Source organism: Mycobacterium mantenii (genome assembly GCF_001667865.1).
Lineage (GTDB): Bacteria > Actinomycetota > Actinomycetes > Mycobacteriales > Mycobacteriaceae > Mycobacterium > Mycobacterium mantenii_A.
Map to the genome: position 1 here is coordinate 57672 of NZ_LZJP01000060.1, position 95616 is coordinate 153287.

At 68.8% G+C, this 95616-nt stretch carries 63 protein-coding genes, 1 tRNA gene and 3 pseudogenes (1 of these 67 cut by a window edge); 29 read left to right on the plus strand and 38 right to left on the minus strand.

Annotated features, from left to right (window positions below):
* The 7 genes from A5688_RS09525 to A5688_RS09555 all read left to right on the plus strand — a co-directional run.
* Positions 1–645, plus strand: partial view of a gluconate 2-dehydrogenase subunit 3 family protein gene (locus A5688_RS09525; RefSeq protein ID WP_067908201.1) — the 3' portion only. Its footprint begins 102 nt before the window's first position; 645 of the gene's 747 nt are visible here — the last part of the coding sequence; the start codon falls outside the window, past its left edge; it ends in the stop codon at positions 643–645.
* Complete coding sequence (locus A5688_RS09530; RefSeq protein ID WP_067828497.1) at positions 645–2342, plus strand: GMC family oxidoreductase; 1698 nt, start codon at positions 645–647, stop codon at positions 2340–2342. Before A5688_RS09525 ends, A5688_RS09530 begins: the two co-directional genes overlap by 1 nt.
* A 4-nt stretch (positions 2343–2346) precedes the next feature.
* Positions 2347–4125 (plus strand): glycoside hydrolase family 15 protein, encoded by a 1779-nt coding sequence (locus tag A5688_RS09535; protein ID WP_431602641.1) that lies wholly within the window; start codon positions 2347–2349, stop codon positions 4123–4125.
* 31 nt (positions 4126–4156) lie between these two features.
* Complete coding sequence (locus A5688_RS09540) at positions 4157–5173, plus strand: SDR family oxidoreductase (RefSeq protein ID WP_067828504.1); 1017 nt, start codon at positions 4157–4159, stop codon at positions 5171–5173.
* Positions 5161–6276 carry an enolase C-terminal domain-like protein gene (locus A5688_RS09545; protein WP_067908333.1) on the plus strand — a complete coding sequence of 372 codons (1116 nt, stop codon included), beginning with the start codon at positions 5161–5163 and terminating at the stop codon, positions 6274–6276. Before A5688_RS09540 ends, A5688_RS09545 begins: the two co-directional genes overlap by 13 nt.
* A 61-nt stretch (positions 6277–6337) precedes the next feature.
* A complete protein-coding gene (locus A5688_RS09550; RefSeq protein WP_067828508.1) occupies positions 6338–7021 on the plus strand; it encodes a PAS and ANTAR domain-containing protein in 684 nt (227 codons plus the stop codon).
* 17 nt (positions 7022–7038) lie between these two features.
* Positions 7039–8820 (plus strand): ABC-F family ATP-binding cassette domain-containing protein, encoded by a 1782-nt coding sequence (locus A5688_RS09555; RefSeq protein ID WP_067908204.1) that lies wholly within the window; start codon positions 7039–7041, stop codon positions 8818–8820.
* A 38-nt stretch (positions 8821–8858) separates the two neighbouring features.
* On the opposite strand, the gene A5688_RS09560 is transcribed toward A5688_RS09555, so the two are convergent.
* From A5688_RS09560 to A5688_RS09640, 17 genes and pseudogenes are all read right to left on the minus strand, one after another.
* Positions 8859–9920, minus strand: a complete 1062-nt coding sequence (locus tag A5688_RS09560; RefSeq protein ID WP_067828514.1) for a type III polyketide synthase — start codon at positions 9918–9920, stop codon at positions 8859–8861.
* Positions 9921–10077: 157 nt separating this feature from the next.
* Positions 10078–13176, minus strand: a complete 3099-nt coding sequence (locus tag A5688_RS09565; protein WP_067908207.1) for a type I polyketide synthase — start codon at positions 13174–13176, stop codon at positions 10078–10080.
* Between the two features lie 2 nt (positions 13177–13178).
* Entirely contained in the window at positions 13179–19541 is a 6363-nt protein-coding gene (locus A5688_RS09570; RefSeq protein ID WP_431602640.1) for an SDR family NAD(P)-dependent oxidoreductase, read from the minus strand.
* A gap of 19 nt (positions 19542–19560) precedes the next feature.
* Positions 19561–25959, minus strand: coding sequence for a type I polyketide synthase (locus tag A5688_RS09575; protein WP_067908212.1), 6399 nt, complete (start codon positions 25957–25959; stop codon positions 19561–19563).
* A 98-nt stretch (positions 25960–26057) separates the two neighbouring features.
* A complete protein-coding gene (locus A5688_RS09580; protein ID WP_067828526.1) occupies positions 26058–27119 on the minus strand; it encodes a type III polyketide synthase in 1062 nt (353 codons plus the stop codon).
* Between the two features lie 111 nt (positions 27120–27230).
* Positions 27231–28649, minus strand: a complete 1419-nt coding sequence (gene argH / locus A5688_RS09585; protein WP_067828529.1) for an argininosuccinate lyase — start codon at positions 28647–28649, stop codon at positions 27231–27233.
* Positions 28646–29863, minus strand: a complete 1218-nt coding sequence (locus tag A5688_RS09590) for an argininosuccinate synthase (protein WP_067908215.1) — start codon at positions 29861–29863, stop codon at positions 28646–28648. Before A5688_RS09590 ends, argH begins: the two co-directional genes overlap by 4 nt.
* A gap of 37 nt (positions 29864–29900) precedes the next feature.
* Positions 29901–30395 (minus strand): arginine repressor, encoded by a 495-nt coding sequence (locus A5688_RS09595; protein WP_067828536.1) that lies wholly within the window; start codon positions 30393–30395, stop codon positions 29901–29903.
* A complete protein-coding gene (argF, locus tag A5688_RS09600) occupies positions 30392–31318 on the minus strand; it encodes an ornithine carbamoyltransferase (protein WP_067908218.1) in 927 nt (308 codons plus the stop codon). The genes A5688_RS09595 and argF overlap by 4 nt, the downstream gene beginning before the upstream one ends.
* The gene (locus A5688_RS09605; protein WP_067908221.1) at positions 31315–32505 is read right to left on the minus strand and encodes an acetylornithine transaminase; all 1191 of its coding nucleotides are present in this window, start codon (positions 32503–32505) and stop codon (positions 31315–31317) included. The genes argF and A5688_RS09605 overlap by 4 nt, the downstream gene beginning before the upstream one ends.
* A complete protein-coding gene (gene argB, locus A5688_RS09610; RefSeq protein WP_067828542.1) occupies positions 32502–33389 on the minus strand; it encodes an acetylglutamate kinase in 888 nt (295 codons plus the stop codon). The genes A5688_RS09605 and argB overlap by 4 nt, the downstream gene beginning before the upstream one ends.
* Complete coding sequence (gene argJ / locus A5688_RS09615) at positions 33386–34597, minus strand: bifunctional glutamate N-acetyltransferase/amino-acid acetyltransferase ArgJ (RefSeq protein ID WP_067828545.1); 1212 nt, start codon at positions 34595–34597, stop codon at positions 33386–33388. The genes argB and argJ overlap by 4 nt, the downstream gene beginning before the upstream one ends.
* Positions 34594–35653 (minus strand): annotated as a pseudogene (gene argC / locus A5688_RS09620) (N-acetyl-gamma-glutamyl-phosphate reductase). Before argC ends, argJ begins: the two are co-directional and overlap by 4 nt.
* A gap of 30 nt (positions 35654–35683) precedes the next feature.
* The gene (gene pheT / locus A5688_RS09625; RefSeq protein ID WP_067908227.1) at positions 35684–38170 is read right to left on the minus strand and encodes a phenylalanine--tRNA ligase subunit beta; all 2487 of its coding nucleotides are present in this window, start codon (positions 38168–38170) and stop codon (positions 35684–35686) included.
* Positions 38170–39213, minus strand: a complete 1044-nt coding sequence (gene pheS, locus A5688_RS09630; protein ID WP_067908230.1) for a phenylalanine--tRNA ligase subunit alpha — start codon at positions 39211–39213, stop codon at positions 38170–38172. Before pheS ends, pheT begins: the two co-directional genes overlap by 1 nt.
* Positions 39214–39362: 149 nt before the next feature.
* Complete coding sequence (locus A5688_RS09635) at positions 39363–40181, minus strand: rhomboid-like protein (protein ID WP_067828557.1); 819 nt, start codon at positions 40179–40181, stop codon at positions 39363–39365.
* Positions 40182–40190: 9 nt separating this feature from the next.
* On the minus strand, positions 40191–41108 hold the full coding sequence (locus A5688_RS09640; RefSeq protein WP_067908233.1) for an adenylate/guanylate cyclase domain-containing protein: 918 nt from the start codon (positions 41106–41108) through the stop codon (positions 40191–40193).
* A gap of 222 nt (positions 41109–41330) precedes the next feature.
* Between A5688_RS09640 and A5688_RS09645 the strand changes: the two genes are divergently transcribed.
* Positions 41331–42398: an oxygenase MpaB family protein gene (locus A5688_RS09645; RefSeq protein ID WP_431602642.1), complete on the plus strand. Its 1068-nt coding sequence runs from the start codon at positions 41331–41333 to the stop codon at positions 42396–42398.
* Here the strand turns inward: A5688_RS09645 and A5688_RS09650 are convergent.
* The 4 genes from A5688_RS09650 to infC form a co-directional block, all read right to left on the minus strand.
* Entirely contained in the window at positions 42385–43185 is an 801-nt protein-coding gene (locus A5688_RS09650) for a TrmH family RNA methyltransferase (RefSeq protein WP_067828566.1), read from the minus strand. The two genes, A5688_RS09645 and A5688_RS09650, sit on opposite strands and share 14 nt — an antisense overlap.
* 24 nt (positions 43186–43209) lie before the next feature.
* On the minus strand, positions 43210–43605 hold the full coding sequence (rplT, locus tag A5688_RS09655) for a 50S ribosomal protein L20 (RefSeq protein WP_007776071.1): 396 nt from the start codon (positions 43603–43605) through the stop codon (positions 43210–43212).
* Positions 43606–43685: 80 nt separating this feature from the next.
* Positions 43686–43880: a 50S ribosomal protein L35 gene (rpmI, locus tag A5688_RS09660; protein ID WP_064883419.1), complete on the minus strand. Its 195-nt coding sequence runs from the start codon at positions 43878–43880 to the stop codon at positions 43686–43688.
* 67 nt (positions 43881–43947) lie between these two features.
* The gene (gene infC, locus A5688_RS09665) at positions 43948–44553 is read right to left on the minus strand and encodes a translation initiation factor IF-3 (RefSeq protein ID WP_082951060.1); all 606 of its coding nucleotides are present in this window, start codon (positions 44551–44553) and stop codon (positions 43948–43950) included.
* A gap of 547 nt (positions 44554–45100) precedes the next feature.
* Between infC and lysX the strand changes: the two genes are divergently transcribed.
* From lysX to A5688_RS09680, 3 genes are all read left to right on the plus strand, one after another.
* On the plus strand, positions 45101–48370 hold the full coding sequence (lysX, locus tag A5688_RS09670; protein WP_067908240.1) for a bifunctional lysylphosphatidylglycerol synthetase/lysine--tRNA ligase LysX: 3270 nt from the start codon (positions 45101–45103) through the stop codon (positions 48368–48370).
* 77 nt (positions 48371–48447) lie between these two features.
* Positions 48448–49932, plus strand: coding sequence for an alpha/beta hydrolase (locus A5688_RS09675; protein WP_120312514.1), 1485 nt, complete (start codon positions 48448–48450; stop codon positions 49930–49932).
* Positions 49933–49937: 5 nt separating this feature from the next.
* On the plus strand, positions 49938–50357 hold the full coding sequence (locus A5688_RS09680) for a DUF6653 family protein (RefSeq protein WP_207546634.1): 420 nt from the start codon (positions 49938–49940) through the stop codon (positions 50355–50357).
* 51 nt (positions 50358–50408) lie between these two features.
* Here the strand turns inward: A5688_RS09680 and A5688_RS09685 are convergent, their stop codons facing one another.
* From A5688_RS09685 to A5688_RS09695, 3 genes are read right to left on the minus strand one after another with little or no spacing between them, the layout of a single operon-like run.
* Entirely contained in the window at positions 50409–52268 is a 1860-nt protein-coding gene (locus tag A5688_RS09685) for a putative bifunctional diguanylate cyclase/phosphodiesterase (RefSeq protein ID WP_067908245.1), read from the minus strand.
* Positions 52269–52273: 5 nt separating this feature from the next.
* Positions 52274–54391, minus strand: coding sequence for an Rv1355c family protein (locus tag A5688_RS09690; protein WP_067908249.1), 2118 nt, complete (start codon positions 54389–54391; stop codon positions 52274–52276).
* 31 nt (positions 54392–54422) lie between these two features.
* Positions 54423–55139, minus strand: coding sequence for a hypothetical protein (locus tag A5688_RS09695; protein WP_067828583.1), 717 nt, complete (start codon positions 55137–55139; stop codon positions 54423–54425).
* A gap of 267 nt (positions 55140–55406) precedes the next feature.
* Between A5688_RS09695 and A5688_RS09700 the strand changes: the two genes are divergently transcribed.
* Positions 55407–55655, plus strand: coding sequence for a hypothetical protein (locus A5688_RS09700; protein ID WP_067908340.1), 249 nt, complete (start codon positions 55407–55409; stop codon positions 55653–55655).
* Positions 55656–55662: 7 nt separating this feature from the next.
* On the opposite strand, the gene uvrA is transcribed toward A5688_RS09700, so the two are convergent.
* Positions 55663–58575 carry an excinuclease ABC subunit UvrA gene (uvrA, locus tag A5688_RS09705; RefSeq protein ID WP_067828586.1) on the minus strand — a complete coding sequence of 971 codons (2913 nt, stop codon included), beginning with the start codon at positions 58573–58575 and terminating at the stop codon, positions 55663–55665.
* A gap of 14 nt (positions 58576–58589) precedes the next feature.
* Between uvrA and A5688_RS27715 the strand changes: the two genes are divergently transcribed.
* Together A5688_RS27715 and A5688_RS09710 are read left to right on the plus strand one after the other, a co-directional pair.
* A complete protein-coding gene (locus A5688_RS27715; RefSeq protein WP_165606877.1) occupies positions 58590–58745 on the plus strand; it encodes a hypothetical protein in 156 nt (51 codons plus the stop codon).
* Positions 58742–59419, plus strand: coding sequence for an MBL fold metallo-hydrolase (locus tag A5688_RS09710; protein WP_067828891.1), 678 nt, complete (start codon positions 58742–58744; stop codon positions 59417–59419). The genes A5688_RS27715 and A5688_RS09710 overlap by 4 nt, the downstream gene beginning before the upstream one ends.
* Positions 59420–59488: 69 nt before the next feature.
* On the opposite strand, the gene A5688_RS09715 is transcribed toward A5688_RS09710, so the two are convergent.
* Positions 59489–59932: a universal stress protein gene (locus A5688_RS09715; RefSeq protein ID WP_067828589.1), complete on the minus strand. Its 444-nt coding sequence runs from the start codon at positions 59930–59932 to the stop codon at positions 59489–59491.
* 282 nt (positions 59933–60214) lie between these two features.
* Between A5688_RS09715 and A5688_RS09720 the strand changes: the two genes are divergently transcribed.
* On the plus strand, positions 60215–61798 hold the full coding sequence (locus tag A5688_RS09720) for a glycosyltransferase family 39 protein (RefSeq protein WP_067908251.1): 1584 nt from the start codon (positions 60215–60217) through the stop codon (positions 61796–61798).
* Between the two features lie 12 nt (positions 61799–61810).
* On the opposite strand, the gene A5688_RS09725 is transcribed toward A5688_RS09720, so the two are convergent.
* The 3 genes from A5688_RS09725 to A5688_RS09735 form a co-directional block, all read right to left on the minus strand.
* Positions 61811–63229 (minus strand): MFS transporter, encoded by a 1419-nt coding sequence (locus A5688_RS09725; RefSeq protein WP_067908255.1) that lies wholly within the window; start codon positions 63227–63229, stop codon positions 61811–61813.
* A 57-nt stretch (positions 63230–63286) separates the two neighbouring features.
* Positions 63287–65446, minus strand: coding sequence for an excinuclease ABC subunit UvrB (gene uvrB, locus A5688_RS09730; protein ID WP_067828599.1), 2160 nt, complete (start codon positions 65444–65446; stop codon positions 63287–63289).
* Between the two features lie 295 nt (positions 65447–65741).
* Positions 65742–67817 (minus strand): serine/threonine-protein kinase, encoded by a 2076-nt coding sequence (locus A5688_RS09735; RefSeq protein ID WP_067908257.1) that lies wholly within the window; start codon positions 67815–67817, stop codon positions 65742–65744.
* Between the two features lie 308 nt (positions 67818–68125).
* Here A5688_RS09735 and A5688_RS09740 point away from each other — a divergent pair, with 308 nt between their 5' ends.
* The 5 genes from A5688_RS09740 (at position 68126) to A5688_RS09760 (ending at position 73494) form a co-directional block, all read left to right on the plus strand.
* On the plus strand, positions 68126–70798 hold the full coding sequence (locus A5688_RS09740) for an FHA domain-containing protein (RefSeq protein ID WP_207546635.1): 2673 nt from the start codon (positions 68126–68128) through the stop codon (positions 70796–70798).
* Between the two features lie 96 nt (positions 70799–70894).
* Positions 70895–71335: a DUF402 domain-containing protein gene (locus tag A5688_RS09745; RefSeq protein WP_067828609.1), complete on the plus strand. Its 441-nt coding sequence runs from the start codon at positions 70895–70897 to the stop codon at positions 71333–71335.
* A gap of 36 nt (positions 71336–71371) precedes the next feature.
* Entirely contained in the window at positions 71372–72262 is an 891-nt protein-coding gene (gene ligD, locus A5688_RS09750; protein ID WP_067908263.1) for a non-homologous end-joining DNA ligase, read from the plus strand.
* Positions 72255–73031, plus strand: a complete 777-nt coding sequence (locus A5688_RS09755; protein ID WP_067908266.1) for an Fpg/Nei family DNA glycosylase — start codon at positions 72255–72257, stop codon at positions 73029–73031. The genes ligD and A5688_RS09755 overlap by 8 nt, the downstream gene beginning before the upstream one ends.
* A gap of 46 nt (positions 73032–73077) precedes the next feature.
* Positions 73078–73494 carry a hypothetical protein gene (locus A5688_RS09760; protein WP_067908269.1) on the plus strand — a complete coding sequence of 139 codons (417 nt, stop codon included), beginning with the start codon at positions 73078–73080 and terminating at the stop codon, positions 73492–73494.
* Positions 73495–73545: 51 nt separating this feature from the next.
* Here the strand turns inward: A5688_RS09760 and coaE are convergent, their stop codons facing one another.
* The 3 genes from coaE to polA form a co-directional block, all read right to left on the minus strand.
* On the minus strand, positions 73546–74760 hold the full coding sequence (coaE, locus tag A5688_RS09765; protein WP_067828618.1) for a dephospho-CoA kinase: 1215 nt from the start codon (positions 74758–74760) through the stop codon (positions 73546–73548).
* 18 nt (positions 74761–74778) lie between these two features.
* Positions 74779–76218, minus strand: a complete 1440-nt coding sequence (gene rpsA / locus A5688_RS09770) for a 30S ribosomal protein S1 (RefSeq protein WP_067828620.1) — start codon at positions 76216–76218, stop codon at positions 74779–74781.
* Positions 76219–76455: 237 nt separating this feature from the next.
* Positions 76456–79116 (minus strand): DNA polymerase I, encoded by a 2661-nt coding sequence (polA, locus tag A5688_RS09775; protein ID WP_165606880.1) that lies wholly within the window; start codon positions 79114–79116, stop codon positions 76456–76458.
* Positions 79117–79280: 164 nt separating this feature from the next.
* Between polA and A5688_RS09780 the strand changes: the two genes are divergently transcribed.
* Complete coding sequence (locus A5688_RS09780; RefSeq protein WP_067908275.1) at positions 79281–79766, plus strand: Zn-ribbon domain-containing OB-fold protein; 486 nt, start codon at positions 79281–79283, stop codon at positions 79764–79766.
* Positions 79766–80974 carry a lipid-transfer protein gene (locus A5688_RS09785; protein WP_067908278.1) on the plus strand — a complete coding sequence of 403 codons (1209 nt, stop codon included), beginning with the start codon at positions 79766–79768 and terminating at the stop codon, positions 80972–80974. Before A5688_RS09780 ends, A5688_RS09785 begins: the two co-directional genes overlap by 1 nt.
* A 120-nt stretch (positions 80975–81094) precedes the next feature.
* On the opposite strand, the gene A5688_RS09790 is transcribed toward A5688_RS09785, so the two are convergent.
* A complete protein-coding gene (locus A5688_RS09790) occupies positions 81095–81712 on the minus strand; it encodes an ANTAR domain-containing response regulator (protein ID WP_067828628.1) in 618 nt (205 codons plus the stop codon).
* Positions 81713–81824: 112 nt separating this feature from the next.
* Here A5688_RS09790 and A5688_RS09795 point away from each other — a divergent pair.
* The 7 genes and pseudogenes from A5688_RS09795 (at position 81825) to cydC (ending at position 90779) form a co-directional block, all read left to right on the plus strand.
* Positions 81825–81901, plus strand: a tRNA-Leu gene (locus A5688_RS09795).
* Between the two features lie 853 nt (positions 81902–82754).
* Positions 82755–84086 (plus strand): adenylate/guanylate cyclase domain-containing protein, encoded by a 1332-nt coding sequence (locus tag A5688_RS09805; RefSeq protein WP_067908281.1) that lies wholly within the window; start codon positions 82755–82757, stop codon positions 84084–84086.
* Between the two features lie 45 nt (positions 84087–84131).
* Positions 84132–84713, plus strand: a complete 582-nt coding sequence (locus tag A5688_RS09810; RefSeq protein WP_120312392.1) for an HdeD family acid-resistance protein — start codon at positions 84132–84134, stop codon at positions 84711–84713.
* Between the two features lie 88 nt (positions 84714–84801).
* The gene (locus tag A5688_RS09815; RefSeq protein ID WP_067908284.1) at positions 84802–86274 is read left to right on the plus strand and encodes a cytochrome ubiquinol oxidase subunit I; all 1473 of its coding nucleotides are present in this window, start codon (positions 84802–84804) and stop codon (positions 86272–86274) included.
* A 31-nt stretch (positions 86275–86305) separates the two neighbouring features.
* Positions 86306–87346, plus strand: coding sequence for a cytochrome d ubiquinol oxidase subunit II (cydB, locus tag A5688_RS09820; protein WP_067908287.1), 1041 nt, complete (start codon positions 86306–86308; stop codon positions 87344–87346).
* Positions 87347–87432: 86 nt separating this feature from the next.
* Positions 87433–89022: a thiol reductant ABC exporter subunit CydD gene (gene cydD, locus A5688_RS09825; protein ID WP_242660193.1), complete on the plus strand. Its 1590-nt coding sequence runs from the start codon at positions 87433–87435 to the stop codon at positions 89020–89022.
* Positions 89009–90779: pseudogene (gene cydC, locus A5688_RS09830) on the plus strand (thiol reductant ABC exporter subunit CydC). Before cydD ends, cydC begins: the two are co-directional and overlap by 14 nt.
* On the opposite strand, the gene A5688_RS28095 reads toward cydC, so the two are convergent.
* The 5 genes and pseudogenes from A5688_RS28095 to A5688_RS09855 all read right to left on the minus strand — a co-directional run.
* Positions 90713–92113: a bifunctional lysylphosphatidylglycerol flippase/synthetase MprF gene (locus tag A5688_RS28095; RefSeq protein WP_067908343.1), complete on the minus strand. Its 1401-nt coding sequence runs from the start codon at positions 92111–92113 to the stop codon at positions 90713–90715. The pseudogene cydC and the gene A5688_RS28095 sit on opposite strands and share 67 nt — an antisense overlap.
* Positions 92114–92258: 145 nt before the next feature.
* Entirely contained in the window at positions 92259–93107 is an 849-nt protein-coding gene (locus A5688_RS09840; protein WP_120312395.1) for an acyl-CoA thioesterase II, read from the minus strand.
* A gap of 91 nt (positions 93108–93198) precedes the next feature.
* Entirely contained in the window at positions 93199–94617 is a 1419-nt protein-coding gene (gene pyk, locus A5688_RS09845) for a pyruvate kinase (RefSeq protein WP_067908297.1), read from the minus strand.
* A 66-nt stretch (positions 94618–94683) separates the two neighbouring features.
* Positions 94684–95133: a DUF2752 domain-containing protein gene (locus A5688_RS09850; RefSeq protein WP_082955006.1), complete on the minus strand. Its 450-nt coding sequence runs from the start codon at positions 95131–95133 to the stop codon at positions 94684–94686.
* Positions 95134–95221: 88 nt separating this feature from the next.
* Positions 95222–95616: pseudogene (locus A5688_RS09855) on the minus strand (prolipoprotein diacylglyceryl transferase); the annotation flags it as partial.

The window sequence follows — 95616 nt, forward strand, 5'->3', positions numbered from 1 at the left end:
CAGATGATCGGGCGCTACCCCGATTACGACGTGCTGGAAACCGCCGACACGTGGGACGAGGCCACCCGGAAGGTGGTGCTGGCCAGGCTCGAATCACCGGGCCCACTGCGGTTTTTCACCGCCGAAGAGGAGCCGTGCCTGCGCGCGTTCTGCGACACCGTGCTGGCGCAGGACGCCGAGCCGCGGGTGCCGGTGGCCGAGTCCGTCGACTCCAAGCTGGCCGACGGGCGCCTCGACGGCTACCAGTACGCCGACATGCCCGACGACCGCGACACCTGGCGGCTGGTGCTGCGCGCGCTGAACGAGACGACGTCGACCCACTACGGCGGATCCTGGTTCGCCGACGCCGACCTCGTCACCCGCGAAGCGATCATCGACAAGTTCTCGCAGGGCGACCTGCAAGGTGGGGCGTGGGAGAGCCTGAACGTCAAGCGCGCGTGGTCGGTGTGCATGCGAATGACGTTGTCGGGCTTCTACTCCCACCCGTGGGCATGGAACGAGATCGGGTTCGGCGGCCCGGCCTACCCGCGCGGTTTCATGCGCCTCGGCGGCGCCACCGGGCCGGCCGCCGCGCGCGAACCCTACGAGACCCGCGGCGCCACCGACGAGGATCCGGTGCAAATCGTGAACAACGGGGAGTTGTGATGGGCGACTTCCTGCGGGGCCTGTTCAAGGGAGCGGTCGAACCCAAGGACAACGATTCGCGATTCCTGCTCGACGTGCACACGCGCGACCTGCCCGGCGAGAAGACGATGCGCCGCTACGCCGACGACGACGAGGTCGATCTGGTCGTGGTCGGCGCCGGGGCCGGCGGATCGGTGCTGGCGCAGCGGCTGGCGCGCGAGGGCTGGCGGGTCGTGATCCTCGAGGCCGGCCCGTTCTGGCACCCCGACGAGGACTGGGTGTCCGACGAGGCCGGCTCCCACGCGCTGTACTGGACACAGAAACGTATCATCGGCGGCGACGACCCGATCGAGTTGGGCAAGAACAACTCCGGGCGCGGCGTGGGCGGCTCCATGGTGCACTACGCCGGGTACACCCCGCGGTTTCACCCCAGCGATTTTCAGACCTACACCCTGGACGGGGTCGGGGCGGACTGGCCCATCCGTTACGAGGACATCCGCCGCCACTACGAGCGCGTCGAGCTGGAGCTGCCGGTGGCCGGCCAGAACTGGCCCTGGGGTGACCCGCATCGCTACCCCTTTGCCCCACATCCCATTTCGGGTGCGGCCGCCAAGATATGGCGGGGCGCGATCAAGCTCGGCATCGAGATGCGCGTCGGGCCCGTCGGGATCGTCAACGGCACCTTCGGCAACCGCCCGCACTGCATCTACCGCGGCTACTGCCTGCAGGGCTGCAAGGTCAACGCCAAGGCCAGCCCGTACGTCACGCACCTGCCCGACGCGCTGGCCCACGCCGTGGAGATCCGCGCCAACTGCATGGCCTCCCGCGTCGAGCTCGACGAGAGCGGCGCGGCCCGCGGCGTGGTCTACTACGACGAGATCGGCGGCAAGGAGCGGCTGCAGCGCGCTAAAGCCGTTGCCATTGCCGGATATTCAATCGAGACGCCGCGTCTGCTGCTGAACTCGGTCAGCGACCGCTTCCCGAACGGGTTGGGCAACAACGACGACCAGGTCGGGCGCTACGTGATGGTGCAGGGCGCCACCCAGTCCGCCGGGCGGTGGTCCGAGGAGGTCCGGATGTACAAGGCGCCGCCCCCCGAGGTGACCTCCGAACAGTTCTACGAGACCGACCTCTCCCGTGGGTTCGCCCGCGGCTTCGCCATCCAGACGGTGTCACCGATGCCCATCGGCTGGGCCGAACACGTTCTAGCGGACGGGCATTGGGGCCGCGCCCTGCGCGAGTACATGCGCGACTACAACCACTGGGCGACCGTGGGCGTGCTCAACGAGCTGTTGCCGTTGCCGGACAATCGCGTGACCCTGGCCGACGAGAAGGACCCGTACGGCATTCCGGTGGCCCGGTTCGACTACACGCTCTGCGACAACGACAAGGCCAACATGGCCTACTCCACCAAGGTGATCGGCGACATCCTGCACGCCGCCGACGCCCAGGACGTGCTCACCATCGAGCGTTTCGCCCACCTGATCGGCGGCGCCCGCATGGGCACCAGGCGTGAGAATTCGGTCGTCGACTCCGATCAACGCGTGTGGGGCGTTCCGAACCTGTTCCTCGCCGACGGCTCGGTATGCCCGACGCAGGGCTCGGCGAACCCCGCGCTGACGATCATGGCGCTGGCCTCACGGCTGGCCGAACGGCTGGCCGCCGGAAAGATCGATACCACCGCGGGACGGAGGTCGGAGGCTAGAGCCCGTGGCTGACAAGATGATTGACGTCGAGACGACGTTCGCGCCCCGGGTGCTGCGCGAGTACTCGCTGCTCGCCGACGGAGAACGCGGCGCGCTGATCGGGCCGCAGGGCGACCTGGCGTGGATGTGCGCGCCGCACTGGGACTCCGACGCGGTCTTCGCCAATCTCATTGGCGGCGGCGGTGTTTACGCGATCACCCCGATCGATGTCCGGCACGTGTGGGGCGGCTATTACGAGCCGGGCAGCCTGATCTGGCGCAACCGCTGGATCACCCGGGACGGCACCGTGGAATGCCGTGAGGCGCTGGCCTTTCCGGGCGACCGGGACCGGGTGGTGCTGCTGCGGCGCCTCACGGTGTGCCGCGGGACGGCACGCGTACGGGTGCTGCTGGCGCCGAGTGCCGGGTTCGGCCGGCACGGCCTCGGCCAGCCCACCTCGGAGGGCGGGGTGTGGAGCGGCCGCTCGGGCCGGTTGCGCTGGCGTTGGCTGGCCGGTTGCGACGTGCGCACCACCAAAGCGGCGCACGACAAAAGCGAGCTGCTCACCTGTGAGATCACTCTCGAGGAGGGCCGGCAACACGACCTGGTGCTCGAGCTGTCCGAACGGACGCTGCCCGACCAGCCACCCGACCCCGACCTGGCCTGGGACGCCACCGCGGCCGCCTGGCAGCGCAGCGTGCCACGGCTGAACTGCAGCATCGCCCCCCGCGACGGAAGCCACTCCTACGCGGTGCTGCGCGGGCTGACCAGCAGCGGCGGCGGCATGGTGGCCGCGGCCACGATGAGCCTGCCCGAACGTGCGCACACCAATCAGAACTACGACTACCGCTACGCCTGGATTCGCGATCAGGTGTACGCCGGCATGGCCGCCGCCGCCGTCGGCACCACCGAATTGCTGGACCGGGCGGTCGAATTCGTCGGCGCCCGGCTGCTCGAGGACGGCCCGAACCTCAAGCCCGCCTACACCGTCACCGGCGGAGCCGTGCCCAGCGAGGAAACGCTCGACCTGCCCGGCTACCCCGGCGGCACCGACAAGGTCGGCAATTGGGTCAACCAGCAATTCCAGCTCGATGTCTTCGGCGAGGCGCTGCAGCTGCTGGCCAAGGCGGGGGCCGCCGACCGGCTCGACGCCGAGGGCTGGCGCGCCGCGCAGACGGCCATCAGGGCCATCGAAAAACGTTGGCGTGAACCGGATGCCGGCGTCTGGGAGGTCGACGACGAACACTGGACGCAGTCCCGCCTGGCCTGCGTGGCCGGGTTGCGCGCCATCGCCCGGCTGGCCGGCGCCGGTCCCGAGGTGGCCACCTGCGCTTCGCTGGCCGACGCGATCCTGGCCGACACCGCGTCGAGCAGCCTGCACCCGCACGGCTATTGGCAACGCAGCCCGCGGCTGACCGGGGTCGATGCGTCGCTGTTGCTGCCGCCGGTGCGCGGCGCCGTCCCCGCCGACGACCCCCGCACCCGCGCCACCCTGGACGCCGTTCGCGCCGAACTCACCGACGACGGGTTCGTCTATCGCTTCCGGCACGACGAACGCGACCTCGGCGACGCCGAGGGCGCCTTCCTGCTCTGTGGATTCATGATGGCGTTGGCCGAAGACCAACTGGGCCACGGCCATTGCGCGATGCGCTGGTTCGAACGCAACCGCGCCGCGTGCGGCCCGCCCGGGCTGTTCTGCGAGGAGTACGACGTGCGGCAGCGCCAGCTGCGCGGCAACCTGCCGCAGGCGTTCGCGCATGCGCTGATGCTCGAATGCACGGCCACCCTCACCGACGATGCCTCCCACCATGAGTGACTACCGGATCCGACCGAAAGGCAGTACTGCGATGACACAGAACGTGGTGATCACCGGAGCCAGCGCGGGCATCGGCCGCGCCACCGCCCAGCAGTTCGGCCGGCGCGGCGCCAACGTCGTCCTGCTCGCCCGCGGCGCCGCCGGGCTCGACGGCGCCGCCCGCGACGTCGAGGCCGGCGGCGGCAAGGCGCTGGCCATCGCGACCGACGTGGCCGACCACGCGGCGGTCGTCGCCGCCGCCGACGAGGCCGAAGCCGCCTTCGGTCCCATCGACGTCTGGGTCAACGTCGCGTTCACGTCCGTGTTCGCGCCGCTGCGCGAGATCGGCGCCGAGGAGTTCAAGCGCGTGACCGAGGTGTCCTACCTCGGCTACGTGCACGGCACCATGGCGGCGCTGGCCAAGATGCGGCCCCGCAACCGCGGCACCATCGTGCAGGTGGGTTCGGCGCTCAGTCAGCGATCGATCCCGCTGCAGTCGGCCTACTGCGGCGCCAAACACGCCGTCAACGGCTTCACCGAATCGGTGCGCTGCGAGCTGTTCCACGAGGGCTCCAAGGTGCGGATCACCGTCGTGCAGATGCCCGCGGTCAACACCCCGCAATTCTCCTGGGTGCTGTCCCGGCTGCCCCGCCATCCCCAGCCCGTGCCGCCGATCTATCAGCCCGAGGTAGCCGCCCGCGGCGTCCTGTATGCCGCCGATCATCCAGGGCGCAAGCAATTTTGGGTCGGCGATTCCACCATGGTGACGCTGCTGGCGCAGAAGTTCGTCGCGCCGCTGCTGGACCGCTACCTCGGGCGCACCGGATACGACTCCCAGCAGACCGCGGAGCGCGTCGGTCCCGACCGGCCCCACAACCTGTGGCAGCCGCTGGACTCCGAGCCGGGCAGCGACCACGGCCCGCACGGCCAGTTCGACGACAAGTCGCACGCCCACAGCCCGCAACTGTGGGCGTCCCAGCATCCCGCCGTCAGCGGCGCCGGCGCGCTCGGCGCCGCCGGACTGGGCGCGTGGCTCGCGGCGCGGGCGGGCCGCCGGTGGACGCGATGACTCCCTCCGCGCGGATCGAGGCGGTCACCGCGCAGGTCTACGAAATCCCTACCGACACACCGGAAGCCGACGGCACCCTGTCCTGGTCGTCGACCACCCTGGTGCTGGCCGAGGTCACGGCCGGCGGACGACGCGGAATCGGCTACACCTACGCCGACGGCGCCTGCGCCAAGCTGATCGGCGGCAAGCTCGCCGGGGCGCTCGCCGGACACAGCGCCCTGGACATCCCGGCCCGGTGGGAGTCGATGGTCAGGGCGATGCGCAACAACGGGCGGCCCGGCCTGGCCGCCTGCGCGATCTCGGCGCTCGACACCGCGCTGTGGGACCTCAAGGGCAAGCTGCTGGGGCTACCGGTATGCCGATTGATCGGCATGGCGCATGCCGAGGTACCGATCTACGGCAGCGGCGGCTTCACCACCTACGACGAGCGCACCACCCGCGCTCAACTCGAACGTTGGGTCGGCGAATGGCACATCCCCCGTGTGAAAATCAAGATCGGCGAGTCCTGGGGCTCCGACGTGGACCGCGACCTGGATCGGATTAGCTTGGCGCGCAAGGTGATCGGGCCGCACGTCGAACTGTACGTGGACGCCAACGGCGGCTACCGTCGCAAGCAGGCGATCCGGGTGGCGCACGCCATGGCCGACCACGACGTCACGTGGTTCGAAGAACCCGTCTCCTCCGACGACCTGGACGGGCTGCGGGAGGTCCGAGACCAGGTCAGCCCGGACGTCACCGCCGGTGAGTACGGCTACGACCTGGCGTATTTCAACCGGATGCTCACCGCCGAGGCGGTCGACTGCCTGCAGATCGACGTCACCCGCTGCGGGGGGATCACCGACTGGGTGCGCGCCGCGGCGGTGGCCGCCGCCTCCAACGTGGACGTCTCCGGGCACTGCGCTCCCAACCTGCACGCCCACGTCGCCAGCACCATCGGAAACCTGCGGCACCTGGAGTACTTCCACGATCACCATCGCATCGAACAGACGCTGTTCGACGGCGCCCTGTCGCCGGAGGGCGGTGCGTTGCGGCCCGATCAACAACGGCCGGGCCTCGGCCTGGAATTGAAACATCAGGACGCAGAGCGGTACCGGGTGTCGTGATGGGTATCCATGGGGACAAGCAACCCGGCGCTGTGACAGTTGACTAGGAAGGCATTTCACGATGACGGTGAATTCCCAGGATGAAGCTGACCGCGAGACGCCGGCGTCGAACGTCATCGACGAGGAGGAACTCAGCGCGGTCGACCTGGTCCTCGGCCTCGGCGACCCGCAGAAGGTCGGCAGGTTCAGCTATCTTCTCGACGGCGACCGCTGGCAGTGGTCGGATGCCGTCGCGCGCATGCACGGCTATGCCCCGGGCACGGTGGAACCCACCACCGGTCTGCTGCTGCAACACAAGCACCCCGAGGATCGCGAACACGTTGCGGCCGTCCTGGAACGGGTGTTGCAGGGAAAGCCGTTCAGCAGCCGGCACCGCATCGTCGACACCGGTGGGCGCACCCGCTGCGTTGTCGTCGTCGGCGACCGGATGCTCGACGACGACGGCGAGCCGATCGGCACGTCGGGGTTCTACGTCGACGTCACCGACTCGCTGCACTCCGACATCACCAAAGTGCTGGAGTCGGTGGCCAACGCCCGCGCGCAGATCGAACAGGCCAAGGGCGTGCTGATGGGCGCCTACGGCATCTCCGCGGAACACGCGTTCGACATTCTGGTCTGGCGCTCCCAGGAAGCCAACCTCAAGCTGCGCGACGTCGCCGGCCGCTTCCTGGATGCGCTGGTCCATCAGCCGGCATCGGCGGAGACGCGAAGCCAGATCGACCAGGCGCTGCTCACGCTCGATTAGGACGGTAGCTTTGCCCGGTGGCACACCTACTTGGAGCCGAGGCCGTACACCTCGAATATCCGACGCAGGTGGTCTTCGACTCGATCACGCTCGGGGTCAACGACGGCGCGCGCATCGGCATCGTCGGGCGAAACGGTGACGGCAAATCCAGCCTGCTGCGGCTGCTGACCGGCCAGCAGCGCCCCGATTCGGGCCGGGTCACTCAACGCAGCGGGTTGCGGGTCGGCGCGCTGAGCCAGGCCGACACCCTGGACCCGGACCGCAGTGTGGGCTACACGCTGGTCGGCGACGCGGCCGAACACCAGTGGGCCGGTGACGCCCGCGTTCGCGACGTGGTCGCCGGCCTGGTCTCCGACATCGCCTGGGAGGCAACGGTTTCCACGCTGTCCGGCGGCCAGCGCCGCCGGGTGCAGCTGGCCCGGCTGTTGGCCGGCGAATGGGACGTCATCGCGCTCGACGAGCCCACCAACCATCTGGACATCGAGGGCATCACCTGGCTGGCCGAGCACCTCAACGGGCGCTGGGCGCGCAACACCGGCGGCCTGCTGCTGGTGACCCACGACCGCTGGTTCCTCGACGAGGTCGCCACCACGACATGGGAGGTGCACGACGGGATCGTCGAACCGTTCGACGGCGGGTACGCGGCGTACGTCCTGCAGCGCGTCGAGCGGGACCGGATGGCCGCCGCCACCGAGGCCAAGCGACAGAACCTGATGCGCAAGGAGCTGGCCTGGCTGCGTCGCGGCGCGCCGGCCCGCACCTCGAAGCCCAAGTTCCGCATCGAGGCCGCCAACCAGCTGATCGCCGACGTGCCGCCGCTGCGCAACACCGTCGAGCTGGCCAAGCTGGCCACCGCCCGGCTGGGCAAGGACGTGATCGACCTGCTCGACGTGTCGGTGGCTTTCGACGGCCGCCCGGTGCTGCGCGATGTCGAGTGGCGGATCGCCCCCGGCGAGCGCACCGGCATCGTCGGCGCCAACGGCGCCGGGAAGTCGACCCTGCTGGGGCTGATCGCCGGCACCGTCACGCCTGACGCCGGGCGCGTCAAGCGCGGCAAGACCGTTCAGCTGGCCGTGCTCGACCAGCAGGGCGACGCGCTGGCCGGCCTCACCGACGACCGGATCGCCGACGTGCTGGGCAGGCTGCGCGGCGGGTACGAGGTCGAGGGTCGCGAGGTGACGCCCGCCCAACTGCTGGAGCGGCTCGGGTTCGGGAAGGGCCAGCTCTCGGCGCGGATCGGCGAACTCTCCGGCGGGCAGCGGCGGCGGCTGCAGCTCATGCTCACGCTGTTGTCCGAACCCAACGTGTTGCTGCTCGACGAGCCCACCAACGACGTCGACACCGACACGCTGACCGCGATGGAGGATCTGCTCGACTCGTGGGCGGGCACGCTGATCGTCGTCTCGCACGACCGCTACCTGCTGGAGCGGATCACCGATCAGCAATACGCGGTGCTGGACGGCCGGTTGCGGCATCTGCCTGGCGGGGTCGACGAATATCTGCGGCTGGCCGCGCACCAGACCGGCGAGGCGACCGCCGGATCGTCGCGGCCGTCCGAGCCCGCCCCCCAAGCGATGTCGGGCGCTGAACGCCGCGCCGCGGAAAAAGAGGTGGCCTCCGTCGATCGCCAGCTCGCGCGGCTGGCGGACCGGATCGAGGACAAGCACAACGAACTGGCCGCGTACGACCAGTCCGACCACGTCGGCATCACCCGGCTCACCCAGGAGTTGCGTGCGCTCGAAGACGAGGTGGCCGCGACCGAGAGTCGCTGGCTGGAGCTCTCCGAGCTACTCGAATAGGGCTGGCGCGCGGCACTTTTCGCGATGCGATCAGGCTCTCAGTGCCAGCGCAGTAACACCAGTTCGGAGCCGAAACCGGGGCCGATCGCGAGCATCAGCCCGGGGCTGCCGCCCGGCGGTGGTTTGGCGATGGTGTCCCGCAGGATGTGCAGCACCGACGCCGACGACAGGTTGGCGACTTCCCCGAGCGAGCGCCAAGTCAGTTCCTGCGCCTCCGGGGGCAGGTCCAGGCTCTTGGCGATCGCGTCGATGACCTTGGGGCCACCGGGGTGGGTCACCCAGGCGCCGACGTCGCCCTTGGTCAGACCGTGTCCGGCGAGGAAACTGTTCACGTCGTCGGCCACGTAGCGGTCGATGACCTTCGGCAGCTCCGGGGACATCACCAGCTGCATGCCGTCCGAGCCGATGTTCCAGCCCATGATGTGCAGCGATTCCGGGTACAGGCGGCTGCGGGAATCCAGGATGTCGGGTCCCGCGGAATTCAGCCGCTCGGCGCGACGGTCGCCGACGGCGACCACCGCGGCGGCGCCGTCACCGAACATCGCCGTCCCCACCAGTCCCGACACGGTCGGCCGGACCGTCGGGAAGGTGAGCGAACACAGCTCGACCGAGACCAGGGCGGCGACGCCGTCGGGCGCACCACGCAGGTAGTCGTGCAGCCGGCCCACGCCCGCGGCCCCGGCCGCGCAGCCCAGACCGAACAGCGGGACCCGGCGCACGTCCGGGCGCAGGCCGAGGCGCCCGACGATCCGGGCGTCGAGGGACGGCACCGCGATGCCGGTGACCGTCGTGGTGGCGATCATGTCGATGTCTTGCGGCTGCAGCCCGGCCTCGTCGAGAGCGCCCAGCAGTGCGTCGCAGCCCAACTCCACGGCCTTGTCGATGAAGATCTCGTTGGTCGCGCCGAAGTCGGTCAGCGCGTGGTATTGCTCGAGGGGCAAGACGAAGTGGCGGCTGTTGACCTTGGCGGCGGCGTGCAGGCGCCGGACGACCTCTTCGTGTTCCTTCAGCGTGGGGAACTCGACGATCTGGTCGGTGATTTCGCTTTGGCTGTACCGATGCGGCGGCAAGGCGCCGAAAACACCCGCGATGACGCTCATGCTCTACCCTCTTGATTGCCAACCAGCAGAAACGCTCCCCTTGAACACGAAAGTTTATGCGGTTTGGTTCGGTCTCGCAAAAATTCTTCGTATTCAACATATGTCGTATTAGCGCGGCTACCGGTTGGCGTAATCATTTCCGCCAGCGGGGAATTCATCATTCGGTGTCTTCCTCATCCGCCGAGCTGAGCGCCATCGCTATTAACTCATCGGGGCTCAACGAGTCGATGTCGTCGCCGCCCGCATTTACGTCGGCGACGGGTGTTTCCGGGGCGCCGGCGAGCAATAAAAGCTTTTCGAGCAATCCCGTTCTTCGAAGCTCGCGCACCGGAATCTTGCGCAGCGTCGACCAGATTTTTTCCTCGTCGGATTCGGCGGACTCGTCATGGAGCAACTGCCGGCGAAGGTGCTCGGCCAGCTCGGCCGGTGTCGGATAGTCGAAGATCAGCGTTCGCGACAACGCCAGTCCGGTATGGCTGGTGAGGCGGTTGCGCAGTTCGACCCCGATCATCGAGTCGAACCCGAGGTCGATGAAGGCGCGGTCGTGGTCGATGGCCTGGCCGCCGGAATGCCCCGACACCGCCGCCGCATGTTCGCAGACCAGCTCGAGCAGCGCCCGGCGCTGGTCGTCGGGCGTCAGTCCGTGCAACCGGTGCGCCAGATCGGGCGTCCGAGTGGCGGTGGCGGGCGGCGCCCCCGTCGTCCCGGCTCCCCCGCCTCCCAGCCAAAAGCTCTGCCGCGCAAAGCCATACGTCGGCAACTCCACCCGGCGGGCGCCCCGCCCGCCGAACACGCCCGCCCAGTCGAGGTCGACGCCGCGGGTGAACAATCGACCGGCGGCGCCCAGCACCGATTCGGTCTCGGGGCGGTCCTTGGCCAGGGTGGGCACCGATATGGCCCGCTCGGCGCTCAGCGATTGGTCCACCGCCGCCGTCAACGCGGCACCCGGACCCAGCTCCACGAAGACCCCGGCGCCGGCCGCCTCGGCGGCGCGCACGCCCTCGAAGAAGCGCACCGGCTGACCGACATGGGCCGCCCAGTACTGCGCCGACCCGTACCCGGCGCCGGCCAGCTGCCCGGTCACGTTCGACACCAGCCCGATCCGCGGTTGTCCCACCTCGACGTCGGCCACCGCGGCGGAAAACTTTTCCACCATGGGCTGCATCAGCGGCGAATGGAACGCGTGCGACACCGCCAGCCGATGCACACGCCGCCCGGCGCGAGCCAGGTGGTCCGCGAGCGCGTCCACCGGGGCCTGCGCGCCGGAAAGCACCACCGCGTTGGGGCCGTTGACCGCCGCGATGCTCACCCCGTCGTTCAGCAGCCGAGCCACTTCGGCTTCGGCGGCGCCGACCGCCACCATCACCCCGCCGGCCGGCAGCCCGGCCATCAACCGTCCCCGCGCCGCCACCACGCGCGACGCATCCGCCAGCGACAGCACACCGGCGACGCACGCCGCGGCGATCTCCCCCACCGAGTGCCCCATCACCAGATCTGGTATCACACCGAAGGACTGCCACAACGCCGCCAGCGCGATGCCCAGCACGAACAGCGCGGGCTGGGCAAATTCGGTGCTACGCAACAACTCCGGGTCCGCACCCCACATCACCTCGCGCAGCGGCAGCCGCAGATGAGCGTCCACCGCGGCCGCGGCGTCATCGAAGGCCCGGGCGAACACCTCGAACCGGTCATAGAGTTGCAGGCCCATCCCCAACCACTGCGACCCCTGCCCCGGAAACACGAAGACCGTCTTGCCCAGCGACGCCGCGCGGCCCACCGCAACGCCCGGCTGTGACTCGCCGGCCGCGATGGCCGCCAGACCCGCTGCCAGCGCCGCACGATCGCCGCCCACCACCACAGCGCGGTGCTCGAAGCACGTGCGCGTGCTGACCAACGACCAGGCCACATCGAGGGTGTTCACGCCGTCGCCATCGGCCACATAGTCCAACAAGCGTTGGGCCTGGTTGGCCAACGCCTGGGCGGAGCGGGCCGACAGCACCCAGGGAACCGCGGCGCTCGGGTCGGCGGGCGACTGCGTCGGCGCCGTTGCCAACCGGGTAGGCGGCTGTTCGATGACCAGGTGTGCGTTGGTGCCGCCCATTCCGAACGAGGACACCCCGGCCCGCCGCGGATGATCTGTCGTGGGCCACGGCACCAGGGCGGTGTTCACCTGCAGCCCAGGGTCTTTCGCGTGGACCCCGGGACCGGCGTAGTTGAGGCTGGGCGGGATCTCGGCATGTTCGATCGCCAGCACGGCCTTGAGCAGGCCCGCAATTCCCGCGGCGCCGCCGGCATGGCCGATATTGGTCTTCACCGATCCCACCCGTACCGGATCGTGGGCACGCCCGGCGAAAATCTCCCCCAGCGCCCGGGCTTCGATCTCGTCGCCGATCTTGGTGCCGGTGCCGTGCGCCTCGATGTAGTCGACATCGCCGCCCTGTAGGCCCGCCTCGGCGAGCGCGCGCCGGATCACGTCCGCCTCGCCGCGAGCCGATGGCACGGTCTGGGCGGTCGCGCTGTGCCCGGCGTTGCCCACGGCGCCGCCGCGAATGACCGCGCGGATGCGGTCGCCGTCTTCCAGCGCCGCCGGCAGGGGCTTCAACAGCACCAGGCCGCCGCCTTCACCGCGCACGTAGCCGTCGGCGCGCTGATCGAACGCGTAGGTGTGACCCGACACCGATACCGCGCCGAATTCGCGTTCCAGCATGGCGATTTCGTCGGCCAGGTTGAGATGTACCCCGCCGGCGACGGCCAGCGACGACTGCCCGGCGCGCAAACTCTCGCAGCCGAGGTGCACCGCCACCAGGGAGGACGACTGACCGGAGTCGACGGTCATGCTGGGTCCGTGCAGCCCGAAGGCGTACGAAATGCGGTTGGCGATCATCGCCCGGCTGATGCCGGTGAAGGTGTGGTGATCCAGGTTCTCGGCGAGGTCGCGCAGCGTCAGTGCCGCGTAGTCATCCGTCATCGCCCCGAGATGCACCGAGACGCGTTCTCCCCGTAGCGTTTCCGGCACCACGAAGGCGTCTTCGAGCAATTCCCAGGCCAGCTCGAGGGCGAGGCGCTGCCGGGGGTCCATCGCGCACGCCTCGCGTGGGGACAGGTTGAAGAAGTCGGCATCGAATTCGCCCCTCTCCGAAAAGGAGAACCGGGCCGCCTCACGCCCGTCGCGGATCAGGCGCCAGAACGCGCCGGGGCCGGTCGCGGCGGGGAACCTGCATGCCAGCCCGATGATCGCTACGTCTGTCGATGGCAAGGTCAGGGGCCGACTTCGTCGTCGAGGATGGCGAAAAGCTGACTGTCGGTGGCGGTGGCGATGTCGTCGTCGAACGCGTCGTCGGGGTGTTCCAGGAACCCGGCGGGCGCCGGGCCCCTCGCCGTGCTCAGCAGGCTTTCCAGCCGGCCGAGGATCGCAGCCTTGTCGCCGGCACCCAGATCGGGCGCCTTCAGCAGTGCCTGCAGTTCGGCGGCGATGTCGTCGAGGCGGGCCAGGCGATCGGATGGCGGGGCGGCCGCGGCGCCGGACGGCGCGGAGGCGCTGGTGGCCAGCTGGGTGCCGAGGTGTTCGGCAAGCGCGGCCGGTGTGGGGTGGTCGAAAATCAGCGTGGGCGAAAGGGTAAGTCCGGTGGCGATTTTGAGCCGGTTGCGCAGTTCGACCGCGGTCAGTGAATCGAACCCGAGGTCGCCGAACGCATCGTCAGCGTTGACGTCCGCGGTGCTGTGGCCCAATACCGTGGCCGCGTTGCTGCAGACGAGTTCCACCAGTTCACCGTGCCGCTGCTCGACGGTCATGCCCTCTAGCCGGGCCCGCAGGCCCGCCAGGGACACCATGTCGGTTTGCTCCAGGACCCGGCGGGCCGGGCGGGTGGCCAACTGGCTCAACAGCGGGGGCAGCGTGGCGCTGTGGTGCGCCAGCGCTCCCCTGTCCAGCCGGGTGCCCACCACCATGGGGTTCTCGGTCAGCAACGCGGCGTCCAGCAGTTCCAGCGCCTGGCGGGTGGACAGCGCGCTCAGCCCGGCCCGGCTCATCCTTGCCTTGTCCGCCTCGCCCAGGTGTTGGGTCATCGTCGAGTTCTGTGCCCACATCCCCCAGGCCACCGACAGTCCCGGCAATCCGTGAGCGTGGCGGTGGGCCGCCAGCGCGTCGAGGAAGCTGTTCGCCGCCGCATAGTTTCCCTGACCCGGCGCGCCGACGATGCCCGCCATCGACGAAAACATCACGAACGCCGACAGATCCAGCTCGCGGGTCAGCTCGTGCAGATTCCAGGCCCCGTCGACCTTGGCCCGCAACACCGCATCGATGCGCGCCGGCGTCAATGACGCGATCACCGCGTCATCGAGCACACCCGCGGCGTGGAAAACCGAGCGCACCGGGTAGCGCGCCAGCAGCGCCGCAACCGCGTCCCGGTCGCCGACGTCGCAGGCCGCCAGGTCCACCGATGCCCCCGCGTCACGCAATTGCGCGGCCAGCTCGGCCATTCCCTCGGCGTGTTCGCCGCTGCGGCTGACCAGCACTACGTGCGGCACCCGGTAGCGCGCGACGAGGTGCCGCGCCACCGCCGAACCCGCCATGCCGGTACCGCCGGTGATCAGCGCGGTGCCGCCGGCCAGCCCACCGGGCCCGTCCGGCATGGTCAGCACGACCTTGCCGATGTGGCGCGCCTGGCTCACGAAACGATAGGCGTCTGCCGCGCTGCGCGCGTCAAATGCCTTGACGGGCAACGGTGTCAGCACCCCGTCGGCGAACAACCCCATCAACTCCGCCAACATCTCGGCGATGCGGTCGGGGCCGGCCTCCATCAGATCGAACGCGCGATACGTCACCCCGGGGTGGGTCCGCGCGACGGCATCCGGGTCACGCAGATCGGTCTTGCCCATTTCGATGAAGCGACCGCCGGGCACCAGCAGCCGCAGCGACGCGTCGTTGAACTCCCCCGCCAGCGAGTTGAGAACCACGTCCACGCCGCCGTCGGCGAATTTGCGCTCGAAGTCCAGTGTGCGGGAATCCGCGATGTGCGCTTCGTCAAACCCCATGGCGCGCAACGTGTCCCACTTGCCGCGGCTCGCCGTGGCGAAAACCTCCGCGCCCCAATGCCGGGCCAGCTGCACCGCGGCCATGCCCACGCCGCCGGTGGCGGCGTGCACCAGCACCCGCTGCCCCGCACGCAATCCGGCCAGCACGGACAGCCCGTAATAGGCCGTCAAGAACACCACCGGCACGGCGGCGGCCTGCGTCATCGACCAGCCGTGCGGCACCCGGGTCACCAAGCGGCGGTCGACGGCCGCCTCGGAGCCCGCCAGGCCGAAGATCCCCAGGACCGCGTCCCCGACGGTCAAATCGGTTACCCCGGCGCCCAGTTCCGTCACGATCCCCGCGCCCTCGGCGCCCAGCTGCGCGGCGCCCGGGTACATGCCCAGCGCTACCAGCACGTCGCGGAAGTTCACCCCGGCCGCGGCCACCGCCACCCGCACCTGACCGGCCTCCAGGTTCGCCGGCGGGCACTCCTGCACCGTCAGATCCTCGAGCGTTCCGGCGTCACCGGCGGCCAGCCGCCACACGGACGGCGGGCCGGGCAGCCGCAGCACGGGTCGCTGGGCGGCCGGTTTCAGCCGGGGGCTGTAGGCCACCCCGTCGCGCACCACCAATTGGGGCTCGCCACAACCGATCACCGTCGCGGCGTCGAGCGTTCCGTCGGTATCGACGAGCACCACCCGGCCCGGGTGCTCGGCCTGCGCCGAACGCACCAATCCCCACACCGCGGCACCGGCCAGGTCCGCGACGTCTTCGCCGGCCAGGCCCACCGCCCCGCGGGTCAGCACCACCAGGACCCCGCCAGCGGCACCGGCCAGCCAGGATTGCAGCACACCCAGGGCCTCATGCGTCGCCGTCCGCACCGACGTCACCGCGTCCGGTCCCGCGGACGGTGACTCCCACACGTTGACGTTCTCGCCGATGTCGTTGCCCTCCAACGTTACCGGCGACCACACCACGTCGAGCAGCTCACCGCTGCCGGAGCGGGCCGCAACGGCCGCGGTCAACTGCTCGGCCGAGACCGCGCGCGTCACCAGCTCCCGCACCGACAGCACCGGCAACCCGGACGAGTCGGCCAGCTCGACCGAAACGGCGCCGGCACCGGCCGGCGCCAGTCTGACCCGGACCCGCGACGCGCCGGCCGCGTACAGGCTCACGCCCTGCCACGAGAACGGCAGGACGGTCTCGATCCGCACGTCGGCCACCCCCAGCGCGTGCAGCGCCGCATCCAGGACCACCGGATGGATGCCGAAACCACCGGTCGAGACTCCGGCCTGCTGCGGGAGTTCGACCTCGGCGAAAGTCTCGGTTCCACGCCGCCATACGGCCCGCAACCCCTGAAAGGCCGGTCCGTACCCGTAGCCCCGGCCCGCCAGGCCGTCATAGGCGCCGGTCACGTCCACCGCATCCGCGCCCAGCGGCGGCCACATCGACAGGTCGGCGGCCGGTGCGGGTGTGTCGTCGCTCAGCACGCCCTCGGCGTGTAACACCCAATCGGATTGCGCGGCACGCGAATACACGGCGACCGGCCGGCCACCCGTCTCGCCGGCCGCGTCCACCACGACCTGAAGCTGCACCACACCGGTCGGAGGCGCCGACGGAACCGCCAGTGGCGCCGACAGCGTGAGCTCTTGGATCGCCGAGCAGCCGACCTCGTCGCCGGCCCGCAACGCCAATTCCACGAAGCCGGCCCCGGGAAACAGCACCGTTCCGCCGACCGCGTGGTCGGCCAGCCAGGGCTGAGCGGCCAGCGACAGCCGGCCCGTCAACACCACACCGCCGGAATCCGGCCGGTCCACCACCGCGCCCAACAGCGCATGCTCGGCCTCGGCCAGACCCAGACTGGCGATGTTCGCCGAACCCACCGAATCGCCGGACAGCCAGAACCGGCGTCGCACAAAGGCATACGTGGGCAGCTCGACCCGTCGGGCGTCCGAGTCGGCGAAGGCCGCAGCCCACCGCACGTCGGCGCCCGTCGTGAACAGCTGCCCCGCCGCCCGCAGCAGCGAGTCGACTTCGGGCCGGCCCTTGGCCATCGTCACCACCGACGACGCCCGGTCGGTCGTCAGGGATTGCTCCACCGCGGACGTCAACGCCGCCCCCGGACCCACCTCCAAAAACATACCGGCGCCCAGGGATTCGGCCAACCGCACACCGTCGACGAACCGAACCGGCTTGCGCACATGGTCCACCCAGTAGGCGGCTGTTCCGTAGGCGGGTCCGGCGAGTTGCCCGGTCAGGTTGGACACCAAGGCGATCCGTGGTTCACCCGCCGACACGTCGGCGGCCACCGCTGCGAAGTCGTCCAGCATGGGCTCCATCAACGGTGAGTGAAATGCGTGCGAGACGGCCAGCGAGTGCACCCGCGCGCCGCCGGCGGCCAGCCGGTCCGCGACCGCGCCCACCGCGGCCCGCTCGCCGGAGAGCACCAGCGATTGCGGCCCGTTGACCGCCGCGATGCTCACGGCGCCGTTCAGCAAGGGGGCCACCTCGGCCTCGGTCGCGGTCACCGCCACCATCACGCCCCCCGCCGGCAGCCCCGCCATCAACCGCCCGCGCGCCACCACCAGCCGCGCCGCGTCGGGCAGCGACAGCGCCCCGGCCACGCACGCCGCGGCGATCTCGCCCACCGAATGGCCGATCACCACATCCGGTGTCACACCGAAGGACTGCCACAACGCGGCCAGCGCGATCTCCAGCAGGAACAACGCCGGTTGGGCAAACTCCGTGCTCTGCAACGACTCCGCGTCGGTCCCCCACATCACCTCGCGCAACGGCAGCCGCGAATGACCGTCCACCGCGGCGAGGGCCTCATCGAAAGCCCGGGCGAACACCGGAAAGCGTTCGTACAGCCCGGCGCCCATCCCGAGGGTCTGGGAGCCCTGGCCTGGGAAGACGAACACCCGCTTGCCCGCCGATCGGGTCCGGCCGACCACCACGGCCGGGTCCGGTCGTCCCGACACCAGCCCGGCCAGCCCCGCCGTCAGCGCCCCCCGGTCGGCGCCGATCAGCACCGCGCGATGCTCGAAGGCCGCCCGGGTGGTGGCCAGCGACCAGCCCACGTCCACCGCCCGCACTCCCGCGTCGGCGTTGAGCCGGTCCAGCAGCCGTTGCGCCTGACCGGCCAACGCCTCGGGCGACCGAGCCGAAACCACCCACGGGATAACCGAATTGGGCACGGGCGCGGCCGGTTCGGCTTCGCTCTCGATCTGCGCGGGAGCCTGCTCCACGATCACGTGCGCGTTGGTGCCGCTGATCCCGAACGACGAGACGCCCGCCCGCCGTATCCCGCCGTGATCCGGCCACGGCTGCGGCTCGGTCAGCAGCGCCACCGCGCCGGCCGACCAATCCACGTGCGGCGACGGGACATCCACGTGCAGCGTCTTGGGCATCACCCCGTGCCGAATCGCCTGCACCATCTTGATCACCCCGGCCACGCCCGCCGCGGCCGACGTATGACCGATGTTGGACTTGATCGACCCCAACCACAGCGGCCGGTCCGCGGGGCGATCCTGCCCGTACGTCGCCAACAGGGCCTGCGCCTCGATGGGGTCACCGAGCACCGTCCCGGTCCCATGGCCCTCGACCACGTCCACGTCCGCGGCCGTCAATCCGGCGTTGGCCAGCGCCGCCCGGATGACCCGCTGCTGGGAGGGCCCGTTGGGGGCGGTCAAACCGTTCGACGCGCCATCCTGATTCACCGCCGTACCACGCAGCACCGCCAGGACGGGGTGCCCCAGCCGGCGGGCATCGGCCAGCCGCTCCAGCACCAGGACACCGGCGCCCTCCGACCACGAAGTCCCGTCCGCCGCACCGGCGTAGACCTTGCACCGGCCATCGGGGGCCAGCGCACGCTGGCGGCTGAACTCGACGAAGGCCGCGGGGGTGGCCATGACCGTCACGCCACCGGCCAGCGCCAGATCGCATTCGCCGGACCGCAACGACTGCGCGGCCAGATGCATGGAGACCAACGAGGACGAGCACGCGGTGTCCACCGACACCGCCGGGCCTTCCAGCCCCAACACGTACGACACCCGGCCCGAGGTCACGCTCAGCGTCGAGCCGGTGAGCCCGTAGCCCTCCAGCTCGCCCTTCACCTCGCCGCCGTAACCGGCGTGGATGACCCCGGCGAACACGCCGGTCGACGAGCCGCGCAACGCGAATGGGTCAATGCCGGCCCGCTCCAATGCCTCCCAGCAGATCTCCAGCATCATCCGCTGCTGGGGATCCATGGCCAGCGCCTCGCTGGGCCCGATGCCGAAGAACCCGGCGTCGAAGTCACCGGCCTGCTGCAGGAAGCTGCCCTGTCGGGTGTACATCTTGCCCTTGGCGTCGGGGTCGGGGTCGTACAACCCATCGACGTCCCAGCCGCGGTCGGCCGGAAAGTCCGACACCGTGTCACGGCCCTCGATCACCAAGTCCCACAAGTCTTCCGGCGATTCGACTCCACCGGCGTAGCGGCACGCCATGCCCACCACCGCGACCGGCTCGGAAAGCCGGCCCTCCAGCTCCGCGACGCGCCGCCGGGTCCGCCTGAGATCCGCCGTGAGGCGTTTCAGGTAGTCGACATGCTGGGTGGTGCCCGGCATCGTGGCTCCTTGCGGGGTGTCAGCGGCCGAGTTCGTCATCGAGGATCGCAAAGAGTTGGCTTTCGGTGGCGGCCTCGAGGTCGTCGTCGAGGTGTTCGGAATCGGTGGGGTCGGCCGGCCCGACGGCGGCGAGCAGGTGGTGGATGCGGGCCCGCAGCACCGATTTGTCGTCGGAACTCCAGCTGGGCGCACCGAGCAGGGCCTGCAGTTCGCGGGTGATGTCGTTGACACGACCCATCAGGTCCGGCTGATCGTCGCCGGACGCGCCGGCCAGTTGGGTGTCCAGATGCGCGGCCAACACGGTGGGCGTCGGATAGTCGAAGATCAGCGTCGGCGAAAGGGTAAGTCCCGTAGCATTTTTGAGCCGGTTACGCAGTTCGACCGCGGTCAGCGAATCGAAGCCGAGATCCTGGAATGCGCGGCCGGCGTCGATGTCCGCCGGATTGGGCACACCCAGCACCATCGCCGCGTTGCCGCAGACCAGGTCGACCAGCTCGCGCTGTCGCGCCTCGGGACTCAGCCCGTGCAGGCGCGCCGACAGCCCGGTCGTCGACACCGTGACGTCGGTGTCGTCGATGACCCGCCGCGTCGGGCCGGCCACGAGTTCGCGCAGCAGCGGCGGCAGCGCGGCGATGTTGTCGGACAGGGCGGCCCGGTCCACCCGGGCGGCCACCAGCACCGGGCTGTCGACCAGCATTGCGGCGTCGAACGCCGCCAGCGCCTGCTCGGTGGACAACGGCGCCAGGCCGATCCTGCTCATCCTTGCCTTGTCGCGATCCCCGAGGTGCGCGGTCATCGCCGACGCCTGCTCCCACAGACCCCAGGCCAGCGACAGGCCGGGAAGTCCATGGGCGCACCGGTCCGCGGCCAGCCCGTCGAGGAAACTGTTGGCCGCCGCATAGTTGGCCTGACCCGGGGTTCCCACGATCCCGGCCATCGACGAAAACACCACGAACGCCGACAGATCCAGGTGCCGGGTCAGCTCGTGCAGATTCCAGGCCCCGTCGACCTTGGCGCGCAATACCGCGTCCACCCGGTCCGGCGTCAGCGAGGAGATCAACCCGTCGTCCAGAATGCCCGCGGCGTGGACGACTCCGCGCAACGGGTACTGCGCCGGTATCCCGGCGAGCATCGCCGATGCCGCCTCGGGATCGGCGACGTCACAGGCCACCACCGACACCTGCGCGCCGGCCTCCTGCAACCCGGCCACCAGGTCGGCGACCCCGGCAGCCCGGCCGCCGGACCGGCTGACCAGCACCACGTGCGCCACCCGGTAGCGGTCGACGAGGTGGCGGGCCAGCGCCGAACCGGCCATCCCGGTGCCGCCGGTGATCACCACCGTGGACCCCGCCAGCCCACCGCCGCAGCCGCTGAGCACCTCACCGGGACCCGACGGGACGGTCAGCGCGACCTTGCCGATGTGCCGTGCCTGGCTGACGTACCGATAGGCCGCCGAGGCGCAGCGGACGTCAAAGGTCTTCAACGGCAACGGTTTCAAGACCCCGTCCGCCAACAACGCCACGATGTCGGCAAGCTTGGCCGCGGTCCGGTCGGGTCCGGCCTCCATCAGGTCGAACGCTTGATATCGGGCGCCCCGATAGTGCTCGGCGACGGCATGCGGATCGCGCACGTCCGTCTTGCCCATCTCGATGAATCGACCGCGGGGAGCCAGCAGCCGTAACGACGCGTCGGTGAACTCGCCGGCCAGGGAATTGAGCACCACGTCGAACCCGGACCCACCGGTGGCCGCGATGAACTTTGCGAACCTCGGCTCGAACTCGGTCGTGCGCGAATCGCCGATGTGGTCGTCGTCGAATCCCATCGCACGCAGGGTGTCCCACTTACCGCGGCTGGCGGTGACGAACACCTCGGCGCCCCAATGCCGCGCCAGCTGCACCGCGGCCATGCCCACCCCGCCGGTGGCGGTGTGCACCAGGACCCGCTCCCCGGCGCGCAGCCCACCGAGCACCGACAGCCCGTACAGCGCCGTCAGGAAGACCACCGGCACGCCGGCGGCCGCAACCAGCGACACCCCCGGCGGCACCGGTGTCACCACCCGCTGATCCACCACCGCCTCGGAACCGACGACGCCCAGCAACCCCATCACCGCGTCGCCGACGGCCAGGCCGGTCACGTCGGGCCCCACCTCGACGACCACGCCGGAGCCTTCGGCGCCCAGCCGGCCCCCGCCGGGATACATTCCCAGGGCCACCAGGATATCGCGGAAGTTGACCCCGACCGCGGCGACCGCCACCCGCACCTGCCCGGCGGTCAATTCGGTTGGCGGGCAAGCGCTCACGACCAGGTCCTCCAGCGTGCCCTCGACGCCGGCGTCCAACCGCCAGCCCGCCGACGGCAGCTCGATCGCCGAGCCGGTGCGCACCGGTCGCAGCCGCGCCGCATGAGCCAGACCCTGGCGGATCACCACCTGCGGCTCGCCACAATCGATGACCGCGTTGGCGTCGACGGAGCCGTCGGAGTCGATCAGCACTATCCGGCCCGGATGCTCGGCCTGCACCGACCGCACCAGGCCCCACACCGCCGCGCCGGCCAGGTCCGAAACCTCTTCACCCGCAAGGGCGACCGCCCCCCGGGTCTGCACCGCCAGAACGCCGGCGCTCTCGTCGCGCAACCAGGACTGCAGCACCGCCAATGTCTCGGTGGTCGCGGCGTGCACGGACTTGACCACGTCGCCGCCGTGATCGCCCAGCTCCCACACCGTGACGTCGGCGCTGCCGTCGCCCAGCGCGATCGGCGACCATGTCATGTCGAGCAGTCCCTCGGCCAGCGAGCGTCGCGCGGGGGTCGCCGCCAACCGGTCGGGCGCGACCGGGCGCATGGCCAACGATCGCACCGAGAGGATTGGCAGCCCCGCCGCGTCGGCCAATTCCACCGAGGCCGCCCCGGGGCCGGCCGGCGCGATCCGGACCCGCGCCCGCGAAGCACCCGATGCGTGCAGCGACACGCCCTGCCAGGAGAACGGCAGGACCGTCCGGTCGTGCTCGGCGGCGACGCCGATCGCGTGCAGCGCGGCGTCCAGCAGCACCGGGTGCATGCCGAATCCGACGTCCTGGGCGGCGTCGTCGGGCACGGCGACTTCGGCGAAGATCTCGTCCCCGCGCTGCCACATCGCCCGCAGACCCCGGAAGGCGCCGCCGTATTCGTAGCCCCGCTCCGCCAGTCGCGCGTAGGCGCCGGTGACATCGATGGCGGTCGCCCCGACGGGCGGCCAGATCGAGAAGTCCGCGGCCGGTGTCACCGTGCCCGGCCGCAGCAGGCCCTCAGCATGCAACACCCACTCCGAATCCGGCTGCCCGCCAGCGGAATACACCGACAACCGGCGGAGCCCGGACTCATCGGGTGCGCCGACCACCAGCTGCACCCGCACCGCCTCGCCCGCCGGCAGCAGCAACGGAGCCGACACGGTCAGCTCCTCGAGCACCCCGCAACCGACCTCATCGCCCGCGCGGATGGCCAACTCGACGAATCCCGCTCCCGGGAACAACACCGCCTCGCCCACCGCATGATCGGCCAGCCAGGGGTGGGCGGCCGTCGACAACCGGCCCGTCAGCACCACACCACCGGAATCGGGCCGCGGCACCACCGCACCGAGTAAGCCGTGTTCGGCACCGGCCAGCCCCAGCGTGGCGACGTCGTGCGAGCCCGTCGATCCGACCGGAAGCCAAAAGTGTTGCCGGACAAACCCGTAGGTCGGCAGGTCGACGCGCCGGCCGCCGCGGCCGGCCAGGGCGGCGCGCCAGTCCACGGCCACGCCCGCGACATAGGCCTGGGCGGCCGAGAGCCAGAAGCGGTCCAGGCCGCCGTCGTCGCGGCCCAGCGACGGGATGACGCACGCGTGCTCGCTGTCGGGCATCGTCTCTTCGATGGCGGCCATCAATACGGGATGCGGGCTCGATTCGATGAACACCCGATAGCCCGCGTCGCACGCGCTGCGCACCGCCCGCTCGAATTGCACGGTGTGCCGGATGCTTTGGAACCAGTAGTCGGCGTTCAACCCCGCGGTGTCCATCGGCTCGCCGGTGACGGTGGAGAAGAAAGCGACCGCGGACGACCGCGGGGCCAGGCCGCGCAGCGCGTCGGCGAGCGATTCGCGAATCGCGTCCACCTGCGCGGAATGCGAGGCGTAGTCGACGTCGATCCTGCGGGCCCGGATGCCGTCGGCGTCGCACCGTTGCATCAGTTCCGCCAGCGCGTCCACCTCGCCGGACACCACCACCGCCGAAACACCGTTGACCGTGGCGATATTCAGTCGCTCGCCCCGGGCGGCGATCAGCTGTTCGGCGCGCGGCAGACTGCAGGCCAGCGAGACCATGCCGCCGCGGCCCGACAACCGCACCAGCAGCCGGCTGCGCAGCGCGACCACCCGGGCGGCGTCTTCAAGCGACAGGGCCCCCGCCACATAGGCCGCCGCGATTTCGCCCTGCGAATGACCGATCACCGCGTCGGGCAACACGCCCACCGAGCGCCACAATTCGGCCAGCGACACCATCACCGCCCACAGCGCCGGCTGCACCACGTCCACCCGGTCCAATCCGGGAGCCCCCGGCACACCGCGGATGACGTCGATCAGCGACCAGTCGACGAATTCGGCGAGCGCCTTGTCGCAGCGCTGCAGGTGATCGGCGAACACCGTTGAACTGTCCAGCAATTGGGCGCCCATGCCGGCCCATTGCGAGCCCTGGCCGGGAAACACGAACACCGTCTTGCCCACCGGCTGCGCCCGGCCCACCACCAGGCCCGCGCCCTGCTCACCGGCCGCCAACGCCGCCAGTCCCCGCAACAACTGCGCGCCGTCGGCGCCGACGACCACCGCCCGGTGCTCGAAACGCGATCGCGTCGAGACCAGCGACCAGCCCACGTCCAGCACCCGCAGGCCCGGGTCGGCCTTCACGCGGGCCAGCAGCCGCGCCGCCTGGTTCGCCAGCGCCGCGCCCGAGCGGGCCGAGAGCACCCACGGCACCACCACGTCATCACCTGGGCGCGAGGCATTTTCCGGCTCCGGGGAGTACTGCTCCACGATGACGTGCGCGTTGGTGCCGCTGATGCCGAAAGACGAGACACCCGCGCGACGCGGCCGGTCCACCGCCGGCCAGGGTCGCTGTTCGGTCAGCAGCGACACCGCGCCGGCCGACCAATCCACGTGCGGCGTCGGCTCGTCCACGTGCAGCGTCTTGGGCATCACGCCGTGGCGGACCGCCTGCACCATCTTGATAACCCCGCCCACACCCGCGGCGGCCGAGGTATGACCCATGTTCGATTTGATCGAGCCCAGCCACAGCGGCCGATCCGCCGGCCGGTCCTGTCCGTAGGTCGCCAAGACCGCTTGGGCCTCAATAGGATCGCCGAGCATGGTGCCCGTCCCGTGCCCCTCGACCAGATCGACGTCGGCCGCAGCCAGCCGCGCGTTGGCCAGCGCCGACCGGATCACCCGTTGCTGCGACGGCCCGTTGGGCGTCGCCAGACCGTTGGACGCGCCGTCCTGATTCACCGCGGACCCGCGCACCACCGCGAGCACGGGATGCCCGTGACGCCGGGCATCGGCCAGCCGTTCCAGCACCAAAACCCCGACGCCTTCGGAAAACCCGGTGCCGTCGGCGGCGCCCGCGTACGCCTTGCACCGACCGTCGGCGGCCAGCGCACGCTGCCGGCTGAACTCGATGAACATCGCCGGCGTGGCCATCACCGTCACGCCGCCGGCCAGCGCCAGATCGCACTCGCCGGACCGCAACGACTGCGCCGCCAGGTGCAGGGCCACCAACGACGAGGAACACGCCGTGTCCACCGAGACGGCCGGGCCCTCGAAACCCAGCGAATAGGCCACCCGGCCCGAGGCCACGCTGAGCGTCGAGCCGCGCAGGCCGTATCGCTCCAAGTGTCCCGGCACCCGGCCCTGCCCCCCGTAGGAGCCGTGGAATATCCCGGCGAACACACCGGTCGGCGAGCCGCGCAGGGTGGCGGGGTCAATCCCGGCCCGCTCCAACGCCTCCCAGGACACCTCGAGCAGCAAGCGCTGCTGCGGGTCCATCGCCAGCGCCTCGCTGGGGGCGATCCCGAAAAACGCGGCATCGAAATCGCCGACATCCGAGAGGAACCCGCCGCACCGCGCGTACGACTTGCCCACCGCGTCGGGATCCGCGTCGAACAGACCCGTCAGGTCCCAGCCGCGGTCCGCGGGAAACTCCGAGACCACATCGCGGCCGTCAACCACCATCTGCCACAACGCCTCTGGCGAATTCACGCCGCCCGGGTAGCGGCAGCCCATGCCGACCACCGCCACCGGTTCGGTCGCTTTTTCTGCTACCAAGGCAAGATACTGGCGGTTCTCGCGCTTGAGCCGCTCGTTTTCCTTCAGCGATTGCCGAAGAGCGTTGACCAGCTCTTCTGTGTTGCCGTTCATCGAACGCGGCCTCTCGTGTTACTCACAGCGCTACTTCCGCAGAATTCAAGCCCAAAAAGCGACGCCTTACGGTAGGGACGGAAGTGCACGGGCGAGGATCAATGCCAACGCAACAGCACCAGTTCGGAACAGAATCCCGGACCCATCGCGAGCATCAGACCGGGGCTTCCACTCGGCGGCGGCTTGGCCATGGTGTCGCGCAGCACATGCAACACCGACGCCGACGAGAGGTTGCCGATCTCGCCGAGCGAACGCCAGGTGAGTTCGAGGGCCTCGGGCGGCAGGCTGAGCGCCCCGTTGATCGCCTCGATGACCTTGGGGCCACCGGGGTGGCTCACGAAGGCGCCGATGTCTGCCGTGGTCAGGCCGTGCGCGCCCAGGAACTCGGTGACATCCGCTTCGAGGTATTGCTCGACGACCGCCGCGACGTCCTTGGACAGCACCAGCTCGAAGCCGGTGGCGCCCACGTCGAAGCCCATGGTGCGCAGCGAGTCGGGGTACAGGTGGCTGCGCGAGTCGAGGATGCTGGGCCCGCCGGCCACCAGCTGTTCGGCGCGCCGCTCGCCGACGGCCACCACCGCCGCGGCCCCGTCGGCGAACAGGGCACTGCCGACCAGCCCGGCCAGCGACGGCTTGTATCCGGGATAGGTCAGCGAGCACAGTTCGACGGAGATCAGGGCGGCCACGGCGTCCGGTGCGCCACGCAGGTAGTCGTTCACCCGGGCCACTCCCGCGGCACCCGCCACGCAGCCCAGCCCGAACAGCGGCACCCGCCGCACGTCGTCGCGCAGGCCGAGCTGCGCGGCGATCCGTGCGTCCACCGACGGCACGGCGAGGCCGGTGACGGTGGTGGTGATGAGCACGTCGACGTCGTGCGGCCGCAGTCCCGCCTCGTCGAGCGCGCCGGACAGGGCTTCGCAGCCCAGCTTCACGGCGTGCTCGGTGAAGACCCGGTTCGCCATGCCGAAGTCGGTCAGCGCGGGGTACTGCTCCAGCGGCAGCACCAGGTGACGGCTGCCGACCTTGGCGCTGGCGTGCAGCTGGCGGACGATGTCCTCGTAACCCTCGAACTCCGGGATGCTGACGAAGAAGTCGGTGAGCTCACGCTGGGAGTATCGGTGCGGCGGTAGCGCACCGAAGACGCCGGCGACGACGCTCATTGTTCTCCCACCCCTTGGTGACGAAGACCCGGCGCGAAACGTTCAACCGGATCTCTTTGAGGCCGAAGTCTAGTCCGCTTGTCACGGCCCGTCAGGGAAACCAAGCTCATCTCAACCGTTGCCACGCAGCTGGCTTTGGAGCCTATCGGCGCTGGCCAGGACGGTTTCGATCTGCTCCGCGACCCGAACCGGCGCGGTGCCGCCGCGCGCGTCACGCGAGGAAACCGAGCCCTCGATCGTCAAAACCTCACGGACTTCGGGCGTGAGGTCGGGGCTGATCGCGGCCAATTCGTCGTCGGTCAGCTCGTCGAGTCCGACGGACCGCTGCTCGGCGGCGCGCACCGCGGCCCCGGCGGCCTCGTGCGCGGACCGGAACGGCACCCCCTGGCGCACCAGCCATTCGGCGATGTCGGTGGCCAGCGTGTAGCCGGCCGGCGCCAGGGCGGCCATCCGGTCGACGTCGAACGTCAGGCTGCGCAGGAGCCCGGCCATCGCCGGCAGCACCAGCTCCAGCTGGGCGACCGAATCGAACACCGGTTCCTTGTCTTCCTGCAGGTCACGGTTGTAGGCCAGCGGCTGGGCCTTCAGCGTGGCCAGCAGGCCGGTCAGGTTCCCGATCAGCCGGCCGGACTTGCCGCGCGCCAGCTCGGCGATGTCGGGGTTCTTCTTCTGCGGCATGATCGAGCTGCCGGTCGACCACGAGTCGTGCAGGGTGATGTAGCCGAATTCCGTCGAGCTCCACAGGATGACGTCCTCGGCCAGCCGGGACAGGTCGACCCCGATCATGGCGAACACGAAGGCGGCCTCCGCGGCGAAATCCCGGGATGCGGTCGCGTCGATGGAGTTGTCGGCCGCGGCGGCGAAACCCAGCTCCGCGGCGATCGCGTCGGGGTCCAGGCCCAGCGACGACCCGGCCAGCGCGCCCGAGCCGTACGGGGAAACCGCGGCGCGCCTGTCGAAGTCGACGATCCGGTCGACGTCGCGCAGCAGCGGGTGGGCGTGCGCCAGCAGATGGTGGGCCAGCAGCACCGGCTGTGCGGACTGCATGTGGGTCTTGCCCGGCATGATGGCGCCGGGGTGGGCGGCGGCCTGGGCGGCCAGCGCGCCGACGACGTCGAGCGCCCCGGCGGCGACCCGCCGCACCGCGTCCCGCAGCCACATCCGGAACAGGGTGGCCACCTGGTCGTTACGCGACCGGCCGGCCCGCAGCCGCCCGCCCAGGTCGGCGCCGACCCGGTCGATCAGTCCGCGTTCCAGCGCCCCGTGCACGTCCTCGTCGGTGACCAGCGGCGAGAAGCTGCCGTCGGCGACGTCGGAGGCCAGCTGGTCCAGGCCGGCCAGCAGCCCGTCGCGCTGCTCCTCGTCGAGCAACCCGGCGCGGAACAGGATCACGGTGTGGGCCCGCGAGGCGACGATGTCGTAGGGGGCCAGCACCCAGTCGAAGTGGGTGGACTTGCTCAGCGCGGCCAGCGCATCCGACGGGCCGTCGGCGAACCGCCCGCCCCACAAGGACCCCTCGCGAGTGCTCACGCTTCGGCCGGGCCCTCTACGGTCTGGTCCCGGCGGGAGGCGATCTTGGACGACAACCCGTGCACGTAGACGAAACCCTTTGCGGCCGACTGGTCGAAGCTGTCGCCCTCGTCGTAGGTGGCCAGGTTGAAGTCGTACAGCGATTCCGCGCTGCGCCGCCCGTTGACCGCAATGTGGCCGCCGTGCAACACCATTCGCACCTCACCCGTCACGTGCTCCTGGGTCTTGGCGACGAAGCTCTCCAGGGCCTCCTTGAGCGGCGAATACCACAGCCCGTCGTACACCAGCTCGGCCCACCGCTGATCGGTGTGCCGCTTGAACCGGCCCAGTTCCCGCTCCAGCGTGACGTGTTCGAGCTCGGTGTGCGCGGTGATGAGCACCATCGCGCCGGGTGCCTCGTAGATCTCGCGGCTCTTGATGCCGACCAGCCGGTCCTCGACGACGTCGAGCCGGCCCACACCCTGGGCGCCCGCGCGGGTGTTGAGCTCCTCGATGGCAGCCAGCACCGACACCCGCTTGCCGTCGATCGTCACCGGCACGCCGCGCTCGAACCCGACGATCACCTCGTCGGGCGTGCTCCAGTTCAGCGTGGGGTCCTCGGTGTAGGCGTAGACGTCCTTGGTGGGGGCGTTCCAAAGGTGTTCCAGGAAGCCGGTTTCCACCGCGCGGCCCCATACGTTCTGGTCGATGGAGAACGGCGAACGCTTGGTCACGTTGATCGGGATGGCGTTTTCCTCGGCGAACGCGATCGCCTTCTCCCGCGTCCAGGCGTAGTCGCGGACCGGCGCCAGCACCTCGAGATCGGGTGCCAGCGAGCCGAATCCGACCTCGAACCGGACCTGGTCGTTGCCCTTGCCGGTGCAGCCGTGCGCGACGATGGTGCCACCGTGCTCGCGGGCCGCCGCCACCAGGTGCTTGACGATCAGCGGCCGGCTGATCGCCGACACCAGCGGGTAACGATCCATGTAGAGGGCGTTGGACAGGATGGTGGGCAGGCAGTAGCCCTCGGCGAACTCGTCGCGGGCATCGACGACGACGGCTTCCACCGCGCCGCAGTCCAGGGCCCGCTGGCGAATGACCTCCATGTCTTCGCCGCCCTGGCCGAGGTCGATCGCCACCGCTACGACCTCACGGCCGGTCTCCTTGCCGATCCAGCTGATGGCCACCGAGGTGTCCAGACCGCCGGAATACGCCAGGATGACGCGTTCTGACATGAACCAATCTCCTTTAGTTGAAACGCTTATGTGAGTTCTACGTGAGTTTTTCCAGGGTGGTGGCCAGCTCGGCGCCGGTCATCGGCTCTCGAGCGGCCACGAAGACGGTGTCATCGCCGGCGATGGTGCCGACGACGTACGGTAGCGCCGCGCGGTCGATCGCGCTGGCCAGATAGTTGGCGCCGCCGGGCGGGGTGCGCAGCACCGCGAGGTTGGCGCTGGCGTCGGCGGACACCAGCAGTTCGCCCAGCAGCCGGGACAGCCGGGCCGTCCCGCCCGACACCCCACGCACCGGGCTGCCGTCCTCGGGAACGATGTAGACCCCGACGCCGCCGTCGGCGCCGCGCAGCTTCACCGCACCCAGTTCCTCCAGGTCGCGCGAGAGCGTGGCCTGGGTGACGTCGATGCCCTCATCGGCCAGCCGCGCCGCCAGCTCGCTCTGGCTGCTGATCGACGCCGACGACAGGATCGCCACGATGCGGTCCTGGCGCCCGGCCCGGGTGGTTTCGGGCGTGGCCTTCGAGCGCGTCATCGCGACCGCTCCAGTAACCACACCAGCAGCGCTTTTTGGGCGTGCAACCGGTTTTCGGCCTCGTCGAAGACCACGCTGGCCGGCCCGTCCATCACCTCGTCGGTGATCTCGTCGCCGCGGTGAGCCGGAAGGCAGTGCAGCACAATGGCTTCCGGGTCGGCCAGGGCCAGCAGCGGGGCGTTGATCTGGTAGGGCTTGAACGGGGTGAGGCGGTCCAGCCCGTCGCCCTCCTGCCCCATCGACGTCCAGGTGTCGGTGACCAGGACGTCGGCGCCGCGGGCGGCGGCGTCGGCGTCGGCGGTGACGGCGACCGAGGCGCCGGTGTCCTCGGCGCGCCGCCGGGCCGCGGCCACGAACGCCTCGTCGGGCGCGAAGCCTTCCGGGGCGGCGATGGTGACGTGGATCCCGGCGGTGACCCCACCGAGCATCAGCGAGTGGGCCATGTTGTTGGCGCCGTCGCCGAAATAGGCCATCCGCAAACCGGTCAGCGCCCCCTTGCGCTCGGCGATGGTCTGCAGGTCGGCGAGCACCTGGCAGGGATGGAATTCGTCGGACAGCGCGTTGACCACCGGCACCGTCGCCGTCGCGGCCATCGCCTCGAGGCGTTCCTGCCCGAACGTCCGCCAGACGATGGCCTCGACGTAGCGCGACAGCACCCGCGCGGTGTCCTCCAGCGTTTCGTCGCGCCCGAGCTGGGTGCTGCGGGCGTCGACGACGACGGCGTGCCCGCCGAGCTGGGCGATGCCCACCTCGAACGAGAACCGGGTGCGGGTGGAGTTCTTGTCGAAGAGGACCGCGACCCCGCGCGGGCCGTCCAGCGGGCGGGCGCGCAGCGGGTCCTTCTTCAGCTCGGCGGCCAGCTGCAGCACCTCGGCCTGCTCGGCAGGCGACAGGTCGTCGTCGCGCAGGAAGTGGCGCGTCATTCCGCGGCTCCCGCCGTGTCGAGGATGCCCGGCAGCGCGGCGACGAAGCCGTCGATCTGGGCCTCGGTGATGATCAGCGGCGGCGCCAACCGGATGACGTCGGGGGCCGCCGCGTTGACCAGGAACCCGGCGTCCCGCGCGGCCGCCTCGGCGTCCTTGGCCACCGGCGCCGAAAGCACGATGCCGCAGAGCAACCCGCGGCCGCGCACATGGTCGATCAGCGGGTGGCCGAGCGCCTCGATGCCGTGCCGCAGCGACTTGCCCAGCACCTCGGCGTGACGAACCAGGCCCTCGGCCGCGATCACCCGCAGCACCGCGAGCGCCGCCGCGGCGCAGACCGGGTTGCCGCCGAAGGTGCTGCCGTGCAGGCCGGGTGTCATCAGGTCGGCGGCCGGGCCGATGGCCAGGCAGGCGCCGATCGGCAGGCCGCCGCCCAGCCCCTTGGCCATGGTCACCACGTCCGGGGTGATGCCGTCGTGCTGGTGAGCGAAAAACGTTCCGGTGCGGCCCATTCCGGTCTGCACCTCGTCGAGCACCAGCAGCGCGCCGTGCCGCGCGGTGATGTCGCGCGCGGCGGCCAGGTATCCCTCGGGCGGGACGACGACGCCGCTCTCCCCCATGATCGGTTCCAGAAACACGGCGGCGGTGGCGTCGTCGACCGCGGCGGCCAGGGCGCCGGTGTCGCCGTAGGGCACGTGCGTGACGTCGCCGGGCAGCGGCGCGAACGGCGCCTGCTTGCTCGGCTGACCGGTCAGCGCCAGCGAGCCCATGGTCCGCCCATGGAAGGCCTCTTGTGCGGCAACGAGTTTGGTGCGCCCGGTGAGCCGCGACAGCTTGAAGGCCACCTCGTTGGCCTCGGTCCCGGAGTTGCAGAAGAACACCCGCACCGGGGAATCGGTGCCCAGCAGGTTCACCAGTTCCTCGGCCAGCGCGAGGCCCGGTTCGGTCGCATACAGGTTGGAGGTGTGGCCCAGCGTCGACATCTGGTGGGTGACGGCCTCGATGATCGCGGGGTGACGGTGGCCCAGGACGTTGACCGCGATGCCGCCGAGCAGGTCGAGGTAGGCCTTCCCGTCCACGTCGGTGACCACGGCGCCCTCGCCGCCGGCCAGGGCCATTGCGGGGGTGCCGTAGTTGTTCATCATCACGGCTTCCCAGCGCTGCTTCATGGCGTCTCCTCGGGTCATGCGCGCACCACCTTGGTGCCGGTGCCCTCGTCGGTGAAAAGCTCGACCAGGACACAGTGTTCGACCCGCCCGTCGATGACGTGCGCGCTGGGCACGCCCGCGGTCACCGCCCGCAGGCAGGCTTCGACTTTGGGAATCATGCCCGCCTCCAGCGTGGGTAGCAGTTGCGACAAGGTGGCCGTGTCGATTTCGCTGACCAGCGAACCGGGGTCCGGCCAGCTGGTGTACAGGCCTTCGACATCGGTGAGCATCAACAGCTTCTCGGCGCGCAGCGCCTCGGCCAGCGCCGCGGCGGCGGTGTCGGCGTTGATGTTGTGCACCACGCCTTCGGCGTCCGGCGCCAACGTCGACACCACCGGAATGCGCCGCGCGGCAATCAGATCCAGCACCGCGGCGGTGTTCACCCGTTCGACGTCTCCCACCAGGCCGATGTCGGTGGCCACGCCGTCCACGGTGACGCTGCGCCGCACGGCGGTGAACAGCTGGGCGTCCTCGCCGGTGATGCCGACGGCGTAGGGTCCGTGCGCGTTGATCAGGTTGACCAGCTCGCGGCCGACCTGACCGAACAGCACCATCCGCGCCACGTCGAGCACTTCCGGTGTGGTGACCCGGAATCCGCCCTTGAAGTCGCCCGGGATGCCGAGCCGGCGCAGCATCGCGGTGATCTGCGGGCCGCCGCCGTGCACGACGACGGGATGGACGCCGCAGTTACGCAGAAACGCCATGTCGGCGGCGAAGGCGTGCCGCAGCGTGTCGTCGGTCATGGCGTTGCCGCCGTACTTGATCACGACGATCTTGCCGTGCAGCTGCTTGAGCCAGGGCAGGGCTTCGGCGAGCACCTGCGCCTTGACCGGGGTGGACAACCCCTCGGTGGCCGGCCTCATGAGCTGTAGGCCGAATTCTCTTCGACGTAGCCGTGCGACAGGTCGGTGGTCCGGACGGTGGCCCGGCCGTCGCCGACCCGCAGGTCGACCGCGATGTCGATGTCGGCCCCCGAGAGGTCCACCTCGCGCGCACCCGGGGCTCCGGCACCGTCGGCGAAGACCGCAAAACCGTTGAACGACACCGTGATCCGGTCGGGATCCAGCGCGATGGGCGCCATGCCGACGGCGGCGAGCACCCGGCCCCAATTCGGGTCGGAGCCGAACACCGCCGTCTTGACCAGGGAGTCACGGGCGATCGTGCGCGCGGCAACCAGCGCGTCGTCCTCGGACGCCGCCCCAAGCACGGTGACGTTGACGCGCTTGGTGACGCCCTCGGCGTCGGCTTGCAGTTGGGCGCACAGGTCGTCGCACACCCGCAGCACCGCCTCGTCGAGGTCATCCTGGCTGGGCGCGATCCCGCTGGCCCCCGAACCCAGCAGCAGCACCGTGTCGTTGGTCGAGCAGGCGCCGTCGATGTCGAGCCGGTCGAAGGTGCGGGCGGTGGCGCGGCGCAGCGCCGAGTCCAGGGCCGCCGCGTCGACGGCCGCGTCGGTGGTGAGCACGCAGAGCATCGTCGCCAGCGATGGCGCGAGCATGCCCGCGCCCTTGGCCATCCCGCCGACCGTCCAATTGCCCGGATGGTGCAGCGCAACCTGTTTGGGCACGGTGTCGGTGGTCATGATCGCCTGGGCCGCCTCGTCGCCGCCGGACAGGCCGCCGGCCATGTCCTGCACGATCGCGCGCACCCCGGCGAGCACCCTGTCCATCGGCAGCCGGTCACCGATCAACCCGGTGGAACACACCGCGACCTCGATGGCGCCGGTCTCGGTGCCCCAGTCCGACAGCGCGGCCGCCACGGCCTCGGCGGTGGCGTGGGTGTCCTGGAACCCGCCCGGTCCGGTGCAGGCGTTGGCGCCGCCTGAGTTGAGGATCACCGCGCGCAGCGCGCCGGTGGTCAGCACCTGCTGGCTCCACAGCACCGGTGCGGCTTTGACCTTGTTGCGGGTGAACACCCCGGCCGCCGCGTAGTCGGGTCCCTCGTTGAAGACCAGCGCCAGGTCGCGATTGCCCGAGGCCTTGATGCCGGCGGCGATACCGGCGGCCCGGAATCCGGCCGGCGCGGTGACGCCCTGTTCGCGCACCAGGCGCGCCTCGGTCGTGGAAGTCATGGCGCCACCCCGATCACCGAAAGGCCTTCTGTCTCCGGCCAGCCCAGCGCCAGGTTCATCGACTGAACGGCGGCGCCGGCGGTTCCCTTGACCAGGTTGTCGATCGCGGCGATCGCGACGAACGTGCTCGCCGCCTCGTCTACCGCGACGGCGATGTGCGCCGCGTTGCTGCCGATCACCGCCCCGGTGCGGGGCAGCTGACCCCCGGGCAGCAGATAGATGAAAGGCTCTGCATGGTAAGCCTTTTCGTAGGCTTCCCGCAGCTGCGACAGCGGCGCCCGGGTGCGCGCGGTGCAGGTGGCCAGGATGCCGCGGGACGTCGGGATGAGCACCGGGGTGAACGACACGGTGACGTCGCGGCCGGTGACGGCGCCCAGGCCCTGGGCGATCTCGGGGGTGTGCCGGTGCGCCCCGGCGATGTTGTAGGCCCGCGCCGAGCCGATGACCTCCGAGCCCAGCAGGTCGGTCTTGGCGGCGCGGCCGGCCCCGGAGGTGCCGCTGACGGCGACGACGGTGACGGCGGGCTCGATGAGGTCCTCGGCCACCGCCGGCAGCAACCCCAGTAGCGCCGCGGTCGGGTAGCAGCCCGGCACCGCGATCCGGCGGGCGCCGCGCAGCCGCTCGCGTGCGCCGGGCAGCTCGGGCAGCCCATAGGGCCAACTGCCGGCGTGCGGGGATCCGTAGAACCGCTCCCACGCGGCGGCGTCGGTGAGCCGGAAGTCGGCGCCGCAGTCGATGATCAGGGTGTCGGGGCCGAGCTGTTCGGCCAGCGCGGCCGAATGACCGTGCGGCAAGGCCAGGAACACCACGTCGTGGCCGGCTAGCACGTCGAGTTCGGTCGGCTCGACCACGCGCTGGGCCAGTGGTGTCAGGTGCGGGTGGTGCTCGCCGAGCGTGCTGCCGGCGCTGGCGGCGGCGGTCACCGCGCCGATCGTGAGGCGCCCGTGCGCGCAGGCCGGGTGCCCGAGCAGCAGCCGCAGGATTTCACCGCCGGCGTAGCCGCTGGCACCGGCAACCGCCACCTTCATTCCGTCGGCCATTCCGCCGATTCTGCATGGTTATGCAGTGCTTTGCAAATCCATTCCGCTAGGCGCGCAGCTCCGCGCCCACCGCCTCGGCGGCACGGCGGACCGCGGCGTCGCGGGCCGCAGTGGCGTCGTCCTCGGTCAGCGTTCGGTCCGGCGCCCGGAACCGCAGCGCGAAGGTCAGCGATTTGCGGTCCTCGCCGATCTGCGGGCCGGTGAACACGTCGAACAGTTGCAGGTCTTCGAGCAGCTCCCCCGCGCCGTCGCAGATGGCGTCGGCCACCGCTTGAGCCGGGATGTCGGCCGCTACCACCAGGCTGACGTCCTGGAAGACGGCCGGGAACGGCGATACCCGCGGCGCGGGCAGCGTCGCGGTGATGGGCAGCGCGTCGAGGTTGAGCTCGAGGGCGCAGGTGCCCTTGGGCAGCCCGGAGCGCTCGATCACCGCGGGATGCAGCTGGCCGGCGTAGCCCACCGGGGTGTCGCCGACGAGGACTTCGGCGCACCGCCCCGGATGCCACGGCAGGTATTGCGCCGCCCGCAACCGCACGTCGATTCCGCTGGCGCGGGCGATCACGCGCACCGCCTCGAACGCGTCGGCGGCTTCGGCCCGGCGGCCGGGGCCCCAGGGTCCGCGGCGTTCGCGCATGCCGCTCAGCACCGCCGCAACGTGCTGCGGTTGCCGTGGCAGTGACGCGTCGAGCACGGCGATCTCGTCGTCGGTGGGCCGGCGGTGCACGGGAATGAGCTCCACCGCGCGGGTGTGCTCCGTCGGCTGGACCACCTGCGCCAGGGCATACAGCGAGACGTCGACCAGACCGCGAGAAACGTTGCGCACCAACGCTTCCAGCAACGCGGGCAGCAGCGTGGTGGCCAGCTGCGGGCGGTCGGCCTCCAGGGGGTTGAGCACGTTGGTGGTCGCGCGCCGTGGGTCGTCGGCCGGCAGGCCCCACAGGTCGAACACGCCCGCGGGCAGAAACGGGGTCGGCAGGATCTCGACGTAGCCGGACTGGGCCAGCGACCTGCCGATGGCGCGGCGGCGCTTCTGCACGGCGGACAGACCCCGGCCGGCCGGCGCCGCCGGCAACACCGACGGGATGGCCTGAAGGCCCTCGAGCCGCAGCACCTCTTCGACGAGATCGGCGGGCTGCACCAGGTCGGGCCGCCAGCTGGGCGGGGTCACCGTCAGCGTGTCGCCGCGCTCCGCCACGTCGGCGCCGATCTGGGCGAGCCGCTTGGCGGTGGTGCCCGGGGCGTAGCCCACCCCGGCGAGGCGATCCGGCAGGTCGACGGCGATGTCGATCGGCGGGAGTGACCAGTCATCGCGCGGCGGGTCGCCGCGCCAGTCGGTCAGACCGTCGGAGACCACCCCGCCGGCGATGTCGGCGAGCAGGGCGGCGCAGCGGTCCAGCGCGGCCACCGAGATGGCCGGATCGACTCCCCGCTCGTAGCGCCGGGCGGCCTCGCTGGGCAGGTGCAGTCTGCGCTGGGTGCGCGAGACCGCGGCCGGGTCCCACACGGCGGCCTCGAGCAGCACGTCGGTCGAGTCGGCGCGCACCTCGGTGCTCGCGGCGCCCATCACGCCGCCGATTGCGGCGGTCGCCGCGTCGTCGACGATGAGGACGTCGGCGGGCTCGAGCTTGCGCTCGATGTCGTCGAGGGTGACCACGGTCTCGCCGGGCCGGGCGAATCGCACGCCGAAGCTTCCCCTGATGCGGTTGCGGTCGTGGGCGTGCATGGGGTGACCGAGCTCGAGCATCACGTAGTTGGTCACGTCGACCGCCGGGGAGGTCGCGCGGATGCCGGACAACAGCAGCCGGCGCTGCAGCCACCACGGCGACACCGCCGCGGGGTCGATGCCGGTGACCGGGCGCAGCGCGAATCGGCGCACGCCGGTGTCGGGCTGCACGGTCAGCGGCCAGGCCTCGCCGTCGACCGGCAACGGCTTCACGTCCGCCGGGTCGACGTAGTCCAGGTCGTAGGCGCACGCGATCTCGCGGGCCAGGCCCCGCAGCGACATGCAGTAACCGCGGTCCGGCGTGATCGCCAGATGGAAGACCACGTCGTCGAGTCCGAGCACCGCGGCGCCGTCGGCTCCAGGGGCGGCGGTGCCCGGCGGCAGCACCAGGATCCCGGCGTGGTCGGCGCCCAAGCCCAGTTCGGCCGCCGAGCAGATCATGCCGTCGGAGTTGCGGCCGTACGTCTTGCGGGCGGCGATGGCGAAGTCCCCGGGCAGGGTGGCGCCGGGCAGCGCAGCCACGATGAGGTCTCCGACGGCGAAGTTGGTTGCGCCGCAGACGATCTCGCGGTCTTCTCCTTCGCCGACGTCGACGTGGCAGAACCGGATCGGCTTTTTGAAGCCGCTGAGCTCTTCGATGGCGGTGACCCGGCCCACCTTCAGCGGACCCTCGACCGGGCCCAGGGTGGCGACGTCTTCGACCTCGTGGCCGATGCGCACCAGCGCCTGCTCGAGCTCGTCGGGCCTGACGTCCCAGTCCGGCGCGCCGGCCGCCACGATCTCACGTAGCCAGCTGTACGGAACGCGCATCAGGCACCCACCCCGAACGGCAGCGAGAACCGGATGTCGCCTTCGACCATGTCGCGCATGTCCGGAATCCCGTTGCGGAACTGCAGCGTTCGTTCCAGCCCCATGCCGAATGCGAAGCCGGAGTAGACGTCTGGGTCAATCCCCGCGGCGCGCAACACGTTTGGATGCACCATGCCGCAGCCGCCCCACTCCACCCAGCCGGCACCGCCCTTCTTGCCGACGAACCACACATCGACCTCGGCGGACGGCTCGGTGAACGGGAAGTAATGCGGACGGATCCGGGTGCGCGCCTCGGGGCCGAACTCGGCGCGCGCGAACGCGTCCAGCGTTCCCCGCAGATGCGCCATGGTCAGGCCGCGGTCCACCGCCAGGCCTTCGACCTGGTGGAAGACCGGTGTGTGGGTGGAGTCGAGTTCGTCGGTGCGAAACGTGCGGCCGATCGAGATGACGTAGACGGGCAATTCACGCGCGAGCAGGGTGCGCACCTGCACCGGCGAGGTGTGGGTGCGCAGGAGTTGCCGGGAATCGTCGGGCGCGATGTAGAAGGTGTCCTGTTCGCTGCGCGCCGGGTGATCGGCCGGGAAGTTGAGCGCGTCGAAGTTGAACTGCTCGGTCTCGACCTCGGGCCCCTCCGCCAGTTCCCAGCCCATCGCGATGAAGGTGTCGGCGATGTGTTCGGCCAGGATCGTGATCGGGTGCCGCGCGCCGGTCGGCTGCCGGGTCGACGGCAGCGTGACGTCGATGCCTTCGGCCACCAGCACCGCGGCGTCGCGTTCGGCGCGCAGCACCGCGAGCCGCTCGTCGTAACCCTGCTGGGCTTCGGTTCGCGCCCCGTTGACCCGCTTCCCGGCATCGGCGCGCTCGTCCTTTTGGACGCCGCCCAGCGCCTGGCGCGCCAGCGCCAGCGGCGAGCGATCGCCCAGGTGCTCGGTCTTGACCCGCGCCAGTGCGTCGAGATCGCCGGCCCGCGTGAAAGCCTCCCGGGCGGCGCTGACCGCGTGGGCCAGGGCTTCCGGCGACAGGTCGACGGGTTGATCACCCACGCGGCGACACTCTCCTTGCTTCAGCGTTGGCTGCACTTGCCCAGCGGCAAGTGCTGATCATAGTGATTCCGCGCGTGGGGCCCGGCGGGCGCTTGGCAGTTGGGCGGCGGCTGGGGGCCGCCGAAGCACGGCGGTGGCCGTGGAGTGGCTCAGCCGGCGACGGCCGGCTGCGGACCGGCCAGCGCGTCGTCGCCGCCGACCGGCATGGCCGGAAGGCTCCGACCGCGGGCGAACTTCGCCACCCGGTAGGCAACAAAGGCGCCCACGAGGCCGAATACGGGCGTCGCCGCCATGGTCCCCCAATGGTGGGCCAGCATCAGGAAGCCGAAGCCCGAGGACGCCGCCAGCATCAGGTACCGGGCCGGCGTCCAGTGGATCGGCTGCCGGAACCGGGCCGAGACCAGCACGCCCAGGATCACGGCGACGGTGTGGCCGGCGTCGGTGAAATCGCCGCCGATGATCGCCGAAGCGATGCCCGCCGCCACCCACCAGCCGACCCAGGCCGCCCGCCAGCGCGAGGGGATCACGGCCGTCATCGCGCCGAGCACCGCCAGCGCGCCGTAGCTCATGCCGACGTCGCTGGCCCGGGTGATCGACAGGGGCAGCCAGCCGAACTCGACCGACGCGGCCAGGGCCGCGGCCACCAGCAGCGTGGCGCCGATATGGCCGACGACGAAGGCCACCACCAGCCGGATGGTGCGCAGATGCAGCTCGGCCAGCGCGAGCAGACAGGTCAGGAAGGGCAGCCAGAAGTAGAGCGGACCAGCGTCGACGACCAGCGCGCTGCCCAGCAGCGTGCCCACGTGGCCGTGGGACAGGTTGTGCACGTTGGTGCTGGCACGCTGCACGATGACGTCATGCGCGTGTGGGCCCAGGGCCAGGATGGCGCAGCTGATGGCAAGCAGCAGCACCGCATACCCCACAGTGAATTGGACCCGGGCGAGCCGGGACGCGATGCCCCCTACCATTGGCATCCATTATGGCTGTGGTTTCGCTTCGGCTGTGTCATCAGGGCCTGACAACTCCTTAAGAGTCTTGATGCGATATATCGCCAGATCGTCGGGAATGCCGGCGGGCTTCGGCCCGAAGACCGGCTTCCTCGTACGCTTGGCCTCGACGCCCAACGCGTCCAACTCACTTTGCGGTATGAGATCTAACGTTGAACTCGACACCATAATTCCACCCTTGGTGGCTCTTTCCATAACTCGTGCGGCGATGTTCACATCGACGCCGAGCCAATCCGAGGCCAACCGCTGCGGGCGCCCGGTGTGGATCCCGACCCGCATCCGGGGCGTATAGCCGGCGACCTCGACCGATTTCAGTGCCTCCTTGGCGGCCAGCACGGCCCGCACGGCGACCGTCGGATCGCCGAACACCGCCATGAGGCCGTCGCCCATCCGCTTGACGATGTGTCCGCCGGCGTCGAGCAGGGGCGGCTCGAGGGCCCGGGCCACCTGCCGGAGCAGTGCCAGCGCCGCGTCGTCGCCGGCCTTCAGCGACCACGTCGAGAAGCCGACCAGGTCGGTGAAGACCAGCGTCACCTCCGGATTGGCCGGCCGCCGGGAAACGCCTTCGGTCAGCGCCTGCCACACCTGCAGCACCCCGAGGCCGAACTCGCGCGACACCGCGTCGCGATCCCCCAGCAACCGGTCGGCCGCGCGCGCCGCCGCACGCGGACCGCCGTCGCCCGCGGTGGACAGCGGATCGCCGAACTCTGGGTCGCCGGGCAGCATCCGGCGCGCACGCCGAATGAAGGCAACCGCCCCGGGGCTGCGGTTGCGGCTGTGCAGCCATTCAGTCGCGGTGTGCACCGACAGTGGAGAGCGTTGCGGAGCGGAGTGCGCCTGCGTCTCTTCGGGCTCGCCCGGGGCCAGATCGCGACGCGCGAGTTCCACCTGGCCAGGTTATTTGGTTTCGCCAGAGGCAGGCAACGACTGTTCAAGACAGGTAGGCCAGATGTGTCGCATCTCGCACCAAACCGCCTGATCACGGTGGTGCCACACCGATGTGGAAGCTCGATAACACCCCTGCCGACACATCGCCGAAAACGTAGACAACGTGCGTTGTCAAAGTTATCGTGAGCGCAATTGAAGCAGGAGGCCGCGATGACTGGCACCGTGAGCGTTTGCGGGACTGAATCCGCCGATCCACTCGGACCAGATTCCCTGACCTGGAAGTATTTTGGCGATCTGCGCACCGGAATGATGGGGGTGTGGATCGGGGCGATCCAGAACATGTATCCCGAACTCGGCGCGGCAGTCGAGGAGCACTCGATCCTGCTGCGGGAGCCGCTGCAGCGGGTGGCCCGGTCCGTCTACCCGATCATGGGCGTCGTCTACGACGGCGACCGAGCATCGCAGACCGGCCGGCAGATCACCAGCTACCACCACACCATCAAGGGAACCGACGCCGCCGGGCGGCGCTATCACGCGCTCAACCCCGAGACCTTCTACTGGGCGCACGCCACGTTTTTCATGCTGATCGTCAAGGTGGCCGAGTACTTCTGCGGCGGCCTGACCGAGGCCGAGAAAAGGCAGCTCTTCGCCGAGCACGTGCAGTGGTACCGGATGTACGGGATGAGCATGCGACCGGTGCCCGAATCGTGGGAAGACTTCCAGGAGTACTGGGAGCGCACCGGCCGCGACACCCTGGAAATCAACCGGGCGACGCTGGACATCTTCCAGATGCGAATCCCGAAGCCGAAATTCGTGCTGATGCCGACACCGATCTGGGACCAGATCTTCAAGCCGCTGGTCGCCGGCCAGCGCTGGATCGCCGCGGGACTCTTCGAGCCCGCGGTGCGCGAGAAGGCCGGAATGCACTGGACACCCGGCGACGAGGTGTTGCTGCGCCTGTTCGGCAAGGTCGTCGAACTGGCCTTCCTGGCGGTGCCCGACGAAATCCGGCTGCACCCGCGCGCGCTGGCCGCCTACCGGCGCGCCGAGGGACGGCTGCCCAGCGACGCGCCGCTGGTCGAGGCCCCGCCGTTCATGGCGCCGCCGCGGGACCGCCGCGGGCTGCCGATGCATTACTTCCCCCCGCCCCCCAGGTCGCCGCTGGACCCCGCGCTGCAACCGGCCCGGGCCCTGATGGAACGCGCCGGCTCCCTGGTGCACACGACGCTGTCGCTGGCAGGCCTGCGTGCCGGGCGGGGCCGCCCGAAACGGCCGGCTAGGGCCGCGTAGGCAGGTTCAGCGCCCGCGCGCTCTGATACAGACAGATGGCTGCGGCCGACGCCACATTCAGGCTCTCCGCACCGCCGGCCATAGGGATGCGCAGGCGGTGGTCGGCCGCCGCCGCGATTTCGCTCGGCAGGCCGTGTGATTCGGGTCCGAACAGCCACGCCGTCGGCGCGCCGAGCAGTTCGGTGGCCTCGTCGAGCCGGGTCTCGCCGTCCACGGTGGTGGCGAGCAACTGCAGGCCCGCGACACGCAACGCGTCGACGGCGGCGAGCGTGTCCGGCGCGACGACGACCGGGACCGAAAAGATGCTGCCCGCCGACGCGCGCAGGCACTTGCCGTTGTACGGGTCGACGCTGTGGCCGCCGAGAACGACGCCGGCCGCCCCCATCGCGTCGGCGAGGCGGATCAGGGTGCCCGCGTTGCCCGGTTCGCCGATTTCGACGGCGACCGCGACCAGCCGCGGCGAACCGGCCAGCACGTCTTGAAGCCGGGTCTCCGGCGTCTCGCACACGGCGACCAGCCCCGCGGGGGTGACGGTGTCGGACAACGCCTTCGCGGCGCGCTCGGTGACCGGGTGGACCGGGCAGCGCGCGGCATCCAGAGTCGCCAGCAGCGACGCGTGACGCTGCCGGGCGACCTCGGTGACGAAGACGTCGCGAACCAGGCCGCGGCGGGCGGCGGCCCCGACGAGGTTGGGGCCTTCGGCGAGGAATCGGCCCGCCCGCCGGCGGCCGACGTGGCGATGCAACTTGACCGCCGCGGCGACCCTGGCCGAGCGTTCGGTCAGCACCTGCGCGGTCCGCAGCGTCGTCGGTTAGGCCGCTTCTCCCGAATCGGAGGGGGCGTTGACGTCCTCGGGCAGTGCCGCCCGCGCGATGTCGACCAGCGCCGTGAAGGCGGCCGGGTCGGCGATCGCGATGTCGGACAGGTTCTTCCGGTCCACTTCCACACCGGCGGCCTTCAGGCCCTGGATCAGCCGGTTGTAGGTGATGTCGTTGGCGCGGGCCGCCGCGTTGATCCGGGAGATCCACAGCTTGCGGAACTCGCCCTTGCGCGCACGACGGTCGCGGTAGGCGTAGTTCAGTGAATGAAGTTGCTGCTCTTTGGCCTTGCGGTAGAGCCGGGATCGCTGGCCGCGATAGCCCTTCGAGGCCTTCAGGATGCTGCGCCTCTTCTTGTGGGCGTTGACCGCCCGCTTCACGCGTGCCATCAGATGTTCCTACTCTCGTTCACAATTAGTTGGTCGGGTCGCCGTGCCAGCTCGCGCTGCGGGTCTGGCCGGCGCGGTGGTCAGCCGTTCAGCAGGCTGTTAACTCGTTTGGTGTCGTTGGCCGACACCGTGATTCGGCCGTCGAGGCGCCGGGTCCGCTTGCTCGGCTTGTGCTCGAGCAGATGCCGGCGGTTGGCCTGCTGGCGGACGATCTTGCCGGTTCCGGTGCGCCGGAACCGCTTTGACGCCCCGCTGTGGGTCTTGGCTTTGGGCATGTTTCCTCTGTTCGTTGTGCTCGAGTGCTCGGTGAAGCCCCCGAGCGCTCGGGAGTCTCGCGTTAGGTCAGTTCGACGAAGGTTCGGCTTCGGCGGCCGTATCGGAATCCGGCGCGCCGCCCCCCGGTCCTTCCGGATGCCGCGCCTTGGCGCGAGTCTTCGCGCCGCGATGCGGTGCCAGCACCATCGTCATGTTGCGGCCGTCCTGCTTGGCGGACGTTTCGACGAAGCCGTATTCGGCCACGTCCGCACCCAGGCGCTGGAGCAACCGGTAGCCCAGCTCGGGCCGCGACTGCTCGCGTCCGCGGAACATGATGGTGACCTTTACCTTCGATCCCGCCTCCAGGAAGCGGATGACGTGACCCTTCTTGGTCTCGTAGTCGTGATCGTCGATCTTCGGTCGCAGCTTTTGTTCTTTGACGACGGTCTGCTGCTGGTTCCGGCGGGATTCGCGCGCCTTCTGCGCCGCTTCGTATTTGAACTTGCCGTAGTCCATGATCTTGCAGACCGGTGGTCTGGCGTTCGGGGCAACTTCGACAAGGTCGAGATCGGCGTCCGCAGCGACGCGCAGTGCGTCTTCGATGCGCACTATGCCTACCTGCTCTCCCCCTGGGCCGATCAATCGGACTTCAGGTACGCGAATGCGCTCGTTGACGCGGGTCTCAGTGCTGATGGGGCCTCCCTTGTTGGGCTTCTGGGTCCGGTGCGGCCGATGTCCGGCTCGGTCGGGAACCAGCGGCGGAGACACCACACCACTAGCAAAAAAGCCCTGCACAAGCAGGGCCCAATGCCGACCGATCGCGGCCGGGAATTACCCGAGCCGCCCGCGTCACTCGCGGAACAGGCATCCACGATGCCTGTGACCGGACCGCTGAACCTTGGCGGATCCGCACGGGGATCTCATCGGCTCGCGGTGGGAGTGGGACTCCACTTAACTGTTCCTGGCGTTCGCCGGAATGGTCGCAGGCGCTAGTTTAGCAGCCTTGAGGTGGCTTTTAGCACTTCGCCCGGAGGGCAGCGCCGCGACGAGTCAACCCGGCCCGAAAAACATGTGCAAACTGGTGCCCACCACACCTGGCGCTTCCACAAGCTTTTCACGGACTGAGGGCATATCCTCGCGGTCTGTGACACTCGCTACGCCTAATTCGGGGCCTAATTCGGGCCCTCGTTCGGGGCCGCATCTGGGGCCGCGCGGCCGGTCGAACTCGCGGTATCGCTGGGTGCCGGCGGCGGCCGGCTGGACCGTGGGCGTCATCGCCACCGTGTCACTGCTGGGCAGCGTGTCACCGTTGATCAGGTACCTGATCAAGGTCCCCCGCGAGTTCATCAACGACTATCTGTTCAACTTCCCGGATACCAGCATCGCGTGGTCGTTCATCCTGGCCCTGCTGGCGGCGGCCCTGACCGCGCGTAAGCGCATCGCCTGGCTGCTGTTGCTGGCCAACATGATCCTGGCCGCGGCGCTGAACGCCGCCGACATCGCCGCGGGCGACAACACCCCGGCCGAGATCTTCGGCGAGAACCTCGGCTTCGCCGTGCACATCGTGGCGATCGTCCTGCTGCTCCTGGCCTATCGGGAGTTCTGGGCCAAGGTCCGCAAGGGCGCACTGGTCAAGGCGGCCGCGGTGCTGGTCGCCGGCGACGTGGTGGGGATCGGAGTGTCCTGGGGCCTGGTCGAGTTGTTCCCGGGAACCCTCGCCCGCCAGGACCGCCTGCCGTATGTGGCCAACCGGGTGGTCGGCTTCGCGCTGGCGGATCCGGATCTGTTCACCGGCCGGCCGCACGTGTTCCTCAACGCGATCTTCGGGTTGTTCGGCGCGCTGGCGCTGATCCTGGCGACGATCGTGCTCTTCCAATCCCAGCGCGCGGAGAACGCGCTGACCGGCGAGGACGAGTCGGCCATCCGCGGGCTGCTCGAGCTCTACGGCAAGAACGATTCCCTGGGCTACTTCGCCACCCGACGGGACAAGTCGGTGGTCTTCGCCCAGAGCGGGCGCGCCGCCATCACCTACCGGGTCGAGATCGGCGTCTGCCTGGCCAGCGGCGACCCGATCGGCGATCCCCGGGCCTGGCCGCAGGCCGTCGACGCCTGGCTGGGCCTGTGCCAGGCCTACGGTTGGGCACCCGGCGTGATGGGCGCCAGCACCCAGGGGGCGCGGGCGTACCGCGAAGGCGGTCTGAACGCGCTCGAACTCGGCGACGAAGCCATCCTGCGCACCGCCGATTTCAAGCTGTCCGGCCCCGACATGCGCGGGGTCCGCCAGGCCGTGACCCGGGCCCGCCGGGCGGGACTGACCGTGCGGATCCGGCGCCACCGCGACATCGCCGCCGATGAGATGTCCGACACCATCGCCCGCGCCGACGCCTGGCGGGACACCCAGACCGAGCGCGGTTTTTCCATGGCGCTGGGCCGTCTCGGCGACCCCGCCGACGGGGATTGCCTGCTGGTCGAGGCGCTGGACCGCGACGGCAGCGTCGTGGCCATGCTGTCGCTGGTTCCGTGGGGCACCACCGGCGTTTCCCTGGATTTGATGCGCCGTTCGCCGCAGTCCCCCAACGGAACCATCGAGCTGATGGTCAGCGATTTGGCGCTCAACGCCGAAACCCTTGGCATCACCCGCATTTCGCTGAACTTTGCGATGTTCCGCTCGGCGTTCGAACAGGGCGCCCAGCTAGGCGCCGGTCCCGTCGCCCGGCTGTGGCGGGGGCTGCTGCTGTTCTTCTCACGGTGGTGGCAGCTGGAGACCCTGTACCGCTCCAACATGAAATACCAGCCCGAGTGGGTGCCGCGCTACGCCTGCTACGAGGACGCCCGGCTCATTCCGCGGGTCGGCGTCGCCTCGGCGCTGGCCGAGGGGTTCCTGGTGTTGCCCTTCAGCCGCCGCAAAACGCACACCGGCCACTACCCCGCCGTCCCGGCGCGACTTGCGGAGTCCGGACTCCTGCATCACGACGGCAGCGCCCCGGACGTCAGCGGGCTGCGGGAGCGCCGGGAGTCCGCCGACGAGGAAGAGTCCAGATCTCGCCTGCCCGAACAGGTTCGGGTGCGCCTGGCCAAGCTGAAGATATTGCAGCGCGACGGTGTCGACGCGTATCCGGTGGGGTCTCCGCCCAGCCACAGCGTCGCGACGGCGCTCGACGCGGACGACCGGGACACCATCACCGTCTCGGGACGGATATTGCGGATCCGCGACTACGGCGGGGTGCTGTTCGCCCACCTGCGCGACTGGTCGGGGGAAATGCAAGTGCTGCTGGACAATTCGCAGCTGGAGCGTGGACGAACCGCCGACTTCACCGCGGCCATCGACCTGGGCGACCTGGTCGAGGTGACCGGGCACATGGGCTTTTCCAAGAAGGGAAGCCGCTCGCTGATCGTGGCCGACTGGCGAATGATCGGTAAGTGCCTGCGGCCGTTGCCGAACAAGTGGAAGGGGCTGACCGACCCCGAGGCGCGGGTGCGGACCCGCTACGTCGACCTCGCGGTCAATCCCGAGTCGCGCGAGTTGATCAAGGCGCGCAGCGAGGTGTTGCGTTCGGTGCGGCAGACGCTGTTCGCCAAGGATTTCATCGAAGTCGAGACCCCGATCCTGCAGCAGATCCACGGCGGGGCCACGGCCCGGCCCTTCGTCACGCACATCAACACCTACGACCTGGACCTGTTCCTGCGCATCGCGCCGGAGCTCTACCTGAAGCGGTTGTGCGTCGGCGGCGTGGAGCGGGTCTTCGAACTCGGCCGGGCCTTCCGCAACGAAGGCGTCGACTTCAGCCACAACCCGGAATTCACCCTGCTGGAGGCCTACCAGGCCCACGCCGACTACAAGGTGTGGATCGACGGCTGCCGCGAGCTCATCCAGAACGCCGCCCAGGCCGCACACGGCGAGCAGATCGTGATGCGGCACGGCGCTCACGGGCCCGACGGCCGGCTGGAGCCGGTCGACATCTCCGGGGTCTGGGCCGTCAAGACCGTGCACGACGCCGTGTCCGAAGCGCTCGGCGAGCGCATCGACCCCGCCACGCCGCTGTCGGTCCTGCGCAAGCTGTCCGACGCCGCACACGTCCCCTATCGGGCGCACTGGGATGCCGGCGCGGTGGTGCTGGAGCTCTATGAGCACCTGGTCGAGGACCGGACCGAGGAGCCGACGTTCTACATCGACTTCCCGACATCGGTGTCGCCGCTGACCCGGCCGCACCGCAGCGAGCCCGGCGTCGCCGAGCGGTGGGACCTGGTGGCCTGGGGTGTCGAGCTGGCCACCGCCTACAGCGAGCTCACCGACCCGGTCGAGCAGCGTCGCCGCCTGCAGGAGCAGTCGCTGTTAGCTGCCGGCGGGGATCCCGAGGCGATGGAGCTCGACGAGGATTTCCTGCAGGCGATGGAGTACGCGATGCCGCCGACCGGCGGGCTGGGCATGGGCATCGATCGGCTCGTCATGCTCATAACGGGTCGCAGCATTCGCGAGACACTGCCATTTCCGCTGGCCAAGCCGCATTAGCGGAGGTCCCGAACGTCCAGCGAGCCCAGGGCGAACATTCGGTGAATATGTTCCAGGCCGGTTACCAATAGATCACAATGAGTCACGTGACAGACCCGACGGACGGCGCTCCCGCGCAGTTCCTGGCAAGTAGCCACACCTCGTTGATGCATGGCTGGGTGCCTACGACGATCCAGGTGCTCGCCGCGGTCGTGCTGACGTCGGCAATCGGCTGGCGGTCGCGCCGCTGGCGCACGGTGTGGATGCCGGCGGCCGTGCTGGCCGGCGGGGCCGCGGCCTACCTGACGCACTGGTACGTCGTCGACCACGGGCTCTCCGACGATCCCGCCCCCTCGGCGCTGTGGCTCTGGGTCGCGCTGACGGGTATGGCGGCTGCGGTCCTGGTCCTGGGTTGGCGCACCGCGCACCGCTGGCGCCGGGGCGCCGCGGTGCTGGCCGTACCCCTGTGCCTGCTCAGCGCGGCGCTGGTGCTCAACCTCTGGGTCGGCTACTTCCCCACCGTGCAGTCCGCGTGGAACCAGCTGACGTCGGGCCCGCTGCCCGACCAGACCGACCGGGCCACCGTGACCGCGATGGCCGCCAGCCGAATCCGGCCATCCCACGGCACCGTCGTGCCCGTGGCGATTCCCTCGGACGGATCGCACTTCAAACACCGTGGTGAGCTGGTCTACCTGCCGCCCGAATGGTTCGCCACCACCCCGCCCCCGCCGTTGCCGACCGTGATGATGATCGGTGGGCAGTTCAACACACCCGCGGACTGGACACGTGCGGGCAACGCGGTCAAGACGATCGACGACTTCGCGGCCGCGCACAACGGCAAGGCCCCGGTGCTGGTGTTCGTGGATTCCGGCGGCGCATTCAACAACGACACCGAGTGCGTGAACGGGGTTCGGGGCAACGCCGCCGATCACCTGACCAAAGATGTTGCGCCATTCATGGTTTCGGCCTTCGGGGTCAGCCCGCACCGGGCGAACTGGGGCATCGCCGGCTGGTCCATGGGCGGAACCTGCGCCGTGGATTTGACGGTCATGCACCCCGATCTGTTCAGCGCGTTCGTCGACGTCGCCGGTGATTTCTTCCCGAACGCCGGCAACAAGGCCCAGAGCATCGCCCGGCTGTTCGGTGGAAACGCCGACGCCTGGGCGGCATTCGATCCGACCACGGTGATCAACCGGCACGGGCCATACCGCGACGTGGCCGGCTGGTTCGCGATTTCGTCCGACGCACCGCCGGCGCCGCGCCGTGACATTCAGTTGACCGACAACGGCGCCATCCGCCTCGCCGGACGCGACGCGGCCGCCAATCCCGGCAACCAGACCGCCGCCGCCTATTCGCTGTGTGCGCTCGGCCGCGCCAACGGAATCGACTGCGCGGTGATTCCGCAGCCCGGCAAGCACGACTGGCCATTCGCGGACCGCGTGTTCGCGGCCTCGCTGCCCTGGCTGGCCGGGCAGCTGGGCACGCCGGGAATTCCGCGGACGCCGTTGCCCGCCGCGGCCGCGCCCGCCGCCGGCACCCCGATGGTCGTCCCGGCCGAGCACTCCAACTCCGCCAAGCGATAGCGCCGGTGCTGTCCGTCGCGCGCGTCCGGCGGGCGGTCTTCGCGCGGCACTGCCATCCGTGGAGCGCCTGGACGCGGTGGGCCAGCACGCCGCTGATCCTGGTCCCGGTGTGGACGCGGCGACGGGCCCATGCGGTGTGGATTGCGTTGTGGCTGGCGGTGAATCCCGTGGTTTTCGGCGAGCCGGCGCAACACCGGGCGTGGTCGACGCGGGCGATGCTGGGCGAGGAGCTGTGGATCAGCCGCCGGCCCCGCGATGCGGCGATGCTGGTCAGCGCGATGACGTCGGCGGCCGCGGTGGGGGCGGTTTTCGCCGCCCGACGGCATCGGCTGCGGCCGGCGCTGCTCGCTGTGGCGGTGCAGATGGCGCTGACGCTGGTCTACTGGCAACAGATGGTTCGGTATCTCGAGCGCCAATCGGCATAGCCTGGCTTGCCCTGCGCGGCAACGGCTTTCAGCGTCGTCGCGCTGCGGCGGTCAGGGCTGCGTGGGAGTGATGCGGACCTCAACCGAGCCCTCGGCCAGGAGCCGCCTGGTCTCGTCGGCCGGAATGGGTTGGCAGAACAGGAAACCCTGTGCGCGCGAACACCCCTCGTTGAGGAGCACGCGCGCCGCACTCTCGGATTCGACACCTTCGGCCACGACGTCGAGACCGAGCGCCTGGGCCAGGCCGATGATCGCCCGCACGATCGCGAGGCCGTCAGCGGAGGTGGCGAGATCCGAGACGAACCCGCGGTCGATTTTCAACGTTCCCACCGGCAGCGTCCGCAGCAGACCCATCCCGCTGAACCCGGTGCCGAAATCATCGATGGCGATGTTGATGCCAAGCTCCGTCAGCCCCAACAACGTGGCGCGGGTGTTCACCAGGTCTTGGATGAGCAGGCTTTCGGTGACTTCCAGTCCGATCGACGAGCCGTCGAGCCCGAACCTTTCCAGCGTGCCGGCAACGGTGTTGACCAAGTCGTGCGCGACGAGTTGGGCCGGCGAGACGTTGACGCGCAGCATGATGTCGCGCCCCACGCCCTCTGCCCGCCACTGGGCCAGGTGGGCACATGCCGCGTTGAGCATCCAGTTGCCGAGTTCCGCGGCGAGGTTGATGGATTCGGCCACCGGCACGAATTCGTCCGGATGCAGCAGCCCCCGAGTGGGGTGGTGCCAGCGCACCAGCGCCTCGACCGCCAAGATCTTTCCCGTCGGCATGTCGACCTCGGGCAGGTAGGCGACGGTCAGCGCGTCCGATTCGATACCGGCCTGCAAATGCAGCTCGATGTCGTTGCGCAGCTCGCGCCGGGTGAGCATCTCGGCGGAGAACACTCCGATGCTGTCCCCGCCGCTGCCCTTGGCGGCGATCAGCGCCTCATCGGCGCGCCGCAGCAGGTCCAGGCTCGAGTCCGTCCCGGGGACACCCGTTGCGACGCCGACGCTCACGGTGCGGTTGAGGACCACACCGTCGATGGTCACGTGGTCCTTCACCTGGCTTCTCAGCGTTTCGGCGAGCCGCCGGGCGGCGTCGAGGTCCATCGCCGACGCGGGAACGACCACGAACTTGTCGCCGCCGAGCCGGGCGATCATGCCTTTGCCCTGCATGGCTTCGGTAGTGCGGGTGGCGAAGTCACAGATGAATTGGTCACCGGCGGCGTGGCCGAGGTAATCGTTGATCGCCTTGAGCCGGTCGAGATTGAACACCAGCACCGCGACCGGGCCGGGTTGCCCGTGGATGAAGCGAGAATCCAGATGCGCCAACAGGGTTCGACGGTTGGGCAATGCGGTCAGATCGTCGTGCTCGGCCTGATAGTGCAGCCGGTCCTCGACGATCAGGCGAGCCTGCACCTGGGCGAACATCGTGGCGACCACCGTGAGCGTGTTGAGCTCGTCCTGGGTCCAGGCCCGGTCGCCGTACTTCACGAAACCAAGCGCTCCGGTGGTGACGTCGCCGGATATCAGCGGAACCGATGACATGGAGATCGCCGGGACTCCGCTTGCCTCCGAGATGGTGCGCTGGTAGTCCTCGTTCGCGGATTCGGGACGCAAGACAATCGGTTCTTTGGCATGTTCACACATGGCGAAGATGGGGTCCGCGTCGGCGAAGTAAATCGTATGCAGCGGGTCGGGGTCGGTTATGTCCGGGCGCGGTGGCCATTCGGCCACCAAGACCGTGGCGTGGATGCTGTGATCGTTGTAGCGCAGGAAGCTCACGTCCACGTCGAGGATCGCCACCAGTTCGGCCAGGATCTCCGTGCTGATGTCCGCGGCGGTGGCCGCGGTCGCCCCCATCAGCTTGGTCGCCACCGAGGTGACGATGGTGGCGAGAGTCTTTGGCGCAGCGCCGTTTTCCATGCCCGCTACCTTTCCGCGGCCAGACTGGCGCTCAGCGGACGGCGCCTCGCCGGTACCGACGGCGGCGGGCCGGAAACGAGGCGCAGCACGAGGATCTCGCGTTCGCCATCGCCGAGCCCGGCGCACGCCCGGAAGGCCTTCTGCAGCCCCTTCAGCTCGCCGGCATAAGCGGGTGACAAGGTCTGGAAGTCGTCGTCGTCGTGCGCATAGAGGAACACCGGCGACACCGGATGCACGCCAAAGCCGTTCCGTTCGGCGGCGATCCAGAAGGCCTCCAGCGCCGCGCCCCCGCGGGCGTAGTCGGTGAGCGCGGAGCCCGCCACGACGATGACCGCCAACGCGGCGCTGGCCGTGACCCGTTGGCGGGTGACGTCGCCCAGCACCCCACCGGCATCCCAGCGTGCCAACTCGGCCATCACGTCGGGACGCCGGACCAGCTCCAGGGCCGCAAACTCACCGGCATCAAGTTCCAGGCAACGGACGTCGATTCCCGTCTCCGGTGCGGGGTCGGCCGGGAAACGCAGCTCCGACACCATCTCCGTGTGCAGCGCAGGGGTGAGATAACGGATGCGGTCGGCTTCGGCCAATATGCCTGAGAAGGTGGTGATTTGATCACGATCGGTGATGAGTCTCAGCCGCGCGCCCGCATCGGCGGTGGTGGTCGCCAGGCTGTCGGCGACGGCCGGTGGCACCGCCACGGCGCGGCCCGGGTGACGATTGGTCTGCCGCGCCAGCATCGCCCGATATTGCTGCGCCAGTTCGGGGTCATCGCCGTCGCCCCACACCATCTCACCGTGCAGTGCGGTGTTCGGATGGTCTTCACGGAAGCGGACCGGGCCCAGCGCACCGTGTGCGGCCGCGGCGACGCGCGCGTTGAACATGGCCGCGCCCAGCGCGACCGCGCTGGCCCGAAATTCGACGTCCATGGTGGCCGAATCCTCGGCGGCCAGCAGCAGCTGAATCGAGTTGTCGTCCAGAGCGACCCGCCAGGGCTGGACATTGCCGCCGGACGGTGCGCGAATCGCCGCGCTCGCAACGGCTTCGGCGATCCCGGCCCTCGTCGCGTCCGCGACGGTGGCCCCGGCCGCATCATCAGCCGGGGGCGGCGGGGCATCCCGCGGGGCGGGCGGGACGAGGCCGTCGAGAGCGTCCGCGATGTCGATCTGAACTCGTCCGGACCTCAGCGGCTCGCCCAGTCCGATGCGGCGCACGGCCTCGGCCACGGCCGCCGCACCCACCCAGATGTCGGCGGCGAGCTGGGGCCACCCGCCCAACGTCTGTCCGACCTCGACCAGCGAGGCCGCCCCGCGCGCGGACAAATGCCGAGCGTCCAGGAGACGCAACAGGTATGGCAGCTTGTCCCGGGTCGACAACCCGCCCAGCGCCGTCGTGTCCATGTCCCCGAGCAGCCCGTGCATCACCGACGGTTGCGGCTGCAGGTCGAAGCGCTCGACATCGAGCAGCCCCCGATCGCTGGTGGCCATGAGCACCGGGATGCCACGGTCGCGGGCCGCCTCGCGCAGCAACACCTTGATGTCGAGCGAATCCGCTTGGTCGATCAGCACATCCAGGCCGTCCAGGAACCCGTCGACGAGTTCGGCGGTCACCTCGGAGGTGACGACCTCCAGGCGCAGATACGGATCGAGTTCCGCGATTCGGCGTGCGGCGACGGTGGCTTTGTTGAGGCCGAGATCGAGCACCGCGGCCGGGACGCGATTCAGATTGGACAGCTCGAGCGTGTCACCGTCGGCCAGCCGCAACGCGCCGCAAAGACCTTGCGCGGCCAGGCAGTATGCGATCGCGTGACCCGAACTCAGGCCGACGATGCCGATGCGCAGACGTTGCAGCCGTTCCTGCTCGGCGGAGGTGATGAGGTGCCGGTTGCGGTCGAGCCGGGCAGCGCTGAACGCGCGCGGGCCGACGATCCGCACGACGGCGTTGCGCCACGGGTAGTACACCCACCGCAAGCCTTCATCGGCGCCCGCGGCATCAGGGCCCAACCGGTCGATGAAGTCGATACCCGGGGTCGCTCTGAGCCGTTCCAGTACATCGCGGTCCGCGGCGATGTGGTCAGCGAGAATCACTGCACCGCTGGCCTCGTGGCGCTCATAGCTGTAACCCATCCAACTCCCAACGGCGTAGACCCGCGTTCACCTAAGCCGAGATGCGGCTGAGGATTTCGGTGTTTTCGGCGCACATCAGCTTAAATTGTCCCGGATCGGCATGTGTGGCAAGGGTGCGACGATCCCACCACATCACCTTGGTCCGATAGTCCTCGTTGGGATAGGCCGCCGCCGGCACCCGGTTGGCGACGACGCCTCCGGAGGACTGCCACTGCTCCAACACGTGCGCCGCGGCGGTGGCCATCACGAACTGGACTCCCAGCAACGTCATCATCGGCAGCGCGGTGCGGGCCAGCACCGTGGAGAGGGCGCGATTGCCATATTCACGGGAATTGGTCCACGCGCTTTTCACCTCCACCACGCCAAACGGCAGCCGGTTGGAAATCATATGGCGCAGCAACGGAAGACCGGGGTTGCCTTTCCATTCCTCGAGGGCGTGGGAGTCCTCCGGCGAGCGCAACGGCCCCACAACACGCGTACCTCCGACGACCCGCCCGCGCGGGTCGAGCGTGGCGAAAAACAGGGACGTGTCGGTGCCATCCCGAATCTGGTCGAGGTCGAGCACCCAATCCAGGCCATGCCGCCGATAGCTGTTCAGCGCGCCGTCCAGGTACTGATTCCACAGATCGGGCTCCGCGGCCGGCGTGGACGCGGTGACCCAACACCCCGTCGCATGATCGCGCCAACCGAACCCGCTGTCCGACCACAAACCGTCAATCCCGGTCTCCGTGAGTTGCGCGGCTTCCATATGTGACCTCCACTTATTCGCCGTTACTAACGAGTAATTTCGTGAAACGCGTCGTAAACCGTTTGCCAATTTGACTCGCGACAAATTAGCCAAAGGGATTGTGACATATAAGGACAATTTCGACCGCCGCGTGAGGGGAATGGCTCACAAAAGCACTGTGTGCCGCATTTGATTTGGCGGGCGGGGACCGCCGGAGTGCCGCGACGCGGATATCGACGGCGCGGCAACGGCGCGAATTTCGATCAGCCGCCGCAGTACCGTGACTGCATGCCCGACGAACCAGCCAGTCCCATCCCTACGGGGGCGGGCCCGGAATACGACGACGACGGTGTGCCGACGTTTGAGTCGGTGCGCGACCGGATCGAGGCCCGGTACGCGGCGGCGCAGGGCGCCGCCGAACTCGACGCGGAATCAGCCGAGGGCCGGTCGGTCGAGGAACACTACGACGAACGCCAGCGGGCCGCGGCCGAGCGACTGGCCCAGATCCGCGAGTCGATGCGGCCCGAGCAGGGTTGAACCGAATTCAGGCGGTGGCTTTGCGCCGCCGGGTGGATCGTCGCGGCGCGCTGGATGCCGCCGGGCTACGACCGATCACCTCGGCGAGGAACTTGCCCGTGTAGCTCTCCGGCACCGCGGCGACGTCCTCCGGAGTGCCTTCGGCGACAACGGTTCCGCCCTCGGCGCCGCCCTCGGGTCCCATGTCGACGATCCAGTCCGAGGTCTTGATCACGTCCAGGTTGTGTTCGATGACGATGACCGTATTGCCTTTGTCGACAAGGCCGTTGATCACCTTCAGCAGCTTGCGGATGTCGTCGAAATGCAAACCCGTGGTGGGCTCGTCGAGGATGTAGATCGTCCGCCCGGTCGAGCGCTTCTGCAGCTCCGCGGCCAGCTTGACGCGCTGCGCCTCGCCGCCGGACAGCGTCGGTGCGGGCTGGCCGAGCCGCACATAGCCCAGCCCCACGTCGACCAGGGTGCGCAGGTAGCGGTGGATGCCGGTGATCGGCTCGAAGAAGTCCGCCGCTTCCTCGATGGACATGTCCAGCACCTCGGAGATGGTCTTGCCCTTGTAGTGCACCTCGAGGGTTTCCCGGTTGTAGCGGGCGCCGTGGCAGACCTCGCACGGCACGTACACGTCGGGCAGGAAGTTCATCTCGATCTTGATGGTGCCGTCGCCGGTGCACGCCTCGCAGCGGCCGCCCTTGACGTTGAACGAGAACCGGCCCGGTTGATAGCCACGCACTTTGGCCTCGGTGGTGGCGGCGAACAGGGTGCGGATCTTGTCGAACACCCCGGTGTAGGTGGCCGGGTTGGACCGCGGCGTGCGGCCGATCGGTGACTGGTCCACCCGCACCAGCTTGTCCAGATGGTCCAGCCCGGTGACCCGGGTGTGGCGGCCCGGGACCTGGCGGGCACCGTTGAGCCGGTTGGCCAGCACGGCCGCCAGGATGTCGTTGACCAACGTCGATTTGCCGGATCCGGACACCCCGGTCACCGACGTGAGCACGCCGAGCGGGAACGAGACATCGATGCCGCGCAGGTTGTGCTCGCGGGCGCCGACGACGGTCAGCCGCCGCTTGTCGACCGAGCGGCGCTTCGCGGGCATCTCGATGCTTTCCTTGCCCGACAGGTAGGCGCCGGTGATCGAGTTCTTATTCGCCAGCAGCTCGGCGTAGGTGCCGCTGTGCACGATCTCGCCCCCGTGCTCACCGGCGCGCGGGCCGATGTCGACGATCCAGTCGGCGTGCGCGATGGTGTCCTCGTCGTGTTCGACGACGATCAGCGTGTTGCCCAAACCCCTTAGCCGCGTGAGGGTTTCGATGAGCCGGCGGTTGTCTCGCTGATGCAGGCCGATGGACGGCTCGTCGAGCACGTAGAGCACGCCGACCAGACCGGACCCGATCTGGGTGGCCAGCCGAATGCGTTGCGCCTCACCGCCGGACAGCGTGGCCGCCGCGCGCGACAGCGACAGATACTCCAGCCCGACGTCGAGCAGAAAGCCCAGCCGCGACTGGATTTCCTTGAGCACCTGCCCGGCGATCGCCTTCTCGCGGGGGCCGAGGGTGAGCCCGTTGAGAAAGTCCGCGCAGTCCGAGATCGACAGTTCGCAGACCTCGGCGATGGACATCGCGCCCCGGCCGCCCGCGGCGAGCGTCACGGCCAGAATCTCCGGCTTGAGCCGGGTGCCCTCACACTCCGGGCAGGGCACGTCACGCATGAAGCCTTCGTAGCGTTCCTTCATCTGCTCGGACTCGGTCTGCGCCATCTTGCGCTGCAGGAACGCCAGCACGCCCTCGAAATCGGCGTAGTAGGAGCGGGTTCGGCCGTACCGGTTGCGGTACCGCACATGCACCTGGTGATCGGAGCCCTCGAGAATCGCCTTGCGGGCCTTGGGCGGCAGCTTGCGCCAGGGCGTGTCGACGTCGAAGCCCAGCTCGTCGCCGAGCCCGGCCATCATCCGGATGAAGTACTCCGCGGTGTGGCCCGTCGACCACGGCGCCACCGCGCCCTCGGCCAGGGTGCGCTCGGGGTCGGGCACCACCAGGTCGGGGTCGACCTCCTTGCGGATGCCCAGGCCGCTGCACTCGGGACAGGCGCCGTAGGGCGAGTTGAACGAGAACGACCGCGGTTCCAGGTCGTCGACCGCCAGCGCGTGCCCGTTGGGGCAGGCCAACTTCTCGGAGAACCGCTGCTCGCGGTTGTGCGCGTCGTGCTCGTGGTCGACGAACTCGAGCACCACGATGCCGTCGGCCAGGTTCAGCGCGGTCTCCACCGAATCGGTGAGCCGCTGCTTGGCGGAGGCCTTGACCGTCAACCGGTCGACCACCACCTCGATGTCGTGCTTTTCCTGCTTCTTCAGCTTTGGCGGGTCGGTCAACGGGTGCACCACACCGTCGACCCGCACCCGGCTGTAGCCCTGGGCGTTGAGCTTCTCGAAGAGGTCGGCGAACTCGCCCTTGCGGGTGCGCACCACCGGGGCGAGCACCAGGAACCGGTTGCCCTCCGGCATCGCCAGCACCTGATCGACGATTTGCTGCGGGGTCTGCCGGGCGATCCGCTCGCCACAGATCGGGCAGTGCGGCGTGCCCGCCCGCGCGTAGAGCAGCCGGAGGTAGTCGTACACCTCGGTGATGGTGCCGACGGTCGATCGCGGGTTGCGGTTGGTGGACTTCTGGTCGATGGACACCGCCGGGGAAAGGCCCTCGATGAAGTCGACGTCCGGCTTGTCCATCTGCCCCAGGAACTGGCGGGCGTAGGCGGACAGGGACTCCACGTAGCGGCGCTGCCCCTCGGCGAAAATCGTGTCGAAGGCCAGCGACGATTTACCCGAACCCGACAGCCCGGTGAAGACGATCAGCGCGTCGCGGGGCAAGTCGAGATCGACGCCGCGCAGGTTGTGCTCGCGGGCGCCCTTGATGATCAGACGGTCAGCCACGCTGCCCTCTCTCAGTGAATCTCTACGTGCTGCAGCCATTGATGCGCACGGCGCATTCCATGCTATGTGCCCATACCGACAAGCAACGTTTGACCAGTAACGTGGCCGCTATGACTTGCGCCGACGACGATGATGCCGGCGCAGCCGGGATCGAGGAGTGGCGCAGATGACTTCCGTGGACGACAACTACACCGGACACGTCGACCCCGGTACCGCGGCCCGCCGGACCCTACCCGGCGCCACGATCCTAAAGGCTTCGGTCGGCCCCATGGACAACAACGCATATCTGATCACTTGTTCCGCTACCGGCGAAACCCTGCTGATCGACGCCGCCAACGACGCGGACGTCCTGCTCGACCTGATCCGGCGGCACGCGCCGAAGCTGTCGCTGATCGTGACCAGCCACCAGCACTTCGATCACTGGCAGGCGCTGGAGGCGGTGGCCGCCGCCACCGGCGCACCGACCGCCGCCAACGAGATCGACGCGGAGCCGCTGCCGGTCAAACCGGACCGTTTGCTGTCGGGCGGTGACACCGTGCAGATCGGCGAGCTGACCTTCGACGTCATCCATTTGCGCGGGCACACCCCGGGATCGATCGCCCTGGCCCTGGACGGACCCGCGACCGGCGGGGTCACACAGTTGTTCACCGGCGACTGCCTGTTCCCGGGCGGCGTCGGCAAGACGTGGCAATCCGGCGATTTCGCCCAGTTGATCGAGGACGTCAGCACCCGGGTGTTCGACGTGTATGACGATTCCACCGTCATCTATCCGGGGCACGGTGACGACACGGCGCTGGGCGCCGAACGCCCCCACCTGGGCGAATGGCGCGAGCGGGGCTGGTAGACCCCCAAGGCGAGCTAGTTCGATGGTGGCGACCCGCTGCGCCCGGCTACGCCGCGCTTGCGATCACCACTAGTTCGTGGTGTGCACGATCAGGACGTCGACCTTGGCCCGGCGCGAGACGTTGGCCGGCACCGATCCCAGCAGCCGGCCGGCGATCGTGCTCAGGCCGACGTTCCCGACCACGAGCAGATCGGCCTTCTCCTCCTCGGCGAGGTGCACCAGCGCGTCGACCGGAGCGCCGACGATGGGTCGCTCCTCGATGTTCTTCGCGCCGGCGGCGTGGGCGCGGTCCTTGGCGTCGCGCAGGATCGCGTAAATCGGCGCGGTGCCCGAAACCTTGTAGCTTTCGTCCCGCAGGGCGTCTGCGGCCCGGGCGTCCTCGTGTTGGGGCAAGTACGCCGATGCCACGAGCAGCTTGGCGTCCGGCCCGGCGATCTGCGCCGCCCTCTCCACCGCGCGCATCGACGAATCCGAGCCATCGGTTCCTACCACCACAGTCCGATAGGCGCCCATTTACCCTCCCAGTTTCGGTTGGTTAGCCAATCCAAGACACTAGCGCGTTTGCTCGACGCTGAGGAGGCACATCAGCGACACGGGTGCGGCGTGGCGTCTCCCCAATTTGCGGGTTCTGGCTGCGCCAACGGACAATATCGGCAATGGCAAATCAATCAATTGCGCGCCGCCCACGCGGAAGGCATTGCATTACGCCGCTTTTCGTGAATGTCGGCACGAGTGAATGCGCCGGCCGCGATTTGTGATCCGCTCCCCGAAACGCGCCCTAAAGTAACAAGCATCATGTCCATGCCCACCCTCGAGCCCGCCCTCGAGCCGCGTGCCGGCGATGTCGATGCCGGGACCGGGTCCGGCCGGGCGCGGGGCAGGTTGCTCGATCCTTGGGCCATCGCCGTGTTCGCCACCGTTGTCAGCGCCGCCTGGGCTTGTCGGCCCTCGCTCTGGTTCGACGAAGGGGCGACGATATCGGCTTCGGCGAGCCGGACTTTGCCGGAGCTGTGGCGGTTGCTGGGCCACATCGACGCCGTCCACGGGGCTTATTACCTGCTGATGCACGGGTGGTTCGCGCTGTTCCCGCCCACCGAGTTCTGGTCGCGTTTCCCCAGTTCCCTGGCCGTCGGGGCCGCGGCCGCGGGGGTCACGGTGTTCACCAGGCAGTTCTCGGCGCGGCCCACGGCGGTGTGCGCGGGCGCGATCTTCGCGATCCTGCCGCGCACGACGTGGGCGGGCATGGAGGCGCGGCCTTACGCCTTCGTGGCGGCCGCAGCCGTCTGGCTGACGGTGTTGTTCGTGGTCACCGTCCGGCGTAACAGGCGGCGCGGGTGGATTTGGTACGCGCTGGGATTGATGCTGTCGATACTGCTCAACCTCAACCTGGTGCTGTTGCTGCCGGTGTACGGCGCGATGCTGCCGCTGCTCGCCCCGAGGGGCGCCCGCAGATCGCCGGTGCTCTGGTGGGCGGGCAGCTCCGCCGTCGCGGTCGCGGCCATGACGCCGTTCGTCGTGTTTGCCCACAACCAGGTGTGGCAGGTCAACTGGATCTACCCCGTCAGCTGGCATTACGCGTTCGACATCATCCTGCGCCAGTACTTCGACCACGGCGTTGCCTTCGCGATTGCGAGCGGGGTCCTGATCGTCGCGGCGGTGGTGGCCCGGCTGGCCGGCGTTCCGGCCCCGGCCGGTGACGCGCGCCGGTTGTCGATCATCGCCGCGGCGTGGATGGTGATTCCGACCGCCCTGGTCGTCGTGTATTCGGCCGTCATCGAGCCGATCTACTACCCGCGCTACCTGATCTTCACCGCACCCGCGATGGCCGTCGTCCTGGCCCTCTGCATCGTGACGCTGGCCCGCCGACCCTGGCCGATCGCCGGCGCGGTGCTGCTGCTGGCCGTCGCCGCGGTGCCGAATTACCTGTTCGTCCAACGCTGGCCGTATGCCAAGGAGGGTTGGGACTACAGCCAGGTCGCCGATCTGATCAGCAGCCACGCCGCCCCCGACGACTGTCTGATGGTGGACAACACCGTGCCCTGGCGGCCCGGACCGATTCGTGCGCTACTGGCCACCCGGCCGGCGGCCTTCCGGTCGTTGATCGACGTCGAACGCGGCGTGTACGGCCCGAAGGTCGGATCGTTGTGGGACGGGCACGTCGCTGTATGGCTGACGACGGCCAAAATCAACAAATGCCCGGCCATCTGGACGATCACCAATAAAGACAACTCGCTGCCCGATCATCAATCGGGCTTAGCGCTGCCGCCGGGAAGCGCATTCGGACGCGCCCCCGCGTACCGCTTCCCGGGCTACCTCGGCTTCCACATCGTCGAGCGTTGGCAGTTTCACTACTCGCAGGTCGTCAAGTCCACGCGCTGACCCGGACCGAGCTCAGTCGCCAACGCCGACCGGCTGGGCCTGCCGGGTGGCGCGCGTCGCCGCGTAAGACACCGCCACACCGGCGGCGCTCAGCGCGGTGAACACGGTGAACAGCAGGTGTGCTGCCATCCCCTCCCCGCCGGTGGCGGTGTTGACCACCACGCCGGCCAATCCGGCCCCGATGGCCGCGGACGTCAGCTGGACGGTGTTGATCGCCGCGGAGGCGGCGCCGCCCTCGGCCGGGTCGGCGACGGACGCCATCGCGCGGGCCGACAGGTGCGGCCAGGCCATCCCGATCCCGATGCCGGCGACCAGCAGGGCCACCGCCCACAGCGCGGCGGTCCCGCCCGATCCGTCGCCGCGCCGGGCCACGGCGCCCAGCGCCAGCCCCGACGCGGCCACCAGCGGCGCCACCATGACCACCCGCCCGATCGTCCGCGGGTTCTCCAGTGATGCGCTGACGATCTCGCTGACGGTCCAGCCGAGGGCGAGCGCCGCCCCCAGGAAACCGGCCGCGATCGGCGTCAGGTGGGCCAGCCGCTGCCCGAACAGCGGCACGTAGGTGTTCACCATCGCGGCGCCCATCAGCACGCCCATGGTGAGGTAGATCCACTTCAGGGGTCCGGACGAGAACACGCTGGGCGGCAGGATGGCCGCGTGCATGCGCCAATCGACGATCACGAACACGCCGACCAGCACGATGCCCAGCGCGAGCAGCCCAAACGTCGCGACGGTGTTGCGCGGAATCTGTGCGACGCTGACCGCCAGCGCGGCCACCCCGATGATCAGCAGCGACCACACCGGCACCTTCATCCGCGGGATGCCGTAGGTCGGGTTGACGCGGGCCAGCGCGACCGGAACCAGCAGGGCCATCAGCACGGTCAGAACGGCCATCGCGACAAAAGCCCACCGCCAGATGCCGAACTGCGCGAACAGGCCGCCCGTCGTGGGCCCGACCACGGTCGCGACCCCCCACATCGCCGACACCAGCGCCGAGCCCCGCGTCCACAACCAGCGGGGCAGCGCGGAGTTGATGACCGCATAGCCCAGGCCGGCCAGCAAGCCCCCGGCCACCCCCTGCATGGCCCGTCCAGCAATCAAAACATGCATGGTGGGCGCGGCAGCGCAAACCAGGCTGGCGATGCCGAAGACGGCGAGTCCCATCAGATATGACGACCGCGCCCCGACGCGCAGCAGCATCGGATTGACCATCGTCGCCGCGACCACCGACCCCACCAGATACAGGGTCGTCGCCCACGCATAGAGCCGGCTGCCGCCGATCTCGGCAATGGTGTTGGGCAACAAGCTGGTGGTCAGGAACTCATTCGTGGCGTAGAGCGCCACCCCGCCGGCCAGCAGGATGGAAGTCCTCAGATACCTCGCGCCCAGCAGCTCACGCCAGCCGCCGGTGATAGTCGCCGCGTCGGTCACTCCTCCACCGTATGGGGTCGCGCGGCGATCAGAACCGGAGATCGGTTGCCAGCAAACTCATTTCAGGCCGGCGGCGTCCATTCCCCGCAGTTCCTTCTTCAGGTCGGCGATCTCGTCCCGGAACCGCGCGGCCAGCTCGAACTGCAGGTCGCGCGCCGCGGCCATCATCTGCGCGGTGAGGTCCTTGATCAGGTCGGCCAGCTCGGCGCGCGGCATGCTGGCCGTATCGCGGCCCTCGAACACACCGGCGCTGACGGCGCGACCCGGCTCACCCTGAGCGCGCCGGCCACGGGACGCGTTGCGCCCCGAGCCGCCGATTTCCACCGTCTCGCTGTCGTCGGCCTCGCGGTAGACCTGGTCGAGGATGTCGGCGATCTTTTTGCGCAGCGGCTGCGGGTCGATGCCGTGTTCCTCGTTGTATGCGACCTGCTTCGCACGACGCCGTTCGGTCTCGTCGATGGCCTCTTTCATCGAATCGGTGATGGTGTCGGCGTACATGTGCACCTCACCGGAGACGTTGCGGGCGGCGCGGCCGATGGTTTGAATCAGGCTGCGCGACGACCGCAGGAAACCCTCCTTGTCGGCGTCCAGGATCGCGACGAGCGCCACCTCGGGAAGGTCCAGCCCCTCGCGCAGCAGGTTGATGCCGACCAGCACGTCGTACTCGCCCAGCCGCAGCTGGCGCAGCAGCTCCACCCGGCGCAGGGTGTCGACCTCGGAGTGCAGATAGCGCACCCGGATGCCCATCTCGAGCAGGTAGTCGGTGAGGTCCTCGGCCATCTTCTTGGTCAGCGTCGTGACCAGCACCCGTTGGTCGGCCTCGGTGCGCTTCCGGATCTCGCCGATCAGGTCGTCGATCTGCCCCTTGGTCGGCTTGACCACGACCTTCGGGTCCACCAGGCCGGTGGGCCGGATCACCTGCTCGACGAACTCGCCACCGGACTGGCTGAGTTCGTAGGGGCCCGGGGTGGCCGACAGGTACACCGTCTGCCCGATCCGGTCGGCGAACTCCTCCCAGGTCAGCGGGCGGTTATCGCACGCCGACGGCAGCCGGAACCCGTATTCGACCAGGTTGCGTTTGCGCGACATGTCGCCCTCGTACATGCCGCCGATCTGCGGGACGGTGACGTGTGACTCGTCGATGACCATCAGAAAGTCTTCGGGGAAGTAGTCGAGCAGCGTCGCCGGCGGCGAGCCCGGACCCCGGCCGTCGATGTGGCGGGAGTAGTTCTCGATGCCCGAGCAGAACCCGACCTGACGCATCATCTCGATGTCGTAGTTGGTCCGCATCCTCAACCGCTGCGCCTCGAGCAACTTGCCCTGGCCCTCCAGCTCGGCGAGCCGATCCGCCAGCTCCGCCTCGATCGTCGAGATCGCGTGGGCCATGCGCTCGGGGCCGGCCACGTAGTGAGTGGCCGGGAAGATCCGCAACGAGTCCACCTGACGAATCACGTCGCCGGTCAGCGGGTGCAGGTAGTACAGCGCCTCGATCTCGTCGCCGAAGAACTCGATCCGCACCGCCAGCTCTTCGTAGGACGGGATGATCTCCACCGTGTCGCCGCGCACCCGGAACGAACCGCGGGTGAACGACAGGTCGTTGCGGGTGTACTGGACGTCGACCAGCAGCCGCAACAGCCCGTCCCGCGGCACCTCCATGCCCACCTGTAGCTCGACCGAGCGGTCCAGGTAGGACTGCGGCGTGCCCAGGCCGTAGATGCACGACACCGACGCCACCACGACGACGTCACGGCGCGACAGCAGGCTCGACGTCGCCGAGTGGCGCAGCCGCTCCACGTCGTCGTTGATCGAGCTGTCCTTCTCGATGTAGGTGTCGGTCTGCGCGATGTACGCCTCGGGCTGGTAGTAGTCGTAGTACGAGACGAAGTACTCGACCGCGTTGTGCGGCAACATCTCTCGCAGCTCATTGGCCAGCTGGGCGGCCAGCGTCTTGTTGGGCGCCATCACCAGGGTGGGCCGCTGCAGCCGCTCGATGAGCCAGGCGGTGGTGGCCGACTTCCCGGTTCCGGTGGCGCCGAGCAGCACCACGTCGCGCTCCCCCGCCCTGATCCGGCGCTCCAGCTCGTCGATGGCCGCCGGCTGGTCCCCGGCGGGATCGTGCGGGCTGACCACCTCGAAGTCGCCGCCGACGCGCACGACGTCGTCGACGGCGCGGTACTCCGAATGCGCTACTACGGGATGCTCCGTGGCGAATGCCATGCCACCAGGGTAGAACCCATCACCGACAAGTGTCGTGGAGCTCGTCTTACCAGGTCAGCGCCGCCGTGCCGCGGCGCCCCGGCCACATGCGTCACATCAGTACCTGTCCGGAAGGACAAAGCTTTTCTCACACGTGCTAGCGCATGCGCTAGCGAGTTCGAAACTCACCTCTTGGTACCCGGAGACCGATCGCCCCGCGAGCCCGGCGACTCGGTATCCGGAGACCGACCGCCCCGCGAGCCCGGCGACGGGCTATCCGGAGGCCGATCGCCCCGCGAGCCCGGCGCACCGCCGGCTACCCCGCCGGCCGCGTCCACGTCCGGGTGACCGGATCGCACTGCAGCAGATAGCCGTCACTCGAGGTGCTCATGGCGAACACCGACGTACCCGGCCGATCGCATGAGCCGCCCGCGGCGTGCACGCCCATCGTGATCGGCGCCTTGGCCCAGCTGCTGCCCTCGCAGACGATCTGCTCGCTGTTGGTCGGGTCGTAGGCGACCTTGCCGACGTCGCTGCATAACCCGCCGAGCACCGGCGGCGCCGGGGCTGACGCGGTGGCCGAGGTGTTGATGATCTGGGTGGGATCGCCCAACGTCACCTTCGCGGGCGCATCGCCGACCCGGGTGGCCACCACCGGCACCCGCACCACCGCCCCCTGCGCGCCGCACTCGTTGCTCAGCGCGGTCTCGGTCTCCGTGCCGCGCAGCGTGCCGTCCGCCTGCGGCGCCAACGACCAGGCGATGGTCTCCTGCTGGGTGGCCCCGACCTGTCCATTGGGCTGGGTGCAGCCCACTCGCTGCTGCGCGGGGGCGCCCTGCCAGTAGCCACCGACGAAGCGCAGCGTGTCGGTCTGGCCCCCATCGGTGGTGTTCGCCACCTGGTGGGTGGCGTCGTCGAGCTGGGTCCCGGTGGCCGCACATCCGTTGGTGGTGCACACCGACCGGAAGGCCCACCAGCCGGCGGCGGCCCCGGCGTGCCGGATCGAGATGCCGTTGGTGGTGCGCTTGGCCTGGTCGTAGTCGAGCTTGTACGTCCCGTTGAGCACCGGTCCGCCCGCGGTGGGTGCGGCGCTCGGGGCCGGGACGGACGGCTTCGACGCGAGCGCGGGGTTGGCCGGCGGCGTGTCGGGCTGGAAGGAGTAGAGCAGCGACCAGGTCGCCGCGACGGCGATGAGCACCGCACCCACCAGGGCGGTCGCCCACCGGGTTTTCGACGAAAATCGTTGACTCAGACCGACAATGACGCCCCCGGGTCCACGCCGGCGATGGGGCGGCGATACGTCGGCGGGCGCCGTGGCGTGGCGACCGGCTTCGGGGACCCCGTCGAACGGCTCGCTCACAGCAGCGGCGAACGCGCGGCAACGCTCGAATCGGTCCTCGGGTCGCTTGGCCAGGGCCCGGGAGAACACCTCGTCGAGCCCGGCCAGATCCGGACGAAAGTCGCTGAGCCGAGGCGGGTCCTCGTGCAGGTGCTGGCTGATCACCGCGATCGGATTGGAGTGCTGAAACGGCGGTGCCCCGGTGAGAAGGTGGAAAGCGGTCGCGGCCAAAGCGTATTGGTCCGCCCGGCCGTCGATGGGGGAACCCGTCAGCTGCTCGGGCGCGGCGTAGGCGACCGTTCCGACCGCGACGTTGGTTTCGGTGATCCCGCTGATGTCGCCCAGGTGGCGCGCCACACCGAAGTCCGCCAACAGGATTCGACGCTCGCCCTCCTCGGGGTGGGTGAGCAGGATGTTGGCGGGCTTGACGTCACGGTGCAGCAGACCACGGTCGTGGGCGTAGTCCAGCGCGCCCGCCACCGCTTGCACGATGGCGCAGACCTCGCGGATCGGCATCCCCTCGGCGTAGTTCTCCTTGATCAGCCGGGAGGCATCCGTGCCCTCGACATAGTCCATCGAGATCCACAGATGCCCGTTGAACTCGCCCCGGTCGTGCACACCGACGATGTGCGGGTGCCACAGCGTGGCCGCGAGATCGGCCTCCCGGTTGAACCTTTCGCGAAACTCGGGGTCGGCGGTCACCGCCTCGGCGAGGACCTTGATCACGTCGCGGCGCGGTAGCCGGGGATGCAGCGCCAGATACACCTCGGCCATGCCGCCGGCGCCCAGCTGCCGCAAAATCGTGTAGCCGGCGAACGACGCACCGTTACCCACCGCGAGGCGTGACCCACTGGGCTCGTTGTGCCGTTGCGCCACAGCGGGTTCCATGTTCGGCGCGGAATCGACGGGCGGTATCCGGCGGAACAGCTGCCCGATGGGCATGGCGGGCAACGAATGAAAACCCGCGCGCAACGCCGCACGGGCTTCTCGCGGATTGCTCAGCAACCGCCGCCCGGCGCCGATGCGCCGGGTAGTTCCCTTGTGCTCGTTCATCAATGCCTTGCCCCCTCGTTTCCCGGCACCGCCCCCGGTGTCACCGCACTGTGATGCGGATCGCACACCGCGGGCATGCGCATCGCGATTGGGCCCTCTGCTCGTCTCGCCGTCCGCCGGCACAACGCTGTGCTCGGCGCGCGGACACAATCGAAGATTGCACCCCTCCCGTTCGAATAATGCCCCACCGCAGTAGGCGATTCGTCGCAGCAGGCTATGAAAGCGCTATGAGTGGCCGAATCGAAACAAAGCGAAGTCACAGCTGGGTCTAATAGAGCGCACTGCCGACGCGGGCCGATACTTGAGTAGTGACTCGACCCGCCCCGCCCATCCTGACAATTCGGCATGACGGGTCCCAACGATCCTTCGCGGCCGGCCACGAGGTGGTCGTCGGACGCGACGCGCAGGCCGATGTGCGCATCGCCGATCCGCGAATCTCACGCGCGCATCTGATCCTGCGGTTCGATCAAGGCCGTTGGCTGGCGATCGACAACGGCTCGCTGAACGGGACCTACCTCAACGGTTACCGGATGCCCGTCGTCGACATTCACGACGGCCAGAGCATTCACGTCGGGAACCCCCAAGGTCCGCGCCTGACCTTCGCGATCGGGCCCCGGCAGGGCCATGCCGGCCATCCGCCCCGGACCCGGCCGAGCCACGATTCCGGGCCGCCGACCGTGGCGTGGTCCGCGCTTGCCGAGCAAACGAATCCGACACGTCCCCCGCACGGCCGCGCCGGGAACCAGAACAGGGGGCCGGCCCGCGGCGGTCCGCAGGCGGCGCCGTCGCGGCCCGTGCCACCCCGGCAGCCGGCGAGACCGCCGCGAGGCACGCCACCCGAGCAGCTGACCGTCATCGACCCCGGCTCGCCGGCAAGGCTGCAGGTCACACCGCCCGTCCCGGGCGAAACCGGCGCACCGGCCCAGGCATCGCCAACGCCCGCAGCGGAATTCACCGTGATCGACACCAAGACGGCCGACGTGTCGAACCTGGCGACGCGTTTTGTGAAATTGCTCTCGCCGCGGGCGTCGTCGGCAGCGGGCACGGCCGGCGCCATGACGATCGGCCGTGCCGCCGAGAACGACATCGTCGTCACCGACGTCCTGGCGTCACGCCAGCACGCCACCCTGGTGCCCACCCAGCTGGGCACCGAGATCCGGGACAACAGCGTCAACGGAACGTTCGTCAACGGCACCCGGGTCGGGTCGGCCATCCTGTCCGAGAACGACATCGTCACCATCGGCAATGTCGACCTGGTGTTCCGCGACGGCACCCTGATCGAGCACGGCGGCGCCGCCTCCCGCACCGGCGGTCTCGAAGTGCGCAACGTCTCCTACGTCGTCGACAACAACAAGCAACTGCTGGACGACATCTCGCTGATCGCGCGCCCCGGCACGCTGACCGCGGTGATCGGCGGCTCGGGCGCCGGGAAGAGCACGCTGGCCCGGCTCATCGCCGGCTACACCACCCCGACGTCGGGCTCGGTGACGTTCGAGGGCCACAACATTCACGCCGAATACGCGTCGCTGCGCAGCAGGATCGGCATCGTGCCGCAGGACGACGTGGTGCATCGCCAGCTGACTATCAACCAGGCGCTGGGCTACGCCGCCGAGCTGCGGTTGCCGCCCGACACCGGCAAGGCGGACCGCGCGAGGGTCGTCGCCCAGGTGCTAGAGGAACTCGACCTGACCAAGCATGCCGACACCCGGGTCGAGAAGCTGTCCGGCGGGCAGCGCAAACGCGCCTCGGTGGCGCTCGAGCTGCTGACCGGGCCGTCGCTTCTGATCCTCGACGAGCCGACCTCGGGTCTGGACCCGGCCCTGGATTTGCAGGTCATGACGATGCTTCGCCAGCTGGCCGACGCCGGTCGGGTCGTGCTGGTGGTGACGCACTCGCTGTCCTATCTGGACGTGTGCGACCAGGTGTTGCTGATGGCCCCCGGCGGCAAGACGGCCTACTGCGGCTCGCCCGACCAGATCGGTGGGGCGATGGGCACCACCAACTGGGCGAAGATCTTCACCCAGGTTGGTGCCGACCCGGAGGAAGCCAACCGCCGCTTCCTGGAACAAAACGAGGCCCAGAAGCGGCCCGAGAAGTACCTGCCGGACAAGACCGACGAGCCGAGCAGCCTCGGCGAACCGGTGCACACCAGCGTGCGGCGCCAGATCTCGACGATCGCCCGCCGCCAGGTCCGCCTGGTGATCGCCGACCGCGCCTACTTCATCTTTCTGGCGCTGCTGCCGTTCATCCTCGGCTCGCTGTCCCTGACCGTTCCGGGCAGCAACGGATTTCACGTTCCCGCGGCCAACGCGGGCACACCCGACGAGGCCGCGCAGATACTGGCCCTGCTGATGCCGGCCGCGGCATTCATGGGCACCGCCTTGACAATTCGCGACCTGGTCGGCGAGCGCGCCATCTTCCAGCGCGAGCAGGCGGTGGGCTTGTCCACCACCGCCTACCTGCTCGCCAAGAGCGCGGTGTTCTGCGGGTTCGCGATACTGCAGTCGGCGATCGTCACCGCGATCGTGGTGATCGGCAAGGGCGCCCCGGCGCGCGGCGGTGTGTTGTTCGGCCATTCGACCGTCGGGGCCACCGTCGAACTGTTCGCCACCGTGGCGGCGACGTGCGTCGCCTCGGCCATACTGGGCCTGGCGATTTCGTCGCTGGTTCGGTCCAGCGAGCAGATCATGCCGCTGTTCGTGGTGACGGTGATGGCACAGCTGGTGCTGTGCGGCGGGATGGTCCCGGTGACCGGCCGGCTCGGTTTGAACCAGCTGTCGTGGGCGATGCCGGCGCGTTGGGGTTACGCCGCGGCCTCGTCGACGGTGGACCTGCGGCACCTGGTGCCCGATTCGCTGCTCTCCCAGGATCGGTTCTGGCAACACACCTCGAAGATCTGGCTGCTCGACATGGGCATGCTGGCCGCGCTGTCGCTCTTCTACGCCGGCTTCGTGCGATGGAAGATCCGATTGCGCCGGTGAGGAATAGCCCGGCAGCGGTAGGGTGAGCTCATTCACCCGCCCAAGCACGAGACGTTCGACCTGCTGGCCCGCACGAACACCGATCCCAAGGGCATCGTGCGGGCCGTCGACGAGTACGCGGTGCATCCGTGGGGCCTCTACGTCGCCCGCCCCACGCCCGGTCGCGCCCAGTTCCATTACCTCGAGTCGTGGCTGCTGCCGTCGTTGGGCTTGCGCGCCACGGTCTTTCACTTCAATCCCGGGTACGAGCGCGACCATGACCAGTACCTGGATGTGGGCGAATACCTACCCGGCCCCAACGTGTGGCATTCCGAAGACCATTACCTGGATATCGAAGTCCGCACCGGCGCCGGAGCCGAACTCACCGATGTCGACGAGTTGCTGGATGCCGTCCGCCACGGCCTGCTGAGTCCGGAGGCCGCCGAGCGGGCGGTGCGACGCGCCGTCGCCGCGGTCGATGGGTTGGCCCGCAACGGCTATGACCTGTCGCGGTGGCTTGCGCACCACGGCATCGAGCTGACGTGGCGCGAACGCTAGCAGTTTCCTCGATCCGACGGTGGGTATGCCCTTCGCATGTCCCAGCGCGGCGTCGAGATCACCCACCCGGACCGGGTGCTGTTTCCGGCCGATGGGATCACGAAGGCCGATCTCGTCGCCTACTACACCGAAGTGGCCGACACCATGCTGCCGCACCTGCGCGGCCGACCGCTCAACGTGCAGAGGTTTCCCCGCGGCATCGGTGAAACCGGGTTCATCCAGCAGGATTACGCCGACGCGCTGCCGGAGTGGATGGGCCGCGTCCAAGTCACCAAAGAGGGCGGAACGGTGGTGCACGCGGTGGCTGAACGCCGAGAGGCGTCGCGGTGGCTGGCCAATCAGAACGCCATCACGCTGCACGCGTGGCAGTCGCGGCGAGAGCATCTCGACAAGCCCGACCGGCTGGTCTTCGACCTCGACCCGTCCGACAGCGACTTCGCGGTGGTGCGGGCGACGGCTCACGCCACCGCCGGGGTGCTGCACGACCTCGGCCTGGCACACTACCTTCAGACCACTGGATCGCGCGGGCTACACGTCGTCGTGCCGCTGCGGGCCGACACCGACTTCGACAGCGTGCGCGAATTCGCCCGGGGCGTAGCCGAAGTGGTGGTCGCCGACGACCCCGAACACCGAACCGTAGAGGCCCGCAAGGACAAGCGCGGCGAACGGGTGTATCTGGACATCATGCGAAACGCGTACGCGCAGACCGCGGTGGCACCGTATTCGGTACGGGCCCGCGCGGGCGCCCCGGTGGCGACGCCGCTGGAGTGGGAGGAGCTGGACACCCGGCAACTGCGCGCCGACCGGTTCACCATCCGCGACATTTCCAAACGACTTGCCGGACAACCCGATCCGTGGGCAAACATGTCTCGGCATGCCCGCTCGCTGACGGGTCCGATGAAGCGGCTGGCGGCATCGAGTGCCTGAACTCCCCGACGTGGAAGGATTCCGGCGTCAGCTGGCGAACACGCTGCCGCGACGCCGGATTCAGCGGGTGCGGGTCCACGACCCGGGAATTCTGCGCAACGCCTCCGCCGCCACGCTCACCCGTCGCCTCACCGGCCACCGCTTCACGGCGCCGCGCCGGCACGGCAAATGGCTGATCCTGCCCACCGACGGTCCGGTGCTGGTGATTCACAGCGGCATGACCGGACACCCGTACTTCGCCGCCGCGGGCGCCGAGCCGGAGAAGTATGAACGGCTGGTGGTGTCGCTCGACAAAGGCGAACTGCGCTACGCCGACCTGCGCAAGCTGCGCGGGGTGTGGTTGGCCGGCCACCAGGACGACCTCGCACAGATCACCGGCCCGCAGGGGCCCGACGCGCTGGGCCTTGGCCTGCGAGACTTCCGTGACGCCCTCACCGGGCGTAAGGGTCGGCTGAAGCCGACGCTCACGGACCAGTCGGTGATCGCCGGGCTCGGCAATCTGCTGGCCGACGAAATCTGCTGGCGGGCCAAGATACGGCCCACCCGCACGGTTGCGGGGTTGGACGACGACGACGTGAAGAGCTTGCATCGGGCGATGACGCAGGTGCTGCGCACCGCGGTGCGACACGGCCGGGTGCCGGGCCTGGCGCGCTGGCTCACCGGGGCGCGTGACGAACCGGACCCGCACTGCCCACGCTGCGGCACGCGCCTTCAACACGCCGCGGTCGGTGGCCGGACGACGCTGTGGTGTCCGCGCTGCCAGCCTTAGACCAAACCCTGGTTCGAAAATAACGCTGGCTGTAATGTCAGCGGCTATGAGCTGCACAGGCCGCAGGCTACTGCCGATCGTCGCGGTGGTGGTCGTCGCCGCCGGCTTCCTGCCGAATCCGGCACCGGCACGGGCGGATCTGCACAACATCACCTACCGTGCCCGGGTCGACGCGCTGACGACCGGCAGCCAGGCCACCTTCATCATCAACGGCGGCCAGACGAATACCACCAACCTGCCTTCCATGCCCGGCAACGTTTTCGAGGCCAACACGGTGCTACCCGACCCAGCGCAAGCCGGTCTGCGGATCGTGCTTCATTTCCCGTACGCGGCCAATGTGCACTGCGAGATCGACGCCGACGACAACGTTTTCGTCCAGTCCGACCAGATGGTCAGACCGGTGGCCGGTAACGGCGATCCCAACAACGGCGCGCTGGCCTGCGGCGCGCCCATGCCGGGCTAGGGGCGATCGCAAGCGCGGCGAAGCCGGGCGCAGCGGGTCGCCACCATCGGGCTAGGGCTTCCAGCCGGTCGAGTCGGCCCACTCCCAGGCCCGCCGGTAGGCGTCGAGCAACCACGGCTCTTTGGCCTCGACATAGGCCGCGTTGGCTCCGCCACCGCCCTTTTCGGCGGCGCGCTTGACGTTCAGATAGTCGGCGCGGGCGTCGGGATTGGCCGTCAACCAGGCCACGAACAGCAGGGCGAACTGCTGGTTGGGCCAACCATCGACCCGGATATGCACATTGGTGGGCCGACCGGGATCGGCTGAGGCGTGAATCCGCTTGGACCACAACGCCGGATCGCCCTTGTGGTCGTAGCCGTCGACGGTACTGCGGGCATCGTCCTTGGCGACGTCTTCGGCGATGTGCTCGATGCGAGGGTAACCGGCGGACAGCAACGGCTCGGCGAGTTCGTCGGCGACGGCCAAAGATTCGACGGTGATCTGCATGTCGATGACATCCTTGGCCGGAAGGTCCGGCACCGCGGTCGAGCCGATGTGGTCGACGCGCAACGCCCGGTGACCGCAGCTTGTCTTCAGGCGGTTGAGGATTCGCTGCGCCTGGTCCGCCCAACTCGGGTCGTGCGGCACCAACCGGGCCGGGGCCGGGGCGATCCGCCGCGCGCTCAGGTTGTGCGCGAACGGCAGTATCCGGCTATCCCACAGATCGTGGGCCCGTTGCACCAACTCCTCCGGGCTGCCGGAGTTGTCCACCCAGATGTCGGCGACCGCGCGGCGCTGCTCGTCGCTGGCCTGCGCGGCGATCCTGGCGCGGGCGTCGGATTCGGGCATGCCGCGTTGATCGACCAGCCGCCGCAGCCGCACCTCGACGTCGGCGTAGACGATGACCACGAGCGGGAACAGCGGCGCCATCCCGGACTCCACCAGAAGCGGAATGTCCTCGACCACAACGGAATCCCCGGGCACCGAGGCGATGATCTCCGAACGGCGATTGCCCACCAGCGGGTGGACAATCCCGTTCAGCTTCTTGCGTGCCTCGTCGTCACGAAAAGCCTTGGCGGCCAACGCCGGTCGATCCAGCGATCCGTCCGGCAACAGGATGTCGCCGCCGAACGCCTCCACCAGCGCCGCCAGCCCCTCGGTGCCCGGCTGGACCACCTCACGCGCGATGACATCCCCGTCGACAATGACGGCGCCGCATTGCGCGAACGTGGACGACAACGCCGACTTGCCGGCGCCGATGCCGCCGGTCAGCCCGATCCGCAGCATGACGTGGTCAGGAAAACGTCACGCGTTGCCGGCGAGTTTCTCCCGCAGAGCGGCCAATTGGGCATCGCTGGCCAGCGATCCGCCCGCCTTCTCCTCACGCGCACCGCCGTTGCCCGGCGTCTGCTCGGCGTGCCCGGCAGCCTCGGCCGCGGCGAACTTCTCCATCTGCGCGGTGTGCATCTTGTGCCGGCGCTCGGCCTCGGCGTAGCGGGCCTCCCACTCGGCGCGCTGCTTCTCGAAGCCCTCGAGCCATTCGTTGGTCTCGGAGTCGAAGCCCTCGGGGAAGATGTAGTTGCCCTGCTCGTCGTAGCTGTCGGCCATGCCGTACTTCGCCGGGTCGAACTCGTCGGTGTAGTCCTCGTTGGCCTGCTTGAGCGACAACGAGATCCGGCGACGCTCCAGGTCGATGTCGATCACCTTGACCATCGCGTCGTCGCCGACGGCGACCACCTGGTCGGGGACTTCCACGTGGCGCTCCGCCAGCTCGGAGATGTGCACCAGGCCCTCGATGCCCTCCTCGACGCGCACGAACGCACCGAACGGAACCAGCTTGGTGACCTTGCCCGGCACGATCTGACCGATGGCGTGGGTGCGGGCGAAGTGGCGCCATGGGTCTTCCTGAGTCGCCTTCAGCGACAACGAAACCCGCTCGCGGTCCATGTCGACGTCGAGCACCTCGACGGTGACCTCGTCGCCGACCTGCACGACCTCGGACGGGTGGTCGATGTGCTTCCAGGACAGCTCGGAGACGTGCACCAGACCATCCACACCGCCGAGGTCGACGAACGCGCCGAAGTTGACGATGGAGGACACGACACCCTTGCGGATGGCGCCCTTCTGCAGCTGGTTGAGGAATTCGCTGCGCACCTCGGACTGGGTCTGCTCCAGCCAGGCGCGACGGCTCAGCACCACGTTGTTGCGGTTCTTGTCCAGCTCGATGATCTTGGCCTCGATCTCCTTGCCGATGTACGGCTGCAGATCGCGGACGCGGCGCATCTCGACCAGCGAGGCGGGCAGGAAGCCGCGCAACCCGATGTCGAGGATCAGGCCACCCTTGACCACCTCGATGACGGTGCCCTTGACGGCCTCGTCCTTCTCCTTGAGCGCCTCGATGGTGCCCCAGGCGCGCTCGTACTGCGCGCGCTTCTTGGACAGGATCAGGCGGCCCTCTTTGTCCTCCTTGGTGAGAACCAGGGCCTCGACCTCATCACCGACGGAAACGACCTCGTTGGGGTCGACATCGTGCTTGATGGAGAGCTCGCGGGCGGGGATGACCCCTTCGGTCTTGTAGCCGATATCGAGGAGCACCTCGTCCCGGTCCACTTTGACGATCGTGCCCTCGACGATGTCGCCATCGTTGAAGTACTTGATCGTTTTGTCTATTGCGGCGAGAAAATCCTCGCTCGAGCCAATGTCGTTGACGGCTACTTGCGGCGAGGTGACGGCGGGACTCGGCATATTGTTGGGTTGCTCCGGACAGGTTGGGTCGTAGGGACAATTCTTGGATTTACCTGTCGAGGCTACTCGACTAGGCACACGCTGGCCAAACTCAGCGCCGTCGACTCTGGCCGACCGGTTGCCCCGTGGGTGACGCCACGGCGACTTTCCGGTGACTTTTTACCGCGACGTCTCCCCCGGCGACCGTGTGAGCAGCCGATACACCCCGCGGTGCGCGGCACCGGCCGGATCGCGACGCTAATGCGCGGCGGCGTCCCATGAGCGGCCGTAGCCCACCGAAACCTCCAGCGGCACGTCGAGCGGGTAGGCGCCGCCCATCTTGTCGCGTGCCAGCGCTTCGAGCTGTTCCCGCTCGCCGGGCGCGACCTCGAACAGCAGCTCGTCGTGCACCTGCAGCAGCATCCGGGACGAAAGCCCGGCGTCTTTGATCGCCTTGTCGACTTCGAGCATCGCCACCTTGATGATGTCGGCCGCGCTGCCCTGGATGGGCGCGTTGAGCGCGGCCCGCTCGGCGGCCTCCCGCACCTGACGGTTGCTGCTGTCGAGTTCGGGGAGATAGCGACGACGCCCGAAGACCGTCGACGTATAGCCGTCCTTGCGGGCCTGGTCCACGACGTTCATCAGATAGTCGCGCACGCCGCCGAACCGGGCGAAGTAGGCGTCCATCTGCTCCTTGGCTTCCTCGGTGGAGATCTTCAACTGCTGCGAAAGCCCGTAGGCGCTCAACCCGTACGCCAGCCCGTAGGACATGGCCTTGACCCGCCGGCGCAGCTCCGGGGTGACCTCCTCGATCGGCACGCCGAACGCCCGCGACGCGACGAACGAATGCAGGTCCTCCCCGGTGTTGAACGCCTCGATGAGGCCCTCGTCCTTGGACAGGTGGGCCATGATCCGCATCTCGATCTGGCTGTAGTCGGCCGTCATCAGCTCGCTGTAGCCGTCGCCGACGACGAACGCGTCGCGGATCCGCCGGCCCGCCTCGGTGCGGATCGGGATGTTCTGCAGGTTCGGCTCGGTCGACGACAGCCGGCCCGTCGCCGCGATGGTCTGGTTGAACGTGGTGTGGATGCGCCCGTCCGAGGCCACCGAATTCAGCAAGCCGTCGACGGTGACCTTGAGCCGGGTCGCGTCGCGGTGGGTCAGCAGATGCTGCAGGAACGGATGGCCGGTCTTGTCGAACAGCGATTGCAGGGCGTCCGCGTCGGTGGTGTAGCCGGTCTTGGTGCGCTTGGTCTTCGGCATCTCCAGCTCGTCGAAAAGCACCGCCTGCAACTGTTTTGGCGAGCCCAGGTTGATCTGCTTGCCGATCACCGCGTACGCCGCCTCGGCCGCGTCGCGGATCTGCTGGGCGAAATCGCTTTGCAGCTCGCCCAGCAGGTCCAAATCGACTGCGATGCCTGCGTTTTCCATGCCCGCCAGCACCGCCTGCACCGGCAGCTCCATGCCGCCCAACAGTGACGTGGAGTTGATGCGGGCCAGCTCCTCGTCCAGCGCGTCGGCCAGATCCAGCACGGCCACGGCGCGCAGGATCAGCGTCTGCACCGCCTGGTCGTCGGTGCCCTCGGTGTCGTCGAGCAACGAAAGCTGTTGCTGCTCAGGGTTGTCGGCGCGCAACTCGCGGCGCAGGTAGCGCAGCGAAAGGTCGTCGAGGGAGAAGCTGCGCTGACCGGGGCGCACCAGGTAGGCGGCCAGCGCGGTGTCGGAGGTGACGCCGGCCAGCGTCCAGCCGCGCCCGGCCAGGTCGTGCATCGCGAGCTTGGCTTCGTGCAGCGCCTTGGGCGGGCCCGGGTCGGCCAGCCACGACGCCAGCGCCGCTTCGTCTTCGGGATCCAGCATCGCGGTGTCGATGTAGCGGCCCTCGCCGTCGGCGGACACGATGGCCAGCGCGGTGGCGTCGGCGTCGTAGGCCAGGTGGGTACCGACGACGGCCAGACCGAACCGCTTTCCCGAGCTGTGCTCGGCCAGCCAGACGGCCAGTTCGCCGGCTTGCAGGGCGCCGCCGCGCACGTCGAAACCCTCGTCGACCTCGGGCTCCACCGCGGCCAGGGTTTCGAACAGGCGGTCGCGCAGCACCCGGAACTCCAGGTCGTCGAAGAGCCGGTGGATCTGGTCGCGATCCCACGGCTGCAGCCGCAGCGTGTCCGGGGTTTGCGCCAGCGGCACGTCTTTGACGAGATCGGTCAGCTCGCGGTTGCGGATGACGCTGGCCAGATGCTCGCGCAGCGCGTCGCCGACCTTGCCGCGCACCGAGTCGACGTTGTCGACCAGCCCCTGCAGCGACCCGTATTCGCCGATCCATTTGGAGGCTGTCTTCTCCCCCACACCCGGGATGCCGGGCAGGTTGTCGCTGGGGTCGCCGCGCAGCGCGGCGAAGTCGGGGTACTGCTGGGGCGTCAGCCCGTACTTCTCGACGACGGCATCCGGGGTGAAGCGGGTCAACTCGCTGACCCCCTTGCGGGGATACAGCACCGTCACACTGTCGCTGACCAACTGCAGCGAGTCGCGGTCTCCGGTGACCACCAGTACGCGGTAGCCCTCCTTTTCGGCCTGCGTTGCCAGCGTGGCGATGAGATCGTCGGCCTCGAAACCCTCCTCGGCGAGCACGGTGATTCCCAACGCCGCCAGGACTTCTTTGGTGATGTCGATCTGGCCACGAAACTCGTCCGGAGTCGCCGACCGATTGGCCTTGTACTCCGGATAGCGCTCGGAGCGGAAGGTCTGCCGAGACACGTCGAACGCCGCGGCGATATGGGTCGGGGCTTCGTCGCGCAGCAGGTTGATCAGCATGGCGGTGAAGCCGTAGACCGCGTTGGTGGTCAGCCCGCCGCGGGTCTTGAAGTTCTCGGCGGGCAGCGCATAGAACGCCCGGAACGCCAGCGAGTTGCCATCCAGCAGCATGAGCGTCGGCGCGGTTTGTTCCTCGCTGGCCTTGGTAGGGGTTTTCGTGGCGGGCACGGGTCTCACTCTAGGCACCCGGTGTGACGAACCGGGCAGGCCAACCGTGCCACCAGCAGAACTGCAACACGTTTCAGTTTTGGGTTTGGGCTGGGTAGTCTGGCCCAGTGCCAGAGGTCACCAGTCAAGAACCCGCGATCGATGGATGGTTCGCCACCGATGACGCCGGAAATCCCCGCCTGATCGGCAGCAAGTGCCCCGAATGCGGAACGTACGTCTTCCCGCCGCGGGAGAACAACTGCCCCAACCCGGCCTGCGCCAGCGACACCCTAGAGTCCGTCGCGTTGTCGAGCCGGGGAACGCTGTGGAGCTACACCGAAAACCGGTACCCGCCACCCGCGCCCTACCCGGCGGCGGACCCCTTCGAGCCGTTCGCCATCGCCGCCGTGGAATTGGCCCACGAGGGCATCATCGTGCTCGGCAAGGTGGTCGAGGGCACGCTGGCGGCCGACCTGAAGGTCGGCATGGAGATGGAACTGACCACGATGCCGCTGTTCACCGACGACGACGGCGTGGAACGCATCGTGCACGCCTGGAGGACCGCGAACGCCGGCGACGATGCAAAGCGCAGCGATGAGGAGGAGCGGCGATAATGACGACGAGCACACCCGAACCGCTCTACATCCTCGGCGCCGGGATGCACCCGTGGGGCAAATGGGGCCGCGACTTCACCGAATACGGCGTGGTCGCCGCGCGCGCCGCGCTAGCCGAGGCGGGACTGGACTGGCAGCAGATCCAGCTGGTCGCCGGCGCCGACACCATCCGCAACGGCTACCCGGGCTTCATCGCGGGGTCGACGTTCGCGCAGAAGCTGGGCTGGAACGGCGTGCCGGTCAGCTCCAGCTACGCCGCGTGTGCCAGCGGTTCGCAGGCGCTGCAGAGCGCTCGCGCTCACATCCTGGCCGGCTTCTGCGATGTCGCGCTGGTGATCGGCGCCGACACCACCCCGAAGGGGGCGTTCGCCCCCGTCGGCGGCGAGCGCAAGAACGACCCGGACTGGCAGCGGTTCCACTTGATCGGCGCGATGAACCCGGTGTACTTCGCGTTGCTCGCGCGGCGCCGGATGGACCTCTACGGCGCGACGTCCGAGGACTTCGCGGCGGTGAAGGTGAAGAACTCCCAGCATGGTCTGCAGAACCCGAATGCCCGCTACCGCAAGGAATCTTCGGTCGAGGACGTGCTGGCCAGCCCGGTGGTGTCCGACCCGCTGCGGCAGCTCGACATCTGCGCCACCTCCGACGGCGCCGCGGCGCTGATCGTGGCCAGCGCCGAGTTCGCCCGCAAGCACCTCGGCTCGCTCGAGGGCGTGCCGTCGGTGCGCGCGGTCAGCACGGTCACGCCGCAGTACCCGCAGCACCTGCCCGAATTGCCGGACATCGCAACGGATTCCACCGCGGTGGTGCCCGGGCCCGATCGGGTGTTCAAGGATCAGATCCTCGACGCGGCCTACGCCGAGGCGGGCATCGGGCCCGAGGACGTGAGCATGGCCGAGGTCTACGACCTGTCCACCGCGCTGGAGCTCGACTGGTACGAGCACCTGGGGTTGTGCCCCAAAGGTGAAGCCGAGCAGCTGTTGCGCAGCGGTGCGACCGCGATCGGCGGCCGGGTTCCGGTCAACCCGTCGGGCGGCCTGGCGTGCTTCGGCGAGGCGATTCCCGCGCAGGCCATCGCCCAGGTCTGCGAGTTGACCTGGCAGCTGCGCGGTCAGGCCACCGGCCGCCAGGTGGAGAACGCCACCGTGGGCGTCACTGCCAACCAGGGCCTGTTCGGCCACGGCTCGTCGGTGATCGTCGCCCGTTAGGGCCAACGGCCGTTGGCGATTACGGCCGCGCCTCACCTCGTTGCTGCCGTCGGCGTGTCGTCGCACTGAGCGCACACTCGACGCCGTGGCGTCACACTCGACGGGCTCAACGCTCGACGGTTAGGCGTCCTTCTGCGGGTCCAGGGTCTCCAGGACGACTTCGGCCACCCGCTTCATCGTGGTCCTGCGGTCCATGGCGGCCCGTTGAATCCACTTGAAGGCCTCGGGCTCGGTCATCCCCTGTTCGCTCTGCAGCAGGCCTTTCGCGCGCTCGACGAGCTTGCGGGTCTCCAACCGGTCGGACAACGAGGCCACCTCGCGTTCGAGCTCGGCGATCTCGCTGAAGCGGCTGACCGCCAATTCGATGGCCGGGATCAGGTCGCTGATGGTGAACGGCTTCACCAGGTACGCCATCGCCCCGGCGTCGCGCGCCCGTTCGACGAGATCGCGCTGGCTGAACGCGGTCAGCACCACGATCGGGGCGATGCGCTTGCTGGCTATCTCCGAAGCGGCGTCGATGCCGTCGCGGCGCGGCATCTTCACATCCATGATCACCAGGTCCGGCTGATGGCGCTCGGCCAGCTCGACGGCTTCCTGTCCGTCGCCGGCCTCACCGACGATCTCGTACCCCTCCTCTCGGAGCATCTCGGCGAGATCCATTCGGATGAGCGCTTCGTCTTCAGCGATCAGGACCCGGCGCGGCACAGCGGCGTCGGTGTCGGTCATGGGGCCTGTCATGACGGATATTGTGTCGTGAACGCCTCAGACCAGCGACCTCGGGGGCGGTGAGACGGGTGAGCACTCCTGATCCTCTATGGTGGGAGGCTGCCTCTAAGGTAAGAGGCCGCACGCCCTCGTATCCCAACTGGCAGAGGAAACGGATTCAAAACCCGTCCAGTGTGAGTTCGAATCTCACCGAGGGCACCAGTAACAACATCGGGGGTTGGCAAACACCTTCTCCTCGGAGCCTGCCCGCGATCCCGGTCCCGTGAGTGCCAGTTCGAAGCCGTGCGCGGTATCCGCGGCCCGCCATCCGGAGGGGCCATGTCGACGCCCCAGACGGACGTATACCGGTACCGAAGCTGCCACACCAGGGGCTCAGCCAAACCGACCGGTTTGCTGGTTGGATAAAACACGTTCCAACGGTATGGATTATCCCCTTTTTATAAACTGCGCGCAATTAAGCCGCCCCATTGCATTAGCAATAGCGCAATAGATGCGCGATGAATTCATCCCATTTTTCGGCACGCGTGCCGACGGCGACAGAAAAGCGGCCAGCAACGGCGTCCATCAAGTGGTCAAAGGCGCCGAAGCCCCGTTCATGCTCCGACCCCGGGCGCGCTCTCGAATCAAGCGAGGACACCGCCCGACAGGTGTAGCCGGATCAGTCGCCGAATGATCTGGTGATGCAGACCTGGTCTGACGCAGAGACATTCAGCCCCGTTGCATCGTTGCCGATGGAGTCGCCGGCGACCCGGAGTAGCCAACTCGGCTCGCTGCAGGCGGCGCTACAGCCGTCCATGAGCACCGCGGCGAGAGCCAGGATTAACGCAAGCACGAATCTTTTAAGACCCGCCATCAGGCACCCCTTAGTCGAGGCGAACACGTATCCAGCAGCCCCGCCGAACACGTGTTAAATAACCAAAACGAACGATGCGCAAACCCGATTACAACCCGATAACAGAGTTGTTATCAGACTTCCGAAACTTACGGAAGCGAAAACGGCAATATTGATGCCGCACTCGACAAACTTCCCTGCTCAGCGGTTAGGCTTACTCCCGTGGCGGCCAAGAAGTGTGGTGCCCCACCGAGATGGCCAGACGGCTCGTCGAAGCGCCCGGACTGCGTTGCCGCGGCGCGCAATCAGTCACGCGCCCGCAACCAGCACTACGCCGACAGCGCGGCGCGCCGGGCCCGGATCCTCACCATCGCCGCATGGCTGGCCGTGATGGTGAGCGTGAGCTTCGTCGTCGTGCAGATCGTCAGCGGAACCTGGTTGTGGCAGGTCAGCAGCATCAACGTCGTCGGCGCAATGGTCTTCGCGGCGGTTCCGTGGTTGCAGCGATTCGGGGAACTCATTGCTCCGCTTACCTTTCTGGTCGCGGCCTACGTCTCGGTGTTCGCCAGCTGCCTGGACGTGGGTACCGGCGCGGGCGCTCAGTTCTTCTTCCTGGTGGGCGCCTGCATAGTCGTGCTGTTGCTGGGCATCGAACACATCGTGTTGGCATCCGCCCTGGCGGCCGTCGCCGCCGGCCTGATCATCGCCGTTGAGTTCCTGGTCCCCCGCAGCACCGGATTGCAGCCGGCCTGGGTCCAGTCGACCGGCTTCGTCGTCACCGCGATCTCCAGCGTCGTGATGGTGGTCGTGACGCTGTGGTTCGCGTTGCGCGACACCGCCCGCGCCGAGGCGGTAATGGAATCCGAGTACCAGCGCTCGGAGGCGCTGCTGGCCAACATGTTGCCGGGCAGCATCGCCGAGCGTCTCAAGAGTGCCGAGCGAAACGTCATCGCCGACAAGTACGACGAGGCCTCCGTCCTGTTCGCCGACATCGTCGGCTTCACCGAACGCGCCAGCAGCACGGCGCCGGCGGATTTGGTGCGGTTCCTGGACCGGCTGTACACGGCCTTCGACGAACTGGTGGACAAACACGGACTGGAGAAGATCAAGGTCAGCGGCGACTCCTACATGGTGGTCAGCGGGGTTCCGCGGGCGCGGCCGGATCACGCCTTCGCTCTGGCCGACTTCGCACTCGACATGTCCAATGTTGCGGCGGCACTTAGTGATCCGCACGGCCACGCCGTCCCGCTGCGGATAGGTATGGCCTGCGGACCAGTCGTCGCCGGAGTCGTGGGTTCGCGCCGCTTCTTCTACGACGTGTGGGGCGACGCCGTCAACGTCGCGTCGCGGATGGAGTCCACCGATTCGGTGGGCCGAATTCAGGTGCCCGAGGCGATGTACCAGCGCCTCAAACACGAATTCGTGCTCCAGGAGCGCGGCCGCATCGAAATCAAGGGCAAGGGCGTCATGCGCACCTGGTACCTCATCGGCCGCAAGGCGGGTGAGGAACCCACCGACCTGCGTGCCGCAGATCCTCGCACGGTCCACGTCTGACCAAAGTCCCTGTACCGCGGCCCGCGTTTGTGCCAGACTTCGGCCATGACTATCTCCCCTGGCTCTCCTGGAACCCATCCCGTTCCAAGCCTGCTGCCGCATCTGTGGAAATCCGCTCTGCTGTCGGGAATTCTGTCTCTTGTCCTCGGTGTCCTGGTGCTGGCGTGGCCGGGAATTTCCATCCTGGTCGCCGCCGTCGCCTTCGGCGTTTATCTGTTGATAACCGGTGTCGCGCAGGTCATCTTCGCGTTCTCGCTTCATGTCTCGGCGGGTAGCCGGATCCTGCTGTTCATCAGTGGCGCAGCGTCATTGATCCTGGCGTTGCTGGCGTTCCGCCACTTCGGCAACGCAATCCTGCTGCTGGCCATCTGGATTGGCATCGGGTTCATCTTCCGCGGCGTTGCCACAACGATTTCGGCCGTCAGCGATCCAGGCCTGCCGGGCCGAGGATGGAACATCTTCGTCGGTGTGATCAGCCTGCTCGCCGGCATCGTCGTCCTGGCGTCACCGTTCCAATCGATCGTCACCCTGGCGATCGTGGTCGGCGCCTGGTTCGTGGTCATTGGGGTGTTCGAGATCATTTCGTCCTTCGGAATCCGCAAGGCGTCCAAAACCCTCACCAGCTGAGGAGGACGCCCGTAGCGCTGGCGCCGACTCATCTACTACACTCTGTCGTAGCCGTTGATCGGGCCTCCGCAGTCTCGGGAGATGACAGATGAATGTCGTCGATATTTCGCGGTGGCAGTTCGGTATCACTACCGTCTACCACTTCATCTTCGTGCCGCTCACGATCGGCTTGGCGCCGCTGCTCGCCATCATGCAAACGGTTTGGGTGGCAACCGGTAACACCGCCTGGTACCGGCTGACCAAATTCTTCGGCAAGCTGTTCCTGATCAACTTCGCCATCGGCGTGGCGACCGGGATCGTCCAGGAATTTCAGTTCGGCATGAACTGGAGTGAGTACTCCAAGTTCGTCGGCGACATCTTCGGTGCGCCACTGGCGATGGAGGGGCTGTTCGCCTTCTTCTTCGAATCCACGTTCATCGGCCTGTGGATCTTCGGCTGGAGTCGACTGCCGAAACTCATCCACCTGGCCTGCATCTGGATCGTGGCGTTCGGCGTCAACGCATCGGCGTTCTTCATCATCGCGGCGAACTCGTTCATGCAGCACCCGGTCGGCGCGCACTACAACCCCGCGACGCGGCGCGCCGAGCTGAATGACATCTTCGCGCTGCTGTCCAATAACACTGCGCAAGCGGCGTTTTCACACACCGTGACGGGGGCGCTGCTGGTTGCGGGCACCTTCGTCGCCGCGGTCAGCGCATGGTGGATGGTGCGCTCAGGCAAGCCCGGGTCCACCACCCCCGAAGCACAAACCGATGCCCGCACCATGTTTCGCCCCGCGGCCATCCTCGGATGCGGGGTGGTGCTGCTCGCCACGGTCGGCCTGTTCTTCACCGGTGACCGGCAGGGCAAGCTGATGTTCGTCCAGCAGCCGATGAAGATGGCCTCGGCGGAGGCCTTGTGCCACACGCAAACCGACCCCGACTTCTCGGTGCTGACGATCGGCACGCACAACAACTGCGGCAGCGTCGCCGAAGTGATCAAGGTGCATTACGTGCTGCCGTTCCTGGCCGAAGGCAAACTCAGCGGTGTGACGCTGCGCGGGGTGGACGATCTACAGCAGGAGTACCAGCAGCGCTTCGGAACCGACGACTACCGGCCCAACCTGTTCGTCACCTACTGGTCCTTCCGCGCGATGATCGGATTCCTGGCGATCCCGGTGCTGTTCGCCCTGACCGTGTTGTGGGTGACCCGTCGCGGGCGAACCCCCAAGAGCCGCTGGGTGTCCTGGTTCGCCCTGCTCACCATCCCCACGCCGTTTCTGGCCAACATCTCGGGTTGGGTGTTCACCGAGATGGGCCGCCAGCCATGGGTGGTGGCACCCAATCCCACTGGGGACCAATTGATTCGGATGACGGTTCGCGAGGGGGTGTCGCATCACGTGCCCGGCATTGTCATCACCTCCCTGGTGACCTTCACGCTCATCTACGCGGTGCTCGCGGTCCTCTGGTTCTTCCTGCTCAAGCGCTACGTCGTCGAGGGCCCGCTGGAGCACGACGCGGAACCGGCTCCCCCGCAGGCACCGAGCGACGACGAGGTGGCACCGCTGTCGTTCGCCTATTGACGGCTGACCGACACCGAAAGGAGTTGACACGGTGGGACTGCAGGAGTTGTGGTTTTGCATCATCGGTGTGCTGTTCCTGGGTTTCTTCATCCTCGAGGGCTTCGACTTCGGTGTCGGCATGCTGATGGAGCCGTTCGCGCGCGTCGGGATCGGAGAAGCCGAACCATTGCGCCGCACGGCCCTCAACACCATCGGGCCGGTCTGGGACGGCAACGAGGTCTGGCTGATCGTCGGCGGCGCAGCCATGTTCGCCGCCTTCCCCGGCTGGTACGCGTCCGTGTTCTCGACGCTGTACCTGCCGCTGCTGGCCATCCTGTTCGGCATGATCGTGCGCGCCGTGGCGATCGAGTGGCGCGGCAAGATCGACGACACGAAATGGCGCGGCTGGGCCGATGTCGGCATCGCGGCCGGCTCGTGGCTGCCGGCCATCTTGTGGGGTGTCGCGTTCGCGATCCTGGTGCGCGGGCTCCCGGTGCAGGCCGACGGCCACATTCAGCTGTCGATCACCGATGTGCTCAACGCGTACACGCTCTTGGGCGGCCTGGCCACCGCGGGGTTGTTCTTGTTCTACGGAGCGACCTTCGTGGCGTTGAAGACCTCCGGCGCCATCCGCGACGACGCGTACCGATTCGGGGTCTGGTTGTCGCTGCCGGTCACCGGATTGGTTGCGGGCTTTGGACTTTGGACGCAACTGGCTTATGGCAAAGACTGGACGTGGCTGGTGCTGGCCGTGGCGGTGGTGGCGCAACTGGCGGCGGTGCTGCTGGTGTGGCGGCGCGCGTCCGACGGCTGGGCGTTCACCTGCGTCGCGCTGGTGGTCGCGGCCGTGGTGATCCTGCTCTTCGGCGCGCTGTATCCGAACCTGGTGCCCTCGACGCTGAACAGGCAATGGAGCCTGACCATCTACAACGTCTCCTCCACCCACTACACCCTCAAGGTGATGACCTGGGTGACGGCGTTCATGGCCCCGCTCACCGTGGTGTACCAAGCCTGGTCGTATTGGATCTTCCGGCAACGGATCTCGGCTGACCGGATACCGGCGCCGATCGGTCTGGCAAGGCGCGCGTCCTGAGCGGTACCGACCGCACCAGCCGTGCGCCACTAGACCCCAGACTGTGGCGATTTTCGCCGGCACTGCGCCGCTATCTGGTCGCCGTGGTGGGCTGCGGTGTGCTGATCTCCGGCTGCGCGATCGGCTCGGCGATCGTGTTGGCGGGCATCGTCGCCCGCGTGGTCGGCGATCCCTCAGCACGGACCCTGCACCTCTGGCTGGGGCCGCTGTCAATCCTGTTGGCGCTCTGGGTCGTCCGCGCCGTGACGCAGTGGCTTCAGGCCCGGCTCGGCCAACGGGGGGCCAGTGCCGTCATCGCCGACCTGTCCGGTCAGGTGCTGACGGCGGTCACCGCCAGGCAGCCCGGTGAACTCGCCGCGCAACGCGACGCCGCCGCCGTCGTGGTCACCCGCGGACTGGACGGCTTGCGCCCCTACTTCACCGGCTACCTGCCGACGCTGCTGCTCGCGGCCGTCCTGACCCCGGCCACGGTCGCCGTGATCGCGGCCTACGACGTGAAATCGGTGGTGGTCGTGGCGATCACACTGCCCCTGATACCGATCTTCATGGTGCTGATCGGGCTGGCCACCGCCGACCGCTCGGCGGCGGCACTGGCCGCGATGACGACCCTGCAGGCCCGGTTGCTGGACCTGATCGCCGGCATCCCCACGCTGCGGGCGCTGGGACGCAGCTCGGGCCCGGAACACCGCATCGCCGAACTGGCTGCCGCGCACCGGCGCTCGACCATGGCGACATTGCGGATCGCGTTCTTGTCGGCGTTGGTGCTGGAATTGCTGGCCACGCTGGGGGTGGCGTTGATCGCCGTCGGGATAGGCCTTCGTCTGGTGTTCGGTGGGATGACCCTGACCGCCGGGTTGACGGTCCTGTTGCTGGCGCCGGACGTGTACTGGCCGCTGCGCCGCGTCGGCGTGGAATTCCATGCCGCTCAAGACGGCAAAACCGCCGCCGCGGCGGCGTTCGACCTGATCGGCGAGCCGGCCGCGTCGAAGGCCAAGACTCGGACGGTCACCGCGCGCGGTGCGCGGATGCGCCTCGAGCACCTGGCCGTGGACGGCCGCGACGGCCAGGCGCCACGCGATCTCAGCGCGGTCATCGAGCCCGGCACGGTGACGGTGCTGACCGGGCGTAACGGCGCCGGCAAGAGCACCACCCTGCAGGCGATTGCCGGCATCACCGTGCCTTCGTCGGGCCGGGTCATCGTGGACGGCGTCGACGTCGCCGACCTGGAGCCGACCCGGTGGTGGGCGCAGCTGTCCTGGCTGCCGCAGCGCCCGGTGCTGGTGCCGGGCACCGTCGATGACAACCTGATGCTGTTCGGAAACCTCGACGACGCCGAAACAGCTTGTGCCGATTCCGGATTCGATGCGGTCTTGGCCGAACTGCCCCGCGGGGGCGGAACAGTGCTGGGGCGCGGCGGTGCCGGGTTGTCGCTGGGACAACGACAACGGCTGGGCCTGGCCCGAGCGCTCGGCTCGACGGCCGGCGTGCTGTTGCTGGACGAGCCGACCGCACACCTGGACGCGGCCACCGAGCAACGCGTCCTGCGGGCCCTCGTGGCGCGAGCCCGGGCCGGTGCGACCGTGATCGTCGTCGGCCACCGTGCCCCCGTCCTGGCCATCGGCGACCAGATCGTCGAGGTGGCCGCCGAGCGGGGGGTGACGTATGCCCCGGCCTGATCCCGCGGTGGGTCGCCGCCACCAACTCGCGCCGGCCCGCCACGACCTGCTGCTGGCCGGCGCCGAGCTGTTACGCCCGCGGCTGCCGCGGGTCCTGGCCGCGATCGCGCTCGGCGTGCTCTCGCTGGGCAGCGCGCTCGCCCTGGCCGGCGTGTCGGCGTGGTTGATCACGCGCGCCTGGCAGATGCCGCCCGTGCTGGACCTGTCGGTCGCGGCGGTCGCGGTCCGGCTGTTCGCGATCTCGCGGGCCGTGCTGCACTACTGCGAGCGACTGGCCACCCACGACACGGCCTTGCGCGCGGCCGGCACCGCGCGGGTACAGATCTACCGACGGCTGGCGCGCGGACCGGCGGCGGCCGCCGTCCGGCTGCACAGCGGGGAACTGGTGGCCCGGGTCGGTGCGGACGTCGACGAACTGGCCAACGTTCTGGTGCGGGCCCTGGTGCCGATCGGCGTCGCGGTGGTGCTGGCGCTGGCGGCGACCGCGGTCGTCGCCGCCATTTCACCGGCGGCGGCCGTGGTGCTGGCCATCTGCCTGCTGATCGCCGGCTTCGTCGCTCCCCGCCTTGCGGGCCGGGCCGCCGCGACCCAGGAAGACCTTGCGCGCCAGCACCATTCCGAACGCGACACATCGGCGATGCTTGCTCTCGAGCATGCCCCCGAGCTGCGGGTCGCGGGCCTGCTCCCCGATGTCATCGCGGAATCGCAACGCCGTCAACGCGTTTGGGGCGATGCCCTGGATGTCGCCGCCAGGCCGGCGGCCATTGCCGAGGCGATGCCCACCGCGGCGATCGGGGTCAGCGTGCTCGGCGCGGTGGTCTCCGGGATCGAGTTGGCGCACGCCGTCGCGCCCACCACGCTGGCCGTGCTCATGCTGCTGCCACTGTCCGCCTTCGAAGCGATGACGCCGTTGCCCGCGGCCGCCGTCCAGTTGACGCGGTCACGGATCGCCGCACGTCGATTGCTCGAACTGACCCCGCCCGAACCCGAACGTGCACCGACGAACACGCCCGCACCGGCCGGCACCGGCAGGTTGTCGGCCGACGTGCGATGCGGCCACGACGACGCGGCACCCTCAGCCCGGATCGCCGTGGACCTGCCGCCGGGCGCTCGACTGGCCATCACCGGCGCCAGCGGTTCCGGAAAGACGACCCTGCTGATGACGCTCGCCGGCCTGCTGCCGCCCCTGGACGGGCGGGTCACGCTGGACGGCAGCGCCCCGCACGAGTTCGACGAGGGAGATTTGCGCAGGGCTATCGGGTTTTTCGCCGAGGACGCGCACATCTTTGCCACCACCGTCCGGGACAACCTGCTGGTCGCGCGCGGCGATTGCTCAGATGACGAACTGACGGCCGCACTGGACGCGGTCGGCCTGGGTGCGTGGCTCGCCGGCCTGCCCGACGGCTTGTCCACGGTGCTCACCGGTGGCGCGCAAGCCCTTTCGGCCGGCCAGCGCAGAAGGCTGTTGCTGGCCCGGGCGGTGATATCGCCCGCCCGGATCGTGCTGCTCGACGAGCCCACCGAGCACCTCGACGTCAGCGACGCCGAAGCGGTCCTCCGCGATCTGCTGGCCCCGGATTCGCGGTTGCTATCCCCGGAGCGGACGGTGGTGGTGGCCACGCACCACCTACCCGAGGGGATTGACGTTCGGGAAGTGAAGATCGAGGAGAATCGACGGCCCGCTGCGCGCTCAGAGGTGCCGCCGGCGCGGCATGAACTCCAGCGACAACAGCACGAACAGTAGCGGGACGATCTGAGTCATGGAGATCAGCGCGTAGCGCCGGGCGTCAAGGGCATGCCACTTACGCACGTACCGGTACAACGACTCCAGGGCGATCAACGGGTCCAGAACGTGGGTCAACCCGTAGAAGATGCGCTGCAGCCAACCGCGGTTCTTGTCGTCGAAAATCTCCGGGAACGCGGCGAACGCCAGCGATACCCGCTGCGCCCCAACCTCTTTGCCGGCCATGATCATGTCGACGCTGAGGCGCTCGTCGAGCCCGTTGGGGGCACCGCGCCGGCGCCACGGCACGTCGAGGGTGATGTCGCTACCGCCGCCGGCGGTGGCGTAGCGGTGAAACGCCTGGACCTTGCCCGTCGCGTCCCGGGCGATGATGAGCTGTATTCCGGGGAATCTGCCTTCCAGCACGCCGTCGAGGTTCATGTGGAATCCGCGGTCGGCGTGGGCCCCCTTGGATGACTCCCGCACCACCCCGGTCAGCTCGGCCAGCAGCTTGTCGTCGAGTTCCTGCTCCGACACGATTTCGGTTGTCACACCACAGTTGTGGGTGCGCTTCACCGCCTGACGCAGGTTACGGAACTTGCGGCCCACCATGTCGAAGCTGGACACGTTCACGACCACATCGCGGCCAATCGGTATGGGCCGCAACGATTGTCCCAACACGGTCGAGTCATTCCACAGGTTGAGCCGGCGTTCGCCGCACCCCACCACGGCGATGCGCCATCCGTGCGCGTGGCAGGTGGCGGCGAAATCGGCGACCAGTTCTGGGAAATGGGCCTCATCCCCGATCGGGTCGCCGCTGACCACGGCGATTCCCATTCGCGTCCGGTAGGCCAGAGCCGCGGTTCCATCGGGGGTGAAGTGATAGCTCTTGCCGGTCTGCATGGCGAACGGCGCCAGCGCGTCGCCACCGGTCGCGTTGACCAGTTGCCACACGCGCGGCAGGTCATCGGGCCGGGGATGCGAGGTCGTCGGCCACATCAATGCCATGCCCGAACTGGCGATCACCAGGTCACCGAGCAGATCGAAGGACAACACATGCAGTCCCAGCCCCACCAGCACGAACAAGGCGGCGGCCACCGCGTGCATCGTCGTAACCGGGCGGCCCAGGAAAATACCGCGGGCAATCCACGCCACCGCCACCAGCACCGTCAGCGACCAGGCCAACCGATCGGTGTAGTCCCAGTCCGGGTGCCTGTGGTGCCGAGCGAGAATTTCGATGAACCAGCAAGCCGCGGCGAACACCGCCAATGCGCCGAGCAGGCGGACCGCCAGTGAATCCACCGACACGACAACGCGTTCGCGCGCGCGGGGTCTTGCTACTGTGACGTCCACCACTGGCCCGTTCACATTCACCTCCCGATGCGCTGACAACAGCTTGGCGACTTTCACTACCGCCTCCGCACCGACTACCCGGCTACGTCAAAGTTACGCCCGATCGCGGCCGCATAGGACCCGAATGCGGGGGGATTATTTGCGGCTATCGGGTAACGATTTAGCGGCCCGAAGAGGGGAAATATTTCAAGACGCCCTCTTGCACCACCGTGGCCAGCGGCTGCCCGGACCGGTCGAAGAAATGCCCCGTGCCCAGCCCCCGCGAATCGGCCGCCACCGGCGACGATGTGGAGTACAACACCCAGTCGTTGAAGTTGACCTGCCGGTGAAACCAAATGGAATGATTGGCTGACGCGGCGAATATGCGGTCGAATCCCCAGGAAAGGCCGTGCGTCGTGATAACCGAGTCCAATACCGTCGTATCCGACGAATAGACCATTGTTGCCGTGTGCAATATGGGGTCGTCGGGGACTTCTCCCAGGGCCTTGACCCAGACCCGATTGTGCGGAAGCCGGTCGCCTTTCGTGCGCATCACCCACGCCGGATCGTTGGTGTAGCGCCATTCGATGGGCTGCAGGGCCTTGACGAAGTGCGGGACGGTCTCCTCGTAGCCGCGCAACAGTTCGCCGATCGTGGGCTGGGAGTGCGGCTCGGCCACCTCCGGGGGCGCGATGCCGTGTTCCAGGCCGCGACCACCTGCCATGTAGGAGACCAGCGCCGAGCACAGTAGCGTGCCGTCCTGCATCGCATCCACCCGCCGATTGGCAAACCGGCGCTCGTCCCGCAGCCGCGTCACGCGGAACTCGATGTCCCTGGCGGTGTCTCCCCCGTTGATGAAGTGCACCGACAGCGCGCTCGGCGGCAGGCCCTCACGCAGGAGGCTGCGACTGCTCGCGACGAACGCCTGCGACATGAGCTGGCCACCGAAGGTTCGCATCGGGTTCTTGCTGGGATGCGACCCGATGAACAGGTCGTCGTCGACGCGATCGAGGTCGAGCGTCGCCAGCAGCTCCGCGAAATCCGGATGGGTCCGCGGTGTGGCCGCTGCTACCGCATTCGGCTCTTCGGACTCACAGCCGGCCGGCACACGCTCTCCTCAGTTAGACGTCGTCCTCCCCGATCCGATGCACATGGATGAGGTTTGTTGACCCTACTGTGCCAGGTGGCGCGCCGGCGACGATGACCACCAGGTCGCCTCGCCGGTAGCGGCCGAGTTCCAGAAGCGACTTGTCGACCTGGCGGATCATGCCGTCGGTCGAGGTCATCATCGGGACGATGAACGTTTCGGTGCCCCAGGTCATGGCCAGCTGGCTACGCACCTCGGGCCAGGCGGTGAAGGCCAGCAGCGGCAGCGGAGTGTGCAGGCGGGCCAGGCGCTTGACCGTGTCGCCGGACTGGGTGAATGCGACCAGCGCCTTGGCATCGAGCCGCTCGCCGATGTCGCGGGCCGCATACGAGATCACCCCGCGTTTGGTGCGCGGCACATGCGTCAGCGGCGGAGCGGCCGTGGAATTGTCCTCGACCGCGCAGATGATGCGGGACATGGTCCGAACGGCCGCCAGCGGATACTTCCCCACCGAGGTCTCCCCGGACAGCATCACCGCGTCGGCGCCGTCGAGGACCGCGTTCGCGACGTCGGAGGCCTCGGCCCGGGTCGGCCGTGAGCTCTCGATCATCGAATCGAGCATCTGGGTCGCCACGATCACCGGTTTGGCGTTCTCCCGCGCCATCTGGATGGCCCGCTTCTGCACCAGCGGGACCTCTTCCAGGGGCAGCTCGACGCCCAGGTCGCCGCGGGCCACCATGATCGCGTCGAAGGCCAGCACGATGGCTTCCAGATTGTCGACGGCCTCCGGCTTTTCCAGCTTCGCGATCACCGGCACGCGCCGCCCCACCCGGTCCATCACCTCGTGCACCAACTCGACGTCGGAGGGCGAACGCACGAAGGAGAGCGCGACCAGGTCGACGCCGAGTTCCATCGCGAAGGTGAGATCCTCGACGTCCTTCTCCGACAACGCCGGTGCGGACACGTTCATGCCGGGCAGCGAGATGCCCTTGTTGTTGCTCACCGGGCCGCCCTCGACGACCGTGCAGATGACGTCGTCACCCTCGATGCCGTCGATGGTCAGGCCGACCTTGCCGTCGTCGACCAGGATCCGGTCACCGACGGTGGCGTCCTTGGCCAGGTCCTTATAGGTGGTCGATACCCGGTCATGGTCGCCGTCGCAGTCGGCGACGGTGATCCGAACCGTTTCGCCGTCGGCCCAGTAGGTGGGCCCGGTGGCGAAACGCCCCAGCCGAATCTTGGGGCCCTGCAAGTCGGCCAGCACGCCGACGGCGCGGCCGGTGGCGTCGGAGGCGGACCGGACGCGCTCGTACGCGGCTTTGTGGTCGGCGTAGTCGCCGTGGCTGAAGTTCAGCCGGGCGACGTCCATTCCGGCCTCAACCAGGGCCAGGATCGACTCATCCGAATTCGTCGCAGGGCCAAGGGTGCAGACGATCTTTCCGCGTCTACTCACGCCGACCCAGCATAGTCGTGTGCAACCCCCACGGCCCGCACTTGGCCGACGCCGCGCAGTGTGCTCTTACCCACCAAGAACGGTGGGATACAAGGGGAAGGCGGGCAGGTTACGCAGCACGGTCCACGCGATCGTGGCGACCACGACCATCAGCAACGCCGATCTGGACAGCAATACCTTGCCGCGGGCGCGGCGCAGCAGCACCCACGCTGCCAGCAGCGGGATCCCCACCAGCAGGAAAACGTTGTCGTGGATGGCCGCCGTCAGGCCGCCGTGCAACAGGTCATGCGTCATCCGCAGCCCGCCGCAAAACGGGCAATTCCAGCCGGTGAGCCACTTGAACGGGCACAGCGGGTAGATCGAACTCGGGCTGTGCGGGTCGGCCAGCGCGACGTAGCCGAGCGCGCCGCCCAGCATCACCCCGGTGCCGGCCGCGAGGTAGAGGCGATGACGCCGCGGGCCGTGCGGATGAGGCCGCCCCGGAGCGTGCGTGGGTGGGTGAGGTTGAGGTTGCATCACCTGACGGCTGACCTCGCGTTGGTCACGCTTTTCAGCATGCCAGATCCCGAGCCCACCGCCCCGTGGAATCGGAGTGGTTCGGCGATCAGCGGCCCGACAGCCGGTTCCTCAGTCGTGAGCCCCATCGCCGACGGGTCTCCGGCTGAGCCGGCGCCGTCTTTGCGGCCTCTTCCGCGGCGTTTGCGGGTTCGGGTTCAGCGGCCACCCCAGAGTCTGCGTCGGACGTGTCGGCTGTTTCGGCGACGGGCTCGGCGTCCGAATCCTCGGTGGCTGGTTCGGCTTCCGCCTCGGCTACGGGCTCTTCGGGCTCTTCGGCTTCCGGCTCTTCACCTTCGGGCTCTTCAGCTTCCGCTTCGGGCTCTTCGGCCTCGGGCTCTTCGGCTTCCGCTTCGGCCTCTTCGGCTTCGGGCTCTTCGGCTTCCGGCTCTTCAGCTTCCGCTTCAGGCTCTTCGGCTTCGGGCTCTTCGGCCTCCGCATAGT

Excerpts from the sequence above, each read along its gene's own strand:
- A5688_RS09535 (WP_431602641.1), top strand. The coding sequence starts at position 2,347 with ATGATTGACGTCGAGACGACGTTCGCGCCCCGGGTGCTGCGCGAGTAC.
- argB (WP_067828542.1), bottom strand. The coding sequence starts at position 33,389 with ATGAGGCCGGCCACCGAGGGGTTGTCCACCCCGGTCAAGGCGCAGGTG.
- A5688_RS09720 (WP_067908251.1), top strand. The coding sequence starts at position 60,215 with ATGTCCATGCCCACCCTCGAGCCCGCCCTCGAGCCGCGTGCCGGCGAT.
- A5688_RS09810 (WP_120312392.1), top strand. The coding sequence starts at position 84,132 with ATGACTATCTCCCCTGGCTCTCCTGGAACCCATCCCGTTCCAAGCCTG.
- A5688_RS09575 (WP_067908212.1), bottom strand. The coding sequence starts at position 25,959 with ATGAACGGCAACACAGAAGAGCTGGTCAACGCTCTTCGGCAATCGCTG.
- A5688_RS09590 (WP_067908215.1), bottom strand. The coding sequence starts at position 29,863 with ATGTCAGAACGCGTCATCCTGGCGTATTCCGGCGGTCTGGACACCTCG.
- A5688_RS09550 (WP_067828508.1), top strand. The coding sequence starts at position 6,338 with ATGACGGTGAATTCCCAGGATGAAGCTGACCGCGAGACGCCGGCGTCG.
- ligD (WP_067908263.1), top strand. The coding sequence starts at position 71,372 with ATGTCCCAGCGCGGCGTCGAGATCACCCACCCGGACCGGGTGCTGTTT.
- rpmI (WP_064883419.1), bottom strand. The coding sequence starts at position 43,880 with ATGCCCAAAGCCAAGACCCACAGCGGGGCGTCAAAGCGGTTCCGGCGC.
- argF (WP_067908218.1), bottom strand. The coding sequence starts at position 31,318 with ATGACGCGCCACTTCCTGCGCGACGACGACCTGTCGCCTGCCGAGCAG.
- A5688_RS09785 (WP_067908278.1), top strand. The coding sequence starts at position 79,766 with ATGACGACGAGCACACCCGAACCGCTCTACATCCTCGGCGCCGGGATG.
- A5688_RS09710 (WP_067828891.1), top strand. The coding sequence starts at position 58,742 with ATGACTTCCGTGGACGACAACTACACCGGACACGTCGACCCCGGTACC.
- polA (WP_165606880.1), bottom strand. The coding sequence starts at position 79,116 with ATGCTGCTGGATGGCAACTCGCTGGCGTTCCGGGCGTTCTATGCGCTG.
- A5688_RS09580 (WP_067828526.1), bottom strand. The coding sequence starts at position 27,119 with ATGAGCGTCGTCGCCGGCGTCTTCGGTGCGCTACCGCCGCACCGATAC.
- A5688_RS09675 (WP_120312514.1), top strand. The coding sequence starts at position 48,448 with ATGAGTCACGTGACAGACCCGACGGACGGCGCTCCCGCGCAGTTCCTG.
- A5688_RS09715 (WP_067828589.1), bottom strand. The coding sequence starts at position 59,932 with ATGGGCGCCTATCGGACTGTGGTGGTAGGAACCGATGGCTCGGATTCG.
- A5688_RS09760 (WP_067908269.1), top strand. The coding sequence starts at position 73,078 with ATGAGCTGCACAGGCCGCAGGCTACTGCCGATCGTCGCGGTGGTGGTC.
- pheT (WP_067908227.1), bottom strand. The coding sequence starts at position 38,170 with ATGCGCGTTCCGTACAGCTGGCTACGTGAGATCGTGGCGGCCGGCGCG.
- A5688_RS09635 (WP_067828557.1), bottom strand. The coding sequence starts at position 40,181 with ATGGTAGGGGGCATCGCGTCCCGGCTCGCCCGGGTCCAATTCACTGTG.
- argJ (WP_067828545.1), bottom strand. The coding sequence starts at position 34,597 with ATGACTTCCACGACCGAGGCGCGCCTGGTGCGCGAACAGGGCGTCACC.
- rplT (WP_007776071.1), bottom strand. The coding sequence starts at position 43,605 with ATGGCACGCGTGAAGCGGGCGGTCAACGCCCACAAGAAGAGGCGCAGC.
- A5688_RS09540 (WP_067828504.1), top strand. The coding sequence starts at position 4,157 with ATGACACAGAACGTGGTGATCACCGGAGCCAGCGCGGGCATCGGCCGC.
- A5688_RS09815 (WP_067908284.1), top strand. The coding sequence starts at position 84,802 with ATGAATGTCGTCGATATTTCGCGGTGGCAGTTCGGTATCACTACCGTC.
- A5688_RS09605 (WP_067908221.1), bottom strand. The coding sequence starts at position 32,505 with ATGACCCGAGGAGACGCCATGAAGCAGCGCTGGGAAGCCGTGATGATG.
- A5688_RS09850 (WP_082955006.1), bottom strand. The coding sequence starts at position 95,133 with ATGCAACCTCAACCTCACCCACCCACGCACGCTCCGGGGCGGCCTCAT.
- A5688_RS09790 (WP_067828628.1), bottom strand. The coding sequence starts at position 81,712 with ATGACAGGCCCCATGACCGACACCGACGCCGCTGTGCCGCGCCGGGTC.
- A5688_RS09695 (WP_067828583.1), bottom strand. The coding sequence starts at position 55,139 with ATGGAAGCCGCGCAACTCACGGAGACCGGGATTGACGGTTTGTGGTCG.
- A5688_RS09595 (WP_067828536.1), bottom strand. The coding sequence starts at position 30,395 with ATGACGCGCTCGAAGGCCACGCCCGAAACCACCCGGGCCGGGCGCCAG.
- uvrB (WP_067828599.1), bottom strand. The coding sequence starts at position 65,446 with ATGGCATTCGCCACGGAGCATCCCGTAGTAGCGCATTCGGAGTACCGC.
- A5688_RS09690 (WP_067908249.1), bottom strand. The coding sequence starts at position 54,391 with ATGGGTTACAGCTATGAGCGCCACGAGGCCAGCGGTGCAGTGATTCTC.
- coaE (WP_067828618.1), bottom strand. The coding sequence starts at position 74,760 with ATGCTGCGGATCGGGCTGACCGGCGGCATCGGCGCCGGCAAGTCGGCG.
- rpsA (WP_067828620.1), bottom strand. The coding sequence starts at position 76,218 with ATGCCGAGTCCCGCCGTCACCTCGCCGCAAGTAGCCGTCAACGACATT.
- A5688_RS09685 (WP_067908245.1), bottom strand. The coding sequence starts at position 52,268 with ATGGAAAACGGCGCTGCGCCAAAGACTCTCGCCACCATCGTCACCTCG.
- A5688_RS09560 (WP_067828514.1), bottom strand. The coding sequence starts at position 9,920 with ATGAGCGTCATCGCGGGTGTTTTCGGCGCCTTGCCGCCGCATCGGTAC.
- A5688_RS09530 (WP_067828497.1), top strand. The coding sequence starts at position 645 with ATGGGCGACTTCCTGCGGGGCCTGTTCAAGGGAGCGGTCGAACCCAAG.
- A5688_RS09700 (WP_067908340.1), top strand. The coding sequence starts at position 55,407 with ATGCCCGACGAACCAGCCAGTCCCATCCCTACGGGGGCGGGCCCGGAA.
- A5688_RS09570 (WP_431602640.1), bottom strand. The coding sequence starts at position 19,541 with ATGCCGGGCACCACCCAGCATGTCGACTACCTGAAACGCCTCACGGCG.
- A5688_RS09735 (WP_067908257.1), bottom strand. The coding sequence starts at position 67,817 with ATGAACGAGCACAAGGGAACTACCCGGCGCATCGGCGCCGGGCGGCGG.